The 113,513-nt window shown below is 62.3% G+C and carries 99 protein-coding genes, 1 tRNA gene and 2 pseudogenes (2 of these 102 only partly in view); 58 read left to right on the top strand and 44 right to left on the bottom strand.

Annotated features, from left to right (window positions below; genetic code table 11):
- Positions 1 to 178: the 5' end (the start) of a hypothetical protein gene (locus Thiofri_RS22155; protein WP_009148624.1), read on the bottom strand. 1,757 nt of this gene lie to the left of the window's left edge; only the first 178 of its 1,935 coding nucleotides appear in the window; its start codon is at positions 176 to 178; its stop codon lies beyond the left edge, outside the window.
- A gap of 340 nt (positions 179 to 518) precedes the next feature.
- On the opposite strand from Thiofri_RS22155, the gene Thiofri_RS22150 reads away from it, so the two are divergent.
- The gene (locus Thiofri_RS22150) at positions 519 to 5,594 is read left to right on the top strand and encodes an nSTAND1 domain-containing NTPase (RefSeq protein WP_009148623.1); all 5,076 of its coding nucleotides are present in this window, start codon (positions 519 to 521) and stop codon (positions 5,592 to 5,594) included.
- 212 nt (positions 5,595 to 5,806) lie between these two features.
- Here the strand turns inward: Thiofri_RS22150 and Thiofri_RS22145 are convergent, their stop codons facing one another.
- Both Thiofri_RS22145 and Thiofri_RS22140 read right to left on the bottom strand, forming a co-directional pair.
- Complete coding sequence (locus Thiofri_RS22145) at positions 5,807 to 6,709, bottom strand: EamA family transporter (protein ID WP_009148622.1); 903 nt, start codon at positions 6,707 to 6,709, stop codon at positions 5,807 to 5,809.
- 9 nt (positions 6,710 to 6,718) lie between these two features.
- On the bottom strand, positions 6,719 to 8,023 hold the full coding sequence (locus tag Thiofri_RS22140) for a hypothetical protein (RefSeq protein WP_009148621.1): 1,305 nt from the start codon (positions 8,021 to 8,023) through the stop codon (positions 6,719 to 6,721).
- A 339-nt stretch (positions 8,024 to 8,362) separates the two neighbouring features.
- Here Thiofri_RS22140 and Thiofri_RS22135 point away from each other — a divergent pair, with 339 nt between their 5' ends.
- The 5 genes from Thiofri_RS22135 to Thiofri_RS22115 all read left to right on the top strand — a co-directional run bounded on the left by Thiofri_RS22135 (position 8,363) and on the right by Thiofri_RS22115 (position 13,293).
- The gene (locus tag Thiofri_RS22135; protein WP_083848463.1) at positions 8,363 to 9,895 is read left to right on the top strand and encodes a RyR domain-containing protein; all 1,533 of its coding nucleotides are present in this window, start codon (positions 8,363 to 8,365) and stop codon (positions 9,893 to 9,895) included.
- Entirely contained in the window at positions 9,892 to 10,782 is an 891-nt protein-coding gene (locus tag Thiofri_RS22130) for an ABC transporter permease (RefSeq protein WP_009148619.1), read from the top strand. The genes Thiofri_RS22135 and Thiofri_RS22130 overlap by 4 nt, the downstream gene beginning before the upstream one ends.
- Positions 10,779 to 11,480 (top strand): ATP-binding cassette domain-containing protein, encoded by a 702-nt coding sequence (locus tag Thiofri_RS22125; protein ID WP_009148618.1) that lies wholly within the window; start codon positions 10,779 to 10,781, stop codon positions 11,478 to 11,480. Before Thiofri_RS22130 ends, Thiofri_RS22125 begins: the two co-directional genes overlap by 4 nt.
- A 254-nt stretch (positions 11,481 to 11,734) precedes the next feature.
- Positions 11,735 to 12,670 carry an MlaD family protein gene (locus Thiofri_RS22120; protein ID WP_143741876.1) on the top strand — a complete coding sequence of 312 codons (936 nt, stop codon included), beginning with the start codon at positions 11,735 to 11,737 and terminating at the stop codon, positions 12,668 to 12,670.
- Positions 12,667 to 13,293 carry an ABC-type transport auxiliary lipoprotein family protein gene (locus tag Thiofri_RS22115; protein ID WP_009148616.1) on the top strand — a complete coding sequence of 209 codons (627 nt, stop codon included), beginning with the start codon at positions 12,667 to 12,669 and terminating at the stop codon, positions 13,291 to 13,293. Before Thiofri_RS22120 ends, Thiofri_RS22115 begins: the two co-directional genes overlap by 4 nt.
- Positions 13,294 to 13,342: 49 nt before the next feature.
- Here the strand turns inward: Thiofri_RS22115 and Thiofri_RS22110 are convergent, their stop codons facing one another.
- From Thiofri_RS22110 to Thiofri_RS22095, 4 genes are all read right to left on the bottom strand, one after another.
- Entirely contained in the window at positions 13,343 to 14,098 is a 756-nt protein-coding gene (locus tag Thiofri_RS22110) for a competence/damage-inducible protein A (protein ID WP_009148615.1), read from the bottom strand.
- Positions 14,099 to 14,362: 264 nt separating this feature from the next.
- Positions 14,363 to 14,986, bottom strand: coding sequence for a LysE family translocator (locus tag Thiofri_RS22105; protein WP_009148614.1), 624 nt, complete (start codon positions 14,984 to 14,986; stop codon positions 14,363 to 14,365).
- Between the two features lie 477 nt (positions 14,987 to 15,463).
- Entirely contained in the window at positions 15,464 to 16,741 is a 1,278-nt protein-coding gene (locus tag Thiofri_RS22100; protein ID WP_009148613.1) for a PcfJ domain-containing protein, read from the bottom strand.
- A 65-nt stretch (positions 16,742 to 16,806) separates the two neighbouring features.
- On the bottom strand, positions 16,807 to 17,238 hold the full coding sequence (locus tag Thiofri_RS22095) for an OsmC family protein (RefSeq protein ID WP_009148612.1): 432 nt from the start codon (positions 17,236 to 17,238) through the stop codon (positions 16,807 to 16,809).
- Between the two features lie 33 nt (positions 17,239 to 17,271).
- Between Thiofri_RS22095 and Thiofri_RS22090 the strand changes: the two genes are divergently transcribed.
- Entirely contained in the window at positions 17,272 to 17,709 is a 438-nt protein-coding gene (locus tag Thiofri_RS22090) for a VanZ family protein (RefSeq protein WP_051023850.1), read from the top strand.
- On the opposite strand, the gene Thiofri_RS22085 is transcribed toward Thiofri_RS22090, so the two are convergent.
- Positions 17,694 to 18,422 (bottom strand): MBL fold metallo-hydrolase, encoded by a 729-nt coding sequence (locus Thiofri_RS22085; protein ID WP_009148610.1) that lies wholly within the window; start codon positions 18,420 to 18,422, stop codon positions 17,694 to 17,696. The two genes, Thiofri_RS22090 and Thiofri_RS22085, sit on opposite strands and share 16 nt — an antisense overlap.
- A gap of 123 nt (positions 18,423 to 18,545) precedes the next feature.
- Between Thiofri_RS22085 and Thiofri_RS22080 the strand changes: the two genes are divergently transcribed.
- Entirely contained in the window at positions 18,546 to 19,277 is a 732-nt protein-coding gene (locus Thiofri_RS22080) for an HAD hydrolase-like protein (RefSeq protein WP_009148609.1), read from the top strand.
- Here the strand turns inward: Thiofri_RS22080 and Thiofri_RS22075 are convergent.
- The 7 genes from Thiofri_RS22075 to Thiofri_RS22045 form a co-directional block, all read right to left on the bottom strand.
- Positions 19,250 to 19,831: a hypothetical protein gene (locus tag Thiofri_RS22075; protein WP_009148608.1), complete on the bottom strand. Its 582-nt coding sequence runs from the start codon at positions 19,829 to 19,831 to the stop codon at positions 19,250 to 19,252. The two genes, Thiofri_RS22080 and Thiofri_RS22075, sit on opposite strands and share 28 nt — an antisense overlap.
- A 187-nt stretch (positions 19,832 to 20,018) precedes the next feature.
- A complete protein-coding gene (locus tag Thiofri_RS22070) occupies positions 20,019 to 22,724 on the bottom strand; it encodes a type IA DNA topoisomerase (protein WP_009148607.1) in 2,706 nt (901 codons plus the stop codon).
- Positions 22,721 to 23,140, bottom strand: coding sequence for a putative toxin-antitoxin system toxin component, PIN family (locus Thiofri_RS22065; RefSeq protein ID WP_009148606.1), 420 nt, complete (start codon positions 23,138 to 23,140; stop codon positions 22,721 to 22,723). Before Thiofri_RS22065 ends, Thiofri_RS22070 begins: the two co-directional genes overlap by 4 nt.
- Positions 23,137 to 23,376: a hypothetical protein gene (locus Thiofri_RS22060; RefSeq protein WP_009148605.1), complete on the bottom strand. Its 240-nt coding sequence runs from the start codon at positions 23,374 to 23,376 to the stop codon at positions 23,137 to 23,139. The genes Thiofri_RS22065 and Thiofri_RS22060 overlap by 4 nt, the downstream gene beginning before the upstream one ends.
- Before the next feature lie 328 nt (positions 23,377 to 23,704).
- Positions 23,705 to 24,640: a DNA ligase gene (locus Thiofri_RS22055; protein WP_009148603.1), complete on the bottom strand. Its 936-nt coding sequence runs from the start codon at positions 24,638 to 24,640 to the stop codon at positions 23,705 to 23,707.
- A 98-nt stretch (positions 24,641 to 24,738) separates the two neighbouring features.
- The gene (locus Thiofri_RS22050) at positions 24,739 to 25,116 is read right to left on the bottom strand and encodes a sel1 repeat family protein (RefSeq protein ID WP_009148602.1); all 378 of its coding nucleotides are present in this window, start codon (positions 25,114 to 25,116) and stop codon (positions 24,739 to 24,741) included.
- 59 nt (positions 25,117 to 25,175) lie between these two features.
- On the bottom strand, positions 25,176 to 25,373 hold the full coding sequence (locus tag Thiofri_RS22045) for an Alvin_2107 family globule sulfur oxidation protein (RefSeq protein WP_009148601.1): 198 nt from the start codon (positions 25,371 to 25,373) through the stop codon (positions 25,176 to 25,178).
- 372 nt (positions 25,374 to 25,745) lie between these two features.
- On the opposite strand from Thiofri_RS22045, the gene Thiofri_RS22040 reads away from it, so the two are divergent.
- From Thiofri_RS22040 to Thiofri_RS22025, 4 genes are all read left to right on the top strand, one after another.
- Positions 25,746 to 26,789, top strand: coding sequence for an AAA family ATPase (locus Thiofri_RS22040; protein ID WP_009148600.1), 1,044 nt, complete (start codon positions 25,746 to 25,748; stop codon positions 26,787 to 26,789).
- A gap of 8 nt (positions 26,790 to 26,797) precedes the next feature.
- A complete protein-coding gene (locus Thiofri_RS22035) occupies positions 26,798 to 28,111 on the top strand; it encodes a vWA domain-containing protein (protein WP_009148599.1) in 1,314 nt (437 codons plus the stop codon).
- Positions 28,112 to 28,413: 302 nt separating this feature from the next.
- Positions 28,414 to 29,871, top strand: coding sequence for a M48 family metalloprotease (locus Thiofri_RS22030; RefSeq protein WP_009148598.1), 1,458 nt, complete (start codon positions 28,414 to 28,416; stop codon positions 29,869 to 29,871).
- A 51-nt stretch (positions 29,872 to 29,922) separates the two neighbouring features.
- Positions 29,923 to 33,984 (top strand): EAL domain-containing protein, encoded by a 4,062-nt coding sequence (locus Thiofri_RS22025; RefSeq protein ID WP_009148597.1) that lies wholly within the window; start codon positions 29,923 to 29,925, stop codon positions 33,982 to 33,984.
- Positions 33,985 to 34,082: 98 nt separating this feature from the next.
- Here the strand turns inward: Thiofri_RS22025 and Thiofri_RS22020 are convergent, their stop codons facing one another.
- Positions 34,083 to 34,460 (bottom strand): hypothetical protein, encoded by a 378-nt coding sequence (locus Thiofri_RS22020; protein ID WP_009148596.1) that lies wholly within the window; start codon positions 34,458 to 34,460, stop codon positions 34,083 to 34,085.
- A gap of 201 nt (positions 34,461 to 34,661) precedes the next feature.
- Between Thiofri_RS22020 and Thiofri_RS22015 the strand changes: the two genes are divergently transcribed.
- From Thiofri_RS22015 to lexA, 6 genes are all read left to right on the top strand, one after another.
- Positions 34,662 to 36,362 (top strand): FAD-dependent oxidoreductase, encoded by a 1,701-nt coding sequence (locus tag Thiofri_RS22015; RefSeq protein WP_009148595.1) that lies wholly within the window; start codon positions 34,662 to 34,664, stop codon positions 36,360 to 36,362.
- A gap of 134 nt (positions 36,363 to 36,496) precedes the next feature.
- A complete protein-coding gene (miaB, locus tag Thiofri_RS22010) occupies positions 36,497 to 37,936 on the top strand; it encodes a tRNA (N6-isopentenyl adenosine(37)-C2)-methylthiotransferase MiaB (protein WP_009148594.1) in 1,440 nt (479 codons plus the stop codon).
- Positions 37,933 to 38,943, top strand: coding sequence for a PhoH family protein (locus Thiofri_RS22005; RefSeq protein ID WP_009148593.1), 1,011 nt, complete (start codon positions 37,933 to 37,935; stop codon positions 38,941 to 38,943). The genes miaB and Thiofri_RS22005 overlap by 4 nt, the downstream gene beginning before the upstream one ends.
- 8 nt (positions 38,944 to 38,951) lie before the next feature.
- On the top strand, positions 38,952 to 39,533 hold the full coding sequence (gene ybeY / locus Thiofri_RS22000; protein ID WP_009148592.1) for an rRNA maturation RNase YbeY: 582 nt from the start codon (positions 38,952 to 38,954) through the stop codon (positions 39,531 to 39,533).
- Positions 39,511 to 40,347, top strand: coding sequence for an HlyC/CorC family transporter (locus Thiofri_RS21995; RefSeq protein WP_040855764.1), 837 nt, complete (start codon positions 39,511 to 39,513; stop codon positions 40,345 to 40,347). The genes ybeY and Thiofri_RS21995 overlap by 23 nt, the downstream gene beginning before the upstream one ends.
- A 183-nt stretch (positions 40,348 to 40,530) precedes the next feature.
- Positions 40,531 to 41,022 (top strand): transcriptional repressor LexA, encoded by a 492-nt coding sequence (lexA, locus tag Thiofri_RS21990; protein ID WP_009148590.1) that lies wholly within the window; start codon positions 40,531 to 40,533, stop codon positions 41,020 to 41,022.
- A 47-nt stretch (positions 41,023 to 41,069) separates the two neighbouring features.
- Here lexA and Thiofri_RS21985 read toward each other — a convergent pair whose 3' ends face one another.
- Positions 41,070 to 41,564, bottom strand: coding sequence for a cyclic nucleotide-binding domain-containing protein (locus Thiofri_RS21985; RefSeq protein ID WP_009148589.1), 495 nt, complete (start codon positions 41,562 to 41,564; stop codon positions 41,070 to 41,072).
- A gap of 120 nt (positions 41,565 to 41,684) precedes the next feature.
- On the opposite strand from Thiofri_RS21985, the gene Thiofri_RS21980 reads away from it, so the two are divergent.
- A complete protein-coding gene (locus tag Thiofri_RS21980) occupies positions 41,685 to 42,887 on the top strand; it encodes a YbfB/YjiJ family MFS transporter (protein ID WP_009148588.1) in 1,203 nt (400 codons plus the stop codon).
- A 164-nt stretch (positions 42,888 to 43,051) separates the two neighbouring features.
- The gene (locus tag Thiofri_RS21975; protein WP_009148587.1) at positions 43,052 to 44,188 is read left to right on the top strand and encodes a cytochrome-c peroxidase; all 1,137 of its coding nucleotides are present in this window, start codon (positions 43,052 to 43,054) and stop codon (positions 44,186 to 44,188) included.
- A gap of 63 nt (positions 44,189 to 44,251) precedes the next feature.
- Here Thiofri_RS21975 and Thiofri_RS21970 read toward each other — a convergent pair whose 3' ends face one another.
- Positions 44,252 to 45,364 (bottom strand): alkene reductase, encoded by a 1,113-nt coding sequence (locus Thiofri_RS21970; RefSeq protein WP_009148586.1) that lies wholly within the window; start codon positions 45,362 to 45,364, stop codon positions 44,252 to 44,254.
- 376 nt (positions 45,365 to 45,740) lie between these two features.
- On the opposite strand from Thiofri_RS21970, the gene Thiofri_RS21965 reads away from it, so the two are divergent.
- From Thiofri_RS21965 to Thiofri_RS21945, 5 genes are all read left to right on the top strand, one after another.
- Positions 45,741 to 46,739, top strand: a complete 999-nt coding sequence (locus Thiofri_RS21965) for an ATP-binding cassette domain-containing protein (protein ID WP_009148585.1) — start codon at positions 45,741 to 45,743, stop codon at positions 46,737 to 46,739.
- The gene (locus tag Thiofri_RS21960) at positions 46,732 to 49,764 is read left to right on the top strand and encodes a Gldg family protein (protein WP_009148584.1); all 3,033 of its coding nucleotides are present in this window, start codon (positions 46,732 to 46,734) and stop codon (positions 49,762 to 49,764) included. The genes Thiofri_RS21965 and Thiofri_RS21960 overlap by 8 nt, the downstream gene beginning before the upstream one ends.
- A gap of 3 nt (positions 49,765 to 49,767) precedes the next feature.
- Positions 49,768 to 50,853, top strand: a complete 1,086-nt coding sequence (locus Thiofri_RS21955; RefSeq protein ID WP_009148583.1) for a DUF4340 domain-containing protein — start codon at positions 49,768 to 49,770, stop codon at positions 50,851 to 50,853.
- A gap of 115 nt (positions 50,854 to 50,968) precedes the next feature.
- Positions 50,969 to 52,597, top strand: a complete 1,629-nt coding sequence (locus tag Thiofri_RS21950; RefSeq protein WP_009148582.1) for a TIGR02677 family protein — start codon at positions 50,969 to 50,971, stop codon at positions 52,595 to 52,597.
- Positions 52,594 to 53,844: a TIGR02678 family protein gene (locus Thiofri_RS21945; RefSeq protein ID WP_009148581.1), complete on the top strand. Its 1,251-nt coding sequence runs from the start codon at positions 52,594 to 52,596 to the stop codon at positions 53,842 to 53,844. The genes Thiofri_RS21950 and Thiofri_RS21945 overlap by 4 nt, the downstream gene beginning before the upstream one ends.
- A 126-nt stretch (positions 53,845 to 53,970) precedes the next feature.
- Here the strand turns inward: Thiofri_RS21945 and Thiofri_RS21940 are convergent, their stop codons facing one another.
- Genes Thiofri_RS21940 through Thiofri_RS21930 form a run of 3 tightly spaced genes read right to left on the bottom strand, consistent with a single transcriptional unit; the run spans position 53,971 to position 56,896 of the window.
- On the bottom strand, positions 53,971 to 55,095 hold the full coding sequence (locus tag Thiofri_RS21940) for a DNA cytosine methyltransferase (RefSeq protein ID WP_009148580.1): 1,125 nt from the start codon (positions 55,093 to 55,095) through the stop codon (positions 53,971 to 53,973).
- Positions 55,092 to 55,823, bottom strand: coding sequence for an MAE_28990/MAE_18760 family HEPN-like nuclease (locus Thiofri_RS21935; RefSeq protein ID WP_009148579.1), 732 nt, complete (start codon positions 55,821 to 55,823; stop codon positions 55,092 to 55,094). The genes Thiofri_RS21940 and Thiofri_RS21935 overlap by 4 nt, the downstream gene beginning before the upstream one ends.
- Entirely contained in the window at positions 55,820 to 56,896 is a 1,077-nt protein-coding gene (locus tag Thiofri_RS21930) for a DUF262 domain-containing protein (protein ID WP_009148578.1), read from the bottom strand. Before Thiofri_RS21930 ends, Thiofri_RS21935 begins: the two co-directional genes overlap by 4 nt.
- Positions 56,897 to 57,396: 500 nt before the next feature.
- Here Thiofri_RS21930 and Thiofri_RS21925 point away from each other — a divergent pair, with 500 nt between their 5' ends.
- The 3 genes and pseudogenes from Thiofri_RS21925 (at position 57,397) to Thiofri_RS21915 (ending at position 58,457) form a co-directional block, all read left to right on the top strand.
- Positions 57,397 to 57,705 carry a helix-turn-helix domain-containing protein gene (locus tag Thiofri_RS21925; RefSeq protein ID WP_009148577.1) on the top strand — a complete coding sequence of 103 codons (309 nt, stop codon included), beginning with the start codon at positions 57,397 to 57,399 and terminating at the stop codon, positions 57,703 to 57,705.
- Positions 57,706 to 57,770: 65 nt separating this feature from the next.
- Positions 57,771 to 58,064: pseudogene (locus Thiofri_RS21920) on the top strand (transposase); the annotation flags it as partial.
- A gap of 174 nt (positions 58,065 to 58,238) precedes the next feature.
- Positions 58,239 to 58,457, top strand: a complete 219-nt coding sequence (locus Thiofri_RS21915) for a DUF2398 family protein (protein ID WP_040855756.1) — start codon at positions 58,239 to 58,241, stop codon at positions 58,455 to 58,457.
- Between the two features lie 17 nt (positions 58,458 to 58,474).
- Here Thiofri_RS21915 and Thiofri_RS21910 read toward each other — a convergent pair whose 3' ends face one another.
- Positions 58,475 to 58,753 (bottom strand): type II toxin-antitoxin system RelE/ParE family toxin, encoded by a 279-nt coding sequence (locus Thiofri_RS21910; protein WP_009148576.1) that lies wholly within the window; start codon positions 58,751 to 58,753, stop codon positions 58,475 to 58,477.
- The gene (locus tag Thiofri_RS21905) at positions 58,753 to 58,962 is read right to left on the bottom strand and encodes a TA system antitoxin ParD family protein (protein ID WP_009148575.1); all 210 of its coding nucleotides are present in this window, start codon (positions 58,960 to 58,962) and stop codon (positions 58,753 to 58,755) included. Before Thiofri_RS21905 ends, Thiofri_RS21910 begins: the two co-directional genes overlap by 1 nt.
- Positions 58,963 to 59,369: 407 nt before the next feature.
- Here Thiofri_RS21905 and Thiofri_RS21900 point away from each other — a divergent pair.
- The 8 genes and pseudogenes from Thiofri_RS21900 to ggt form a co-directional block, all read left to right on the top strand.
- A pseudogene (locus Thiofri_RS21900) lies at positions 59,370 to 59,645 on the top strand (transposase); the annotation flags it as partial.
- 165 nt (positions 59,646 to 59,810) lie between these two features.
- Complete coding sequence (locus tag Thiofri_RS21895; protein WP_009148573.1) at positions 59,811 to 60,044, top strand: hypothetical protein; 234 nt, start codon at positions 59,811 to 59,813, stop codon at positions 60,042 to 60,044.
- A complete protein-coding gene (locus Thiofri_RS21890) occupies positions 60,037 to 60,441 on the top strand; it encodes a type II toxin-antitoxin system VapC family toxin (protein WP_009148572.1) in 405 nt (134 codons plus the stop codon). Before Thiofri_RS21895 ends, Thiofri_RS21890 begins: the two co-directional genes overlap by 8 nt.
- A gap of 249 nt (positions 60,442 to 60,690) precedes the next feature.
- The gene (locus Thiofri_RS21885) at positions 60,691 to 64,851 is read left to right on the top strand and encodes a TIGR02680 family protein (RefSeq protein ID WP_009148570.1); all 4,161 of its coding nucleotides are present in this window, start codon (positions 60,691 to 60,693) and stop codon (positions 64,849 to 64,851) included.
- Positions 64,826 to 66,082, top strand: a complete 1,257-nt coding sequence (locus Thiofri_RS21880) for a TIGR02679 family protein (RefSeq protein WP_009148569.1) — start codon at positions 64,826 to 64,828, stop codon at positions 66,080 to 66,082. Before Thiofri_RS21885 ends, Thiofri_RS21880 begins: the two co-directional genes overlap by 26 nt.
- A 99-nt stretch (positions 66,083 to 66,181) precedes the next feature.
- The gene (gene coaD / locus Thiofri_RS21875) at positions 66,182 to 66,658 is read left to right on the top strand and encodes a pantetheine-phosphate adenylyltransferase (RefSeq protein ID WP_009148568.1); all 477 of its coding nucleotides are present in this window, start codon (positions 66,182 to 66,184) and stop codon (positions 66,656 to 66,658) included.
- Positions 66,659 to 66,713: 55 nt separating this feature from the next.
- Positions 66,714 to 66,968, top strand: a complete 255-nt coding sequence (locus Thiofri_RS21870; protein WP_009148567.1) for a YfhL family 4Fe-4S dicluster ferredoxin — start codon at positions 66,714 to 66,716, stop codon at positions 66,966 to 66,968.
- Between the two features lie 91 nt (positions 66,969 to 67,059).
- A complete protein-coding gene (gene ggt / locus Thiofri_RS21865; protein ID WP_009148566.1) occupies positions 67,060 to 68,787 on the top strand; it encodes a gamma-glutamyltransferase in 1,728 nt (575 codons plus the stop codon).
- Positions 68,788 to 68,817: 30 nt separating this feature from the next.
- Here ggt and mutM read toward each other — a convergent pair whose 3' ends face one another.
- From mutM to Thiofri_RS21825, 8 genes are all read right to left on the bottom strand, one after another.
- A complete protein-coding gene (mutM, locus tag Thiofri_RS21860) occupies positions 68,818 to 69,633 on the bottom strand; it encodes a bifunctional DNA-formamidopyrimidine glycosylase/DNA-(apurinic or apyrimidinic site) lyase (protein ID WP_009148565.1) in 816 nt (271 codons plus the stop codon).
- 130 nt (positions 69,634 to 69,763) lie between these two features.
- A complete protein-coding gene (locus tag Thiofri_RS21855) occupies positions 69,764 to 70,345 on the bottom strand; it encodes a hypothetical protein (protein WP_009148564.1) in 582 nt (193 codons plus the stop codon).
- 15 nt (positions 70,346 to 70,360) lie between these two features.
- Entirely contained in the window at positions 70,361 to 71,785 is a 1,425-nt protein-coding gene (locus Thiofri_RS21850; protein WP_009148563.1) for a GldG family protein, read from the bottom strand.
- On the bottom strand, positions 71,782 to 72,531 hold the full coding sequence (locus tag Thiofri_RS21845) for an ABC transporter permease subunit (RefSeq protein ID WP_009148562.1): 750 nt from the start codon (positions 72,529 to 72,531) through the stop codon (positions 71,782 to 71,784). Before Thiofri_RS21845 ends, Thiofri_RS21850 begins: the two co-directional genes overlap by 4 nt.
- A gap of 12 nt (positions 72,532 to 72,543) precedes the next feature.
- Positions 72,544 to 73,494, bottom strand: coding sequence for an ABC transporter ATP-binding protein (locus Thiofri_RS21840; protein ID WP_009148561.1), 951 nt, complete (start codon positions 73,492 to 73,494; stop codon positions 72,544 to 72,546).
- Positions 73,495 to 73,545: 51 nt separating this feature from the next.
- Positions 73,546 to 74,139 (bottom strand): SPOR domain-containing protein, encoded by a 594-nt coding sequence (locus Thiofri_RS21835; protein WP_009148560.1) that lies wholly within the window; start codon positions 74,137 to 74,139, stop codon positions 73,546 to 73,548.
- 36 nt (positions 74,140 to 74,175) lie between these two features.
- Positions 74,176 to 75,984, bottom strand: a complete 1,809-nt coding sequence (gene argS, locus Thiofri_RS21830) for an arginine--tRNA ligase (protein ID WP_009148559.1) — start codon at positions 75,982 to 75,984, stop codon at positions 74,176 to 74,178.
- A gap of 238 nt (positions 75,985 to 76,222) precedes the next feature.
- Positions 76,223 to 78,469, bottom strand: a complete 2,247-nt coding sequence (locus tag Thiofri_RS21825) for a primosomal protein N' (RefSeq protein ID WP_009148558.1) — start codon at positions 78,467 to 78,469, stop codon at positions 76,223 to 76,225.
- 684 nt (positions 78,470 to 79,153) lie between these two features.
- Between Thiofri_RS21825 and Thiofri_RS21820 the strand changes: the two genes are divergently transcribed.
- The 3 genes from Thiofri_RS21820 to recQ all read left to right on the top strand — a co-directional run bounded on the left by Thiofri_RS21820 (position 79,154) and on the right by recQ (position 82,554).
- Positions 79,154 to 79,717: an HNH endonuclease gene (locus Thiofri_RS21820; protein ID WP_051023848.1), complete on the top strand. Its 564-nt coding sequence runs from the start codon at positions 79,154 to 79,156 to the stop codon at positions 79,715 to 79,717.
- A 26-nt stretch (positions 79,718 to 79,743) separates the two neighbouring features.
- Positions 79,744 to 80,625, top strand: a complete 882-nt coding sequence (locus Thiofri_RS21815; protein WP_009148556.1) for a fructosamine kinase family protein — start codon at positions 79,744 to 79,746, stop codon at positions 80,623 to 80,625.
- A gap of 84 nt (positions 80,626 to 80,709) precedes the next feature.
- Positions 80,710 to 82,554, top strand: coding sequence for a DNA helicase RecQ (gene recQ, locus Thiofri_RS21810; protein ID WP_040856592.1), 1,845 nt, complete (start codon positions 80,710 to 80,712; stop codon positions 82,552 to 82,554).
- 69 nt (positions 82,555 to 82,623) lie between these two features.
- Here recQ and yacG read toward each other — a convergent pair whose 3' ends face one another.
- Both yacG and zapD read right to left on the bottom strand, forming a co-directional pair.
- A complete protein-coding gene (gene yacG / locus Thiofri_RS21805; protein ID WP_009148554.1) occupies positions 82,624 to 82,824 on the bottom strand; it encodes a DNA gyrase inhibitor YacG in 201 nt (66 codons plus the stop codon).
- Positions 82,825 to 82,843: 19 nt separating this feature from the next.
- Complete coding sequence (zapD, locus tag Thiofri_RS21800) at positions 82,844 to 83,611, bottom strand: cell division protein ZapD (protein ID WP_009148553.1); 768 nt, start codon at positions 83,609 to 83,611, stop codon at positions 82,844 to 82,846.
- A 396-nt stretch (positions 83,612 to 84,007) separates the two neighbouring features.
- Between zapD and Thiofri_RS21795 the strand changes: the two genes are divergently transcribed.
- The 4 genes from Thiofri_RS21795 to ruvB all read left to right on the top strand — a co-directional run bounded on the left by Thiofri_RS21795 (position 84,008) and on the right by ruvB (position 87,149).
- On the top strand, positions 84,008 to 84,757 hold the full coding sequence (locus Thiofri_RS21795) for a YebC/PmpR family DNA-binding transcriptional regulator (RefSeq protein WP_009148552.1): 750 nt from the start codon (positions 84,008 to 84,010) through the stop codon (positions 84,755 to 84,757).
- A 48-nt stretch (positions 84,758 to 84,805) separates the two neighbouring features.
- A complete protein-coding gene (ruvC, locus tag Thiofri_RS21790) occupies positions 84,806 to 85,342 on the top strand; it encodes a crossover junction endodeoxyribonuclease RuvC (RefSeq protein ID WP_009148551.1) in 537 nt (178 codons plus the stop codon).
- Positions 85,343 to 85,352: 10 nt separating this feature from the next.
- Positions 85,353 to 85,970 (top strand): Holliday junction branch migration protein RuvA, encoded by a 618-nt coding sequence (ruvA, locus tag Thiofri_RS21785; protein WP_009148550.1) that lies wholly within the window; start codon positions 85,353 to 85,355, stop codon positions 85,968 to 85,970.
- A 66-nt stretch (positions 85,971 to 86,036) separates the two neighbouring features.
- Positions 86,037 to 87,149: a Holliday junction branch migration DNA helicase RuvB gene (gene ruvB / locus Thiofri_RS21780; RefSeq protein WP_009148549.1), complete on the top strand. Its 1,113-nt coding sequence runs from the start codon at positions 86,037 to 86,039 to the stop codon at positions 87,147 to 87,149.
- 34 nt (positions 87,150 to 87,183) lie between these two features.
- Here ruvB and Thiofri_RS21775 read toward each other — a convergent pair whose 3' ends face one another.
- Positions 87,184 to 87,510: a late competence development ComFB family protein gene (locus Thiofri_RS21775; RefSeq protein ID WP_009148548.1), complete on the bottom strand. Its 327-nt coding sequence runs from the start codon at positions 87,508 to 87,510 to the stop codon at positions 87,184 to 87,186.
- Positions 87,511 to 87,793: 283 nt separating this feature from the next.
- On the opposite strand from Thiofri_RS21775, the gene Thiofri_RS21770 reads away from it, so the two are divergent.
- The 9 genes from Thiofri_RS21770 to Thiofri_RS21730 all read left to right on the top strand — a co-directional run bounded on the left by Thiofri_RS21770 (position 87,794) and on the right by Thiofri_RS21730 (position 97,754).
- The gene (locus Thiofri_RS21770) at positions 87,794 to 89,203 is read left to right on the top strand and encodes a sigma-54 interaction domain-containing protein (protein WP_009148547.1); all 1,410 of its coding nucleotides are present in this window, start codon (positions 87,794 to 87,796) and stop codon (positions 89,201 to 89,203) included.
- A gap of 77 nt (positions 89,204 to 89,280) precedes the next feature.
- The gene (locus Thiofri_RS21765; protein WP_009148546.1) at positions 89,281 to 90,624 is read left to right on the top strand and encodes a sigma-54 interaction domain-containing protein; all 1,344 of its coding nucleotides are present in this window, start codon (positions 89,281 to 89,283) and stop codon (positions 90,622 to 90,624) included.
- A gap of 126 nt (positions 90,625 to 90,750) precedes the next feature.
- Positions 90,751 to 91,098 (top strand): flagellar hook-basal body complex protein FliE, encoded by a 348-nt coding sequence (gene fliE / locus Thiofri_RS21760; RefSeq protein WP_009148545.1) that lies wholly within the window; start codon positions 90,751 to 90,753, stop codon positions 91,096 to 91,098.
- A gap of 30 nt (positions 91,099 to 91,128) precedes the next feature.
- Entirely contained in the window at positions 91,129 to 92,790 is a 1,662-nt protein-coding gene (fliF, locus tag Thiofri_RS21755; protein WP_009148544.1) for a flagellar basal-body MS-ring/collar protein FliF, read from the top strand.
- Positions 92,780 to 93,787 (top strand): flagellar motor switch protein FliG, encoded by a 1,008-nt coding sequence (gene fliG / locus Thiofri_RS21750; RefSeq protein ID WP_009148543.1) that lies wholly within the window; start codon positions 92,780 to 92,782, stop codon positions 93,785 to 93,787. Before fliF ends, fliG begins: the two co-directional genes overlap by 11 nt.
- Positions 93,784 to 94,719, top strand: coding sequence for a FliH/SctL family protein (locus tag Thiofri_RS21745; RefSeq protein WP_009148542.1), 936 nt, complete (start codon positions 93,784 to 93,786; stop codon positions 94,717 to 94,719). Before fliG ends, Thiofri_RS21745 begins: the two co-directional genes overlap by 4 nt.
- Positions 94,716 to 96,110 (top strand): FliI/YscN family ATPase, encoded by a 1,395-nt coding sequence (locus Thiofri_RS21740; protein ID WP_009148541.1) that lies wholly within the window; start codon positions 94,716 to 94,718, stop codon positions 96,108 to 96,110. The genes Thiofri_RS21745 and Thiofri_RS21740 overlap by 4 nt, the downstream gene beginning before the upstream one ends.
- A 16-nt stretch (positions 96,111 to 96,126) precedes the next feature.
- Positions 96,127 to 96,576 carry a flagellar export protein FliJ gene (gene fliJ / locus Thiofri_RS21735; protein WP_009148540.1) on the top strand — a complete coding sequence of 150 codons (450 nt, stop codon included), beginning with the start codon at positions 96,127 to 96,129 and terminating at the stop codon, positions 96,574 to 96,576.
- Between the two features lie 140 nt (positions 96,577 to 96,716).
- The gene (locus Thiofri_RS21730; RefSeq protein ID WP_009148539.1) at positions 96,717 to 97,754 is read left to right on the top strand and encodes a flagellar hook-length control protein FliK; all 1,038 of its coding nucleotides are present in this window, start codon (positions 96,717 to 96,719) and stop codon (positions 97,752 to 97,754) included.
- Between the two features lie 57 nt (positions 97,755 to 97,811).
- Here the strand turns inward: Thiofri_RS21730 and fusA are convergent, their stop codons facing one another.
- The 3 genes from fusA to argE all read right to left on the bottom strand — a co-directional run bounded on the left by fusA (position 97,812) and on the right by argE (position 103,075).
- Positions 97,812 to 99,857 carry an elongation factor G gene (gene fusA, locus Thiofri_RS21725; protein ID WP_009148538.1) on the bottom strand — a complete coding sequence of 682 codons (2,046 nt, stop codon included), beginning with the start codon at positions 99,855 to 99,857 and terminating at the stop codon, positions 97,812 to 97,814.
- Between the two features lie 104 nt (positions 99,858 to 99,961).
- Positions 99,962 to 101,809: a GGDEF domain-containing protein gene (locus tag Thiofri_RS21720; RefSeq protein ID WP_009148537.1), complete on the bottom strand. Its 1,848-nt coding sequence runs from the start codon at positions 101,807 to 101,809 to the stop codon at positions 99,962 to 99,964.
- 48 nt (positions 101,810 to 101,857) lie between these two features.
- Positions 101,858 to 103,075: an acetylornithine deacetylase gene (gene argE, locus Thiofri_RS21715; protein WP_009148536.1), complete on the bottom strand. Its 1,218-nt coding sequence runs from the start codon at positions 103,073 to 103,075 to the stop codon at positions 101,858 to 101,860.
- Between the two features lie 165 nt (positions 103,076 to 103,240).
- Here argE and Thiofri_RS21710 point away from each other — a divergent pair, with 165 nt between their 5' ends.
- The 6 genes from Thiofri_RS21710 to Thiofri_RS21685 all read left to right on the top strand — a co-directional run bounded on the left by Thiofri_RS21710 (position 103,241) and on the right by Thiofri_RS21685 (position 108,509).
- Positions 103,241 to 104,803: an RsmB/NOP family class I SAM-dependent RNA methyltransferase gene (locus Thiofri_RS21710; RefSeq protein WP_051023846.1), complete on the top strand. Its 1,563-nt coding sequence runs from the start codon at positions 103,241 to 103,243 to the stop codon at positions 104,801 to 104,803.
- 371 nt (positions 104,804 to 105,174) lie between these two features.
- A complete protein-coding gene (locus Thiofri_RS21705) occupies positions 105,175 to 105,504 on the top strand; it encodes a (2Fe-2S) ferredoxin domain-containing protein (RefSeq protein ID WP_040856568.1) in 330 nt (109 codons plus the stop codon).
- 237 nt (positions 105,505 to 105,741) lie between these two features.
- Positions 105,742 to 106,170, top strand: a complete 429-nt coding sequence (rplM, locus tag Thiofri_RS21700; protein ID WP_009148533.1) for a 50S ribosomal protein L13 — start codon at positions 105,742 to 105,744, stop codon at positions 106,168 to 106,170.
- A gap of 18 nt (positions 106,171 to 106,188) precedes the next feature.
- Positions 106,189 to 106,578, top strand: coding sequence for a 30S ribosomal protein S9 (gene rpsI / locus Thiofri_RS21695; RefSeq protein WP_009148532.1), 390 nt, complete (start codon positions 106,189 to 106,191; stop codon positions 106,576 to 106,578).
- Positions 106,579 to 106,609: 31 nt separating this feature from the next.
- A tRNA-Gln gene (locus Thiofri_RS21690) sits at positions 106,610 to 106,683 on the top strand.
- Between the two features lie 392 nt (positions 106,684 to 107,075).
- On the top strand, positions 107,076 to 108,509 hold the full coding sequence (locus Thiofri_RS21685) for a porin (RefSeq protein ID WP_009148531.1): 1,434 nt from the start codon (positions 107,076 to 107,078) through the stop codon (positions 108,507 to 108,509).
- 129 nt (positions 108,510 to 108,638) lie between these two features.
- Here the strand turns inward: Thiofri_RS21685 and fabA are convergent, their stop codons facing one another.
- The 7 genes from fabA to yihA form a co-directional block, all read right to left on the bottom strand.
- The gene (fabA, locus tag Thiofri_RS21680; RefSeq protein ID WP_009148530.1) at positions 108,639 to 109,154 is read right to left on the bottom strand and encodes a 3-hydroxyacyl-[acyl-carrier-protein] dehydratase FabA; all 516 of its coding nucleotides are present in this window, start codon (positions 109,152 to 109,154) and stop codon (positions 108,639 to 108,641) included.
- Between the two features lie 134 nt (positions 109,155 to 109,288).
- Complete coding sequence (locus Thiofri_RS21675; protein ID WP_009148529.1) at positions 109,289 to 111,049, bottom strand: proline--tRNA ligase; 1,761 nt, start codon at positions 111,047 to 111,049, stop codon at positions 109,289 to 109,291.
- A gap of 44 nt (positions 111,050 to 111,093) precedes the next feature.
- Complete coding sequence (locus Thiofri_RS21670) at positions 111,094 to 111,438, bottom strand: phenylpyruvate tautomerase MIF-related protein (RefSeq protein WP_009148528.1); 345 nt, start codon at positions 111,436 to 111,438, stop codon at positions 111,094 to 111,096.
- Between the two features lie 29 nt (positions 111,439 to 111,467).
- The gene (locus Thiofri_RS21665) at positions 111,468 to 111,851 is read right to left on the bottom strand and encodes a type II toxin-antitoxin system VapC family toxin (RefSeq protein WP_009148527.1); all 384 of its coding nucleotides are present in this window, start codon (positions 111,849 to 111,851) and stop codon (positions 111,468 to 111,470) included.
- Between the two features lie 9 nt (positions 111,852 to 111,860).
- Positions 111,861 to 112,103, bottom strand: a complete 243-nt coding sequence (locus Thiofri_RS21660; RefSeq protein WP_009148526.1) for a FitA-like ribbon-helix-helix domain-containing protein — start codon at positions 112,101 to 112,103, stop codon at positions 111,861 to 111,863.
- A 450-nt stretch (positions 112,104 to 112,553) separates the two neighbouring features.
- Complete coding sequence (locus Thiofri_RS21655; RefSeq protein WP_009148524.1) at positions 112,554 to 113,432, bottom strand: FkbM family methyltransferase; 879 nt, start codon at positions 113,430 to 113,432, stop codon at positions 112,554 to 112,556.
- Positions 113,433 to 113,507: 75 nt separating this feature from the next.
- On the bottom strand, positions 113,508 to 113,513 hold the 3' end of the coding sequence (gene yihA, locus Thiofri_RS21650) for a ribosome biogenesis GTP-binding protein YihA/YsxC (protein ID WP_009148523.1). It continues 624 nt past the right edge of the window; only the last 6 of its 630 coding nucleotides appear in the window; the start codon falls outside the window, past its right edge; it ends in the stop codon at positions 113,508 to 113,510.

Here is a 113,513-nt window from a genome sequence, read left to right as displayed (position 1 = left end):
CGAGGCGATTGAGTTCCTCGGCTGTCAACTCGGTCTCGTCGACCTCGAGGAACCTGGGAATGGCATCACGCGCCCAGTTAAGGAAGCGCTGTAGGTCTTGGTCGCGGAAGATTTCGTCGACCGCCGCTAGAATGAGTTCTCCCATGCGCTCGGCGTCCTGACTTTCGCGCTGAATCATGACAACCCCCAGTTTACTCCCCGGTTCACTCCGCTAGGTCGCTGCTGCCATCGCATCGCTGTGGCATTCTAGCGCGAGATGCCGGTTGGGTGTCGACTTTGTCACTGCAATTCGGTGTCATTGAAGATGGGTGTGATACCAATAGCAAACTGATTTTCGGTTTTGGGTCGGGTGACGGCCACGGGGGTCTCGGCGGCCCTTGATCGGATCAGGGATGCCACCGGGAAGCCTACAGGGAGGTATTCACGGCGTCCCCGTGGCCGTCACTCGGCCCAGAACAAGCTGAAATCTCAAAGGGTTTCGCTACATCAATTTTTGACTGGCTTGCAGGCGCAACGCGATGAAAGACGATCAGGTTCGCATTTTCGTATCCTCGCCCACGGATGTTGATCACGAGCGCGCGATTGTCAAGGACGTGGTTGAGCGCCTGGCGCAGGAGTATCTGCCTTATTTTCCGCTGCGCGCGATTCTGTGGGAAGAAGAAGCCCTGACCGCAGATCGCACCTTTCAGGCCGGGCTCACCCAGCCATCGGAATGCGAAATCGTTCTGGTTATCCTGTGGACGCGGCTGGGCTCGCCATTGCCCGATGACCCCTATCACGGCATGACTGGAACCGAGTGGGAATTCATCGATGCGGTCACCAATTCCGACGACGAAGGCCTGCCGGAGGTGCTGGTCTTCAAGAAGGCGACCTCTAAGCTGGTCGATATCACCGACGCCGAGAAGGCGCAGGAGGCGATCACTGATCGGCGTCGGCTCGAGGACTTTTTTCGCTCCCATTTTTTCAACGAAGACAACACCTTCAGGCGCGCTTTCCGTACCTTCGACGGCGATGCTCAGTTTCGCGAGCTGATCGAGGGACAGTTGCGCAAGCTGCTCAATCGGCGGGTGAGCGCGGAGCGGCGCGCGGCCGCTGGCGAGCATCAGTGGCGCGGTAGCCCCTTCCGCGCTTGTCAAGCCTTTGAGCCCGGCGATGAGCGGGTCTTTACCGGTCGCGAGACCGAACTGCGGGAGCTGACCGAGCGTCTCCAGGCCCGCGCTGAAGCCGGCGCCGGGGTGGTGCTGCTGAGCGGGCCTAGCGGTAGCGGCAAGACCTCGCTGTTGCGCGCCGGCATGGTGTCGCGGCTCACGCGCCCCTTCCGCGTGGAGCGCATCGCCGCAGTGCGCTGCTGTCTGGTCAGTCCGCCTAGCTTGCCGCAAGACCCCCTGGTTGCCCTGGCGGAATCCCTGTGCGCCGAGAGCTGCCTGGGCGATGCGCTGGGCGGCTTCGGGCTGGATGCGCCAGCCCTTGCCACCTTGCTGGCGCAAGACCCAGCGGTTGGTGCGCGCCAGCTCAGTGCCGCGTTGCAGCACTCGGCCCGGGTGCAGATACTCGAGGGTCAGGTGCGTCTGGCGATCATTGTCGATCCCCTGGATGTGCTTTTTGATGCACCAGAGGAAGCGGACAGCGAAGATCCCGTCGCGCAAGAGGCGGGCGAACAGAAACTGCGGCTTTTCGCTCAGGCGCTGGCGGAGCTTGCGCGCAGCGGCGAGATTTGGGTGCTGGTCGGAATGCGCAGCGATGCCCTGCGCCATCTGCCGCGGCTACCGGCGCTTGCCGCCATGCTTGATGCGTCGGCCTGGCAGCGCCTGGAGCCATTGCCGGGTGCGCGTATCCGCCAGATCGTCGAAATTCCGGCGCGTATTGCCGGGATTGAGTTCGAGGATCAGGCCAACGGCCCCGGCCGGGGCTTGATTGAGCTGATCGAAGCCGAAGCCGGACGGTTGCGCCAGTGGGCGCCGCCCTTGCAGGCGCTATTGCACGCGGCCTATTTGAACGCCCGTGATGGCGCCCCGGCCGACGATAACGCCCTGCGCCTGAGCCTGGAGCACTGGTGCACACAGGGCGGGCTAGCCGGTCAGGTCCTGAGCCAGGCCGACGCGCTCTGGCGGGACAACCTGGACGAAGCCGCGCGCGCGGCCTTGCCGAGGCTGTGCCGGGCGCTCCTGGTGCTCGACAATAATGGTCAGCCCCAGGCGCGCATGGGCGATTTGACCGTGCTCGAGCAGGACCTTCAAACCCGGCGCCTGCTGACGGCCATGGTCGCCGCGCGCCTGCTTACTAGCGAGGCCGAGTGCGACCCCAGTCTGACGGCGATCTGTGAGCACCCCAATTACTCCTTGCTCAAATCGGTGCACGCGCTCTGGCGCCTGGGGCGCGACGCCAGGGCGCGAGATAAGGGCGCGCGCGTGGCTCCGTCCGCCGATCCTCTGGCAGTCGCTCCAGTGGCTTCCGTGCCTGGCGCTTCCGACCGCTCTGGGTTCGCCACGGATGCGCCTATGCAGCAATCAGCAGGCGACTCAGTGCAGGCCGATGCCGGGGCGGTTGCCGAGACGATCGATTTCAGTCACTACAAAGGCGTGGTCAGTGTCGCTCACCCGGTGCTACTCAGCCGTTGGCAACCCATTCGCGATTGGCTGAGCGACCCGGACAATCGCGCGTTGCTGCGCCTGCGCGAGCAACTGAGCCGGCAGGCACGGCTGTGGAAACGCACTAGTTGTAATCGGGAGTATCTCTTCGGTGAGGCTGGATTTGCCGCTGTGCGGCGGTTTGCCGAGGCTTTTCCCGACGAGCTAGAGCCACTGGAGTGTGAGTTTCTGCAGCAGACTGCGGCCTATTTGGCTTTTGTGCGCCGGCGCAATCGTCTGGTGCGGGCGTTCGGACTGCTGCTGGTGCTGCTGGTGGTCACGGCCAGCACCGCAGCCTGGATTGCCCAGCGCAAATCCGAGGATGCCCGTTTGGCGATGCACGGGGTGCAGCTCAAGGAGGCCGACTTGCAGAGTCGTGGCGGCAATACGCCGCAGGCTGTCAGCAGGGCGTTGGCGGCTGGCGTCGATCTGCCGGCTGCGTCCGTGCGCACCTTGAGCGATGCCTTTAGCCGCAATCGGCTCATCGCCATGACCGCCGCGCCCTCGCCCTCGCTCAGTCAGCCCTCGCAACCCGCAGCCAATGCAGCAGGCGATCTGCTGGCGACCCTGGAACCGGGACAGGGCGCGCGACGCTGGCGCTTGAGTGATGGAAGCTTTGTCCCCGCCGATCCGGCGGTGCTGAGCGACGGCAGCTTAGGTGTTCACTCACTGGTGATGGCCCTTGAGACAGACGAGGTCTTTGGCATTGCCGAGGACGGTGTCTATCGATTGCCAGCTTTTGCCGGCGATGTGCCTGACTATCCTTGCGGCGCCGTCGCTGGCAGCAGCTTGGCGCTGGACTCCGCGCGCCAGCGTCTTGCGCTGGCAGTGCCGGGCGAGGGCGCGCATCAGCGAGTTTGTGTGCTGGATCTGACCGAGTCCGGCAAGGTGCTGCTGAACTACGGCCTGGAAGAACAGGAATTGCGCGGCCTGAGCTTTTCACCCGATGGCTCGGCCTTGCTCACGGCCTCCTCGATTGGGCGTACGCACTTGATCGATCTGGATACGCCCGCTGGCGAGGACCCGGTGCGGCTGTCCTTGCCTCTCGATGGGCCGACCGGGCGGCCCTTCAATCGGGCGATCTTCGATCTGGCGGGCGAGCGCATCGGCATTGCCGCCGCCGATGAGCAAGTCCGATTGTTCGACTTGGAGGGAAACCTGATCGTCGCGCTCAAAAGCGTCGATATTGATGGTCGGCAGGTGCAAATTCACAACAGCGCCGTGCGCGATCTCGCTTTCGCCCCCGACGGGCGCTCACTGGTTGCGGTGGATGACGAGGGACAGGTAGTGCGCTGGTCGCTGAGTGATCCGCCGCAGGCGGTCGTGCTTGGGCATCATGAACTCAGCATTGTGAGCGTGGAGGTGGCCCTGACCCTGCCGCCTAAGGATGCGTCCGACCGCCAGGTCGCCGAGGTGCGGCCCACTCTGGTGTTGACCGCTTCGCTCGACGGCACCGCGCGGCTTTGGAGTCTTGCGACCGGCAAGCCACTGGCGGTTTTTGGACATGACGCGGCATTGAGTTGGGCGCGTTTCGCGGCATCGGCTGGGCGTGTGCTCAGCCATTCAGTGCGCGATGGCTCCCTGCGACTGTGGAATGTCGTGCCTGTGTCACGTCTCGCCTTCGGGCTGCGGCATCCTGATCCAGCCAATCATGTCTGGCACTTGGACATGGCAGCGGTCCCTGCGGAACTCCTGGGGGAGGATGATCCTGCCGACAGCGCCGCTGCTGCTCCGGTGTGGCTCGCGACCGGTGGCTATGACGGGCGGGTGCAAGTCTGGCGCTACGAGCGCGACGCCAAGCCGCCCCAGTTGAGCTACAGTTTCCCGCAGCACGGAACGGCTGCCGGGGCCGTGGCACCAGAGGATATTCGCCCGGTGCGTCGGGTGCGCTTCTCGCCGAGTGGAAAACGCCTGGCAGCAGCCCGTTTCGACGGCAGCGCGAGTCTTTACGATCTTCTCACCGGGCGTTCGTGCCAGCTCGAGGTTGCCGAGCGGAGCAGTACCAGCACCGATGAGCGTGGCGCCGGCAAGGTCTTTCAGGTGCTTTTCGCTCCGGATGAGCGCTGGCTATTGGCAACCTCCGATGACCCCTTGCGACCCCTGCGCCTGTTCGATCCCCGATCCTGCGAGCCCATCGCAGGCATCGCGTTGCTTGAACAGCCGGGCGTGGCGACTGAAGCCGCCGCGGTGCGAGCGCTTGGTACCAACACCCTGGTCGCGGTTGGCGACGACGCCGGTCGGGTGCTGGTGTTACGCGTGGATCAGGCCGGCACCTGGCACCAGGTCTGCGCGCGCGCGGCCGATGTAGGGGCGATCAGCGACCTGGCTATCGCACCCGATGGTGGCGCGCTAGCCATCGCCGGCGAATCCAACGACCTGGCGATACTTGGTTTGGGCGAAGGCGACTGTGGTCAGCTCGAGCACGTCAGCGGACATAGCGCGCGGCTCTATAGTGTTGCCTACTCGCCGGATGGTGAGCGTCTCCTCACCTCTTCGCTGGATAAAACGGCGCGTCTTTGGACGCGCACCGGTCAGCCCCTGGCCGTGCTGAATGGCCATCAGGATCGCGTCTACCATGCCGCCTTTAGCCCGAATGATGGTCGCTGGCTGCTGACCGCCGCGCGCGATGGCTCCCTGCGCGTGTGGCAGGCGCCATCCGCCGACCGGACTCTGGGCGAGGTCCAGCAGTTGAGTGATTTTCTGCCCTTGCAGGCGAATAGCGGCGGAGCGGCCTTTGCCGCTTTCAGCCCCGGTGGCCGTTATGTGGCGGGTGCCTACTGGGATAATGCTGCGATCCTGTGGCGCCTGTGGCGCGAAGATACCCTGGCGGATGCCAAGCTAGTCAGCGATTGGGGACCGGATCGGGCGCGCCTGGCCTTGTTGAAAGAGGCTTACCGCTTTAAGAATGACAACCAGGTGAGCGCTGCGGACGCCAAGGCCGCGACGGCGACTGGCGACGACGATTGAGATGATTCAGCGCTGGTTGGGGCGGTGCGATACCGAAACCCTTTGGCATTTCGGCTCGTTCTGGGCCGGGTGACGGCCACGGGGGATGCCGTGAATACCTTCCTGTAGGCTTCCCGGCGGCGTCCCTGATCGGATCAAGGGCCGCCGAGACCCCCGCGACCGTCACCCGGCCCAAAACCAAAAATCAGTTTGCGATTGGTATCCTCAGCCAATCACAAAAAGGTGAGCAAGAGCAGCCCGACCAACATGATCAGGGTGCCGGTGATTTTCGCCAGCAGACGCTCTTCGCGATAAAGCCAGCGCCCGAGAACCACGGCGAACAGCCCCGCTGAGCGTTTCACGGCCATGGCGTAGGAGGCGAGCGTCAGGCTGAGCGCAATCTGGTCCGCGACCCGCATCAGGGCGAACAGCAGGCCAAGCCCCAAGAGCGGGCGGGCGTGACGCAGCACCTCAGGCGAGAGCACTTCGTTGTAAAAGTCGCGCTTCTGTAGGCTGAAGATGGCAAACAGAATCAACGGATTAATCAGCGCCACCATGACTGCGAAGGAGAGCGGATCAGATAACTGAATGGCCACGCGCCCAAAGGTCGAGGCCGCCGCGAAGCACAGCGCCGCCGCCAGGGTGAACAAGCTGCCGGGGTTGGTCACCAGCGTCACCAATGGTGCCGACCAGCTTTTGACGCCGGGTTCCAAGCTGATCACATAGCTGCCAAACATCAAAAGCGCGAGTCCTAAGGCACCGGGCAGGCTCGGCAACTGGCCAGTGATCAGCCACTCGATCAAGACCACAAAGCCCGGGGTCAGGGTCAGTATCGGGCCAACCAGCGAAATCTCGCCGCGCTGAATGGCGACATTTAGCGCCCAGCCGCCAAAGCCCGATAGCAGGCCGCCAAAAAGCACGGCGCCAACATAGGCTGGTTGCTCAAGCGGAAAGTCGTGATACCAGACAATGAGCGGCACAGTCACGACCAGGCTGGTCAGATTGACGTAGAGCGTGAGTGCCTGCGCCGAGAAGCTGAAGCTTAAATGCTTGGTGACCGCGAGTCGGGATGCGTGAAAAAACGCCGACAGCAGCGAAAACAGAATCCAGAAATGTGCGTAGCCGGCAAGTTCCACGGTAGGACCCTAGCACCATCCAGATGTGAGGTTGCGCAGTCGCTTGGGCGGGTCGATGTGCAGGCCCGGTTGATCTGCAAGTGACTGGCGTAAATGCTCGGCAAAGGCGTGTTGCCAGGCGGCGCGCGCCTGCCAATCCTCTGCGCTGAACGTTCCCGCGCCGCGAATCACACGCACGCTTGGCACCTGGCCAATGGGTAAGAGGCCGGCACAGCCAATACCGGAGAAGAGTTTTGCCGACAGCAGCAGATACACCGGGCTGCCGGCCATCACAGGAGTTTCTGCCGTATTGGCTTGGGGCGCGTAGAGGTTGATGCCATAACAGGGCTGATTCAAGCTCATGCAATGCTTGCGTGTTGCCGGGCTGGCACGTTGAAGCCTTGCTGCTGTGGCAGGCGACAGGTTGCGCAGGTTGCTGGTCAGGGTGTCGAGCGATGCCGCCACTGGCTCCGGTAGCCCCAGTGCTTGCAACGCGGTATGGCGCTGGTGTGCCGGGCGCAGCCGATGGCGGTGCCAGGGAGCCGGCGGCTCGTCTTGGCCGACAACCGCTTGGCAAATTCCTGCGGAGAGCCGCGCGAGGCGCTGATGAATGCTCCGCATCAGGGGCTCGAAGGTCGGCTCGCCCAGCACCTTCCAGTCGGGTAGTTCAATCAGGCAACCTGGCGGGCGTTCGCCGCGCACGACGGCTTGATCGTCCATCCTGAGTAGGCGCCCGCCAATTGCGGCAAAATCTATATCCTCGAGTGCGGAGGCGATTAGTGGCCCAGCGAGAAAGCTCAGTGGATCGACCAGTTGGCGTCGCTTACGCGGATCAGTGGTGGCGCTGAGCGGCAGCGGCGCGGCGATGGCTTCAAGCTCGCGGGCGCTCCAGTAGAGCAGGTGCAGATGGAATTGCTTGGCCGCCTGCACGCTTTCACGATCCGTTGTGTAGGGGTCGCAGTTTAAGGCCAGCATCAGGCGCCCGCCGTCTAGCTGGAACGCCTGTCGCGGGCCGGGCTGCGAGACAAAGCGCACAAACTCAAGCGCGCTGCGCCACAGCAAGCGCCCGGTGACGGGGAGCACCGCCGCCGCAGTGGGTTTGGGGGTTGCCGAGGCTTCGCTCAGCATCAGGTCGAGGTGGGCGTGGGGCAGTGCCTTGTCGATCAGCGCCAGCTGATCCTGGTTCTGCGCTCCGGGTGATGGGGTCGGGCAGTCCCAGGCAAGAATGGTGCGTCGGAGAAAGCGCTGCTTGGGTGGGCCCTGAGTTTCATCGGCGCGCAGTTGGAAGGCTGCTGGTGCGCTAGGCACACGCAGATGATGCCAGGCGGTAGGCATTTGCTCTACCTTGGGAGGAAAGAGCCTGGCGAAAGGGTCGGGGCGGCGGCAAGTCGTCATCTGAGGCGCCAATGCCGGTTGCGCGTGCGATGGTTAGGAACTTGCGCGTGCATTGTCCCGAACATGGTGCGGATTGTTGTGCATTCTAGGAGCTTAGCTCGCTTGGTGTGTTTTATTCAAGAAGTATCTGCGCATTGTGTCGTAAAATGATAGTTGGTATCGGTTTTCAGTTGTCCACTGAGGAAGGCGAGGGGCGGGCATGCTAGACTTAACGCCAAAAGGCCGTTGCGAGGGCGAGGCTTGGGCCCTCTGTCCCAATATGCCTGGGTAAAGACGATCATGCTGGCAGCCTGGACTGGCAACCGATGGCGGCTTGGACGGCGCGGACGGGAATCCCCTACGCTCATTCGTGCCCGCGCGAAGACTTCCGATCATCAATCCAACCAAGACCCCATGCCAGGCGTCACTGCGCGACTGGACGCGCACTTGTGGGCTGGGGCGGCGGTGAATCGGGTGATTCCCAACCTGATTGAGGTGCGCGAGGGGCAACTGGATCTGGCAGTTGTTGGGGCACTCGATGCCTGCGTCGCGCTGCTGCATCGTATCGGGCGAATGGTCGGGCGTCCCTTCGATGCACCCTTGCCATTGGTGCTGTCGGTGTTGGATTCACCTCCGGCGGCCGAGCGCGATGCCAGCCTTGAGGTATTCGGGTCGCTGTTCGCCGAGCGCGATGGCCTTCAGCCTGAGCGGCGCACGCTGTTGTTTCTGGCGTTGCCCCACGAGGAACTGAGCGCAGGGCGTATCGAGCCGCTGTTAGCCGGATTTACGGGCGCCTCTGGGTTGGCCCTGTTACCTGCGCCTGCAACATCCGAGCAGCAAGAGCAGATCGCCGGGCGAATGCTGGCGCTTGGCTGGCTGCCGCTGTTTGTGGCGGTGCCTGGCAAGGTCTCGGGGCGGCCCATGGGCCGAGCGGGCCGAGCAGCTGAGCAGGCGGCGGCCACCGCGCAGCTCGACAGCGAGCGTCTCGGGCGCATCATCCATGAAATGTTCCTTGAGAATGCCTGGACACGCGGCGAGCGGCGCGGCGCGACCCCGGCCTTGCATCCTTGGCGGCGGCTGGATGAGACCTATCGTATCGCCAACCGATCCCAGGCCGAGCACATCGCGGCCAAACTCGCCTGCGGCGGGCTGATCGCCACCTCCGAGCCACTCATGGCCGATGGCAGTCAGGCGCCGCTGTGGTCGCGACCGGACTTCCTCGAACCCTTGTCGCGCATGGAACATGACCGCTGGGCCAGTGATCGGCTGCTCGATGGTTGGGTTTATGGTCCAACGCGCGACAATGCCGCCCGGCTGCATCCGGACCTGATTCCCTACGACGACTTGTCTGAAGACCTGCGCGAGAAAGACCGGGTGGCTGTGGCCACCATCCCCTTTATTCTGCAACTGGGCGGCATCGGCTGGCGCCCGCTCGCCCAGGTGCGGCTGGTGGGAGCCTGGCCTGAGCTTGGTGGCCATGCCGGGCTGAAGCGGCGTTGGCGGCGCGATCTGGCGCGAGCAGCCGAGGAACGCTCACCGGCGGTGCTGGAGTTTCTGCTCGATCCGGCTGAGCCTCGCCAATGCCATGTCGGCATCATGCTGGCCCAATTCGGCTTTCCGGTGTCTTTGTGGTTGTCTGAGCAGCAAGATGTTGCGTCTCTGGCCGCAGATGCTGAGCGACGCGCCGCACTCTTGCAATGTCTGGCGCTGTGCCGTCAAGTGACCTGGGATGAGGACGTCCCGCTCGCGCCCACAGCGCCCTCGGCGCTCGAAGCCATGGTGGCCGAGCGCGGCGGTCTGCGGATCGAACGCCACTTGGCGGGCCACTCATGATCGTGCGCTCCGGCCTGGCTGTCAGAGCTTTGGGGCGCCGCCAGTCACCCGGCTTGCGCGAGCGCCTGTTCGGGCTGATCGACGGGCTCGGTGTTGTAGCACTCTCCCCGGTCGAGATCATCGGCATGGCGGTGATGCTGCTCGCGCGCATGGCCGAGTTCATCGCCCTAGCGTCTTTCGCGCGTCATCGTTTCGCTTTTCATTGGCTAATGCTGGGCCGCGATCTTGCCGATTTGCTTGTTGGTCCTGCCCTGCGGGTGGTGGCGCTCTCCATTGTGCTGGGCGTGACCGTATCCCTGGTACTTGAGAATTTTGCCTCCGGTCTGCTGTCGCAGACGGGCACGGCCAATCTGGTCATTGTCGCCACGGTGCAACAGATTCCTCCCTTCGTTGCAAGTGGCGTGCTGGCTGCGCGTGGAGCGCTGCCTTTGTCGATTCGCCTGGCGGAAATGGTTGATCGCGGCCAGATCGACTCCATGGCCATCATGGGCGTCGATCTGGTCATGCTCCATGCGGTGCCGCGCTGTCTGGCTGTCATTCTGGCCTCGATGGTGCATGCCCTGCTGGCCATGGTTGTCTTTGGTCTGACGACGGGGCTGACGCTGTCATGGATTGGCATCGTGCCGACCGAGACCTTTTTTGGCGCGCTCAGGCTGCTGCCGGTGTTCTGGAAAGTCGGGCTGATCGGGCTGCAACTGCTTACCGCCTCGGTGCTGGTGGTGGCGGTGGCCGTGGTGCAGGGCATTCAGGACAGTGGCGACGAACGTGTCGACCTGGCCCAGGTCAGCATGGTCTGCATTCTCAAGGCGGCCACTGTAGTGCTGGTGGTTAATACGTCCTTCGCCCTCTCGCGTTTGCCCGAACTGCCGGTGCTGGTGTGGCGATGAGCAAGGCGTCAGAATCAGCCGCGCCGGATGCCGCAGCCATTGGTTTGCGCGTGGATGTCAGCGGGCTGGTGGTGCGCCGTGGAGCGCGCCGGGTGCTGGATAATCTGTCTTTTCAACTCGCCGCAGGCGATCTGCTGGTGATTACTGGGCCCGCAGGTTGCGGTAAGAGCACCCTGCTGCAAACCCTGGCCGGGGTGCTGAGTGTCGATGCCGGCGAGATTCAAGTTGGCGGGCGACCCGCTGCCGAGGCGCTGGCGGCGGGGCAGGTTGGCGCGGTCTTTCAGCGCGATTCGCTGCTGCCCGAACTCACGGTGCTTGAGAATCTACTGCTGCCGCTGATGGTTGGGCGGCGGTTGCCGCGGCGTGTGGCCATGATTCGCGCCCAGGTGTTGCTGGCGCAGTTTGGCCTGGTAGACATCATGCATGCTAGACCGGGGCGTTTGTCCGATGCACTGCGCCGGCGCGCGCTGCTCGCGCGGGTCATGGCGGTGCAGCCTGAACTGCTGTTGCTCGACGATATTCTGGCCGGGCTGGATGCCGCCGGTCGGGCGCTGATTGTGCGCATTTTGTCGCCGCCAAGCGGGCGGGTGGCAACCATTATCGCTACCACTAGCCGACCGGAAGATTTTTCTCAGGACGCCGGGGGGATGTTGTTGCTGCCAGAGGGCACAGCAATTCGGTATACCGATACCCTTTGAGATTTCGGCTTGTTATGGGCCGGGTGACGGCCACGGGGGACGCCGTGAATACCTCCCTGTAGGCTTCCCGGCGGCGTCCCTGATCCGATCAAGGGCCGCCGAGACCCCCGTGGCCGTCACCCGACCCAAAACCGAAAACCATTAATTTGCGATTGTTATATGATCAGCCCGGAACCAACAGCGGGGCGCCTTAGAGGAGGCATCGATTGCGGCACAATACGCTGACTTTGCAAAATCGCGTGGTGGGGACAGTCGTGTTGCTGCTCGTAATCTGGGCGGTCGTGTCACTGGTCGGTTACCTGCGCGAGCGCCAGGGCGGTGCGTCTTACTTTACCCTGACTACGGACGTGATGGGCGTGCAGGTTGGCAGCATTGCCACCCTGAATGGCTTCGAGATTGGTCAGGTCACATCGGTGTCGCTCGAGTCTGGCGACGGTCAAGTCCAGACTGCGGCTGAGTTGTTGTTCCGAGTCGACTTTCAAATCGTCGCGCCAGTGGTGTTCCCGGCGAGAGAGACCTTTCTCAACGTCGAGGAGGTCAATCCGGTTGCGCCGGCACGACTGGTGATCAAACAGCTTCCGGGCACAGCGGCGGGCGACACGGCAGAGGCTCCCGATGGCCTGGACTCGACCAGGGTCATCTACCCTTGTCCCGCCCCGCAACCGCCCGTCGGTGAGTTGATTGCCTCTGGGGGCTGTATCCCCACGCTGGCCATCGAAGAGGACATGCGCCCAGGTCTTAGCGGTCTCATTGACGCCGGTACCGACGCCCTGACCACCGCCACAAAGACGCTGGGCACGCTGGATACGACCATCGCGGAATTCGCGATTTTGGCCAAGGAGGTTCGGGGCAACAACGAGCGTCTGGCCGTGATGTTGAGCGACCAGCCGGGGAGTCTGTACCGCTTGCCTGCGGCGCTTGAGGATTCCGCCACCCGCATGGCCGATGTGACCGAACAATTGCGCGGCGATATGGTTGAGCGGGTGGACCGCATGATCACGCCAGAGACCATTGCTTCTCTTGCGCGCTCAATCGCGCAGCTCGAGGAATTGATCGCCACTACCGGGCGAGGCAGCCAGGAGACACTGGAAAATCTCGCTGCTATCACTCGCGGCCTCAATCGTATTACCTGGGAACTGGAGCGGGATCCCGTTGGCTTCCTGCGCGGCTCGGGCGGAGGAACAAGATGACGAAAGTACGACTTCTCGGGCGTGTCGCGCTGGCGCTGATTGTGGTCAGCCTGATCAGCGGCTGCGCCTTTCAGGCGGCAGAGCCTGCATTCATGTATCGGCTGGTGGTTACGCCAGAGGCTGGCATGGATCCGGGTTCCGTTGCGTCCCGTTTTGAGCTGATGCCACTGCGTTCCAATCGCCCCCAGGGTGGCTCTCTGGGCATTATGGTCGCCGAGGTCGGTGAGGTGGTGCGGGTCGATGAATTCAGCGCCGGTCGCTGGGAAGAATCGCCCGAGACGGTGCTTGAACGCGCCCTGGTCGCCGAGCTGAATCCGCGTGTGGATGTCGCCGCACCAAGGCGCGACAGCTCCGAAGGGGCGCTCTCCCATCCACGCCTGCGCGCCTCGCTCGATCAGTTCGAGATGGTCGAGCCGCAAACCGGCGGAACCCCCTATGCCGCCGTGTCGCTGAGCTTTCAGCTCCTCTCACCACGGGACCGCCTGCTCTTGAAGACGGGCGAGATCCAAGAGCGCGAGCCGCTGCCGACTGGCGCCTCGCTCGACACTGTTGTGGCGGGATTCAACCGCGCCAGCTCGCGCGCGGTGTCGCGCTTTGTGGCCGAGGTATCGGGTCTGCGCTAGTTTTTCTGGTTTGGGGAAAGGGCGGGCCTCGACTCGCATCAAGCGGGATTCAGGCTCGCGCGTCGCGGTAGCTCATGTTTGCCGCCGCGAGCCGTGTCTTGAGCGCAGACATGGCACTCTCTAGGTCACCGCGACCGCGAAATCCGAAGCGAATATGCGCATCCTCGCCCATGTGCGGCAGACTAAACAACTTTAGCGCCGGGAATTCCGCGCCGAGAGCCTGCATCATGGGGATCAGGTGACTCTCTGGCACCCCAAGCACCTCGACGGCCTGCTCTGCCAGCGGTGCCGATTGCTCGCCGGGTTTCCCGAACTGAGTGTCGAGCACCCAGTCTGCCATTGGCCAGGCCATGGAGGGGAAGCCGGGGAGGAAACAGTGCCGCTTGATCTGAAACCCCGGCACCCGCGTCACCGGATTGGGGATCAGGCGGCTGCCCTCGGGCAGATCGGCCATCAGAATCCGGTGCGGATAGGCCTCGTCGCCAAAGCGTTCCTCAATAATGGTGCGCGCCTCGGGATGCTGCACCAGGGGTACGCCAGCCGCAGCGGCAGCGCAGGCGCGGGTATGGTCATCCGGGGTCGCGCCGATGCCGCCGCAGCAAAAAACCGGCTCGCCAGCGGCAAAAGACAGCCGCAAGTGGCGCTCAATGGTCGGCGGGTCATCGGGCAACATCCAGTACCAGGCCAGCTGATGCCCGCGCGCCAGCAGCCGCCCGCGCAGCGCCGGAAAATGGCCATCGGTGCGGGTGCCATTTAGCACTTCATCGCCAATCACAATCAGTCCAAAGGCGAGTGGTGTGCTCATCTTGCTGGTCTCCATCATTTTCCGTACTTTCCGTAAGAGACAATCCAGGCGGTTTCGATGGGCGCGATTGTCCTCGGCTTGCCTTCTGCGGTCTATACCAATCGCAAGCTCGTTTTTGGTTTTGGGTCGGGTGACGGCCACGGGGGTCTCGGCGGCCCTTGATCGGATCAGGGATGCCGCCGGGAAGCCTACAGGGTGGTATTCACGGCGTCCCCGTGGCCGTCACCCGGCCCAGAACGAGCCGAACTCTCAAAGGGTTTCGGTCTACCACCACCCGAGCAGTTGCAGACCGTCGCGCGCTAGCCCAAGGGCTAGCGCGCAAAGTGCGAGCCCAAGAACCCCAAGCACTGTGCGATAGGCGCGCTGTCCCAGACGCCCACGCGCGCGACCCATAAGCACCGCGAGCACCACCTTGGTGCCAACCAGAAACCCATAAAAGCTCAGCAGAAAAGCCGCTGGTGCCAGCGCTCCGCTGTCGGCGGCGCGGGTCAAAATCGGGCCGCCAACGCCCAGCCAAAACAAATAGGGGTGAGGACTTAGCACATTGGCCAACAGACCTTTGCGCAGCGAGTGGGTCGTAACCGGCACTGCCTCGGGGTCAGGCAGTCGTGACGGCGCGCGCAAGGTCTGCACGCCAAAGCCAAACACCAGCAGGCTGCCAACCAGCGACAGAGCACCCAGCAGAGTCGCAGAATCCGCCCATTGACGCAGCAGCAGCCAGGTCGCCAACACCAGCGGCAGGTCGGTAATCAGGGGCGCAAGCGCAACCCGCACCCCGGCAGCCGTGCCATGGCGCAGGGCTTGCGCCAGCACCAGCGTCAACAAAGGCCCAGGCGTGACACCAGCGGCGAGCCCTAGGACCAGGCCAAGGATCAAAAACTCAGTCATCCCGTAGGGGCGAATGTATTCGCTCAGTCGGTATAGGCATGGTTGTTCATCACGTCCAGGAAGCCACCTTGAGATGGCACACTCGAATCAACAAGGCGACATGCGCAGATAATTACCTCGGGCCATTTGGATGTAATGGTGATTCGCAGGCGCAGAGGATGCGAACCTGATGGTCGGCCTCGATAGCCGCCAGGCGAGCTGCGATCTCGGTGTCGCGAGTGTCGCCTGACCCCGTTAGCTCAAGTTTGGCGTTTTTTGGTTGTTCCATGGCGCAATAGTCTAATCGAGGCCGAGCCCATGTCGCTCACCAGACTGAATAAATGGGGCCGGGGTTGGGATAAATGGGGCCGGGGCAAAATTCTTTTCGAGCTATACCGGGTAAGGCCAGTCTTAGGCAACTCCCGGGAAATGTGTTAACAGTGCTTGCTGATAACCAGTACCGGTCTGATTAGTCACGCGATGCAACAATGACATGCCTTAGATTGGCGCTTGCGGCGCTGGCCCCGGGTTTGCCTGCATTGGGCGCTCGAGGCAGTCGCGGAACCACTGCTCGACTGCCGCTTGTGCTTGTTGGCTGGGCGGTTTGTTGGCAAGACCACGTAATTGATCGAACGAAACATGTCCTTCACGAATCTTGAGCCCAAGTGTCAGGCGCTCAGGTGCGAGCACCTTGTAGACGGCATAGCGGCCGTTGTAGATGCGCTCGCTATAGGATGAGACGCAGTGCGCCATCTCCTCGGTTTCGCCTTGCAGCGCGTCCGGGGTCTTGATGGCCTGAATGCTCTGCGTGTCGGCGAAGGGCGCTGGTGGGAATGATAGGACCTTGCCGTTTGCGTCGTAACGCCGCAGCCGGCATCTGTCTTGGTGCATCTGGGCGGCGATCAGGCGGTCGTGCAGACGGCGCAGCTGGGAGATTTGATTAAATCGCTGCATTGTCCGCACGGCCTCCTCGCCACCCATGCGGATGTTGTCCTCGACCCATTCGCGCCGTGACGGGTCGGTCGCCTCACAGAGCAGGCGTTGCAGCGGGCGCCCGGCCACCCAGGGGTAGCGCGCAAGGACCAGGAACAGGCGTCGGGTCAGGCGTTGCTCATGGACCAGTGCGTTGCAGACGGCTTCATCACCAAGGACACGAAACAGCCTGCTGAAAGCGAACTTGTCGATCTCCTCCATGGCAATTTTGCGAATCAGCTTGACGACACGCTTGTGCGGCGGTAACCCCATCTCGCGCAGGATGTCGGTTTGCTTGCGAGCCGCGATCTCAGCGAGCGACTGCTCCGGGTAGCCGTGTTCGGTGGCAAACTGATGCAGGAGGTAGCACAGGTTGACATTGGAGATGACGAGGTCCCGCACGGGCTCTGAGCGTTGCGCCAAGCGGGCGAGGGCATACTGAGCGGCTGGCAGATGCGCCAGTGGCTCAGCAATGGCGTTCGGGATGGTGGCGAACCATTGCCGGAAAGCGATGTCGGGGTAAAAGCCAAACGGCAGCCCGAGGTCGGTGACCTTGCCTTCCTCAAACAGGTTGTCGTTGCAGTGCACCGTCAGCAAGCCCGATGCCCAGTCGCTGACCGCATGCAGGCTCTCGCTGCCGAGTAGCCCGGTGCAATCCATCAGCAGGCAAGCCGCGTTCTGATCCCAGGCGTAGATGACCGGGCTGCCGGTGCCGCTCGCGAGCCGGCTGCGAGCGCGGTTCGCCGCAAGCAAGGCGTGAATGCGGCATTTTGATGCACTCTGATCCGGAAATGCGGTGTTCATGATCTTGTGCTCGCGTCAGAAAGCTCGGCAACGAAATCTTTGACCAGCGGTGCACTGCAATCGGACTAATCGGACGCTATCTTGACGGTCGGTTCCATGTCCACCGGACAGTTGAGTGAGCGGGCGATCAGGCAGAGCTTGTGGGCTTTTTCCAAAATCCGCTGGCCCTGTGCCTCGCTGCCGGCCGCCACTGTCAGCTCGGGGCGGATCACAATCCGCTTGAAGCGGTAGCCGATCTTATCTTCTTGCAGCAGTTCGCCCTCGGCGGTCGAGCGGTAGTCCTTGATCTCGAGCTTCGACATCCCGGCAATCACCAGTACATAATTCGCCAGACAAGTTTCTGCCGCCAGCACCAGCAGGTGCTCGGGGCTGTAACGGTCGTTGCTGTGCGGGGAGCCGACCGGCAGAGGGGCGTGGCCGTCGATGGCGATATCGCCGCCTTCGCCTTCTCCGGTCCAGGTGTAAGCGGTGTGATAATGCATTGGAATTTGGCTCATGCGGAAATCTCCTGTGGTCATGGACATGTGGCAATGAATAAACATCCCGACGGCTCGCCATTAGCGGCTGATAGCCTGCGCTGGCGTTGGTTCTGGCGACTCGGTGCTTGGCTGCTGCTGGTCCTGGTGGTGGTGCTCTCGTTGTTGCCGTCCTCAGTGCCGCCGGGCTTTGAGGGTGGCGATAAGCTTCAGCACCTGTTGGCCTACATGGTACTGGGCTTTTGCTTCGCGGCGCTTTATCCGCGCAAGCGACGCCTGATTTTGCTTGGGCTCATCTTCCTTGGTGCCGGACTGGAAGGACTTCAGGGGCTGGTGCCGGCGCGTGACGCCAGCCTGTTCGATCTGCTGGCCGACGCCTTGGGGGTATGGCTCGGCTTGCTGGCAGCGGGGTCTCCAGCAGGCGCTTTGTTTGCCTGGCTCGAGCAACGGCTGTCGCGGCTCGGGTTTGGGTCTGGTCAGAGTCGCCATTGAGCCCCGGCTCCGCCAACGCGCGCCTGCTCACCAAAGGCGCGCGCAAAGGCAGCAATGCCGGCCTCGCCTGTACAATGGGTGGCCAGCACCTCGGTGATGCCAAGCTGGCGCAGGGCCTGAATTTCCTGCTCAATGGCCTCGCCGTCGGAGTACATCAGGTGAAAACCACCGATGGCACGGCGCGCTGGTGCGGGCAGAAAACCATTGGCTTTGGCGACCAGAGCGCTCATGCCCGGATGAGCACAGCCGCTGATCACTGTCGCGCCATCTGGGGTCTCAAGCACGAGCGCTTGTTCGGGTGGCTCGCTTGCCAGCAGGCCGGTTGAATGCAAGCCGGGAGTGAACTCCAGCGGATCATCAGCGACAATCTGATAGGCAATGCCCAGGTCGTCAAGATCGCCCATCAGATGCTTGGAGAAGCCCTGATGCAGCACACACTTGATGCCGGGGTTTAGCTCCAGTACCGAATCCAAACCGCCGATGTGGTCCCAGTGCTGATGAGACAGAAACAGCCAGTCGATGCCGGTCGGTGCCACGCCCAGTGCTGCCATGTTGGCGAGCAGCACCCGCCCGTTGCTGCCGGTGTCAAACAGCAGACGCTGGCGCTTATCGGCCGAGCCGAATGTGATAATGGCGGCAAAGCCCCAGAGCGCCTTGGTGCCAGGCGCGCCGGGTATGTTGTCGTACAGGAGCTGAATCTGAATGGGACTCATGACAGCTGGGGGTTTCGCTGAGGGTTTGATGGGGCAAGAAGCCAACATTCGAGCACTTTTCCCCTTCGATGGCGATGAAATTCATCATGCTGTCGGCGAAGCGATCAGGCGCTGGGGAAGAAGATGAGCGGATCGCGAGATTGTGGACCGGTGTCGTGGCGTTTTGGCCTGGTTGCTTTGGACTTCGACGGCACCCTGGCTGACAGCTACGCTTGGCTGGTCAGCGCGCTGAATCGCCTGGCGCCTCGTTATGGCTTTCGCGCGGTCAGCCCGGCGGAGGAGGCGGAACTGCGGCAACTCGGCGCGGCGGCTATTTTGCGTCGGTTAGACATCGCGTTGTGGAAGCGCCCGCTCCTTGCCCGCGCACTGCGCCGGTTAATGGCGCGGGAGATCCATCAGGTCAGGCTGTTTCCTGGGGTTGCCGACCTGCTGTGCACCCTGGGTAGTTCCGGTCTGCCGCTTGCGATTGTCAGCTCCAATTCGCGCGGGAATATCGCTGCGGTATTGGGTGAGTCGCAACTTGGCCTGTTTGAATGCGTTGAGTCTGGCCTTGGCCTTGGGGGTAAAGCGACGCGTTTGCGCGCCTTGCGCCGGCGGTATCGGCTCGAGCCAGGGCGGCTGCTCTATATTGGCGATGAGATGCGGGATTTGCAGGCTGCGCGGGCGGCCGGCGCCGCCAGTGGCGCGGTGTCATGGGGGTACAACGATCCATCCGCACTGCGCACGTTGGAGCCGGAGTATCTGTTTACTCAGCCAAGAGAGATTGGCCGTTTGGTCAGCGGGCTCAGCGGCGTTTCAGACGCGAGCCTGGATACCTCTGCATTGGATCAGGCGCTAGCGGAGAAGGAGTTGTAAGCCGATACGTCGCCACCGCGTGCCTGACCGCCGGAGAACTCCATCAGCCGGGAGACGTTCTGGCGGACTTGCTCGTTCACATTCATGTCTTGCGAGGATTGCGCCATCGTGCGGGAGGAGGTGCTCGCAGGGGTGCCTGTCGATGGGGCTGATGAATTAGCGCTCTGCGCCAAGGCTTGCAGTGTCGGCGTGAGTCCGTTGGATGGGGTCGTTGTGCCTGTTTGCAGTTGACTGCTTTGCTGCGGATTGGTTTGCTGCGGACTGGACGTGTTAACCCCGGTTTGATTCTGCGCCGGAGTCTGATCTTGCGCGACTGACGGCACCCGCTGCTGCTCCGCCGGGCGCATCCCCTCTTGTACTCGGGTCTGTAGCTGGGTTTGCAGTTGGGACTGCTCGCGCATGCGCGCGCTGGTATTGACCGCCATTGCCGTTGAGCCGCTAGATTCGCTTGAACCGCCAGATTCGCCGCGCACTGCCGGCTGTGGCTGGCTGCCCATGGTTTGTTGCGGACTGTAAAGCGGCTGGTAGCTGGAAACGCTGTTTATTGAGGTCATCGCGGTCTCCGTGCCAATCTCTGGCGGTAGTTCGTCTGGCGAAGGAAGACGCAACTGCTCTTGCGCTGGGCGGCGTTGATAAAATCTTTGCCCGAATCAAACCTTGCCTTGTCTGGCGAGGTGAATGTCGTCCTTCTTATCTATAGTATCGACCATTTTGGCCGATAAGTCATGTTCCCCGCAGGATTTATTGCACGGAACAGGGGGCAAGCTGGATGCTGTCATCGGCGGCCAAGCGCAGTCGGGCGTTTCCGACCTCGCCATCTGGCAGCCTAAAGTCTTTGATGGGGGCTGTCTGTCCAAGTTCAATCAGGCTGACAATCTGGTCTTCAGTCAGCACCAAGCCGAACTGTTCTCGCCAGATGACGAAGTCACAGCCCTCGCGATAGCGATTGCAGCCGTACCCTCGGCGACCTTGGATGATGCGGCCCTGGTGGCATTTTGGACAGGAAGCGATGCCGGGTGGACGAGCCGTTGCAATTTCTGATCTTGCGGTTTGGGGCGCGCTGGGCTGCGCAGGTGGCGGCGACAATGGTGCGGCGCCGGGTTTGATGCCGGGTTTGATAGGGGAGTCGAAATCGAGCGCGACCCGGCCGTCGGCACTGAGCCTTAGTCGGGCGGAAAAGACTTTGCCGGCTTTGGAGCGGAAGTCGCTGATGGGCTCGCTGTGGCCGGTATCGACCAGGGCCTTGAGTTCGGCCTCGGTGACCTTGTGACCAGCGATAGTTTTCCACACGGTGAAGCCGCAGCCGTCTCGGTAGCGGCTACAGCCGAAGGCGCGGGAGTTTTCGCTGATCTGGCCCTCGTTGCAGATGGGGCAGGCGCCGAGATCCCCGGCTGACTGAGTTGCGCGCTTGCCGCGGCCTTTCCCGCGTGCGTTCTTGCCGCCTTTTTTGCTCCCGGTCTTGCCAGGCGCGGCCGCGCGCGCGGCGTCGATCTGCTCAGGCGACATGGTGGCGCCTGCGGCCACCTGGGGGATGAGCGTGCGAATGAAGTCGCAGATGTCCTGATAGAAGGCCCCGGCATCGGCTTCGGCGCGCTCGATGGCTTTCAGGCGCTGCTCCCAGTCGGCGGTCAGCTCGGGGCTGCGCAGCGGCTCGGCAACCAGATCGATCAGCCCCCGGCCTTTTTCGGTGGCGCGCAGGGTCTTGCGCTGGCGCTCGACATAGCCGGTGCGGATCAGCTTCTCGATGATCTCGGCGCGGGTGGCCGGGGTGCCGAGGCCACTGTCTTTCATTGCGGCGGCAAGCGCGTCGTCTTCGATCTCGCGCCCGGCGTTTTTCATCGCATTCAGCAGGCTGGCGTCATCATAGGGACGCGGAGCCTTGGTTTCTTTTTCGACTACCTCCATGCCCGCGACATGGACGCTCTGGCCTTTTTCCAACGCAGCCAGGGCGGCAGTCTGTGGCGATTTGGTCTCGGGCTCGCTGGCGCTGCGCTTGCTTTTGACCTCCGCTGCTTTCCAGCCGGGATCGAGCACCCGCGCGGCCTGGGCGACGAAGCAGGCGTCGCCGATGTCGAGCCTGACATGGATGTCCAACACCCGCTGCTCGGGCAGAAAGACGGCGACGAAGCGGGCACAGACCAGGTCATAGATGCGCTGCAGCGGTTCCGGCAGGCTGGCCGGTGCCCGTGTCTGGGTGGGCAGGATGGCGTGATGGTCGGTCAGCCGGGTCTTGTCGACATAAGCCTTGCTGAGTTTGTGGCCGGTGGCTAGGCGCTCGGCAGCGATGGGGGCGAGCGGGTGGTTCAACGCGCCGAGAATGCCGGGCAGTTGCGGCAGCATGTCCTCGCTGATGTGGCGGCTCTCGGTGCGCGGATAGCTAATCAGCTTGTGTTGCTCATAGAGCTGCTGGGCAAGCTCGAGTGTCTTGGCGGCGGTAAAGCCGAAGTGCCGGTTGGCGTCGCGCTGCAGGTTGGTCAGGTCATAAAGCGGCGGCGGGCGCTGGCGGCGCTCCTTGCGCTGGATGTCCGTGACCTGGCCGCTCTGGTGTGGGGCGAGCTGCTCGCGCAGCTTCTCAGCCTTGGCTTTGTCGTCGATGCGGGTCTCGCCATCGTGCGGCCAGTTCGGACACAGGCGCGCATCAAAGCCCTCGCGCAGGTGCGCGACCAGCTCGTAAAAATAAGCTTTTTCAAAGGCCGCGATGGCCGCATCGCGCGCGACGATCATCGCCAGGGTTGGCGTCTGCACCCGCCCGATGGTGCAGAGCACCCGGTTGCGCACCGTATAGGCGCGGGTCAGATTCATGCCGATCAGCCAGTCCGCCTGGGCGCGGGCGCGCGCGGCGGCGGCCAGCGGATCGAAGGCGCTGCCGGGCTTGAGCGCCTGAAAGCCCGCGCGGATGGCCTCATCGGTCAGGCTCGAGATCCATAGCCGCTCGACCGGTTTGGTGCAACGCGCATGCTGGTAGATGAGCCGAAAGATCGCCTCGCCCTCGCGCCCGGCATCCGTCGCGCAGATCACACGCTTGGTTTCGGGTGCGTTGAGCAGGGCCTTGACGATCTTGAACTGCGCGGCGGTCTTCTTGTCCGTGCGCAGCCGCCAGCGCGCCGGGATCATCGGCAGTTGTGCCAGCGACCAGCGACCGGCCCAGCTGGCCGTTGCGGCTGGTTGACTTTTGGGGTCGCTTTGAGGCTGCCGTTGAGCGCCACTCTGGGCACCGTCTTCAGCGTTCGTCTGCCCGCGCGCTGCTGCCTGCTGCGAGGCTTTCTCTGGTGTCCCCCGGCGCGTCCCATAGTCATCCGGCTCAGCAAAATGCACCAGATGTCCCAGCGCCCAGGTGACGCGGTAGCCGCTGCCCTCCAGATAACCCTCGTGGCGCGAGCGCGCGCCCAGCACCCGCGCGATGTCACGGGCGACACTGGGCTTTTCGGCGAGGACAAGGGTGGTCATGGGATCGGAAACGTGAATATGAGATCAAATGATGCTCTCAAGTCGTGCTCGAACGCGAGAGCAGGCGAGCCAACGCAAATCACCCAAACATCTCGAGCAGCACAGAAATCTGCGGCCGCCGCCATCGCACAGCTTAGAAAACGAGTATCTTTGCGATCCCGAGGAAAGTCGATGGCAATCCGGGGTGTCTCGATTGAGACGGTGGCCTGGGTCAGGATGTCCTGCCAGCGATTCAGTAGATCCTTGGAGAATGCGAACTTCGGTCGGGTGATCACCTCCAGATATTCCTGAAGGATCTCGGGGCATACCACCCATTCGAGGTCCGGCCGACTCACAACGCAGAGGATGGCCGCCTCGGGCGAGCGATCCTTGAGCATCGCGGAGATCAGAATATTGGTGTCGATGACGACCCTCATCGCCCATCCCGCACGGCGTCGACCTCTGTGGCGATCTCGGCGTCCGTGAGCGTCGTGGCTTCCGGCAGCGCCTGGGTTTCCTTGAACAAAGCCAGAACTCGACTGGCGAGTGCGATGCGCTCTCCGTCATCGGAGATCAGAACCACCTCTACCTGCTGAACAGGACGGAACGGCAGGTCTTCCAGAACCACATTCCCGGATGCTGGAATGGTGACATAACGTCTATGCGCGAGCATAGTCGTCTCCCGATTTAATGTAATGTGCGAGGGTGCTCATGCTTGATGATTCCATCTTCCGAATAGACAACTGGCACACGATGCCGCCGCGCCTTCTCGCGGGCGCGCAGAGCGGCGCGCTGAAGGGCAATCTCGGCATTGATTAGATCGGAATCGCGTTCGCGCGGGGGCGTCGAGGTTTTATGCGGTGATGTTGGACGCCAGAGGCACCGATGGCAGGTGGCCGGGAATGAACGGAACGGTATAGTGAAAACCGCGACAGAGCAAGCCGTGCCAAGGTCTGCGTATACCGCTTGGATTGCCTGTGCCAGCCCTGCTATCTGGGGAACTATTCTGCCTCGCGCAGACGCAGGTAGCTTGCGAAGCGGGGGAGGCCGGTCTTGGTCTCGCCTTGGTATTGAAAAGTGATGGTGCTGCCGATGGGTGGCGGGTTGCGGCGTTCGGCGTCGCTGAAGCCGGTGCCGATGCGAAAGCGTCGGCCTTGGTCGTCCTGGACCAGCAGGGCGCCGAGCATGCCTTGGTATTTGCCGCGCCCGGGCAGGTGAGCCAGGACTTTGGCTTCGGCATCCTGCTTGGATTTGACTTTGAGCAGGTCGCTGGAGCGGCCCTCGCGGTAGCGCGCATCTTCATGGTGGAGCATCAGGCCTTCGCCGCCAAGCCTCTCGACGGCGGCGAGATGTGCCAACAGTGCTTTCTCGTCGGCGACGCGAAATTGCTCGATCAGGGCGATGCGCTCGGAGGGTGCGTCGGCAAGCAGGCGTTGCAGCTCGACCAGCCGTTCGCTGAAGGGGGCGTCCAAGGTTGGCAGGTCGAACACCATGAAGCGTACTTCGCGCCAAGCGTCTTCGTCCGGCTCTTGGCGTCGCGCCAGGCCGGACATGAGCGCGAACTGGCCGCGCCCGAGCCAGAGTTCGCCGTCGAGTGGCACGGACGGAAAGCCAGCGACGAACCAATCCGGTGCCTGGATGACATGGCCGCCGCGACTGATCAGGCGGCTGCCGTCCCAGCGGGCGCGCACGCCGTCGAGCTTTTCGCTCACCCAGTAATGTGCGACATCGGTGCCCGCTTGGTGAGTTTTGGCCAGCATCAGTGCCGGCGGTGTGGGTGGATGCGGGTGTGCGGTGGCTGCTGCTTCGCTGATCCCGGTGTCAGGCTGATTGTTGCGCGCGTCACTCCAGAGCGGTGCCGGTGCGACCAGTATTAGCAGAAAGAAAATACTCAGGCGGAGCCGGGTGCGCCCGGGCGCTAATACGACAGATGGCATGGTGTTCCTCGCGGCTAGGCGATTGGGTCAGGCGTGTCGTATGTTACACGAAGACCGCGAGGGGTGTGGGGTGGGCGTAACTGGGGCGATTAATCGCGTCAATCAGCGCTAGTGGGGATGGGGCCTTGGTCACTCCTGTTTGGGGTCTGTGTGGCCGAGGCTCCGCTACCCTCAATGACCGACAGCACGGCGCCAGAGCGCAGTCGGCGCGCGGCTTGGTATTGTTCTTCGGTCATTTGGCTGCCGATGATATTGCGCAGGCTCTCTGCATCGCGGTCGCCCTGATCGACGGCCAGTGACAGCCAGTAGTGAGATTGTGCAAGGTCGATGGGAAGGCCGCGGCCCTCGGCATAGATCAGGCCCATGGCGAATTGGGCGTCGACTTCACCGCGCAGGGCGGCTGCGCGCACCGCCGGCACCTTGGAGGGGTCGTTGCGCAGCAGGATGAGATGTTTGAGGTAGTTGTTATCGGCCATGAGCGCTGCCGGGCCGACGGGGCCCGGGCCTGCCGGTCGCCGATGCTCTGGGCCTCGGCTCAGTTTTTGACCCACTTCTCAAAGTTGTCGGTGGTTTTTTCCTCGCCGTCGCCGTAGCCGGACTCGTAGGCCTCGGTTAGGCGCTGCTCCTCGCGCTTTGGGTTCTGCAGAAAGCCACACTGCCAACCTTGGATGTACTCGTCGTCGACGCCGAGTTGTTCCATTTTGGTGACTGCATCGTAATAGAACTGATTCATTCCGCTCTCCGGACTGCTAGCTGATGGTCTGTGACCTATGGTTATTCCTGTGTCGAATCGACGGGGCATCCTCAAGCCTGCGCCCGCTGGGATTCAGCGCGCGGTGACGGGTTGCGGGAGTTAAATCCGGCCCCAGGCTGTTGCCCCGCTCGCGGGCGGCGCGCAGCCTGAACCCCGTCCGGGGGAGGATAGCTGATTAGAATACTGTATTTTTCCGATGGCTGTCATCCTTGGGATGGCGTGACCGGCATTGATGGATGCGACTCAGGCCGCCCGCCTTGTGAAGCTGCCTTGTCGCTCCAACCTTTTGTCCAAGTCACGCCCCTTGCTTTGACCGGTCCCAAGTCGCCCAAACCCGACCCGAGTTTGCCCATGCGCCCCGCTTATCTGCTGAAAATTCTTGACCGCGAATACCGAAGTACTGCTGCTGGCCATCACACACCGGTGATGCTCTGGGGACCGCCCGGCGTGGGCAAATCGCAGATGGTGGCGCAAATTGCCGAGCGACATAAGGCGCCCATGATTGACATCCGGCTGTCGCAAATGGAGCCGAGCGACCTACGCGGCATTCCCTTTCGCGTCGATGAGCGGGTGGAATGGGCGGTGCCCTCGCTGTTGCCGGATGCTGCGCGTCACGGGCCGTCCGGGATTTTGTTTCTCGATGAGATTACCTCGGCTCCGCCCTCAGTGTCGGCGGCGGCCTATCAGTTGATTCTCGACCGCCGTCTGGGCGACTACCAGGTGCCGGAGCACTGGGCCATTGTTGCCGCCGGCAACCGTCAGGGTGATCGCGGTGTCACCTATGCCATGCCGGCCCCGCTGGCCAATCGCTTCTCGCACTTCGAGGTCGAGACCCATCTGGATGACTGGGTGACCTGGGCCTATTCCGCTGGCATCGACGAGCGTGTTATCGGCTTTTTGCGTTTCCGCCCGGAGCTGCTGTTCGACTTTGACCCGGCGCACAATCCGGTGGCCTTCCCGTCGCCGCGCTCCTGGGAGTTTGCTCATCGTGCGCTGCAGAAGTTTCAGCACGACGAGGATCTGCTGCAAGGCTGCCTGCAAGCCTGCGTGGGGCCGGCGGCGGGTATCGAGCTGACCGCCTTCGTCAATAGTCTGGAGCAGATGCCGGACCTCGACGCCATTGTGCGCGGCGAGTCGGTACCGGTGCCGGAGGAAATCGATTTGCAATACGCGGTGGCTGCCGCCCTGGTCGGGCGCGCCATCCGCGCGCGCGAGGAGGGCGATGGCGCTGCCGCCATTGGCCACATCCTGACCTACGCCGGGCGTTTTCGCCAGCGCGAAATGGGGGTGATGCTGGTGTCCGATCTGCATCGTGCCCTGGGTAACGATCTTTTTTCGGTGCCGGCTTTTGCCGACTGGGCGCAGGCGGTGGCGGACGTGATGCTGTTTGATTGAGCCGCATCATGGCGAGATCCGGAGCAGGAGCAACTGACGCCGATCTGACTGCGCTCGAGACCAAGCTCGCGGCTGCGCGCACCCGACTGATTCTCGACAAGCCCTTTCTTGGTTCTCTGGTGCTGCGCTTGCCATTGCGCGCGGCCGATGCCGGCTGGTGTCCGACCACGGCCACTGATGCTCGGGCCTTCTATTTCAACCCCGAGTACATCGCCGCGCTCAGTTTGGCCGAGACCCAGTTCATGCTCGCGCACGAGGCGCTGCACTGCGCCTTGTCGCATTTCGAGCGTCGCCAGCACCGGGTGCGTCACAAATGGGATGTGGCCTGCGATTATGCGATTAACCCACTTTTGATAGACGAGGGGCTGAAACCGCCACCCAACGCGCTCATTATGCCGGCCTACCTTGGCATGACGGCGGAGGAAATCTATCCGCTGATCGACGACAACGACCAGTCTGAGACGCTCGACACCCATGCCTATGATCAAGACAGCGACAGCCAGCAGGGCAGCCAGGGGCAGGAGCTAAGCGAGCGGGACTTGGCGAACGGCAGCCGCGCGCGGGAGTCGGGCGAGGGTGAGCGCGGTGGCATGGGCCAGGGCGAATCGCAGCAGGCTGAAGCCGACGACAGCAACGGCCAGAGGCCCGCGCCGTCTGATGGCCAGAGCGCGCCGCAATCCCTGACGCCCGATGAGCGCGAGCAACTGCGGGTAAAGTGGCAACAGCGCCTGGCCGGCGCCGCGCAGCAGGCCATGCAAGCCGGTAAGCTCGGCGGCGAGCTGCGCCGCCTGATCGATTATCTGCTGCAACCCCAGTTGCCCTGGCGTAGCTTGCTGGCGCGCTACCTGAGCGCCTTGGCGCGCGATGACTACAGCTACGCACGCCCGTCGCGACGTGAGGGCGACTTTATCCTGCCGCGCCTGCGCAGCGACCAACTCGACCTGGTGATTGGGCTGGATACCTCGGGCTCCATCCGCGACGCGGAGATCGAGGAATTCATCGCCGAGATCGACGCGCTCAAAGGCCAACTTCGTGCCCGCGTGACCCTGCTGCCCTGTGATGCGGCTCTGAGCCCCGGCGCTCCCTTTGAGTTCGAGCCCTGGGAGCGCTTTCACCGCCCGGAGCAGCTGCATGGCCAAGGCGGTACCAGCTTCCTGCCGGTGTTTGACTGGCTGGCCGCGCGCGATCACCAGCCCGATTTGCTGCTGTACTTCACCGATGCGCAAGGGGCTTTTCCGCCGGCCGCGCCGGCCTTTCCAGTGCTGTGGCTGGTCAAGGGGCGTTCTCAAGTGCCTTGGGGAGAGCGCATTCAGCTCAACTGATTGCAAATATGGGTTTCGGTTTTGGGTCGGGTGATGGCCAAGGGGGGCTCGGCGGCCCTTGATCGGATCAGGGATGCCGCCGGGAAGCCTATAAGGAAGTGTTCACAGCGTCCTCCGTGGCCGTCACTAGGCCCAGAACGAGCCGACATTCCAAAGGGGTTCATACCTGGCAGGATGCCGCGCTCGGCTTGCTTTCAGGTCGCCGGCTTGAGAAGCTGTCGCCCCTAGAAAACTGCGGCGGAACCCATGTCGCGCTGCCGCACTCCAAGCCAAGATGCGACATTATCTTTGTGTAATAACCGATGCGCGTTTTCTGGCTGACCCTGACACTGCTGATTATGATTGTGGCCAATCCGCTGGCCGCTGATCCCTACCGCCTGCCGGATTTTGGTAGCTCCGCCGATACCGTCCTGTCGCTGGCCGACCAGCGATCACTCGCGCGCGCCTTTATGAAGAGCGTGCGCAAGGCACTGCCGGTGATCGAAGACCCAGTGCTGGACGACTACATCCAGTCGCTTGGACGCGATTTGGCGCAACAAAGTGGTGCCGTCGCCGGCTATCGGTTTTTCCTGATCAATCAGCCCTCGGTGAACGCCTTTGCCGGCCCTTCGGGACAAATCGGCGTGTTTGCGGGGCTGGTGCTGGCGGCTGAAACCGAGAGCGAACTTGCTGCCGTGGTGGCGCACGAGATTGCCCATGTCAGCCAGAAGCATCTGATGCGTTCGTTCGAGTCGCAGAAGCGCATGGCGGTTCCAGCCACCGCGCTGCTCATTGCCGCAGCACTGCTTGGTGCCCAGGTGGACTCCCAGGCCGGTATGGCGGCCATGGCCGGCGTGCAGGCCATCGCCATCCAGAACCAGATCAACTTCACGCGCGACAACGAGCAGGAAGCCGACCGCATTGGCATTGATATTCTGGCCGAGGCGGGATTTAACCCCTTTGCGATGCCGGGTTTTTTTGAAAGTCTTGGGCGCAGCAGTCGTTATTATGACAACAGCGCGCCGGAGTTTCTGCGCACCCATCCGGTGACCACTAGCCGTATTGCCGATGCGCTTGCCCGTGCTGAGCAATATGGACTGCGCCAGCGCCCGGATAGCCTGGAGTTTCATCTCGCCCGGGCCAACCTGCGCCAACGCAGCTACACCGGCGCGCAGCGGGCGGTGGAGCATTTCGAGTCGACGCTCGCCAGCGGGCGCTATCGCAACGCGCTTGCCGAGCGCTACGGCTATGCGCTGGCGCTGTTGCGCGCCGGTCGTTTCGAGCTCGCGCGGGAGCAGGCCGCTAGCTTGCTGAAGGCGCGTCCGAGTCAGGTGGAGTTTATTGTGCTGGATGCAAGCATCGACATTGAGGGCGGGCAGCCTGGCCGGGCGATTCGCAACTTAAAGAGCGCCTACGGTCTGCGCGGCGACAACTGGCCCATCGCGCAAACCTACGCTGAGGCCCTGCTGAAGACCGGTCAGGTCAAAGCCGCGCTGAGCATGCTCGAGGCATTTCATCGTCGACGCCCATCGGTCACTCAGATTTTCGGCCTGCTGGCCGATGCCGCCGGTCGCTCAGGTGCCAAAGCAAAAACCTATGGCTATCGTGCCGAGGAGTTGTACTATCAGGGCGATCTTGAGCCCGCGATTCGCCAACTCGAGCGCGCTGTGCGAATATCCGGAGTTGACTACCATCTCGCCTCCAAGCTGCAAGCGCGTCTGGATGAGATGCGCGTGGAAGAATCCTCCGAGAACAAGAAATGGTCGCGTGGCGATGATTGAAACCGGCGCAAGAGCAAATTTGAATGCCTCGACTTGGGCTCTAGCAATGTAATGAGCAGCTCGCAAGGACCATCAAGGGACCCGCTCCGGGACGGCCTGCCGCTTTGGGTCAAGCTCTGGCTCCTGCTCTCCATCCTGCTAACGCTTGCCTTCGCGGCCTTGGAGTATCAGGCCTACCGGCGCATGGTCAGTCAGTTACATGCGACCTTGGCGAGCGAGGCGCAGATTCTCAGCGAGCGAATGCAGCGCCTGCATCAGGGATTCCACGCTTTCGACCAGGCGGCAATCCCTGATCGACCGGCTGTCGTCCAACCCCTGGCTGACCCACCAGACTCACTGACCACTGCGGGAGCCGGCTTTCTGTCCGATGCCCTGCTGGCCCGGTTGCATGCCGATACCAGCCTGTCGCTGCCAGCCGAGCTGGCGCTCGATATCAATATCGAAGCGCGATCTGGCCCCGGAGAGTTATCAGCGCATGGAATCGACGCCGGTCGTGAAGGGGCAATCTATCGCGTCGCCATCCCGATTCCGCGTGCCGATGGCTGTGGGCATTGCCATGCCGAGCCGCTGCCAGCGCTGGATTTTGTGTTGAGCGCGCCGGAGAAAGGTCTGCGACAGGCGGGAGCCCGCCAATGGGCAACCACTCTGCCGGGAGATCTGATCGTCTGGCTGCTGTTGCTGGTCGCCATGGCAGTGCTGCTGCGCGCGCTACCGGGTAGGCGCTTGCGTCACCTGCGCACACGACTCCAAGCGGTCGCAGAGGTCACCGCAGAAGAGAGCACGTGCGAACAAGTCATTGCCCCGGCAAGGGCCATTGATGAGCTGGAGGGCTTGGCCAGGGACGTCGACGCGCTGCTCGGTAGTTTTGAGCTGCGCGAAAGCGAATTGCAGGCGGTACGCCGTTTCGCGCGCATCGGTTTCTGGTCATGCGATCTGCGCTCGGGCCGGGTTGATTGGTCGCCGGAGGTCGAATCCCTGATCGGCTGGCGGGCCGATATGCACGAGCGGCCGTTGCGGAGCCTGTTTGAGCAAATGGTGGATCCCGGGGATCGCGATCGGTTCAATCAGGTGCTCGATAAAGCGCTTGCGACTGGCCAGGCATTGGCCTGCGAGTTTCGAGTGCGCTTCCCCGAAGGCAGCATTACCTGGCTCAGCGTCACTGCGGAGGTGGTGCGCGACGCTCACGGCAAGGCGCGCCATATCCGCGGCATGCTGCAGTACATCGGCGAGCGCAAAGAGGCTGAGTCACGGCACCAGGAATATGCCACGCTGTTTGATCGCCTGTTCCGGGCGACCGGCACGCTCATGAGCTTCTCCGACCCAGAGACCGGCAAGCTGATCGAGGTCAATCCGAGTTTCGAGCGTATCACGGGCTATACGCGCGAGCAGGCAGTTGGGCACACTTGGCCAGAGCTTGGGTTGACAACCCCCGATCAGCGCGAGGCCATGCTCGAGCAATTGCGGCGCGATGGCGCGGTGCGCAACAGTCGCGTGAGCGGCCGCAAGAGCGACGGAGACTGCCTGGAGCTACAGTATTCTGGCACCCTGATCGAAATCGACGGGCACGCCCGAGTGCTGTCGATGGCGGAGGATATTTCCGAGCTGGTGCGCAGTGAGGAAGCGCTGCGCCGCAGCGAGGAGCGTCTGGAGCTGGCCATGCGCGGCACCCATGACGGACTCTGGGATCTGAACCTCAAAACGCAGGAGATTTACCTCGCGCCACTGTGGAAGGAAATGCTCGGCTACCGCGACGAAGAATTGCCCAATGACATGTCAACCTGGCAGCGTCTGGTCGAACCCGGGACCGACAAACGCGCCTGGAAGCTGCTGGATGCGGTGATCGCCGGCAAGGAGGCCGATTTCGCGATGGATATTCGGCTCAGGCACAAGGCAGGGCATTGGGTTGATGTACTCACGCGCGCCTACCTAGTGCGCGACGCCGATGGCGAGCCGCTGCGTCTGGTTGGCACTCACACCGATGTCACGCCACTAAAAAGGGCGCTGGCCGATGTTGAACGCGAGCGGCAACGCGCGGCGGATTACCTGAAGGTGGCCGGTGTGGTGATGGTGGCGCTTGACACCCGTGGCCGCGTCACCATGGTCAACGACAAGGGCTGCGCGCTGCTCGGTCGCGCCGAGGCCGACATTGTCGGATGCGATTGGTACGAGCATTTTCTGCCTGCCAAGCAGCGGCCTGCGGCACGGGATGCCTTTGAGCGGATGCTTCAGGGCGAGATTGAGCTGACCGAAGATGTCGATGGACCCATCCTGTCCGCTGATGGGAAGGAATACACTGTTAGCTGGCGCAACAGCCCTCTGCGCGACGCTGATGGCCGCATTATCGGCACCCTGAGTTCCGGGCTCGATGTGACTGAGCGGCGCCAGGTCGGGGCGGAACTGGCGCAGGAGCGCACCTTCCTGCAGCATGTCATCGACGGTATTGATGATCCCATCATGGTGATTGGTGAAGACTATCGCCTGATCCGGGTAAACAGTGCCGCAGCCCGTCGTGCTGAGGCGCGTGGCCTGTCTCTGGCCGATCTTAGCTGTCATACGCTGCTCTACGGCAGCGATGTGCCCTGCGCCAAGCGCGAGCTCGACTGCCCGCTTGCCTCGGTGCTGAAAGACCACAAGCCGGCCAAAGTGGTGCATCTCGATGAATCCGACAGTGAGGAACCGGATCAGCAGAGCTACGAGATTTCAGCCAGTCCACTTCTTGACGAGCATGGTCAGGTTGTTGGCATTATCGAAATCGCCCGGGATATTACCGAGCAACTGGCGGTGGCCGCGGAACTCAGACGCAGTGAACTCAGCGTGCTGCGTCTGTCGCAGTATGATCTACTCACCAGTCTGCCCAATCGCCTGCTGTTTGCCGACCGTCTGAGCGCTGGCATTGCCGAGGCGCGCCGGCGCGGGGCTAGTCTGGCAGTGATGATCGTCGATCTGGACCGCTTCAAGCACATCAACGACAGCTTCGATCATCATGACGGTGACGAGGTGCTCAAGTCTGTCGCCGCGCGCCTTCAGCAATTGGTGGGTGAGCACGAAACTCTGGCGCGCCTCGGCGGTGATGAGTTCGGCATTATTCCTGTGCCCTTCCACCACAAGCGCGAGCCGAGCGGCTTTGCCGAGCGCATCCACGAGGCGCTACAGCCGCCCTTCATGCTGCATGGCCAGCGGGTTCTGGTGGGAGCCAGCATCGGCATCGCCGTCTATCCGGCGCAGGGCAACACGGCCGATGATCTTCTGCGCAAGGCCGATGCCGCGCTCTACTCGGCCAAGGCCGATGGCGGCAAGACTTCGCGCTTTTTCACCGAGGAACTGACCGCCGATGCGCGCGATCGCCTGCTGCTGGAGGCGAACCTGCAGGAGGCTCTGGAGCAAGAGCAATTCGAGTTGCACTACCAGCCGCAGATCGACTTGCGCGCGGGTGGCTTAAGCGGCATTGAGGCGCTGGTGCGCTGGCGCCATCCCGAGCAGGGCCTGATCGCACCGGGGCGCTTTATTCCGCTGGCGGAGGAATCCGGCCTGATCAATCCCCTGGGCGACTGGGTGCTGCGCACTGCCTGCGAGCAGATGCGTGTCTGGCGTGAGGCTGGAGTGGTGGCGCCCGAGGTGATGATGTCGGTGAATCTGTCTGCGCGCCAGTTCGAGCAGGAGGAACTGGCAGAGAAGGTGCTCAGCATCCTGGAGCAGAGCGGTCTGGCACCGGCTGCGTTGGAAATCGAGATTACCGAATCCACCGTGATGCAATCGCCGCGCCGTTCCATCGACTGCCTGCGCCAGTTGCGCCAGGCTGGGGTGAAGATTGCCGTGGATGACTTTGGCACCGGTTACTCATCAATGAGCTATCTGAAACGCCTGCCGCTGACCAAATTAAAGATCGACCGTTCCTTCGTGTCGGACATCCCGGAAGATACCAACGATGTCGCCATTGTGCGCGCCATCATCGCGCTCGGTACCAGCCTGTCGCTTGAATTGCTCGCCGAGGGCATAGAAACCGAACAGCAGCAAAATTTCCTGCTCAAAGAGGGCTGCAAACTTGGCCAGGGCTATCTGTTCGCCAAACCACTACCGGCTGCTGAGTTCGTCCGCTTCGCAAACGAATTGTAAGGGCGAATGTATTTGCCCAAAAAATCCCCCGCAGAGCCGTCTCGGCCCGGCCAAGCACGGCCGGGTCGTTCATCCCCAAATTGCCCGTCATCCAATTGTCATGGTGCGCTGGTTCCGAGTTGCGTGAAAATGCACTCAAGCGCAGCCTGATTGCGTCCGGTCGGATAAAACGCATTGATGTCGCTGGCGAAGGTGGCCTTGTCAACAGTGCCTGCCGAGAGCTTGCTAGCCTCGTCGATGAAATAGGTATCGTTGCTGTCCATGTTCAGCAGATAGTCGATCGGCTGATTGCCAATGTTCAACTTGCCGCAGTTGGCGCTGAGCTGATTAAGAAAGTCGTTGGATTGCGGGGTCTCAGGTGCGATCAAGCCGCCGCCGCTGCAGCCGGTGAGTGCCAGGCCAAGCAGGGCGGCAGTGATGCCGGGTTTGATTTGGGCCGTGCTCGAGCGGGTCGAATTGAACAGTCGATAAAGCATGGGTCGGAACTCCTTGAAGTGTGTTATCAGGGCTTGCAACTATAGCGTGAATGGTTCGCGCGAGTCTCTTTGCTCCAGCGGCTTGGCGCGGACTGGCTGGACTGACTACAACAAGTCCTCAGCCGGGGGCTGCTCAATATCATGGCTTAGCATCTGGCCACCTGGAAATTTTTTAGTCCTTAATTTTAAGCAGGTCGAACCATGTCTTCTGAACCCAAAAAAATCGTGATCATCGGCGGCTCGGCAGCCGGCCCTAAGGCTGCTGCAAAGGCGCGGCGCACGGATGAATTTGCTGAGATCACCCTGATCCAACGCGATCCGGACCTCTCCATGGCCTCCTGTGGCTATCCCTACTACATCGGTGGCACCTTCGATGATCGCAATCTGCTGGTGTGCACCCCGGCGGGCATTCCGCGCGATCCGAAGTTCTTCGACAAGGCCAAGCGCATCAATGCCCTGGTGCGCACCGAGGCGATCAACATCGACCCCGCCAACAAAACCGTCACCTACAAGAATCTGGACACGGAAGAAAATGGCACAGTCTCTTACGACAGCTTAGTGCTGGCCACAGGCGCAGCGCCCGTCTGCCCGGTTGCGCCTGGGTTTGACCTCGAAGGCGTGCTGACACTGCACTCCATGGCGGATGCCGATGCCCTGCGCAGCATTCGCGACGAGGGCAAGGTCACCCGCGCCATTATTGTTGGCGGTGGGCTGATCGGCTTTGAAGTCTGCGAGGCACTGCGCCTGGCCGGCATCGAGACCACCATTATTGAAAAAACCCCGCAGGTTCTGCCTTTCCTCGATTCCGATCTGGCCAAACTGGTTGAGAACCACACCCGTCTTCAGGGCGCGGACATTATCGTCGGTAACGGCGTGGCGGAGTTTCTTGGCGAGGACGGCCAGCTTACTGGCGTGAAGCTCGACAACGGCACCGAGCTACCGGCCCAGCTGGCCGTGATTGCCGTGGGTGTGCGACCCAATATCGCCCTGGCCCAGATGGCCGGGCTTGAGATCGGCGCCAAGGGTGGCATCCGGGTCAATGAGTTCATGCAAACCTCCGACCCGGACATCTATGCCGCTGGCGACTGCGTGGAATGCACCTCGCTGATTACCCAGGAGCAGAATCGCGCGCCCTATGGTGACCTGGCCAATCTCCAGGGGCGCGTGGTCGGGCAGAATGTGATCGAACCCGGCAGCGCACGCTTTCCCGGCAACACCCAGACCGGTATTTGCAAGATCTTCGACTTCACTGTCGGCGTTACCGGCCTGTCAGACGTCGCCGCTCGCGCCGCCGGGCTGGATGTCGAAACCGTGGTCATCTCGGGCCTGGATATCCCGGTGTTCATGGGAGGCAAATTGCTGATCAGCAAGCTGGTGGCCGAGCGCGGCAGCGGCCGCATTCTGGGCTTTCATTGCGTTGGTCCGGGCGATGTCAGCAAGCGGGTCGCCATTATGGCCACCGCGATTATGGGTAAGCTCACTGTGACTGACATGGTGAATGCCGATCTGCCCTACGCGCCACCCTATTCGCTCGCGCTCGACCACGTCATCATCGCGGCCCATGCGCTTGAGAATAAACTGAAAGGTCGCATGCAGGGGATATCGGTCAGCGAGGTCAAGCGCAAGGTCGATGCTGGCGAGGATGTGTTTATTCTCGACACTCGCAACCCGGCGGAATATGAGCAAATGCGGCTAGGTATCGGCGAAACACTCATCCCCCAGGGCGCCATTCGCGACCGTCTTGAGGAGCTGCCACAGGACAAGGACAAAGAGATCATTCTCTACTGCAAAATCTCCCTGCGCGGCTACGAGGTTTCATCCATCCTGAAAGCCCATGGCTGGCGCAATCTGAAGGTGATGGAAGGTGGCATTATGGCCTGGCCTTTCCCACGTGAGAAATAGCCGCTATTGCGTGATCGCTTCCAGGGTCGCATCCAGGGTCGCACCGCTCGGCGCCTGATACTGGACCGCGGGCGGACAATGGTCTAGCCTTGTCCGCCCTGCTTCTACGGCGAACCTGCCGTTGCGCCAACTTGATGACCGCAAAGCTCTACATCCAGACCCAGGGCTGCCAGATGAACGAATACGACTCCGGTCGTATCGCCGATCTTCTGCGCGAGTCCCACGGCATGATCCGGGTTGATCGGCCCGAGGATGCCGATGTCCTGGTGCTGAACACCTGCTCTATCCGCGAGAAGGCACAGGAGAAAGTCTTCTCCCTGCTCGGGCGCTGGCGCCCGCTCAAGGCCCGGCGACCTGACTTGGTCATCGGCGTGGGCGGCTGTGTCGCCAGTCAGGAAGGCGAGGCGCTGCGCGAGCGTGCGCCCTTTGTCGACCTGATTTTCGGTCCCCAGACTCTGCACCGCGTGCCTGCCATGCTCGACGCCCTGCGCGCGGAACGCAGCGGGGCGCCCAGCCAGCGCAGCGGTGCCCAGATTCAGCGCGGCGGGACGCGGATCGATGTCTCCTTCCCTGAGCTTGAAAAATTCGATCATCTGCCAACACCTCGGGCGGACGGGCCAAGCGCCTACGTCTCGGTGATGGAGGGCTGCTCGAAATACTGCACCTACTGCGTGGTGCCCTACACCCGTGGCCCCGAGGTTAGCCGACCTTTCGATGATGTCGTCGCCGAGGTGATGGCCTTAGCCTCGCAGGGCGTGCGTGAGATCAATCTGCTGGGGCAGAATGTCAACGCCTATTGTGGCCTGATGGACGACGGCGAGCCGGGTGATTTGGCGCTGTTGATTCACCAAGTGGCGGCCATCGAGGGCATTGAACGCATTCGCTTTACCACCTCGCATCCGGTGGAGTTTTCTGACGAGTTAATTGATGCCTACGCCGAGGTGCCCGAGCTGGTCGATTTTCTGCATCTGCCGGTGCAAAGCGGCTCGGATCGCATTCTGGCGCTGATGCAGCGCGGCCACACGGCGCTGGAGTATCGGGACAAAATTCGCCGCCTGCGTGCGGTGCGGCCCAATATCAGCATCGCCTCGGACTTTATTGTCGGCTTTCCGGGCGAGACCGAGGCAGATTTTGAGGCTACGCTCCAGCTCATTGAGGACATCGGCTTCGATCAGTCCTTCAGCTTCATCTTCAGCGCGCGCCCCGGTACCCCAGCGGCCAACTATCCGGATGACACCCCAGATGCCGTGAAGCAACAAAGGCTCGAACGCTTGCAGGCGCTGATCAACACCCAGGCCCAGGCCATCAGTCAATCCATGGTTGGTGGCGTCCAGCGCGTGCTGCTTGAGCGTCCGTCCAAACGCGACCCGGCGCAGCTGAGCGGGCGGACTGAAAACAACCGGGTGGTGAATCTCGACGCTCCGGGCGAGCTGCTCGGCTCCTTTGTCGATGTGTGCATCACCGAGGCGTTGCCCAATTCCCTGCGCGGCGAGTGTCTTCGCGAGGCAGGGGTCCCCCAGATTGAGCCCAGCAAGGCTGCCAGCATCGCCACCGGCACTTTCACCCTATCTTGACCAACCCCGCAGACAGTCTCGATCTCGAACTCGTGCCCGAGGACAACATCCGCCTGGCCAATCTGTGCGGGCAGTTCGACCAGCACCTGCGCTTGATCGAACGCCGGCTTGGCATCGAGATCAATAACCGTGGCATGAGTTTTCGTCTCATTGGCCAGGCCGCGACCCTGCCCCATGGCGAACAGTTGCTGCGCGATCTGTATGCCCTGACTGATGAGGAAATTCTCTCGCCCGAGACCGTGCATTTACACTTGCAGCAAACCTGGCAGCAAGCTGGACAGGAGTCAGGCATTGGTGCCGCCCTCAGCGAGGCCGAGCTGCCGGAGATTCTGATTAAAACCAAGCGTGGCCTGATCCGCGCGCGTGGCCCTAGCCAGCAGGCCTATCTGCACGCCATTTTGCGCCACGATATTAACTTTGGCATCGGCCCGGCCGGCACTGGCAAGACCTATCTAGCGGTGGCCAGCGCGGTTGAAGCGCTGGAGACCGAACGCGTGCGACGCCTGCTGTTGGTGCGCCCGGCGGTCGAGGCCGGCGAGCGCCTGGGCTTTCTGCCAGGCGACCTGGCGCAGAAGATCGACCCCTACCTGCGCCCGCTCTACGATGCGCTCTTTGAAATGCTCGGCTTCGAGCGGGTGAACAAACTCATCGAGCGCAATGTGATCGAAGTTGCGCCGCTGGCCTACATGCGTGGGCGCACCCTGAACGACGCCTTTATTATTCTCGACGAAGCCCAGAACACCACGCCTAAGCAGATGAAGATGTTTCTGACCCGCATTGGCTTCGGCTCCAAGGCCGTCGTTACTGGCGATGTCACCCAGGTCGATCTGCCACGCGGTCAGCCTTCGGGGCTGCGCCAGGCAGTCGATGTGCTGCGCGAGATTGAGGGCATCAGCTTCACCTTCTTCACCTCGCGGGATGTGGTGCGCCATTCCTTGGTGCAGCGCATCGTCAATGCCTACGATCATCACGATCAGCACCAACCAGACCTGGCCGCTGCCGGCTGAAACCGCCCATGCTTGCCAATCCCATGCCTAACGATCCCATGCTCACCGATCAGGCCCCAGCCTCCAAGTCCAGGGAGTCCCTTGCCAAAGACGCGGCCCCCTTGGTGCTCGATGTGCAGTGCGCCACTCTGGCAGAAGTACCGACGCAGGAAGATCTCGCGTGCTGGGCCAGTGCGGCTCTCCTCGCCGGACGGCCAACACCAGCGGCGACCGAAATGACCATTCGCCTGGTGGACGAGGCCGAAAGCGCCGCTCTGAACCGCACCTATCGTGGCCGGACGGGGCCGACCAATGTGCTGTCTTTTCCCTTTGAGCACCCGCCCGGCGCGCCCGCCACTGATCTGCTCGGCGATCTGGTCATCTGCGCGCCCGTGGTGATTGCCGAAGCTGCCGACCAGGATAAATCCCCCCGGGCGCATTGGGCGCACATGGTTGTGCATGGCACCCTGCATCTGCTCGGCCAGGATCACCAGAGCGACGAGCAAGCGTCGGCGATGGAAGCCTTGGAGACCCGTATTCTTACAGAAATTGGATTTGATACACCCTATGAATCAGGCAGTGGACCCGATGACCAGCGATCGACCGCGTAGCGGCAAGCCGCTTAGCGACTGGCGCAAACGTCTGTGCCAGTTGCTCGGCGGCGAGCCGCGCGACAAAAACCAACTGCTTGAAATTCTGCGCGATGCCGAGCGCCGCGCGCTGCTCGACCGCGATGGGCTGAGCATGATTGAGGGCGTGCTCCAGGTCGCCGACCTGCGCGCCGAGGACATCATGATCCCGCGCGCTGAAATGGTCACCGTCCGCCGCGACGCCTCGCTTGAGGAGATTCTTGCCATCGCGGTGGAATCTTCGCACTCGCGCTTCCCTGTCACCGGTGAGGACAAGGGCGAGGTGCTCGGTATTCTGCTGGCCAAGGACTTGCTGGCCTACTGCACCAAGTCCAACACCCGCCCGTTTAACATCCGCGACCACCTGCGCAGCGCCATTTTCGTGCCCGAGAGCAAGCGGCTGAACGTGCTGCTAAAGGAGTTTCGCGGCAGCCGCAATCACATGGCCATTGTGGTCGATGAATACGGCGCGGCCGCCGGCCTGGCCACCATTGAGGATGTGCTCGAGCAGATTGTCGGGGAAATCGAAGATGAGCACGACTTTGACGAAGGTGCTTTCATCTTTAAGCGCGGCCAGGGCGACTACACCGTGAAGGCCCGCACCAGCATCGAAGACTTTAACGAGTACTTCGGCAGCACGCTAAGCGGCGATGACGTCGATACCATCGGCGGGCTGGTGGTGCATGCGCTCGGCAAACTTCCGGTGCGCGGCGAGCGGGTCCAAATCGACGGCTTTCGTTTCACCGTGCTGCGCGCCGACAGCCGCCGCGTGCATCTGCTCAGTGTCCGTGCCTAGGTGATTTTGCCTTGAAGCAGCCGTTTTAGTCATTGTGATTCAACGGCGCAGCAAGTTTCGTGCCCGCCCTGAAGTCAGTCTTTGTCGCAATGCTCGGCTAGACTGAAGGTCGAGCCAATTACTGCGCTGTCCGGCTCAAGCCCTTCGCCGGGCTCTCATGCACCGACTCCCCGGAGGTCCGCCGTGTCCCAACCCGCCTTGCTGATTCCTAATCATGCCTCCCAGCGTCTGCCCAAACCCCGGCATATTCCTACCTGGACGTTAAACCTGAGCCCTATCGACCTGGAGCTCGAGCAAGGCCGGGAACTGCCTATCCTCGGCACGGTTGCCGCCGGTCTGCCGATAGAGGCGCTCGAAGACCGCGAGACCATTCGCGTCCCCGCGCACATGACCCGCAAAGCCAGCTATGCGCTGCGGGTGCGTGGTCACTCCATGACCGAAGACCAGATTCAGGACGGCGATATCATTATTGTCGAACAGCGCCAGAGTGTCGAAAACGGCGAGACAGTCGTTGCCCAGATCAACGGCGATCAGGTCACCCTCAAGCGGTTTTTCATCGAGCGCGACGGTATCCGCTTGCAGCCCGCGCACCCTGAGATGGCACCCATCTACCTGCGCCACGAGGATATTGAAATCCTCGGCATTGTCACCGGGGTCATGCGTTTGACGGGCTAGTTTGACGGCCTAGAAGGCCGCAGCCTTTAGAGGGCGAGGTTTTTCGCTCAGTAACGCCCGCCGGTTTTTAGCAGGTAGTTGCGCATTTCAGCGCTTTCCAAGTTCATGCGCATCAGGTTGCGGTGGGTGACGCAGAAGATCGCGCGCATGACCTTGTGTGCCAATCGCGGCGCTGGCTCGATCAGGGTGTCGAAGATCTCGGGTTCAAGTGACAGTACCAGGGTTTGTTCCGACCCCTGGTCCTCCGCGCGCAAGGCCGCGCGGCGCGGTGTTCCGTCAATGAAGGCGCGGGTGCCTGCACACTCGCCCGGGTGCATCAAATAAACGGTCTCCTCGCGCTCCCCGACCAGCTTGCAGACTTGCAGTCGGCCGCGGGCCAGTACAAAAAGGGTTCCGCGCTGCTCGTTTTCGGCGACCAAGGTCTCGCCCGGCTCGAGTGTGATCACTCCCATGAGCGCGGCCAGCTGGCTGGCCTGGTCCTTGTCGAGTTCGCCCCCCAGTACGGATTGGGACAGGGCTTGGATCTTTTCGGCATCTTTCATGGCGATTTTTCTCGATCAGTTCGTTGGTTTTGGGCGATTATTGCAGATCGAGCCGGTAAGTGTCTGCGGATCCGGCTGGCAGGTTTGGGTTCTGTAACACCAGGATTGAAAGCGAATCGGATGGCAAACAACAAGAACAGGCTTGGTTCGCAAGGGTCAGGGTCTCTGCGCGTTCTCGCCTCGGGCATTTTTGCCCTGGTGCTCACCATGGGCGTGGCCCGCTTTGCCTACACCCCAATGCTTGCCTACATGCAGGCACAAACAGGGCTGAGCGATGCGTTGGCCGGATGGCTGGCGGGGTGGAATTATCTCGGCTACCTGTCCGGGTTGCTGCTGATCACCGCGATGAAGGACCTGATGCTCAAGGACCGGCTCTATCGCATCGCCCTGGTGCTGGCGGTGTTGACCACCGCGATGATGGCGCTCGGCGACGCGCCCCTGCTGTGGGGCGTGAGCCGCTATCTGGCCGGACTTAGCACGGCGGGCGGGCTGATGCTGGGTTCCGGACTGATTCTGAATTGGCTCATCCGTCACGGCCACCGCAGCGAACTGGGCCTGCACTTCAGCGGCATTGGTCTTGGTATTTTGTTCGGTGCTTTGGTGGTGGAGCTGGCCGCGCTGGCGACAGACTGGCGCGGCCAATGGTGGCTGCTCACCGCCCTGGGCGCGTTGCTACTGGTGCCCGCTTGGGGCTGGTTGCCGCGACCGAACCAGGGCACTCCACTGGCGCCGCATCATAGCGCCGGCATTCAAGAACCCGGCCCCCTGTGGTTGTGGCTGCTGCAAGCGGCCTACCTGTGCGCGGGCTTTGGATATGTGGTCAATGCCACCTTTACTGTGCTGATTACCGAGCAACAACCGGCCTTGGCTGGACAAGGCGGTTTGATGTGGATGCTGGTCGGCCTGGCTGCCGCGCCCGCCCCGCTGCTCTGGGACCGTCTGGCGCGCCGCCTGGGTTATTTAAGCGCCCTGCAGTGGGGCTACGGACTGCAAATCCTTGGCATTCTGCTACCGGTCTTCAGCACCACCCTGGTCGCGGCCGTGATCAGCGCGATCCTGTTTGGCTTTACCTTTATTGGTATCGTCTCCCTGGTGCTGACCATGGTTGGCGTGCGCTATCCGGCGCACCCTGCCGCCATTATGGCGCGGCTGACGCTGGGCTATGGCGTGGCGCAGATCATCGCTCCGGTGGTGGCGGGGGAGTTGGCCGAGAGGACCGGACGCTTCGATCTGTCGCTGCTGATGGTCGCTGCCATCATGGTGCTGGGAATGGGCTGCCTGGTCGCAATGCGTCTGTTACCGCAGCGGGATGACTCAGACTGATCCTTGATACCAATCGTAAACGGATTTTCGGTTTTGGGTCGTCACCCGGCCCAGAACGAGCCGAAATCTCAGAGGGTTTCGGTATATTCGCGCGGTGATCGCCTCAGCGCTGGTTGTGAGCGACAATGGCGCCTTCTCTCTCACACTTCGGGAGCTTGCCGTCGATGAAACCCTCTTCTATCCTGTCCCTGCTGGTGTTGGCTGCGGTGCTGCTTGTGCTGTTTGACCGCCCGGCAACCAGTCCATCGCCCCAGATCCTTGCAACTGAGCCTGCGGTGGCTACCTCAACGCCACTCGAGCCGGTGCCCGCGCAGCCCAGCCCGGATGCTGCGCTGCGCAATAAGGCCCTGTCCGCCGGGCTCAAGCCACTGCCTGCCGGACCCGGTCCGGTCACCGGCAATGCGCTGACACCCGAGCGCATCGCACTCGGTCGGCAGTTGTTCTTTGAACCGCGCTTGTCCTCCAGCCACCTCATTAGCTGTCACACCTGCCATAACCTGGCGCTCGGTGGTGACGATAATTTGCCCACCTCGGTTGGGCACGGCTGGCAGCGCGGGCCGCGCAATGCGCCGACCGTCTACAACGCGGTTTACAACACAGCGCAGTTCTGGGACGGCCGCGCCGCAGATCTCAAAGCCCAGGCCAAAGGCCCGATTCAAGCGGCTGTCGAAATGGCGAATGCGCCGGAGCAGGCGGTCGCAACCCTGCGCAGCATGCCGGAGTACGTTGAGAATTTCACCAGCGCTTTTCCGGACGATCAAGACCCGCTGAGCTTCGATAATCTTACCAAGGCAATCGAAGCCTACGAGGCCACTTTAGTGACACCAAACGCACCCTTCGACCGTTGGCTGCAAGGCGAAGATGACGCGCTCAACCCACTGGCCAAGCAAGGCGTGGCGCGCTTTGTCGACAAGGGCTGTACCGCCTGCCATAACGGAGTGAATGTGGGCGGACAAGCGTATTTTCCCTTCGGGCTGATCCGCAAGCCCGCCGAGCGCATTCGCCCGCCGGCAGACAAGGGACGTTTTGCAGTGACGCATACGCCAAGCGATGAGTATGTCTTCCGTGCCGCGCCGCTGCGCAACATCGCACTGACCGCGCCCTATTTCCACTCCGGGCAGGTCTGGTCGCTGGAAGAGGCCATTGCCGTCATGGGCTCGGCCCAGCTTGGCGTTGACCTGACCGATGCGGACATTGCGCCCATTGCGGCCTTTCTGCACAGCCTGACCGGCGTGCCGCCGCAGATCGACTATCCCATGCTGCCGGTAGAAGCAGCCACGACACCCAAGCCGAGGCTGTAAAGCTCTTTGTCGTCACTATTGGGCGCTGCCCGCGCGGGCAGCGGCCTCATCCGACCCGGGTGGTCAGCCCGCCAGAGCTGGATAGTCGGTATAGCCTTCCGCCCCGCCGCCATAGAAAGTGGCTTGGTTCGGCTCGTTGTATGGGCCGTCGCGGCCGATCCGCTCGGGTAGATCCGGATTGGCCAGGAACAGCCGCCCGAAGGACACGCAATCCCCATCGCCGGCGGAGATGGTCGCGCGTGCCCGCTCTGGCGTGTAACCGCCATTCAACATCAGAGCACCATCGAAACGCTTTCGGGTGAAATCGCGCATCTGCTCCATGCGTGGCTCGGCGCCGGCCATGACATCGGTATCGGCAATCTCTAGCACGGCAATGCCCAGGCGGTTGAGATGAGCGGCGACGGTGCCGAAGGTGTCGGCGGGGTTGGCATCGGCCATGCCGTTCAGGCCAAACAGCGGGGAGAGACGCACACTGACGCGCCCTGCCGGCACCTCGGCTAGCACCGCGTCCATCACCTCAAACAACAGCCGGCAGCGATTGGTCAAGCTGCCACCATAGCCGTCGGTACGGGTGTTGGTGTTGCTGGCGAGGAACTGATGCAGCAGATAGCCATTGGCGCTGTGCACCTGCACGCCGTCAAAGCCGGCCGCCATGGCGTTGCGCGCCGCGCGGGCGTAGTCGTCGATAGTGGATTTGATCTCAGCCGCGGTCATGGCCTGCGGCGGGGAGACCGGTGTCAGACCGCCACGGCCTTCGGCATCGACAGTGAACACTTGGCAACTATCACAGCGGATGGCCGAGGGCGCACGCGGCGCCTCGCCTGGATGCAGGGACTCATGCGACATGCGCCCGCAATGCCACAGCTGCAGCAACATGCGCCCGCCGGCGGCATGCACGGCATCGGTCACCAGACGCCAGCCGGCGACTTGCTGGTCGGTATAAATCCCGGGCGTCAGTGCATAGCCGGTGGCGATCTGGGAGATATTGGTCGCCTCTGACAGGATCAGTCCCGCACCGGCGCGCTGGGCGTAGTAATCAGCATTCAGCTGTCTGGGCACATTGCCCGGCTGCCCGGCACGCGAGCGCGTCAGGGGCGCGAGAACGATGCGATTGGGCAGCTCGAGCTCTCCGGCTGTCAGCGGGGAAAACAATGGATCATCGGCGCGTTCAGTCATTCTCATCTCTCCTGGAGGTTGCAAGTGTCCATCCAGATTAGAAGCTCAGGCGCCAAGTGTCATCAGGAAAACTACCAATCGCAAACGCGTTTTCGGTTTTGGATCGGGTGATGGACGTGGGGGGCTCGGCCGCGTCAGCTCGCTGCGCCCCTTGAGCTTCTGCAACAGACTGGGCTGACCAAAATTGGAGGATTACCAAATTGTCATGCTCCGGGACTTGCCGAGAGTTGGCTCTCTGCATTAGAACTTGCGCCGCTGGGCGGATGCTGAGGGTCGCTTGAGCGATATCTGATCGATTCATTTCCCAGGTTAGCCGGGACCATGAGCCTTGGTGCGATGCCTGCGATTCGCCGCAAGAATGCTAAGGAGAGACGCGATGATCGAAGTACGGGATCTGAGCCGCCAGTATGGCGTGCTCAAGGCAGTTGACCGGGTGTCCTTTGACATCGGTCGCCGCGAGATTGTTGGCTTGCTGGGCCACAATGGGGCCGGCAAGACGACCATCATGAAAATGCTGACCGGCTTTCTGGAGCCGAGCGGCGGCACCATTCGCATCGCCGGGCTCGACATTGCCGCCCCAGGCCGTCAAGGGCGCCGCGCGGTGCAGCGCCACATCGGCTACCTGCCAGAGAACTGCCCGCTGTATCCGGACATGACAGTGCTTGATCACCTTGACTACCAGGCGGCGTTGCGCGGCATTTCAGGCACAGCGCGCGCGCAAGCCATCCGCCGCGCTATCGCGCGCACCGCGCTTGAGGCAAAGGCGACCGCTCAGGTGGCGACCATGTCGCGCGGCTATCGCCAGCGCCTGGGCGTGGCGCAGGCCATCCTGCACGAGCCGGACATCCTGGTTCTGGACGAACCGACCAATGGGCTCGACCCGTCCCAGATTCAGCACATGCGCGAGCTGATCCGCGAGTTGGCCGAGGCGGCGACGGTGATTGTCTCCACCCACATCCTGCAAGAAGTCGATGCCATCTGCGAGCGAGTGCTGATCATGCGCGCCGGGCACCTGGCGCTGGATTGCAAGCTCGGCGAGCTGGCCGGTGCACCGCGACTGCTGGTGACCCTGGATCAGGCCGAAGACAGCGCCCGCGAAGCCTTGGCTGCGGCCGAAGGCGTGACCGACTTCGAGCGACTGGCCGCCAAGGATGGCCCAACGGAACAACACAGCTATGCGCTCGGCACCACAGATGCCACTGCGCTGGCACCGCGCATTGCCCGGCTGGTCAACGAACGCGGCTGGTCGCTGTATCGCCTGGAGCCGGAACAGCATGATCTGGAAGCCCTGTTCAAGGCGGTGTCGAGTGCCGAGCCGCCCGTCGGGGCGCCGGCCTCGGCCCGGACAACCGCCCCGGAGGTGACCCATGTCTGAGATCACGCGCATCGCCCGCAAGGAGCTGTCGTCCTTTTTTGGCTCCCCGGTGGCCTATCTGTTCATCGGCGCCTTTCTGGCCGCCTGTCTGTTCGTGTTTTTCTGGGCCGAGGGCTTCTTTGCCCGCAATATTGCCGACACCCGGCCCCTGTTCGACTGGATGCCGGTGTTGCTGATTTTCCTTGCCGCCGCGCTGACCATGCGCCTGTGGAGCGAGGAGCGCCGCGCCGGCACCTTCGAGCTGCTCGCCACCTTGCCGGTGGCGACCTGGCGGCTGGTGCTGGGCAAGTTCCTGGCTGCCTGGGCGCTGGTCGCCGTGGCTCTGGCGCTGACCTGGCCGCTGCCCATCACCGTCGCCATCCTCGGGCCGCTCGACTGGGGTCCGGTGTTTGGCGCCTATCTGGCCACCCTGCTGCTGGCGGCGTCCTATCTGGCGATTGGCCTGTTCGTTTCGGCACGCACGGATAATCCCATCGTGGCGCTGATCGGCACGGTGCTGATCTGTGCGGTCTTCTATTTGATCGGCTCCCCGGCCCTGACCGCTCTGGTCGGGCACAGCGGCGGCGAGCTGCTGCGCCTGCTCGGCAGCGGCTCACGCTTCGCGTCCATCAACCGGGGCGTGATCGACCTGCGCGATCTCTACTACTACCTGAGCATTGTTGGCGTCTTCCTGGCCCTGACCATCTACAGCCTGGAGCGCCTGCGCTGGGCGGCGGATTCTGATCGGCCCGCTGCGCATCATCGCTGGAGTCTGATCGTCGGGCTCACCGCCGCCAATCTGCTCGCGGCCAACCTGTGGCTGCAACAGGCCACCGAGCTGCGTGCAGATCTGACCGCCGGCCATCTCTACAGCATCTCGGAGGCGACCGAGAACTATCTCGGCCAGCTTGAGGAGCCGCTGCTGATTCGCGGCTATTTCAGCGCCGACACCCACCCGCTGCTTGCGCCTCTGGTGCCCCGGTTGCGCGATCTGCTGCGCGAGTATCAGGTGGCCGGCAAGGGTAAGGTGCAAGTGGAATTTGTCGATCCGGCCGAGTCGCCGGAGCTGGAGCGCGAGGCCGGCGAGCAGTATGGCATCCAGCCGGTCGCCTTCCAGACGGAGACCAAGTATCAGGCCTCGGTGGTCAATTCCTACTTCGACATTCTGGTCAAGTACGGCGATGAATACACCACACTCAGCTTCCGCGATTTGATCGATGTCAAAGCGCGTGGCGAGACCGATCTGGACGTGCAACTGCGCAATCCGGAGTATGACCTGACCCGCGCGATCAAAAAGGTGCTCTACGGCTATCAGGGCGGCGGCGATCTGTTCGCCGGCGCCTCTGGAAGCCAGGGGGAACCCATCGGCCTGCGCGCCTTCGTCTCCGCCCCCGATGCCCTGCCCGAGCCCTTGCCGGCGTTGCGCGAGGATCTTGAGGCTGTCGCGACCGACTTGTCCGCCCAGGGCGGTGAGCGCTTCAAGTTTGAGATCACCGATCCGGCCACCGATCCGGCGTTGGCCGACGACATCGCCGAACGCTATGGCATTGCGCCGCTGATTCTGGATCTGCTCAATCCCACGCCCTTCTATTTCTCGCTGGTGCTGGAGCAAGGCGGAACCGCCGTGCCCGTGCCTCTGCCCGAAACCCTGGACAAAGCCGGCCTGGAGCGCGTGTTGGAAGCTGGCATCAAGCGTTTTGCGCCCGGCGTACTGCGCACCCTCGCGCTCTACACGCCGGAGCCCAGCGGAGGTGGCTTCATGGGTGCACCGGCGGGGCCGGGCTATCAGCTGTTGCAGGAGAGTCTGAGCGAGAGCTTCAACCTGCGTCCGACCGATCTCGCCGATGGCTTTGTGCCGGGTGATGCTGACCTGCTGCTGGTGGTCGCGCCCAAGGATTTCAACGACAGGCAGCGCTTCGTGATCGATCAGTTCCTGATGCAGGGCGGCACCGTGGTCATGGCCGCCTCGCCCTACGATGTTGATCTGAGCGGCGGGGAGATCAACGCCAGCATCCAGACCACCGGACTTGAGGACTGGCTGGCGCACCTCGGCCTTGAATTTGAGCCTGCGCTGGTGCTCGACCCGCGCAACACGCCTTTTCCGATTCCGGTGCAGCGCGATCTTGGCGGCTTCCTGGTCGAGGAGATACAGACGCTCGACTATCCCTACTTCCCCGACCTGCGCGGCGACAGCCTGTCGGCCGACAGCGGCATCACCGCCAACCTCGGGCAGTTGACCATGAACTGGGCCTCACCGATTCGCATCCATCAAGCCGAAGAAGACAGCGCCGAGCACCCCATGGGAGCGGCTTCAGCCGCGACCGGCGCCGCCAGCAAGACCAAGCCCGCCGACCTGGCCGGCCGCATCCAAACCCTGCTGCAAAGCTCAGCTGCCGCCTGGACCAGCGCCTCGACCGACATGCAGCCGGACTTTGAGGCGCATGGCGCGCTTGGCTTCCCGAAAGGCGACGACATCGGCCGCAAGACGCTCGCCGTCGCCGTTCGCGGACCTTTCCAGTCGGCCTTTGCCGGTCAGCCCTCACCATTGCTCAACGACCAAACGGGCGCCACCGACGACGCATCTGATGCGCTTGATGCGCTCGACGACCCACTTGATGATCCGCTCGACGAGGCCGTTGAGCCAGACGCCGACGGGACAGCCGCGCCCGAGGACAAGAAACCCGTGATTTCGGGCGTGGTCGCCCATTCCCCGGCCGCCTCGCGCCTGATCCTGATCGGCTCGGCCAGCTTCCTGACCGACACCGCCATCAGCCTGGCCTCCGAGGCGACCCAAAGCGGCTATCTGAAACCACTGGAATTCATCCAGAACGCCGTCGAATGGTCGCTCGAAGATCGCGGCCTGCTCGCCCTGCGCGGACGCGGCCAGTTCAGTCGACTGCTGGAGCCGGGCGGGCGCGATAGCCGCATGTTCTGGGAATATCTCAACTACATCCTGGCCTTGGGCGGACTGGTGCTGGTGTATGTCGTGCATCGCATCCTGCGCCGACGCCACGAACAGGCCCAGGCGGCCATGCTGGAGGGCTGAACCATGACCAAGACCATCCTCAACCCATCCAGGAGGCCGGGCGACTCAGGCTGGCCCGCAGTCCTCCGCACCCCGGCGGTCATCGGGCTTGCGGCCCTGCTCGCGGTGCAGCTCTTGCTCGCCGCCGTCAGCGGCGCCGTCAGCGGCGGTAGCAGTCGCCTGGCGCCCGCCGCGACCGACACACCGTTTGCGGCCTTCGACGCCGAACAGATCGAGCGCATCGAGGTCACCACGCCGGACAGCGAAGCACCGCTGCTATTAAGCCGCACGGACACCAGCTGGACCATCCCGGCCCTCGGCGACTTCCCGGCCGAGGCCACGCGCGTCGACCAACTGCTCGACGCCCTGGCCGGCCTGCATCGCCCGCTGCCGATCGCAACCAGCGCGGAGGCGCGGGAACGCTTCAAGGTCGCGGATGACGCCTTCGAGGAGCGCATCGTATTGAGCGACGGCCAAGGGGCCGTCTCCACACTGATCCTCGGCGACTCCCCCGGCTTCCGTCGCCGCTATCTGCGCCCGGCGGGAGACGACAGCATCTATGATGTGCGCTTCGAGGTCTTCAACCTGTCCGATCGGTCCAGCGACTGGATCGCGCACGACCGGCTGCAACTGGAACCTAACCAGATCCAGCGCATCGCCACCAACGACTGGACCCTGACCAAAGACGGCGAGACTTGGCGCCTGACCGGAGCCGACGGAGAGCTTGATCAGGCCAAGGTCGACGAACTGCTCAGCACCCTGGCCAATCTCAGCTACCGCGACGTCCTCGGCACCGAAGCGCCCGAAGATTTCGACCCCGCGGCCCCGCTGCTCGCGCTCGACATCGACCTCGCCGAAGGCGACAGCCGGCGGTATCTGATCGCCGAGCAACCAAGCGAAGCAGAAGACGCCGGCAAAAACTTTGTGCTAAAAGCTGACAACCAGCCGTACTACTTCCTGCTGTCGGAATTCGACCTCCAACCACTGGTCGAAACCAAGGCGACAGACCTGATTCAGCCGCCCGAGTCAGCCGGAGCGCAAGCGGCATCTGACCCTGCCGACACGGAAAACGCGCCGGTGCGGCAAGGTCCCATGCCGCCGAGTCCCTAAGCGCGGGGGACTGAACCAGCGGGAGTTCGTCTGCAGATTCCTATACCCTATCGTTGCTGATCGACAAGCTGGAGGACAAGAGGCAGCACCCGCCACTCAAGAGCCGACGAAACGGATGCCCGATACCAGCTTCAACTACCTGACCGCCGATAAGACGGACCTCTACCGGACCCTGATGCGGGCCTTCTCAGAGGCCAAGGAACATTTCCTGGTCCATCTGCGTCCGGAAGATGTGCTCGATCACGTCAGGCGCGACGGCCGGCAACTCGACATCGATGCCGTCCAGGCCGCGCTCGGCCAGCTGGTCGAATGGGGCAACCTCCAGGCCGAGCCCGACACCAGCCGGGTCACCACGGTCGAGGACTTCTACCGCGCCCGCTATCTCTACCAGATCACCCGCGAGGGCGAGGCCGCCCAGGCTGCCCTGGCCACCTATGAGCGCATGCTTGGACATCATGGCGCCCTCCAGTCTGTGGCCCTGGCCGACATCGCCAGCCAGTTGCGTGCCTTGCGGACCCTGCTCGACACCCAGGACAGCGAGGCCGGGCTCGATAGCGCCAAGGCGCACCTGCTCTTGCGCGACATCACCCGGGTCTTTACCGATCTTGCCGACAATGCCCGCGACTTCATGGCCGGACTGGCACGAGGGCTCGATCTGCGCCGGGCCGAGCGGGCGGCCTTCATCGACTACAAGGATCGTCTGCTGGACTATCTGCGTCGATTCATCGGCGACCTGGTGACGCGATCCGCCGAGATCGCCGGGCTGATCCTCGACATCCAGCAGCATCCGGCCTTCCAGCCCCTGCTGGAGCGGATCGCCGAGCGCGATGCCGCCGACCTGGCCCCGGCGCCCGGTCTGGACGCCGCCGAGCCCACTCAGCTCGACCCGGTCCTGGATCGGGCCAAAATGCTCGACGAATGGCAGGCCCGCTGGTCCGGGCTTGAGGCCTGGTTCATCGGCGCGGCGGACCGACCGTCCCAGGCGGAGCTGCTGCGCTCCCGCGCTCGGCGGGCCATCTCCGATCTGGTCGACGCCGTGGTCCAGCTCAACGAGCGCCGGCTCGGGCGCAGCGACCGCTCCGCCGACTATCGCACTCTGGCCGCCTGGTTCATGGACTGCAAGACTGATGCCGAGGCCCATCGGCTCTGGCGCGCCGCCTTCGGGCTGACCCCGGCGCGCCATCTGGGCATCGACGACGACAGCCTGCAGGCCGGCGCCGAGGAGCCGGTGCCGCCGTCGCGCCCCTGGGCCGAGGCGCCGCCGCTGCGAATCAGCCCGCGTCTGCGCGAAACCGGCAGCCACGCCAAGCGCGGCGTCCCGCCCAAGGTCCGGGACCGCAGCGCGGATAAGCAAAAGCTCCGGGCGCGGCTGGATCGGGAGAGCCTCCAGGCGCGCGACGCCCGCCGCCGTCTGGCGACCGGCGAGGAGACCCGGCTCAGCGCGATCGGACGTCTGGATCCGGCCAGCTTCGACCTCTTCCTGCGTCTGCTCGGCGAGGCCCTGGCGGCCACCCGGGATCCGGAGCAGGCCGTGCAGACGGTCACTGGCGACGGCACCATCGACATCCATCTGGAGCCACTGGGACCCGAGACCCGCGCGGTCATCGAGACCCCGGACGGGGCCTTCGGCGGCCGCGACTATCGGGTGCGCATGACCGATCTGGAGGCCGGGGCCATCCCAAGCCCGCAGACTGAGCGGACGCCAGCGCGGAATCCGGCGCCAGGCGACGAGGCCGCCGTATGAGCCAGACCAGCCTCGAACCCAAGCTCGAACTGGGCGACCGTCTCTCCCAGCTCAGAGAGGACGAGCGGCGCCGGGCCCTGCGCGCCCTGCTGATGCAGCCGCTGCTCTATGCCGATCACCCGGCCTACCGACTGGTCAAACGCCATATCGACTGGCTCAGGGACTGGCTGAACAGCGAGACCCGCTGGGACCTGCGTCTTGAAGCCGACTTCGCACGCCTGGCCAAGACCGCGCCCGAGCACGACGACGGCAGCCGCGCCGCCCGCCCCGGCAAACGCCCGGTGGACCTGGACTTCACGCGCCGCCGCTACGCCCTCCTGTGCCTGGTGTTGGCGGGCCTGGAGCGCGGCGAGATGCAGAGCACCCTGGGGCGTCTGGGCAAGGCCGCTATGGACCAGTCCGCCGAGCCTGCCATCCAGGCCAGCGGGCTGGTGTTCGAGCTGCGCAGCCAAGAAGATCGCCGCGACCTGGTGGCCGTCGTCCGTCTCCTGCTGAATCTCGGCGTGCTGGTCCGAGTGGCCGGCAGCGAAGACGCCTATATCCGGAACGAGACCAAGGACGTCCTCTACGACATCGACCGTCACGTGCTCTCCGCGCTCCTGGTGACCCGGCGCGGCCCCTCCCTGGTCGATACCCTGGAACAGCCAGCGGATTCACTCGACCAGCGCATCGGCGCCATCACCGCCCGCTTCGTCGCCGACACCCCCGAGGCCCGCAACCGCGAGCTGCGCCAGCGCCTCACCGAGCGTCTGCTCGACGACCCGGTGCTCTATTACGACGAACTGGACGAGGACGAACGGGCCTATCTGTTCAACCAGCGTCACGCCATCGTCCAGCGCATCCAGGAGGCCACCGGACTGGTCCCCGAGATGCGCGCCGAGGGCATCGCCATGGTCGACCCGGAGGGCGACCTCGCCGACCAGCGCATGCCCTCCGAGGGCACCGAGGGACACATCACCCTATTGATGGCCGGACATCTCGCGGAGCGCCTGTCCCAAGATCAAGCGCAATCCTGGACCAGCCTCCATGACGCCTATCGGGGCTGGACCGAGCAGTTCGGACGCTACTGGAAGAAGGCCGCCAAGGAGCCCGATGCCGGACAATCCTTCTGCCGGGAGGCCGCCGAGCGATTGGCTGGCCTGGGCTTGGCCAGGCTCGAATCCGACGGCGTTTGCCCCCTCCCGGCCATCGCCCGTTATGCGGTGGAAGCGCCGCGGATTAGCCGAGTTGCAAGACTGGATGACTGATCCGAGGTCCAATCGGGAGTGGTGGGAGAACAAGATCGCCCCGAATCGAGCGCGAGACGCAAGATACGGATGCTCGGCTCCAGATCAGCGGGTGGTGCGTCCTCCACCTCTGGGAGCACCAGTTCCTCAATGAAGCCGGGGAGTCGTTGGTGGTTGATTGGCTTCAGTTCCTGGAGGCTGGGACGAGCAAGCGAAAACATGAGCGATCAGCGACCGGGCGATCACCTCTCCCAGCCGAACGGGCACCGCATTGCCGATCAAACGCCCCATCTTGTTGAACTTGAACCTGGCTCCAGCAGGAGCGAACGAATAATCTGCCGGGAAGGTTTGCAACATGGCTGCCTCGCGCAGAGAGATGGCGCGCGGCTGCTCTGGGTGCCCGAATCGACCATTCCCGTAGCCGAAGCATTGGGTCGTGATCGTCGGAGCCGGCCGATCCCAATCCATTCGTCCGTAGACGCTCGGATATGTGGCGCCACTGGGCTTGCGGTGACACACGGCCTGCAGCTCATCTGGCCAATCGCGCCAAGTTCCCCCGGGGCGCGACGCCTTGATTCGAGCTAGATTCAGCGGGCTCAACGATGATGCCATGTGCAATTCGTCTCCTGGATGAATTTCCCCGGCATCAATGGGAGGAAGCATTCCGATGGTCTGCCGGACTGTTGCTTCCTGGTTGGATTCCTCTATCAGGCCCAAAGAGTCCTTGCCGAGACGAGATGCAAGCAGCACCAAACGTTTCCGGGTCTGGGGAATGCCGAGCGTTGAGCATTCGACGATCTTCCACCAAGTTGCGTAACCCGCAAGGCTCGCGAGCAGTTCTCCGAAAACCGGATGATCCGCCAACTGGGGGACGTTCTCCATGGTGACCAAGTCGGGCTGGATCGCCTCCGCCAATCTGCCGAAGGAGGAGAGGAGCGGCCATTGCGATTCGTACTCCCGATTGCGACCACTGCGGCTATAGGTCGAGAATGGCTGACAAGGTGCACATCCGGCGAGCAAAGTGTAGTCTGCGCTTTCGTAGTAAGGCGTTATCTCATCCGGTTTTAGCCTTGCGACGTCATGCTCGATGAATCGAGCCGAGTTGTTGGCTTCGTAGGGATAACGGCAACTGGCATCAATGTCGATGCCAGCTACGATCCGAATGCCTCCGCGCGACAGGCCGTAAGTCAATCCTCCAACACCGCAGAATAAATCTACCCCTTTAACATTAATTGTATTTTTTTGGTTTTTTTTGGGCTTAATCTTCATCATGGCCGCCGATCCGGCAGGAGATACTCGTGTCCTTCAATATACTTATCGAAACAGCCGACTACAGCCTCTAGATAATTCAGAGTGCTATTCGCCAAGTTCTGAAGACCTAAAAAGGTTTCGTTCTCGGAGCACTCCACGAAGGAGATGGATCCGTGCGCCAGGCGATTGCGGAGATTCTTCACCAAGGCTAAGGGTCCCATGTCATCTCGAATATGTCTCTTGATCGCTTTGTAGATCGGTCGCCCAATCCGCAGCCTAAACCCAAGTCGCTTGGTCATGAGCTCTATCGCAGAATCGTCCCAATTTCCTCCACCTGCCTTGTCCAAATCGAAGCTGTTGATCGGTAGAGCTGAGACCAAGTGATCGCAAAGCAGAAGTGCATGCTTCAATCGATTGTCAGGGGTCAGTGGCTCGTGGGTGCGTGCGATCGCGCGCACCCATTCGCGGCGAAGGTCATCATTCAAGTCGTTCGGTGTACATGCCACATTGTTTTTCGTTGCGTCCGTAACTTCCTGAATGCAGAGGGATATCGTCGCTTCGACGAGATTGTACAATTGCAGGTAAACGGTCGAATAGAGAATTCTTTGCTGTTCGACGGTGATTGGGTGCTCGGCACCTTCGAAGCGCGGAGGACCCTGCTTGGTTTGCTGCTCCATCACGGATAGAAAATCCAAGTATGCCTTCACCTCTGCCTTTCGCTCCAGGAAGCTAACGGCCAAGGTACTCATGCGTCGGCCAAGAGCTTGTCTCTGACGAAACCGATGCGGTCTCTCAAACGAGCGATGGCATTCGCGCCGTCGGAACCCGTGACCGCCTTGAACTCGTCGCCATTCAGCCATGACTCGACGCTTACGAATTCCTGTTCGGCCAAGTCTGGGCGAGTATCCAAGGCCAGCCTGGATCCGACCGCAATGGCCTCGAACCGAGCGCGAGGGCTGGCCGTACCCTTGGGGGTTCGTCTGAATCCGTGAGGAAAGACTCGTTCGACGAAGTCGATCATCTCCAGGAATCGGTTACGGTAGCGTTCGATCTTATCGGGGTCTGAAGCGACCTCGTCGTTCATCTTTTTCACGTATTTGAAGACGAACTCCGAGGGGCGGTCGCGATAACCTTCGAGTCCATCGCTGTAAGCGAAGAAACGGGCAACCAGTTCCTCTCGCTCCCGTTTCTGGACGGATTTCGGCGGCACCGGAGCCAAAGCGACGAACTTCGAGTGTGAGGAAATCTCGATAATGAGGTCCATGAAAGGTCCCCCGAGCGCGCCGCGACGCACCTCAGCTTTGTTCGCGATCTTGCTGCCCGTATTGATGCGCTCGAACATATCGAAACGGGCCTGCTCATCGGCGTGCTCGTTCAGGATGATGCCGCGAATCGAGCGGTTCTTGATCTTCTTCTGCCTTGATTCTGGAAGTTCCGAGAACGTGAATCCGGAGACGGCAGTCAAGCTCTCCAACTCACCGAGACAGAATTCTCCCAAGACGAACTCCTCAATCGTTCGCAGCCGCTGCGAACCATCCACGATCTCCAGATTTCCGTCTGGTCTCTCCCAGAAGAAGAGGAAAGGGATGGGCAAACCGATTAGCAGAGACTCGATGAACTTGGACTTGCGTTCAGGCTCCCAGGTGAACTCGCGTTGGTAGGGCGGCACGAAAAAGTCACCGTTGCGCATCTTGTTGGCGAGCAGTTCTACAGAGTATTCGGTCAGATAGAACTCGATCCGCTTGGACAATTCACGGATCTGCTCTTCGGCCGCATCCTTCTCTGCTGTGAACTTGGGGGCGATCTCTTTCGGCTTCTTCATTGGGCAACCATCGATTCATTCCTTACTGTATTGCGTCCGCGCTGCGGGTGTCGCGGAGCGGATCGACATGCCCAGTTCAACCAAGCGCCTGATCGCTTCGGGGCGAGTCGGAATATCTTCTTGATCCCTCCGCCATGCGTCGAGCGCGTCAAGCATGTCCGATTGGAATCGCGTGCCCACGAGTGTGCCCGTGGCCGGAGCTCGTCGCTTCTGCTTTTGGTTAGTCATGGAGCGATAAGGGCATGTTTTCATGTTAACAGGATAGCATGAGTTCTTCGTTTCCAGAACTGCCTTGGCGGGGTTGTCAAAGATTTGAGCCAATCGTCGGATTCACCCGGCTCGCGATCCAAGTTAGTCGCTGAGTGAATCACGTGGTTGCATTTAGTTCCAAGCGAGAACGGTAGCACTAAGGGCATTCAGAGGCCGAGCAACGGTGACGCCTAGTTCAAGTGACAGTTTACTTAACCATGTGCTCAATGCTGCGCGGGAGATGCTGGATCATGCCGAAGACTGAACAAGAACTCCTCGAAAGGGATGCAGCGCGGGACATCGGCGCCGAGTTGCTCGAATCCATCCGCGAAATGAAGGCCGGAACGACAGGGGGTATTCATAGCCCGGTGGCGCTCGCCCGTTATCGCGTCAAGATGCCGCAGAGCGAATTCGCAAAACTCTTGGGTGTCTCGGTGCGCACCCTCCAGGAATGGGAGCAGGGTCGGCGCGAACCGAGCGATGCGGCGCGATCGCTCATTCGTGTTGCGCAGAAGCGTCCGGAGGTTCTTCGCGAGCTATTTCTTGATCAGGTCGCCTGAGATCAGAAGGCGGGGAATTGGGGTCAGGTCTTGCAATCCGGCATCGTTAACCGATGGTCTTTCACGTGTCCAGAAATCTACGCATTGAGATTGCTGGCGGGCTCTATCATGTGACCGCGCGCGGTGATCGGCGCGAGGCAATCTATCGCGACGATCAGGACCGCCTGGATTGGCCGACTCTGCTTGGCGAGGTCTGCCGTCGGTTCAACTGGCGCTGCCACGCCTACTGCGAGATGACCAATCATTATCACTTCGTCGTCGAGACGCCCGATGCCAACCTCTCCAAGGGAATGCGCCAGCTCAACGGTGTCGATACCCAAACCACGAATCGACGCAATGGGCTGGTGTGTCACCTCTTCTACCCCGTCCGAGCCGAGGCGATAGCACGGGCCTATCAGAGCGGCGTCTACCGCATGCAGGAGATCGCCGATGAATTAGGTGTACACTACTCCACCTTAGGTCGATCCGTGGGCCGGCTTGAAAACGGGATTGAATCGCCAGTGCACCTACCCATCAAGCCGACGAGTGCTTGATTGCAAGACCTGACCCCGACGTCCGCGGAGGCCCGCAACTGCGAGCTGCGCCAGCGCCTCACCGAGCGCCTGCTCGACGACCCCCTGCTCTATTACGACGCGCTGGACGAGGACGAACGGGCCTATCTGTTCAACCAGCGTCACGCCATCGTCCAGCGCATCCAGGAGGCGACCGGCCTAATTCCCGAGCGGATACATGGTTGGGAATCGCGCGCGTAACGACGCTACTCGCTTGGTCAGCTTTCCACGCGCTTAAGGTCTCGATAGAAATTCTCGTGTGGGCCGACCATCAGGAGCTTGACGGTGTCTGCGTCCATGACCCGGTAGGCGACCAGGCACAGTTGGTTGGCCGTACGGAACTTGTAGACCTGGACACCGGCGAGGTCGCCGACCTTGGTCTCTCCGATCCCGGGATCTTGCGCGATGATTCTCACCGCTTCGTCGAGATCGACCTTTTGCCTGCGATGGAGCTTCTTGACTGCGCGAGCGAAAGTCGGCGTAACGAGCAGGCGCATCAGCCGAACTGGTACTCGCCAACCGCCTCTTCCTGATCGGCGATCAGGATCTCGCGAATCACCGAGAATGGCAGGTCCGGGTTCTCTGCGGCGATCTTGCCGATCTGCGACCAATATTCGATCTGCTTGGGCACCGAGCGATGTTCAGCCCGGGCATAGTGCTTCGCCTGGTTGACGAACTCCTCGGGCAGCTTGACGTTGACGGCCATTAGGGATCTCCTTTTTGGCGCATTGTAGCGCTATATGCTACTTAAAGGAACATCTTGGCCTTCCGACGACCGCCGTGGAGTCCTTCGTCCTCGCAGATAACGTCTGGTCTCGCTTCTTCAGCTGCCGCCGGGCGACGTAAGTCCAGTGGCAGCTCTGGGGCGTGAGCAGAGCATCCGGAGATAGAGCGGACTGTCCGGTATCCGCGTATAGCCGTTACTCGCCGAGGGTCCTGAGAGTGTCAGGGCCGGCGCGAACCGAGCGGTGCGGTGCGATCGCTCATTCGTGTTGCGCAGAAGCGTCCGGAGGTTCTTCGCGAGCTATTTCTCGATCAGGTCGCCTGAGATCAGAAGGCGGGGAATTGGGGGCAGGTCTTGCAATCCGGCACCGTTAACCTATGATCTTTCACGTGTCCATACCTCTACGCATTGAGCTTGCTGGCGGGCTCTATCATGTGACCGCGCGCGGTGATCGGCGCGAGGCAATCTATCGCGACGATCAGGACCGCCTGGATTGGCCGACTTTGCTTGGCGAGGTCTGCCGTCGGTTCAACTGGCGCTGCCACGCCTACTGCGAGATGACCAATCATTATCACTTCGTCGTCGAGACGCCCGATGCCAACCTCTCCAAGGGAATGCGCCAGCTCAACGGCGTCTATACCCAAACCACGAATCGACGCCACGGCGCTGGCCGGGCTCGACCCGACAGCGTTCGCCCACTCCCCGCAATCGCTTGCTACGCGCTGGAGACTACGTGCATCGGCCGAGTCGGCAAGGCTCGATGACGCATAATCTTTTGGTGGTAAGCTTGAATCCTACACAGCAGCGCACCTCATCATTGGAGTGAATCCATGAACGCGATCGAATTTCAAACCATTGCCCATGATGGCATGCTCGAGATTCCGATGCAGTATCGCCATGCGCTCGACGGTAAGAGCGTGCGTGTCCTGTTGGTCGACTCGCAGAGCGGGGCGGATGAGGGTTCGGAGTCGTTGTTTGCGCGTTTGCGGCGCGTTCGTGTTCAGGGTCCATCCGATTTGTCGGTCAATCATGAGTCCTACGTGAACGGGGAGCCTGATGCGTAAGGCTGTCTTTGTTGGCACCGGCTACGTGATCGCGTTGGTTAACGAGGACGACCAACATCACGCGGAAGCTCTTTGGTTGTCTGATCGCTATAACGACCACCCTGTCGTCGTCACGGACGCGGTCTTGCTCGAAATCGGCAACGCCCTGTCACGGTTTGCCCGATTGGCAGCGGTCCAAATCATCCAGGACTTCCGAGACTCTGCCGGAGTGACTGTCGTGTCTTTGACTCCGGAACTTTTCGATGCTGGCTTCGCGCTTTATCAGCAGCATGGAGACAAGCAATGGGGGATGGTGGACTGCATCTCTTTCGTCGTGATGCGTCGATTGAACCTGTCTACCGCGTTTGCTTTTGATCAGCACTTCGCTCAGGCAGGGTTCTGCCTTCCACGGCGTTGATCCCGAATCGAATCTGCTCATAACCTGTGACGATGAGGTCATCCTGCTGTAGTCGGATATCGACGGCATCGGTGACGATCTGTCCCAGGTATCGGTAGGCACTGATACTCTGAGTGCCGAATATCGCATCAACAAGCCTGTCCTGCTGCTCCGAGCATGGACCTTTTTTCATGCATCTCTGCGTATCGCGACATTGACCCCCCCCTTCTCGCCCTTCGAGACTTTTCGGTTCAACAGCGCCCCCAATAGATGAACGAAATCCAAGACGCTCCCTTGCCCTTGCGACCCCGCTGGCAACCCCTGCGCCTGGGCTTGGTGGACCTGTTCCACTACGACGACGAGGAGATCTGGCTCAGGGACGGTAACCTGCTGCTGCGTGGCAACAATGGCACCGGCAAGTCCAAGGTGCTGGCCATGACCTTGCCCTTCTTGCTGGACGGGCAACTCATCCCCTCGCGCGTCGAGCCAGACGGCGATCCGGGCAAGCGCATGGAATGGAACCTTCTGCTCGGTGGCCAGTATCAGGAGCGCTTGGGCTACGTCTGGATGGAATTCGGCCGGGACAATGGGGGCACGCTGGAGTTCTGCACTCTGGGTTGCGGCATGCGCGCCGTGGCCGGACGCGGCGCACCGGAGCGCTGGTTTTTTATCACTCCTCAGCGCGTGCGCCGCGACCTGATGTTGGTGGACGGCAACGGCCGCGCCCTGTCCAGGGATCGGCTTCTCGACGCACTGGGCAAACAGGGCGAGCTGTACACCAGTTCCGCCCAGTACCGTGCCCGGGTCGACGCGCTGCTCTTCCGACTCGGCCCGCATCGCTACGAGGCCCTGCTCAATCTGCTGATCCAACTGCGCCAGCCGCAATTGTCCAAACGCCCGGACGAAAAGGCCATGTCCTCGGCCCTCACCGAGGCATTGCCGCCCTTGGACCAGTCCGTGCTCAACGATGTGGCGGACGCCTTCCGCAACCTGGAAGAAGAGCGCAAGACCCTGGACGGTCTCAATGAGGCCCGCGCCTCCGTGGGCGACTTTCTGCAGCATTACCGCGGCTACTGTGCCGTGGCGGCCCGACGCCGAGCGCAAGCCGTGCGCCAGGCCCAAGGCGCCTGGGAAAAGATCGGCACGGAAGTGCGCGAGACCGCCCAGGCCCTGCGCGAGGCCAGGGCGACCAAAGTCCAGGAGGAACGGCGCTACGAAGTCCTCAACACCAAGCTGATGCAGTGTCGCGCCCGCTTGCAGACCCTGCGCGACAGCCCCGAGATGCGCGACGCCAACCGGCTCAAGGAGGCCTCGGCTCGCTTGGTGGAAGGTCGCGAGCGCTGCCAGGCGTTGCTGGACAAGCTCGAGCGCCTGCGCGCCGACAGCCAGCGCCAGGAAACCCGCTTGCGCACGCAACAGCAGGCGTGCGCGAAGCAGAGCGCGGCATGCATGCGAGACCTGAGCACCTGGCTCGAACTGGCGCGCAGCGCGGGCATCGCCAGGGCGCATGAAAGCGCGCTCGCCCCCTTGGTTCTGCCCGATGGCGGTCCGGGTCAGTCATCCGCTTCGGACCCCGCCATCGGCCAGGCCGCCGAGGCCGTCCGCTGCGCGGTGCAGCGTCGCACTGAAGCCATCGCGCAAGTGCGCAGCCTCATCCAGGCACTGGATGCGGCCAGACAAGAGGAACAACGGCACCGGGAGCGCCGCGAGCAAGCCATCGAGACCATGGAGCGCCTGAATCAGGACCGCGTCCAAGCCGCCGAGGTCGTCGACCAGCAAGCTACTGCGCTGGTCTCGGCCCTGCGCCAGGCACTGAAGACTAATCGTGAATTGCGACTGGATGACCCGGAGATCTTGCTCGCCGAGCTTCAGGACTGGTGCCAAACCTTATCTGGCGACAACCCCGCGCGGCCTGCCCTGCTGCAAAGCTACAACAGCGCGCGGGACTGCTTGCGCAGCGCCAAGGAAGCAGCCGCGCGCACTCGCGCGGAGGCCCAAGCGGTCGTCACCGCGCTGGCAGAAGAACAAGACCGCATCGAGCGGGGCGAGCTTGCCCAGCCGCCGATCCCTTACACCCGCGATCCGGAGGCACGCAAGGAGCGCGACGGCGCGCCCTTCTGGCAGCTCCTGGAGTTCGCAGACAGCCTGTCCGCTAACGAACGGGCAGGGCTTGAAGCCGCTCTGGAGTCCAGCGGTTTGTTGGACGCCTGGGTCCTGCCCGATGGGACGCTGCGCGATGCCAAGACCTGGGACCGGATGCTCGGGCCGATCACACCCACCGCCCGCAACCTGCACCAGGCGCTCAAGATTGCCATCGATCCCAACAACACCGCAGCGGCCCGGATCGCGCCGGAGACGCTTGCCGGCATCCTCGCCGGCATCGGCTGGGGCGAGCAGGCGCATGGCGCCTGGGTCGACGGCGACGGACGCTGGTGTCTCGGCCCCGCATCCGGCGCCTGGGCCAAGCCCGAACCGGCCTACATCGGTCATGCGGCACGGGAAGCAGCCCGGCAGCGGCGCTTGCGGGAGATTGCCGAGACACGGGCGCAACTGCAACAGCAGATCCAGACTCTGAGCGAGGACATCGACCAGCTGGCAAACCGGCTGTCATCCCTGGAACTGGAATGGCAGGCCCTCCCGAGCGATCAAGCGGTGCGCGCGGCCCATCAGCGCCATGACGACCTGCGCGAGCGCCTGGCCAAGAGCCGCGCAGCCGTCGAGCACCTGACCGGCATTCTGGAGCAGAGCCGAGCCGCCACCGAGCACTGTCGGGATGCGCGCGACAAAGCTGCCCTCGACCTGGATCTCCCTGCGGAGACGGAAGGTCTTGACGGGGTCGCCGAGACCCTGTCTCAGTATGACAAGCAGGCAGCGGCCTTTTGGCCCGGCCTGCGGCACCATTGGGACCAGCTTCGGCAAACCGGCGAATTGGCCGAGCGGGTCTCCGAATTGGCGGAGCAGCGCGCCGAGCAGGCCGACGAGCTGGAGCGAGCCACGCTCAGACAGCGCGAGGCCGAGGCGATTATGCATACCCTGCGGGAAACCCTTGGCGAAGGCGTCGATCAATTGCAGCGGCGTATCAGCGACACCGAGCAGCAAGAGAAGGACTTTCAGCAACAACAAAAAATTTGCCAGGAAAAGCAGATCGAAATCTCCGCCGACGTCAGTCGCCTGGGCGAGCGCCACACCAGTCTGACCACGAGCCTGGGCGACAGAGACCAACAACGCCAAGACGCCATCGACATCCTGGCCCGCTTCACCCAGGTCGGGCTGCTGGGGATCGCGACTCCAGGGCTCGAAGCCCCGGAGCGTGAACCGCCTTGGCCGGTGGATCCTTCGGTGCGCCTGGCCCGGCAGATGGAGCAGAGCCTGATCGCGGTGGACCACGGCGAGGACGCCTGGCGCCGTCAGCAGCAGGGGCTCTACGATCGCTTCCAGCCCTTGCAGCAGACCCTGTCGCGCTACAACCATTCCGCGCATATCGAGCAGGATGGGGAGCTGTTGCTGATCCGGGTCATCTTCCAATCCCGTCCCTGCGGTCCCGACGAGCTGGCCGACAATCTGGATGCCGAGATCGCCGAGCGCAAGGCGCTGCTCGACGCCAAGGAACGCGAGCTGCTTGAGGCCCACCTGATGAGCGATGTGGCCACCCACCTGCAACAGCTCATCGGCGACGGCGAGCGCATGGTGGAGCGCATCAACAAGGAATTGGAGCACCGACCCACCAGCACCGGCATGAAACTGCGTCTGGCCTGGGTACCACTGGACGAGGAGTCCGGCGCGGCACCGGCCGGTCTCGCCGAGGCCCGCAAGCGGCTGTTGCGCCAGACCGTCGCCGCCTGGTCCAACGAGGATCGCAGCGCGGTGGGCGAGTTCCTGCAACGGCGCATCGACGAGGTCCGCCAGTCCGACGACGGCGGCACCCTGATCCAGCATCTGGCCCATGCCCTGGACTACCGCCGCTGGCACCGATTTACCGTCGAGCGCTGGCAGGGCGGTCGCTGGCGTCCCGCCTACGGACCTGCCTCCGGCGGCGAGCGCGCATTGGTGGTCACCCTGCCGCTGTTCGCCGCCGCCTCCAGCCACTACGGCAGTGCCGCCCCCAAGGCCCCGCGTCTGGTGATGCTCGACGAGGCCTTCGCCGGTATCGACGACGACTCGCGCGCCAAATGCCTGGGGCTCATGGCCCAATTTGACCTGGATTTCATGCTCACCAGCGAGCGGGAATGGGGCTGTTATGCCGAGGTGCCGGGTCTGGCCATCGCCCAGCTGGTGCGCCAGGAGGGCATCGACGCTGTCTATATCTCGCGCTGGACTTGGGACGGTGTCCAGCGCCGTCCCGACGAGACGCCGCCGATGCGCGCACCGGTCGCCGAGGAAGCGGACGTCATGGAACGAGAGGATCATGACCCGCAGCAATCTCTGCTCTGACCATTCCGGGGTCGATTTGCAGCGGCTCAGGTCCTTGCTGGATCGCCCCGAACTTGCACGCATCCTGCAAGCGGTCCGGGTCGGACTGGAGCGCGGCGGCGCGGAGCGGGTCTCCATCGCCGATCCGACCGAGCAGGAGCGCCGGGCGCTGGACGAGCTGCTGGGTCGCCGGCCCAGCAGCGGCAACCGACTCGGCCTGCCTTTACAGTACTTGGAAGACATCCTGCAACGCGCCGATCTGGCCCCGAATCTGCGCACGGCCATCGAAGCTCTTAGTGGACCGCTCCGCGATCTCGGCGCAGAACGTGAAGATCGCCAGCGGGCCTGGCGGCAGGTCTTCGACCGCCATGGCGCGGAGGCAAAACGGCTCAATGCGATCACATGGCTCGCGGCATTGGAGCGCGAGGGCCTCTTGAAGCGGCTCGCCGGCCAGGATCCTGTTCGGGCCGAAACGCTCTTGCGCCAAGCCCTGAGTGTTCTCCAATGTCTCCCGCAACGGGGTAAAACCCTGAGCACAGTGGCGGCCGGTTGTCTCGGCGACGCCCACGGCCTGGACGACGGTCGGCCCGTGGCCACCCTGGTCAAACGCGCCCTGTGCGTCGACGACCAGACGGCTTCCACTGATGAGCTGTGGGCGGCTGCCGGTGTTCTGGTCGGCGGCGGCATCACCAGCACGGTCTTGGTTCTAAACCTGAGCATTGACGGGGGCGGCGCCACCGCGTCCATCATCCATGCCGCCGCCGGCAGTGGCGAGCCGCTCTACCTCACCCTGAGACAGCTCCTGAAAGATCCGCCGGTCTGGACCCCAGGCACGACCCCGATTTCCATCTGCGAGAACCCCGCCGTCGTCGCCGAGGCCGCGAATGCCCTGGGTTCGGATTGCGCCCCATTGATTTGCACCCGAGGCCAACCTAGCGCAGCGGTCACCACCTTGCTGACCCAGCTCGCCGGAGTCGGAGCTCAGCTCAGATACCACGGTGACTTCGACTGGCCCGGCATCTGCATCGCCAACGGCATCATTAATCGCCACGGTGCGCTCCCTTGGCGCATGGGTGCGGCGGACTACCTCGACGCATCGGATTCAGGCAAGCCGTTGACTGACGGCCCGGTCACCGCCGAATGGGACCCGGAGCTCAGCCGGGCCATGCAAGCGCGTGGGCAGGTGATTGAAGAAGAGCGGGTGATCCAAGCCCTCCTGACCGATTTGGAGTCCGGTGTTGACGGCGCCTAACGGCCTTTTCCTGATTCGCGCTTGCGCGGACGCTCATCGCCCTCTGTTATGCTGGCGGCCTTTACTTCCCTTACCCGGCACCCTTGCGACTGACGAACCATGCGTAGCATCGTTTATCCAGGAACTTTCGATCCCGTCACCAATGGCCATAGCGATCTGATCGCGCGCGCGGTGCGGCTGTTTGATCAGGTGGTGGTTGCGGTGGCCGAGGATTCCATCAAGCCACCAACCTTTTCTGTGGCTGAGCGGCTCGAGATGCTGCGCGGAGTTACGGCGGACCATCCCAATGTCGAGATAACGTCGTTCTCTGGCCTGCTGGTGGATTTTGCCCGCGGCATGGGCGTACCTGTCATCATGCGCGGGCTGCGGGCGGTGTCAGATTTTGAATACGAGTTCCAGCTCGCTGGCATGAACCGGCGCATGGCACCGGACATCGAGACCCTGTTCCTTACGCCCGCAGAGCAGTACGCTTATATCTCCTCGTCCCTGGTCAAGGAGATCGCCCGGCTCGGTGGAGATGTGTCGGGTTTCGTGGCGCCGAGCGTCTATGCTGCATTGCGCGAGCGCTTTCGCTAAACTGCGCAGGTACCCTTCCGCCAACCGCCAATTATTTTATTTCAGGAGTTTTCCCATGGCATTAATCATCACCGACGAATGTATCAACTGCGACGTGTGCGAGCCCGAGTGTCCTAACGGCGCCATCTCCCAGGGAGACGAGATCTATGTGATCCAGGCAGATCTCTGCACTGAGTGCGTCGGCCACTATGAAACCTCCCAATGCGTGGAGGTCTGCCCGGTCGACTGCATCATCACCGACCCGGACAATACCGAGAACGAAGAACAGCTGCGCGCCAAGTACGAGCGCATCACGTCTGAAAACGGCTGAGTTGGTCGCCCGACTCAGTCCCGCGCGATCCGCGCCTGCTGCCGGATCGCGCCCTCCTTCTTCCAAGCCCCGCCCGAGCGCTATCCAAACCATGATTCCAACCGCCCGCCCCCTCAGGGTGTTGCCCGGCGTGCGGCTGCTGTGCGCGATCCTGCTGTTCGGCCTGTCCGCCGCCCATGGCGCGCCCGTCACCCCACCAGCTGCGGCTATTGCCAGCGCGCATCCGGCGGCCACGCAAGCCGGGGAGCAAATACTTGCCGCCGGGGGCAATGCCTTCGATGCCGCCATCGCGGTGGCAGCAACGCTGGCCGTGGTAGAGCCTTATAGCTCCGGGCTCGGCGGTGGCGGCTTCTGGCTGCTGCACCTGAGCGGCGAAGACCGCTCAGTCTTTGTCGACGGCCGCGAACGGGCGCCGCTGGCTGCCAGTCCCGATATGTATCTGAACAATTCCGGCGAACTGGTGCCAGAGCTGGCGCTGAACGGCCCGCTAGCGGCCGGAATACCCGGTGTCCCGGCGGCGCTGGATCATCTCGCGGCCCACTATGCGCGTCTGCCTCTAAGTCAAAGTCTGGCCCCCGCCATCCGCCTGGCACGCGATGGTTTCACGATTGATGCGCATTACCGACGACTGGCCGACTGGCGCCTGGAGGTGCTGCGCGCATCACCCGCCGCTGACGAACAATTCCTGCTCGCCGGCGAAGTGCCGCCCGAGGGCCATTTGCTGCGCCAACCCGAGCTGGCCGGCACGCTAGAGCGCATCGCCGCGCGTGGGCGTGACGGCTTCTACACCGGCGAACTGGCCGAACAACTGGTCGCCGGCGTGCGCGAAGCCGGCGGCATCTGGACGATGGAAGACCTGCGCGACTACCGTATCATCGAGCGCGCGCCCATTGTGTTTGACTACGGTGACTGGACGATCACCAGTGCGCCGCCGCCCTCGGCAGGCGGTGTCGGGTTGGCGCAGATGCTTGGCATGCTGGCCGACCTGAACATTAATGCCCAGGACCGCGTCACACGCGTGCATCTGAGCGTCGAGGCCATGCGCCGCGCCTATCGGGACCGCGCGGCCTTTCTTGGCGATCCGGATCAGGTCGAGATGCCGCTCGCGCGCCTGATGCATCCCTTCTATCTTGTCGGGCTGGCACGCGATATCGACCCGAATTGGGCCACCCCCAGCCAGCCGCCGGCCCTGCAAGAGGCTGCGGGTGAGCCGGCCGACGAGGGTCGAGACACCACCCATTTCTCAATTCTGGACAAGGAAGGCAACCGAGTCGCCGCCACGCTCAGCATCAATTACCCCTTTGGTGCCGGCTTTGTGCCGCCGGGAACCGGCGTGCTGCTGAACGACGAGATGGACGATTTCGCCGCCCAGCCTGGGGTTGCTAATGCCTATGGCCTTGTCGGTGGCGAGGCAAACGCCATCGCGCCCGGCAAGCGCATGCTTTCAAGTATGAGCCCGACCTTTGTCGAGTCCGATCAGGGTGTGGCCATTCTCGGCACGCCTGGCGGCAGCCGCATCATCACCATGGTGCTCAATGCCGTGCTGGCGTTGACCGAAGGCGGCACGCCGGCCGACTGGGTGGCCGCGCCGCGCTTTCACCACCAGTATCTGCCCGATGTCATCCAGCACGAGCCGGCCGCCTTCGACGCCGAAGAGGCCGCCGCACTCCAGGCCATGGGCCATCGGCTGGAGCCAGTTGACCCTGGCATGTTCGGTAACATGCAGGTCATTTACTGGGACCGGAGCAAGCAGCGCGTCCAGGCCGCGAGCGATCCGCGCGGCCAAGGCGAGGCGAAGGTGCTGACTGGCGCACCTTAGGCTCATACCATTATGACGCGCTGGTGTTACTTATCGCTGGCAAGTCGCGCAATAGAAGCTGGAACGCTGGCCGATGCGCCCGAGTCGGATGGGCGCGCCGCATTGGCGGCAGGGTTCGCCGGTGCGGCCATAGACGCGCAATTGTTGGGCGAAATAGCCGGGGTTGCCGTCCTCGCGCAGAAAGTCCCGCAGGGTGGTGCCGCCCTGTTCGATGGCGGCGTTGAGCACCTGCTTGATGGCGTCGGCCAGGCGTTGGTAGCGCGCGAGGCCGATGCGCCCGGCGGCGCGGGCGGGATGAATGCCGGACATGAAAAGCGCCTCGTTGGCGTAGATATTGCCAACGCCGACTAGCACCCGGCTGTCCATGATGAGCGACTTGACCGCTGCGCGCCGGTTGCGGGATATCTGGTACAGGTAAGCGCCGTCGCAGTCAGCCGACAGCGGCTCCGGCCCCAGGCTGGCGAGCAGCGAATGGGTCTCGGCCGGCTCGGGAATCCACTGGAAAATGCCGAAGCGGCGCGGGTCGTGCAGGCGCAGCGCAACGCCAGACTCAAGTGTCAGTTCGATGTGATCATGCGGACGATAGGCCGCTGTCTCAGGCACCAGACGCAGACTGCCAGACATGCCCAGATGCACCAGCACCGACCCCTCCTCCAGAGCAATTAGCAAGTATTTGGCGCGCCGGCGCAGGTGCAATATCCGCTGACCTGGCACCTGTGCCTCGGTCTCAAGTGAGACCGGCTGGCGCAGGCGCCGGTCGCGCACCAGCAGTCTGTCGATGCGCTGTCCGGTCAAGGCCGGCGCAATGCCGCGCAATGTGGTTTCGACTTCCGGCAGCTCGGGCATCTCAGAGAGCCGTCGCGGCGGTGATTTGATTCGCTGAGGTGGCCGATTTGGCCGAGCTGGCCGAGCTGGCGGCAATTTGATTTGCAAAACCTAAGCACGCCCAAGGCGTTATGCTGTTAAGGCAAGCCATCTAATCGCTACCCAGAAGATCGGCGGAAGGATCAGTATCGATCAGATAATCCGCAGGTGCCGCTAGCAATGGCAGCAGCCAGCGGTCGTCGATCAGCACTACGGCATCGCCTGCGAGCAGGTAACGGCGGCGGTCAATGGGGTCGGCGGCGCCGGCGCACAGGTGTAGATCATTCAGCTCAAGCTCCAGCCAGGGGGCGGCCAGGCCAAGATCCGCCAGCATTGACGCCCGATCCCCGGTCGTTTCATCGCGCGCGGTTGCATCCTTAGCGGCTGCATCCTCTGCTTCTGGCAGCTTGAACGCCTCAGTGGCGGGTGCTCGCAGCAGGGCATCGAGCCGCTCGCCCATGGTTGCTGTCACCTTGCCCTGCAGCGGTTCGCGCATCATCCAGCCTTCGGGGCTCGATTGGAACATCAGCGGCGGCTCGGCCTGCTGCTGCAGGCGGATACGGGTAATGGCTTCTGGCGCAAGGCCAACCAGCCCGGCCAGACCCGGAGGCGATTCGGGCTGCCCGCGTGCGAGCAGAAACAACAGCGTGCAGACTGCCAGCAGCAGACCATTGATCAGCCAGCGACCGCTCATCGGGCCTGCTCCTTGTCAACCATGACGGCGACGCCAGTAGCTCACGACCGCCAGCAGCAAAAAGCCAAATGGCAATACCACCAGCGCCAAGACACTCAGCACAAAGGCTCGACCTGGCGTGAGCGCGAGCGGCGCATCCTTTTCACCCGCCTCGCTGGCCATCATCTCCACACCGCTTAGCCAGCGCAGCAGACGCAGGCCGAGCGCGCGATTTGCCCCGCGTTCAAGTGCCGCGTTACTGAGAAAATCGCCGTCACCGATCAGCATCACGCGCTGTTGGTCCATCGCGGATGCGGCCATCTCAGCACCACCTGTGCGCAGGGCACTGGGCACTTGGCGCGTCATTGCCAGCGCAAAGGGTAGCGGGCCGGCCAGTTCGCCCAGTTCGGGTTCGCGGGCGATCTTGCCCTGGATGGGACCGGTTTCATTCCAACTCTGGGCGCTGCTCTCAAGCGACGTGATCAGTTGCCAGTCCGGCGCCAAGCTGGAGAGGGTCTCCGGCGCGAAGGCCGAGACGCCCGGAAAGAACGCGGGTGCGCCCAGGCCCTGCCAGAGTGGATGTGCGGGCCAGTCGCTGACCACGGCGACATTGGGCGATGCGACATCGAAAGCGCTGCCGGCGGCATCGACAATTTGCCCCGGCAGGCTGTCGATACCGAGCAAGTTCGCGAGTGGCTGGAAGCCCTGCCAATCGCCCGGGTCGAGTAGCCAGAGCAGATTGCCGCCGGCGGCGACATAGTCGATCAGCGCTTCGACCTCGCCGGGAAAGAGCGCGATGGCCGGGGTGCTCAGAATCAGGACATTGGTATTGGCCGGAATCCGGCTCAGACGGGACAGGTCTACCGGTTGTAGACGAAATCCACGCTGCTCCAGCCATTGAGCAAAACGTCCGATATCCCGACCCGTGCCGCCACCCGGACTGCGCTCACCATGTCCCTCTAGCAGGGCCACCCAGGGTGCTTGGGTCAGGGTCAGGCGCGCGATGGCATTGGTCAGGGTCGCTTCATCGAGCCGGTCGAGATATTCGCGCCGCTCCTGGTACTCGAGGAGAATCTGCCCGAGCAAACGCACATCATGCCGGCGCGCTAGTTCGGGGGCGCGTATCGGGTCGATATACTCGACTTTCACCTGATCGCTGGCGCGCCGATAGCGCATCAGGATCTGCTCAATCTCTCGCACCAGCGGATGATCAGGCGCGATAAACACCCGCACCTTAAGCGGCGCGTCGAGCGCGGACAGTACCTCCAGGCTCTCGTTGCTCAGGCGGTTGCGCCCGGCACTCGACCAGTCCCAGTAAATCTCGTGCCGGGCCAGATGCCAGCCTGCCAACAGCACCAGAGCCCAGAGCAAGAGCACATAGACGGCGTCGGCGAGGCGCCGCGAGACTCTGCTTGGGCGCGCGCCGGGCGGGGAGGAGGGTCGTACTTGGGGTGCCGTCATGGATCAAGCCGATTCACGAGTTGCCGTTCGGCCAGGGCCAGAAAGCAGGCGCTGAGCAGCAGAAAATAGCCAAGATCGCTTAGACGCACGGCACCGATCAGGAACCAAAACAGATGTTGGCCCCAGGACAGCCAGTCGAACAGCCCGAGCGCCTGCAGGCCAGACAGTTCGGCGCGATTGATGACCGACAGCAGAATCAGGATGCCATAAGCGATCACGGCCGCCGCGGCGGGTTGGGCGCTGATGCTGGCGCCAAAGAGCCCTACTGCGGCGAACAGCAGCCCCAGTAGCCAGAGGCCAAGGGTGGCGGACAGGCACAGGCCGAGATCGACAGGCGCGCTCAGTGCTAGCGAGAGACACAAAAACAGCGGCACCAGGGACAAGGCCAGCAGCGCCAGGGCGAGCGCCAGCCATTTGCCGAGCAGAATCTCGACCGGTGCCACAGGTGCGCTGGCGAGCAGCGCATAACGGCCATCGCGCAACTCGCCGCTTAGCAAGCGGCTTGCGAGTAGTGGGGCGATTAATAGCAGCATCACGGCGGCTGCGCCGAAAAGTTCGCGCACCAGGCGCAGATTGAGCGCGCCGATGGTGATTTGTTCAAGCCCCTCGCGCTCGACGCCGACGAAGGGGTCGAGCACGGACAGAAATATCCAGCCGAGAATCAGGGCGCAAGCGGCCAGTAGTAGCCAAATCAGACCGGTCTGAAACAGCGTCAGCATCTCGCGTCGGGCAATGGTCCATAGCATGGCTTCAGCTCCTCAGGCCGCGCGATCAAGGGCGCCGAAGCCGTCCAGGAACAGTCGCTCGAGATCGCTCGGCTCCGGGCTGAGCTCCGCGAGGCCAAAGCCGCGTTCGACCAGCGCGCGGCTGAGTTTTGCAGGGTCGGTGCCCGGTTGCAGACGCAGGCGGATGCGACCATCGTCCATCGCCTCGGCGCTCGCAACTTGCTCCACTTTGGCGAGCGCTTCCGGTGTGCTTGGGGGTACCAAGCGCACGCGGACAATGGCGCCTTCGGCGCTGTCGAGCGCTGCGTTGCACTCAGGCGCGAGATTACCCCGATACAGCTCGCGTCCATCATTCAGCATGAGCACTGAGGTACAAAGATTGCGCACTTCATCAAGCCGGTGGCTTGAGAAGACCACCGCGCAGCCGCGCTCGGCGCGGCGACGGATCAGCGCGCGTAGCTCATGGCTTTGCAGCGGGTCGAGTCCGTCCCCAGGTTCATCGAGCAGCAAGAGCGCGGGATCATGCAGCAGCGCCTGTGCCAGACCGACGCGCTGGCGGTAACCTTTCGACAGCCGCCCGAGCAGACGATCACGGACGGCCTCCAGAGCACACTCGCCAATCACGCCGGCCACAGCAGAATGCAGACTGGCGCCGCGCAGGCCGCGCAGCCGCCCGCAATAGTGTAAATACTCGCCAAGGCGCAGATCGGGGTAGATGGGCGGGCGTTCGGGCAGATAACCGAGCTGGCGCTTCGCCGGGCGTGGCGAGCGGTAGAGATCAATTCCGAGGATGCGAACCTGGCCACGACTGGGCGCCAACTGACCAGCCAGCATTTGCAGACAGGTCGTCTTGCCGGCACCATTGGGGCCGAGTAGGCCGAGGATATCGCCAGATTTCAGGCGCAGATCAAGCCCACGCACCGCTTGCCGGCTACCAAACTGGCGACCAAGCGCCTGAACGTCCAGAACCGCTTCTTCGGGCATTGTTGATCCTCAGAGCATTGGTCACTTGATAGGAGCAACTACCCTCAGGACTCAGTTGTCTCTGACTGCCATGCTGCTTACACCCTGAGCCTGGAGTTTCTTGCCGAGCGCATCGGCGCCGGCCTTGTCATATTGCCCGGATCTGAGCCGATAGGTCTTGGCGCCGCCAACCTCGGCCTCGACTATATTCACACTAAACCCCATGAGTGCCAGCTCGGCCTTGCGCCGCTCGGCATCCGCGAGGTCGCGGAAGGAGCCCACCTGAAGGCGATACTTGGCGGTCGACGCCGGGCTTGCAGTGGGGGCGTTTTGTGCGGCGGGCTTGGTTTGTGTTGTTGCCGCTTCGCTAGCGGGCTTGGGTGTGGGGGGCGGCAGCGGCGAGTTCTGGGTCACAGGCGTTTCTACTGGAACCAGGACTTCTTCCTGCCGCAGTCTCTCGTAGAAGTCGAAGGTGGGCTTGGGCGTTGGTGCCTGGGCGGTCGACGGCCGGGCGGGCTGCGTTGGAAGCCTGTCGTGCCTCATCCAGGCGAGTCCCATCCCGAAGGCCCCGACCAGGGAGCCAAGCAGAAACCAGAACGCGCCAGTGCTCTGTGGACGGTCGCGCTTGCGTGATGATGGACTGCTGCGTGTCGCGGTTTTTGCCATGATCAGAAGATTGTCCGCTGGTTGGTGGTGATCAGGCTACATTGCCTCGGGCGCCGAGACGCCGATGAGTCCAAGCCCGTTGCGCAGGACCTGACGTACCGCCAGAATCAGCGCGCCGCGCGCCTCGCGCAGGGGCTGATCCTCGACGATGAACTGATGCGCGTTGTAATAGGCATGAAAGTCCGTCGCCAGCTCGCGCAGATAGGCGGTGAGCTGGTGCGGCTCGGCCTCGAGCGCGGCGGCCAGTATCACCTCAGGGTAGCGCGACAGGGTGCGCACCAGGGTCTGTTCGTGCGGCTCGCGCAGGCGGGCGAGTTGGTCCATGCCGGCTGTGCCCTCAATGGGCAGGTTTTTCTCAGCCGCCTGGCGCAGCACGCTCTCGATACGTGCATGGGCGTACTGGACATAGTAGACCGGATTGTCGTTGCTTTGGCTTTTGGCTAGATCTAGGTCGAAGTCCAGATGTTGCTCGCAGCGGCGCATGATGTAAAAGAAGCGCGCGGCGTCTTTTCCCACTTCTTTGCGCAGTTCCCGAAGAGTGACAAAATCACCTGAGCGGGTTGACATCTGCACCTTCTGCCCGTTGCGGTAGAGGATGGCAAATTGCACCAGGAGCACCTCGAGTCGCGCTGGATCATCGCCGAGTGCCTGCAACGCGGCCTTAACTCTTGGCACATAGCCGTGGTGGTCCGCGCCCCAGATATCAAATACCCGGCTGAAGCCGCGTTCGAGCTTGTCGGCATGGTAGGCGATGTCGGAGGCAAAATAGGTGCCTTGGCCGTTCTCGCGCACCAGCACGCGGTCTTTTTCATCGCCGAAGTCGCTAGAGCGAAACCAGAGCGCGCCCTCGTGCTCGTAAACATGACCGGCGGCGCGCAGGCGCTCGACGGCTTTGGTGACGGCGCCGCTCGCGGCCAGGCTGCGTTCGGAATACCACTCCTGATACTCCACACCAAAGCCGGCCAGATCATCACGAATATCATCAAGGATGGTATTTAGCCCCAGCTCAAACACCAGCCGGTAGCGGTTGTCGCCAAGCAACTGCTGGGCGTGGGCGATGAGTGCATCGATATGTGCCTCTTTGTCGCCAGTGGGCGCGCCTGGCAGTGGCTCGCCGGTCTCGCTGAGTTCATCCGCGCTCGGAGCATCCTTGGGCACGCCCTCAAAGACCGTGCTCGCCTCGGCCCGGTAGGCATCGCCGTGCTCGCGATGCAGCGCGGCGGCGATGTCCCAGACATAATCCCCGCGATAGCCATTGGCCGGAAAGCGCAGTTCCTCGCCGCAGAGTTCGAGATAGCGCAACCACACCGAGGTGGCGAGAATGTCCATTTGCCGCCCGGCATCGTTGACATAGTATTCCCGATGCACCTGATAGCCGACCGCCTCGAGCAGGTTGGCCACCACGGCGCCATAGGCCGCGCCGCGCCCGTGCCCGACATGCAGTGGCCCGGTTGGATTGGCTGAGACAAACTCCACCTGCACCCGCGCCCCCGCACCCTGATCACAGCGGCCGTAGGCCGGGCCGGCGGCCAGAATCTCCGGGATCAGGCGCAGGTAGGCCTCCTCGGCCAGAAAGAAATTGATGAAGCCAGGCCCGGCAATCTCCACCCGCGCCACCAAGGGTGAGCCAGGCAGATGCGCGAGCAGACGCGCGGCAAGATCGCGCGGCTTGCTGCGGGCGGTCTTGGCCAGCACCAAGGCGGCATTGGTGGCGAAGTCGCCATGGGCCGGATCGCGCGCGCGATCAATTTGCGCGCGGCCTTGGGCGGCGCTCGGGTCGAATCCATCCTGGCTCGCCAGGGCAGCCCAGGCTTGTTCAACCAGGGAGAGGAGTGCTTGCTTCATGCGTGTTTCGGACAAAGGCGGTAGAGATGGGGCATCTGAATGGCCCCAAGCTTTAAAGAGCGACTGCGGCTAGGATAACGGAAAGCATGAAAGCATCGCTACATTACCGTGAAAGTACAGCTGAAATTCTTCGGGGTGTTTGGGGCTATGGATCTTCGGAAACCTGCCGATCAGTGCCGTAGAGGCGAATTGATTCGCCCACAGGCAAACTGCCGGGATACTTGTTCGCGGACACCACCTACAGCGTCTCCTGCGGGTCCACATCCAGGCTGAAGCGCAGTTCGCGGGGGCGGGGCAGGGCGCGCAGGCGCGGCAGCAGGCGCTCGAGCAGTCGGTGCAGCGGGGCGCGCTCGGGTGCTTGCAGGAGCAATTGGGCGCGGTGTCTGCCCGCGCGTTGCTCCATGGCTGCCGGCGCTGGCCCCCAGAGTTCGATGTCTGGAGTCTGTAGCTCGCGTGCCTGGGTCGCGGCTTGCTGCAAAAAGGCCATTGCCGCTTCCTCGCGCGGGCTGTCGGCGCGGATCAGTACCTGGTAAGAAAAAGGCGGCATGCCGGCGGCGCGGCGCTCCGCGAGCGCGGCGCGGGCGAAGGCGCCATAGCCACGTTCGAGCAGGGCGCGCAGCATGGGATGATGCGGGTGGCGGGTTTGCAGTATGACAGTGCCGGGTTTCTCAGCCCGTCCGGCGCGCCCGGCAACCTGCACCAGCAGCTGCGCCATGCGCTCGGTGGCGCGAAAGTCGGCGCCATAAAGGCCGTGGTCCAGATCAAGAATGCCAACCAGCGTGATGCCTGGAAGGTGGTGGCCCTTGGCCAGCATCTGGGTGCCGAGCAGGATGCGAAACTCCCCATTGAGTGCCCCGGCGAGCAGGCGCTCGAGCTCGCCCTTGCGACTGGTGCTGTCGCGGTCGATGCGCGCGAGCGGAATGCCGGGAAAGCGCTGGCGCAGGCTGTCCTCGACGCGTTCGGTGCCCTGGCCGAGCGGGCGCAGATCCGGTCCTTCGCAATAGGGGCAACGCGCCGGCAGCGGGCGAATCAGGCCGCAATGATGGCAGCGCAGCTCGCTGCGGTTGCGATGAATGGTCAGGCGCGCGTCGCAGCGGATGCATTCGCTGATCCAGCCGCAATCATGGCAGGTGAGCACCGGCGAGAAGCCGCGCCGGTTGAGAAACAACAAGACCTGTTCGCCCTGGTTGATGCGCTCTTCGATGCGTTGGAGCAACAGCGGACCCATGCCGGTATCCAGATACTGGCCGCGAATATCGGCGACCTGAACGCGCGGGGCCTGGGCCTGCCCGGCGCGGTGCGACAGTACCAGGCGTTGGTAGCGCCCGCGTTCGCAATTGTGCAGGCTCTCAAGCGAGGGCGTGGCGGAGCCCAGGATCACCGGGCAGTCGCATAGTTGCGCGCGGCGCACGGCGAGATCGCGCGCCGAATAGCGAAAGCCGTCCTGCTGCTTGAGTGACAAGTCATGTTCCTCGTCGACAATGATCAGGGCAAGCTCTGGCAGCGGTGCGAAAATGGCCGAGCGGGTGCCGAGCAGCACCCGCGCCCGGCCGCGCGCGCCCTGGAACCAGCGCTCTTCGCGCTCGCGCTCGCTCAGACCTGAATGCAGCACCACCATGGGTGCCGGGATGCGCGCGCGTAAACGCTGCTCGAGCTGCGGGGTCAGACCGATCTCGGGCACCAGGATCAAAATTTGGCAGCCGAGGTCGAGCGCGTCGCCGATCAGGCGCAGATAGACCTCCGTTTTGCCGCTGCCTGTGATGCCATCGAGCAGAAAGCCCGCAAAGCCCTGGCTGGCGCGCACGGCAGCGACCGCCTCGGCTTGTTGCGGGTTAAGTTCCGGAGTGGGTGCCATCTCGGCGGGCGCTGGTGGCTCGTCAGCCTCCTGAGGCACCAGCGCGGGAGGTGCCACCTGACAAGGCTCGATCAGCCCTCTCTCGGCCAAGGCGCGCAGACTGGGGCCGCAGGCGCCAAGCGCGTCATTGAGCTGACGCTGGCTGACCCCGGCTGGACACTCGTGCAAGTAGTCAATGGTTGCCCTTTGGCGTGGCGCGCGGTTAAGGGTGGCAGACGCGGTAGTTTGCCCGGCCGCAGTCAGCCGCCACCCAGGCAGGTTGCGGGTTTGCGCAGGCTCTGGCCGCCGCAGTCGCGTTGGCAGGGCGGTGAACAGGGCTTCTCCAGGGGCTGCGCGGTAATAGCGCGCGCTCCAGAGAATGAATTCCAGATCTGCCGGTTGTAACAGGGGCTCCTGATCGAGAATCGCCAGCATGCCCTTGAGCCGTTCCGGTGGCAGATCGCTGTCGGCGGCGATTCCCACGATCATACCGACCCGCCGGCCGCGACCGAAGGGCACCAGCACCCGCATGCCGGGCTGGGGTTTCGGGCTGGTGTCACCATTGGTCAGCGGGAGGTAGTCGAACAGCTCGGGCAGGGGTGCGGCGACGGCGACTTGCAGAATCGCGGGGCCATCTCTCGCTGGTTTCATCGCGGCAAGTCTGGGTGAATGATGTGGCCGACCGACGCCTGGTAATCGGCACCAAGCAAGGCGCGCGGCTTTCGTCGGTGAATGGGGTCCGGCTCAGCAGAAGACGGGTAGCAGCCCGATTTAGAATAAGCGGCGATGTGGCCGGCGACTACCGCTGCGCGCAGCGGCGGCTGGTTCCGAAAAATGTTCACAAAGGCTGTGGATAAGTATGGGGATAAGGCTGTCACATTGGTTCCAAGTCGGTAGAAATATTACAACTTCTTGATGTTGCTTACTTCTTGGCCAGATGTTCAGAAATATCAATAAAAACAATGGATAAGTCGCGTTGTGCGGACAATCTATGACAGCTTGTGCTAGCCGTCTCGGACTCTTTGGTTGCTTACCGGGTGCCACCTCGGAAGCTGTTGAAAGTCCGAGCTCAATGTCAAGCCCCGATGCTCGGACCCGGCTGGAATAGCCGCGATTAGCAACGCTGGTCGATTTTGCAGATTTCCGCGCATTGTTGAAAACACAGTTGCAAAGTTGGCATCATCGGCGGGCAGGCGCGAGCGGTAGCCCGGCGTCAGCCAAACTTCCAGCAGTTGCGTTGCCGGGCGGAGGCGGTATCATGCACCAGTATTGTCGATCCAGGCTTGTATCACCGTGTTACTCAATCAGCAGATTCTTCGAACTGATTTGGGCGGGATGCCTTTAGAGTGGGTCGATTATCGCGTGGCGGCGCGGCTCTATTTTCTCGGGCAGGTGGCCTATTCCTGCGGGGATGCCATTTTTTTGCTACGCGGTGGCATTAACGCCATCACGCGCGAGCGCAGCCAGCTCAGCGTGCATTCTATTATCGCCACCCATGGTACCCAGCACGCGCCAAGCAAGCTGCGCGATGATTACACGCCGCCGCTGAGCAATCGCACCCTGTTTCAGCGCGACGGTCATCTCTGCCTTTACTGTGGTGGGCGTTTCTCAGACCGCCAGTTGTCGCGCGATCATGTGCGCCCAATCAGCCAGGGCGGGCGCAACCACTGGAACAATGTGGTCACTGCCTGCGTGCGCTGCAACAATTATAAGGCCGGGCGCACGCCCGAGGCTGCGCGCATGGAGCTGCTTGCTGTGCCCTTTACGCCCACCCATGCCGAATACATCTATCTGATGGGCCGGCATGTGTTGGTCGACCAAATGGAGTTTCTGCGCGCGCATTTTCCGCGCACCAGCCCGCTGTTGAAGCGTTTGGTAAGCATGCCGGGCGTGGCCTGAACCGCGACACTAGACTCATAGTACTTATGCACTGGCCGCTTATCTCCGAACAGATCGCCGCTGCGAGCGGCAAGCATTTCTCTCCGTCGGCGCCGCGCTCCGTCGGCGGTGGCTGCATCAACTCGGCTTATCAGCTTGCCGATGGTGAACGGGCTTTTTTCGTCAAACTCAACCAGGGCGAGACGCTTGCTATGTTCGAGGCCGAGGCGGCTGGTCTGGCCGAGCTTGCAGCCGCCGATGGTCCGCGCGTGCCTCAGCCGCTATGCACCGGAATTGCGGGCGGTCAGGCATTCATTGCTATGGAGTGGATCGATCTTGGCCGCCAGCGCGGCGACAGCGCCGCCGAGGCCGGACGGCAACTCGCGCAAATGCATCGGCGCACGCGTGAGCACTTTGGCTGGGAGCAGGACAACACCATTGGCTCTACCGCGCAGCCCAATACACTCAATGCTGACTGGGTGGCTTTTTGGCGCGAGCAGCGCCTGGGTTTTCAGCTCAAGCTGGCTGCACGCCATGGCCATGGTGGACGCTTGCAGGAGCGTGGCGCGCGTTTGCTGGAAGTTCTGCCGGTGCTGCTCAATCATGCCCCCGAGCCCTCGCTGCTGCATGGCGATCTCTGGGGCGGCAATATTGGCTATGACAGCCAGGGGGCGCCGGTGATTTTCGACCCGGCGGTCTATTTTGGTGATCGCGAGGCCGACCTGGCCATGACCGAACTCTTCGGTGGCTTTGGTGCCGATTTTTACGCCGCTTACCGTGAAGCCTGGCCGCTGTCGTCTGGTTACAGCACGCGCAAGTCTCTGTATAACCTCTACCATATCCTCAATCACCTGAACCTGTTCGGGCGCGGTTATCTCAGTCAGGCCGAGGGACTGATTGAGCGTCTGCTGGCCGAGGCGCGCGGCTGAGCAGGGAGCTACCCTGGCGGTGACCCTAAACCCACGAATTTTTCTTCAGGGGGCGGGATCATGCGCGTTGGTCAGGCTGGAGCCATGGCGGAAACTCCGTTACAAATCCTGAATCGGGTATTTGGCTTCCCGGCTTTTCGTGGCCGGCAGCAGGCGGTCATCGAGCGGCTTATGGTCGGCGGCGATGCTCTGGTGCTGATGCCCACCGGCGGTGGCAAGTCGCTCTGTTATCAGATTCCGGCCCTGCTGCGCCCGGGCACGGGCATCGTGGTGTCGCCCCTGATCGCTCTGATGCAGGATCAAGTCGACGCACTGCGCCAACTCGGGGTGCGCGCGGCCTTTCTGAACTCCTCGCTCGCGCGTGACCAGGTTGAGCGCACAGAGCATGCGCTGCTCGCCGGTCAGCTCGACTTGCTTTATGTCGCGCCCGAACGTCTACTGAGCGGACGCTTTCTGGCGCTGCTTGAGCGCACCCCCATCGCGCTCTTTGCCATTGACGAGGCGCACTGTGTGTCCCAGTGGGGGCATGATTTCCGTCCGGAGTATGTCCAGCTCGATCTGCTGCACAGACGCTGGCCGCAGGTGCCGCGCGTCGCTCTGACCGCCACTGCCGATGCCCCGACCCGCAGTGAAATTCTAACCCGGCTGCAACTGCCGTTGGATGCCCAATTCGTCTCCAGCTTCGACCGGCCGAACATCCGCTACCGCATCGTCGAGAAGCGCAGCCCGCGCCAGCAGTTGCTGCAATTTCTCAAGCGCGAGCATCCCGGTGATGCTGGCATTGTCTACTGCCGCTCGCGCCGCAGCGTCGATGAAACGGCGGAGTTTCTGCGCGAACAGGGCTTTCAATCCGTGCCTTATCACGCCGGCATGACCGCCGAGCAGCGGCGGGCGAATCAGGCCCGCTTTCTGCGCGAGGACGGACTGATTACAGTCGCCACCATTGCTTTCGGTATGGGTATCGATAAGCCGGATGTGCGCTTCGTCGCCCATCTCGACCTGCCTAAAAGCCTGGAGGCTTATTATCAGGAAACCGGTCGTGCCGGGCGCGATGGGCTGCCAGCCGATGCCTGGATGACCTATGGCCTGGGCGATCTGGTCATGTTGCGGCGTTTCATCGACGAATCCGGCGCCGAGGAGCAATTCAAGCGCCTGGAGCACCAGAAGCTCGACAACATGCTTGGCCTGTGCGAGACCACCGAGTGTCGCCGTCAGGTGCTGCTCAATTATTTCGGCGAGCCGCTACCCGAGCCCTGCGGCAATTGCGACACCTGCCTGGAGCCGGTGCCGACCTGGGATGGCACTGTGGCGGCGCAGAAGGCGTTGTCTTGTATCTTCCGCACCGGCGAGCGCTTTGGGGCGAGCTACCTGACCGATGTGCTGCTCGGTAAGACCAATGAGCGCATGCGCCGTTTTGGTCACGACAAGGTCAGCACTCACGGCATCGGCCTTGAGCTGAATGCTGATCAATGGCGCTCGGTCTACCGCCAGTTGGTCGCGGCCGGACTGGTGGCGGTCGATGTTGAGGGGCATGGTGGCCTGCGTTTGACGGAGAACAGTCGTCCGTTGTTGCGCGGCGAGCGCAGCATCCGCCTGCGACAGGACCCGGACAACAAAGCCCAGAAACGCGCGGCGCGCGCGCCGGTGTCTGTCGCGCCAAGCGATCCCGAGGCTGGTGCGCTGTGGGATGCGTTGCGCGCGCACCGCCGCCAGGTCGCCAGGGAACTCGATGTGCCGGCTTTTGTGGTCTTTAGCGACGCGACCTTGCGCGAGATGCTGGCCCATCGCCCGCGCGACCGCGAGGAGTTTGGACGCATCAGCGGGGTGGGGCAGGTCAAGCTCGAGCGTTTTGCTGAGGGCTTTCTTGAGGTGTTGCGCGCGCATCGGGCGCAACAGGACTGTTCGTTGTCGCCCAGCGCAGATGCCTAGTGCTGGTTTCTATGGAGCCTTTTTGGAAATAGCCGATTAATCCGCCGGGGTAGCATCGCGCTATGCGCGTTAGTGGCAAAGGCGCGACTCGTCCTCGCCTGCGGCGGCACTGTCGTCGAAGTTTGGATCACCCGGGATGCGGTGGGCTTCATCGAGCCAGTCGCCGAGATCGATTAGCCGGCAACGCTCGCTGCAGAAAGGGCGCCAGCGCGATTCCGGCACCCAGGGGACGGCTCGGTCGCAAGTGGGGCAGGGGACGGATGTTGGCATGGGGGCAGTTCTTGGAACTTCAGAACACGCAGCAGGTTAGCTTAAAAGCAATATCCGCCGCCGTCTGTGTCGGGCGCGAGGTATCTTTGGCGGTCAGGAAGCGGATGCTGAATCTGTTTCTGTGACCGCTGATTTCTGGGAAGCAGTCAAGCTCTGGATTGAGTGCCACCCGGATCAACTGGGTGGGAGCACCCGTTTCGAGTGTCTCCTGAAAAAAGCCTTGATGGGCCGTGACCGAACGGGCATTGCTGCTTGAGCGCGCCAACGACAGGATGAGGTCGATGGCGTGCTTGACCGGATCGAGGTCGGTGCTCCAGCGCGCTAGCAATTGCGCGCGCGCCTCGGACGACTTGGTCAGCAGATGATGATAGTGCGGTAGGTCGAAGCTGCATGCCCCGCCTGGAATGCTGTTGCGTTGGGCGATGGCCTTCATGAAGTCATCTTCGCGCGCGCCCGCGCCAATCTGCCCGTGGAGTTCGATCATGCTGCGCTGCGCCTTACCCAGCTTGGCCAGGACATCATCGAGCATGGTCGGGTCGACGCCCGGCTGATCGCGCACTCGCCCCAGTGCGTTGGCGTTGCGGTCGAGTTCTTTGGCCAGTTCGCTTTTGATGTCGGATCTTGAAGTGATCGCGAGGATATCGAGCAGGCCCTCGAGTGCGGCGCGCGTGCCCCATGTCGTCTCATCAATGCGGAAATGGTCGTATTTCTCGAACAGATGCTCAAGTCGCAGAAAAGTGCGAATGCGCTCGTTCAGCGGATGCTCGAAAACCGTTATGTCCGACACTGGGACGTCCCCCGACTAACTGTCATGGCCCCGGCCACCCCGGAGAATGAATCTGCTGTTTCACTGTGACGCTCATGGCCCCGGCCATCCCGGAGAATGAATCTGCAGTTTCGGTAAAATTACGAAGCTTTAGGTTTGACGGTGATTGTTCCGCCGCCTGCAAGCGCGAGCTGTCCTTGCGCGCTGTCCTGGTTCGCGCTGTTACCCCCTGATTCTCCGGCATTGGAGGCTTTGGGTCAAAGCCTTCGCTGCGTTGGTTTGGGTCTGGCACCCCGGATTGGCCCGCGCGATGCTAAACTGCCGTCCCAACAGGGTGCCCGACCCGCGCCTGCAACTCGCTTGAGGTTGCCGCAGGTCGGGTGCTGGGGCGAGCAGTTTGATGATTGAGGATAGCGCATGGCAGGCCATAGTAAATGGGCGAACATTAAGCATCGCAAGGCCGCGCAGGACAAAAAGCGCGGCAAAATCTGGACCAAACTGATCCGCGAAGTCACGGTCTCGGCCCGCGAGGGCGGCGCTGATCCGGGCTCTAATCCGCGTCTGCGTCTGGCCATGGACAAGGCCCTGGGTGCGAACATGCCCAAGGATACCGTTGATCGCGCTATCAAACGCGGCGCGGGCGCCGATGACGGCGACAATTATGAAGAAATTCGCTACGAGGGCTATGGCCCCGGCGGCGTTGCGGTGATGGTTGACTGCATGACGGATAATCGTAACCGCACTGCCTCGGAGGTGCGTCATGCCTTCAGTAAGCACGGCGGCAATCTGGGTACCGATGGCTCGGTGGCTTATCTGTTCACCAAGCAGGGGGTGATCAGCTTTCAGCCCGGCACCGATGAAGATGCAGTGATTGAGGCCGGGATAGAGGCCGGGGCCGAGGATGTCGTGGTCAACGAGGACGGCTCGCTTGATGTGATCACCCTGCCGGAGACTTATGTCAGCGTCTGCGAGGCACTGGCCGGGGCGGGTTTGGATACCAGCGTGTCTGAGGTTGGCTTCAACGCATCGACCAATGTCGAGCTCGACCGTGACACGGCCGAGAAACTGCTGAAGCTGATCGATACGCTCGATGATCTCGACGATGTGCAGGATGTTTACCACAATGCCGATATCAGCGATGACATTATGGCCGAGCTGGAAGGCTGAAGCCGGGGCGGAAGTGCGCCACGGCGCTGACTGCTTTCTCGGTCGGCCATGACAGCCCCGCCCGCGCTGCGCCACCGGATTCTGGGTATCGATCCTGGCTCGCGCAATACCGGCTTTGGCGTGATCGACAGCGACGGACGCCACAGTCGCTGCGTCGCCAGCGGTTGTATCCGGGTCGGCCAGTTCGGTTGGCCCCAGCGCCTGGAGCTGATTTTCGACCGGGTCGCAGCCTTGGTGGCTGAGCATCAGCCGCACGAACTGGCCGTGGAGCAACTTATTTTTGCCCGCGACCCCACCGCCGCGCTCAAGCTCGGACAGGCGCGGGGCGCCATTCTCTGTGCCGGGCTCAAGGGTGGGCTGAATGTGCATGAATACAGCGCCAAATCCGTCAAGCTCGCGGTGGTCGGCACAGGTGGCGCAGACAAAGTGCAGGTGCAGCACATGGTGAAGATCCTGCTGTCGCTGTCCGCCCTGCCTGGAGAGGACGAGGCCGACGCTCTGGCCATCGCACTCTGTCATGCGCATTCGATGGGTATTCCGGCACGCAAGCGCGCGGCCGCCTCTTGGCGGGACTTTAGACCATGATTGGCAGACCATGATCGGACGCATACAGGGTCGCTTGATTGCCAAGCAGCCTCCCCAGCTCATGGTGGATGTGCAGGGTATCGGCTACGAGCTTGAGGCGCCCATGTCGGTGTTTTACGACCTGCCCGAACTGGGCTCGATCGTCACTCTGCTGACCCATCTAATCGTGCGTGAGGATGCCCATGTGCTCTACGCCTTCGGCAACGAGGGTGAACGCGCGCTCTTTCGCCATCTGCTGAAAATTTCCGGCGTGGGCGCGAAAATGGCGCTGGCGATTTTGTCTTCGATGGATGCCGCGCGCTTTGCCGAATGCGTGCAGTACGAGGACATCACCGCCCTGTGCCGAGTGCCGGGTGTGGGCAAGAAAACCGCCCAGCGCCTGGTGATCGAGATGAAAGACCGGCTCGCCGCCGGCTTGCCAGCAACCGGTACCAGCGGTGCGGCCACGACCGGTCAGACGCGCCCGCTCGCAGCTGCGGCCAGTCCGCTGACCGAGGCTGTCCATGCGCTCGAAGCCCTCGGGTATCGTCCGGCCGATGCCGCGCGCATGGCGCGTGCCGCGAGCGAGCAGGCGGAGACGACCGAAGAGATTATTCGCATCGCGCTCAAGTCCTTAAACCGGGGCTGAGACTTGCGGATTGCATAACAAACCCCAACCCGCCGGCCTGATTCTTAAACTCCCGTCCTACCCACCATGCCCGACACCGACCGCCTGATCGCTCCCGCTGCCAGTTCAGATGATCAGGCGCTTGATCGCGCCATGCGCCCGCGCAGTCTGGCTGACTACATCGGCCAGCCTATCGTGCGCGAGCAAATGGAGATTTTCATCGGCGCCGCCCGGGCGCGCGACGAGGCGCTCGACCATACCCTCATTTTCGGTCCGCCCGGGCTTGGCAAGACAACGCTCGCGCACATTCTGGCCCATGAGATGGGCGTGAATCTGCGCCAGACATCAGGCCCGGTGCTGGAAAAGCCCGGCGATCTTGCTGCGCTTCTGACCAACCTCGACGCCGGCGATTTGTTATTCGTCGATGAAATCCATCGTCTCAGCCCGGTGGTTGAGGAGGTGCTCTACCCAGCGATGGAAGATTTTCAGCTCGACATCATGATCGGCGATGGCCCGGCGGCGCGCTCCATCAAGCTCGATCTGCCGGCCTTTACTCTGGTCGGCGCCACCACCCGCGCTGGCCTGCTGACCTCGCCGCTGCGTGATCGTTTCGGCATTGTGCAGCGGCTCGAATACTACTCGGCTGCCGATTTGGCCCTGATTCTGCGTCGTTCAGCCGGGATTCTGGCCGTCGACAGCGACGCCGAGGGCCTGCGCGAAATTGCCCGCCGTTCGCGCGGTACGCCGCGCATCGCCAATCGGCTGTTACGGCGGGTCCGAGACTACACCCAGATGAAAGCAGACGGGCGAATCAATCGCGTCGTGGCCGACCAGGCACTCGGCATGCTCCAGGTTGATCAGCAAGGCTTCGATCACATGGATCGGCGCCTGCTTTCTGCGGTGATCGAAAAATTTGCCGGTGGTCCGGTGGGGGTCGAGAGCCTGGCCGCCGCCATTGGCGAGGAGCGTGGCACCATTGAGGACGTGCTTGAGCCTTTTCTGATCCAGCAGGGCTATCTGATGCGCACGCCCAAGGGCCGGGTGGCGACCCTGGCGGCATATCGGCATTTTGGGTTGCCGGAGTCTGTTTCAACTGGAGTATCAGCCGGTGCATCAGCCGCTCGCGCGCATGGCGATCTGTTCACGGGGCAAACCACAGACCCTGGGGAAACAGATGCCAAAGGCGATTACGGCAACTGAGCGCGCCGGTGTTGGCATCCTAGCTGCGCGCGTTTTAGCGCTCGCCGACCTCGCGGCGCGTGGCCGTCGCAACGGCCGTGGCGACGGCCTCGGCCACCTGCTGGCGCATTTCGCGGCCGGCGCTGCTGCTCGTGTGAGCCGAGAAATCGATGCTGTGGCGAACATAGCGGGCCGGCAGCTGATTGAGCGCCAAGCACATGATGTCGGCGAACAGGTCCTGATCGGGCGGCTGTGTGAAAGCCTCACCGGAAATGCGGAAAAGCTCATCAAGCACCAGTTGCTCGTAATAGTTGGTGATACTCGACAGCATGGGGGGGGCGTAATTTTGCTGCTGGGAATCGTTTTGTTCTTCTAGTGGCATGATATTACTCCAGATTAAGTGGTTTTGTGCGCCTGGCCCCGCGCCAGTGAAAGGGCTTGGCCGCAACCGCTTTGTAGCACGCTGACAACCCGAAGTTGCGCGGAATCTTCTCTCAAAGGCATATTAGTCGAAAATTCATCCGCTTTCGGTCTATAGTTGTGAACAAGTATCGCATGTTATCGAGTGTCCTCCATGGGCTTTTCCAAGAGTGTCCAGGGCGCTTGCCATGCCTGGCTACCAATTTTTTGCCATTGACTTTCTTTAAGGAGGCGCTGTCCGCCGCATGCCTGATGCCATGACGACGACTGGCCCCAAACTGCGCATCGCCCTCTGTGGCGACGGGGAACAAGTGCGCGCGACTGCCAATGTGCTCGCTTTTCTCGGCATCGAGCCGGTGGTGCTGTCCCAATGTCCGCAGGCGCTAGGCGAGCTTGCCGACAACAATGCCGCAGCGCTATGGATTTGCGATGCCGATGAGCCACTGCGTGCAGCAGTGGATATGCTGGCCGGCAGCAAAAAGCCCGCCAATGGCGATGCGCTGCCAATTATCTGTCAGCCGCTGGTCGATTCGTCCTTCGCCGACCGGCGCGTTGCCTTGGTGGCGAGTCCGTTGGTGCCTGGGCAGGTCATCAGCCTGTTGCAATGGGTCCAGAGTCAGCAGGGTCAAGCCAGCGATGACGACCAGGATCTGCGCGGTCAGCATCCATCCATGCAGCAGGTGCGACGGCTGATCAATCAGGTGGCGCGCACCGATGCGACGGTGCTGATTCTTGGCGAGACCGGCTCTGGCAAGGAGGTGGTTGCCCGCGCGGTGCATCGTGCATCAGCACGGTCTGGCAAGCCCTTTGTGGCGGTCAACTGCGGCGCCATTCCGCCTGATCTGCTCGAAAGTGAGCTGTTCGGGCATGAAAAGGGCGCCTTTACCGCGCGCACCGGGCGCTTCGAACTGGCCGAAGACGGGGTGATTTTTCTCGACGAGATCGGCGACATGCCGCTGCCGATGCAAGTCAAGCTGTTGCGGGTGCTGCAAGAGCGCACCTTCGAGCGGGTCGGCTCGAACAAATCCCTGCAAACCAACGCGCGGGTGATTTCCGCGACCCACCGCAATCTCGATCAGGCGGTGGCTGATGGACATTTTCGCGAAGATCTATTCTTTCGGCTCAATGTGTTTCCCATCGACCTGCCGCCGCTGCGTGAGCGGCGCAGCGACATTCCGCTGCTAATCGATGCCCTGAGCGAACGCTTAAAGGAGCAGGGCGCTGAACCCGCGCTGCTCACGCCTGCCGTGCTTGCGCATTTGAGCACCCTGGAATGGCCGGGTAACATTCGCGAGCTGGGCAATCTGCTTGAGCAGCTGTCCATTATGTATCCGGCGGAGCTGGTCGACCTGCCGCAACTTCCGCCACGGGTAAGGCCCGAGGATGCCACGGCCCCGGTCCTGCCGGCAGCCGAGCCAAATACCGCGCCGGCCACTGTGTCCACCGAGGTGCCAACATCCCTGCCCGAAGGCGTGGAGTTGCGCGAATTTTTCAACGATCTTGAACGCGGCATGATCCAGTCCGCGCTTGAAGAACATGGCTATGTCGTGGCGCGCGCGGCGCGGCGCCTAGGCATGCGACGAACCACCCTGGTGGAGCGCATGCGCAAGTTCGGCTTGGAGCGCGAGGACGGCGCCGAGGCGGCAGAAGACTGAGCGTTTCACAGTGGCTTGAAAGGGCTGGCCCTGAATTTGCTTGGCTCCTTTGCGAACTTGTTAGCAAAAGGACTCCAATGAGCAGAGCCACGCTTCTTTTGGTTGATCCGTCGCCGGCGGTAAGACATCAACTGGTGTCGGTGCTGGCTGCGGTCCCCAAGACTCATCTCGAAACCTGCACGCGCGAGCGCATTGCCGCTGAAAGCGAGCGGTTGCGCCCACGCATCTGGCTGCTGGCCGATCCGGTGCGCGCTCTGGCTGCCGACGGCGCCGCCGCCATGGTGCCCGAGCGCACCGCGAGCCTGTCGCTGGATGCCAGTCAGGATGCGCTGCTGGCAGCGCTCAGGGCCGGTGCTGCCCAGCATTTTGCACTGCCCGCGCAGGCACAGGCCCTGGCGCAATGGCTGCGCGCGTTGGTCAAATCCGTACCCGCGCCCGAGGGTCAGGCAAACCCGCCGCTTATTGCCGAGAGCCCGGCCATGCAGCGGCTGCTTCAGCTGATTGAGCGCATCGCTGGCTCCACCGCAACGGTCTTTCTGACTGGCGAGTCCGGGGTGGGCAAAGAGGTGCTGGCGCGCGAGATTCATCGCCGTTCGCCGCGTCGCGCAAGACCCTTTGAAGCCATCAACTGCGCCGCCGTGCCCGAGAACATGCTAGAGGCAGTCTTGTTTGGCCATGAGCGTGGCGCCTTCACCGGTGCCAGCGAGGCGCGTCCGGGCAAATTCCGCGCAGCCGATGGCGGCACCCTGCTGCTGGATGAAATTACCGAAATGCCGCTGCCTCTTCAGGCCAAGCTGCTGCGGGTGCTGCAAGAGCGCGAGGTGGAGCCCTTGGGCGCGCGCCGACCCAAGTCGGTGGATGTGCGGGTGCTGGCCACCTCTAATCGTTGCCCGCAAAGCGCGCTGGCCGAGGGTCTGCTGCGCGAGGATCTTTTCTACCGACTCAATGTTTTTCCGCTGCATCTGCCACCGTTGCGCGAGCGCGCCGAGGATCTGTTACCCCTGGCTCAGTCCTTCGCACAGGAGCTTTCCTGCGGACGCATCACCGGCCTGACAGCCGACGCAGTGGAGCGCTTGCAGGCTCATGACTGGCCGGGCAATGTGCGCGAGTTGCGCAACCTGATGGAGCGCAGCTGCGTGCTGGCCCAGGGCGGCGAGCTGGACGCGGCGGATGTAATGTTTGATGCTGACTGGCTTTTTGCCGATGGCGATCAGGCGCAAAGACCGACAGTCGTCGAAAATCCGTCACTTCATTTGGGCTCCCAGCTCCAGCAACAAGAAATTCGCGTGATTCTTGACACTCTTGCCGCCGCAGGTGGTGATCGCAAGCAGACTGCGACTCGGCTCGGGATCAGCCCGCGGACGCTCAGATACAAGCTGGCGCGTCTGCGCGATGAGGGCGTTGCGATTCCAGCACCTTGAGACCTGCCTGTCAGGAAGATGGCATTGTCTTTGCATATCTCCGGTTATTCAGATAGGGTGCCGCCCGCTGCGCGGGGGAGTCCAAAGCCAGGCTAGGGCCGGTACCCATCACGCCGGAGATGTGCCATGAGCGACATGCAAATTCAAAGTGTTCTGCAGCAGATGCGCGCGCTGGCGCAGACGAGCAAACTCGAGGGAATTGAGTCCACTGGTCCCATTCAGTCGCCAGAAGGCCAGCAGCGCCCCGGTGAGCTGAACTTTGCCGAAACCCTGACCGACTCCCTGCGCGCGGTTAATGGGCTACAGCAGGAGTCGAAAGACCTCCAGACCCGCTTCGAGCTGGGTGACGCCAATGTCAGCCTGCCGCAGGTGATGGTGGCCATGAGCAAGTCCAGCCTGGCGTTCGAGGCGACCAATCAGGTCCGCAATCGGCTGCTAACGGCCTATCAGGAAGTGATGCGCATGTCGGTCTGATGGCTGACGGACGCAACGGAGAAATAACCCATGGCCGCGGCACTGACGGAACGCCTTTCGACCGGCTTAAGAAACTTTACCGCCTTGTCCGCAGGGCGCCAACTGGCGCTGCTGGGGGTGGTGGCTGGCGGCATGGTGGTTGTCGCTGGCGTGCTGTTCTGGGCCCTGCGCCCTACCTATGTGCCCCTGTTCGACGGGCGCATGGACAATGCCGAGGCTGCCCAAGTGATGGAGGCACTCGGCCAGATGGGCGTGCCCTACAAAGTCAGCAACCGCATGGGCCAGAGCGGGCAGATTGAAATACCCGAAAAGCGCATCGCCGAGACCCGGCTGCTGCTGGCTGGCCAGGGACTGCCGAAATCCGCCGATATCGGCTTCGAGCTTCTACAAGAAGATTCTGGCTTCGGTGCCAGCCGTCTGATGGAATCAGCCCGTCACCAGCGCGCGCTCGAAGGCGAGCTGGGACGCTCCATTGCAGCGCTCGACCCGGTCGAGCTCGCGCGCGTGCATCTTGCGCAACCAGAGCGCTCTGTCTTCATTCGCGAGCGCAAGCCGCCGACTGCATCGGTTGTGGTGCATCTGCGCAGCGGTCGCGGGCTCAGCGACGCCCAGGTGGCAGCCATTGTGCATCTGGTCTCTTCCAGCGTGCCGGCCCTAGAGCCTGATGCTGTCACTGTGGTCGACCAGACTGGTCGTCTGCTGACTAACAATGATGACGAGATGGGGCTCTATGCCAACGCCGATCAGCTAGACTATACCCGCAAGCTCGAAGATACCTACGCCCAACGCGTGCGCTCCCTGCTGCTGCCCATTCTTGGACCTGAGGGCATGCGCGTGCAGGTGGCCGCAGATCTCGATTTCTCGCGCGTCGAGCGTACCGAAGAGTTGTTCGACCCCGACCGCACCGCGTTGCGCTCCGAGCAGGTCAGCGAACAAGAGCGTGTCGGCAGTGACCTGGGCCCCATGGGCGTGCCCGGTGCCCTGACCAACCAGCCGCCCGCAGGCGGCCAGCTTGGCGCGGATGCGGCCGCCGCCGGTGCCGAGACGGAAGCGCCGAAGAGCCGCAGTCTTGATAGCATTCGCAACTACGAGGTTGATCGCACCATCGCGCATGTGCGTGAGATGCCAGGGGCGATCAAGCGCATGTCCACCGCCGTGGTGGTGGACTATATTGAGCAGACCAGCGAGGAAGGCGAGGTCACGCGCATTCCGCGGCCCGCCGAAGAACTCGAGAGCATTCGCGCCCTGGTGCGCGAGGCGGTGGGTTTCAACGAGGCGCGTGGCGACAGCATTAATGTCATCTCGGCGGCCTTCACCACCGAGCAGGAGATGGAGCCGGCGCAAGTCTGGACCCAACCCTGGTTCGCCGATCTGGCCAAGCTCGGTGCTGGTGTCTTGCTGGCGATCCTGGTGTTGCTCACTGTTGTGCGCCCAGGTGTCAAGCAGTTGCTTGGCGGACCCGGCAAGGATATGGTCGCGGACGGCGATGACGAAGACGAAGACGAGGACGGCGAGGGCGAGGATCATGTGTCCCTGAGCCAGCAGAGTTCGGCCGTCGCCGCGCTCACCGGCCCCAAGGGTCCCGATCAGCAGCAGCTTGATCTTGATGCGGTGCGGGAAATGGTCGAAGAAGATCCCAAACGGGTTGCGCAAGTGATGAAAGCTTGGTTAGGTGTTAACGATGGCGGCTGATCCTTCCAAAATGACAGGGCCCGAGCAGGCGGCCGTGTTTCTGATGAGTCTTGGCGAGCGCGCTGCCTCCTCGGTGATGAAGCACATGGGCCCGAAGGAGGTGCAGAAGGTTGGCACCGCCATGGCCTCGCTCGAGCGGGTGTCGCGCGGTCAGGTTGACTATGTGATTCAGCAATTCTCTGATGCCGTGCAGGACCAGACATCGCTGGGCATCGGCTCGGATGAATATGTGCGCTCGGTGCTCACCAATGCACTCGGGGATAAGGCCGGTGGCATCATCGACCGCATTTTGCTGGGGCGTAACTCCAAGGGCATCGAGGCGCTCAAGTGGCTGGACGCGCGCTCCATTGCCGATATGATCCGCAATGAGCACCCGCAGATCGTGGCCATTGTCATGTCCCATCTCGATCCCGACCAGGCTGCCGAGACGCTGCTGTTCCTGCCTGATCGCATGCAGTCGGACATCATCCTGCGCATCGCCACCCTTGATGGCGTGCAGCCCCAGGCGCTGCAGGAATTGGACGAAATTCTCGAAACTCAGCTCGCCGGCAAGAGCAGTGCGCAGTCGTCGCTGATCGGTGGCGAGCAGGCGGCCGCCAACATTCTCAACTTTATGGACGGCTCCAAAGAAGCTGTGGTCATGGAGGGCGTGTCCCAGGTCGACGAGGATCTGGCCGAGCGCATCCAGGAGCTGATGTTCGTCTTCGCCAACCTGATTGATGTCGACGACCGAGGTATTCAGACGCTGCTGCGCGAGGTGTCCACTGATAATCTGGTGATCGCGCTCAAGGGCGCGGACGAGGAACTCAGGGACAAGATTTTCAAGAACATGTCCAAGCGTGCCGGCGAGATGCTGCGCGAAGACCTCGAGGCCAAGGGACCGGTGCGTTTGAGCGATGTCGAGTCGGCGCAGAAAGAAATCCTCGCCACCGCGCGGCGCTTGTCCGAGTCTGGCGAGATCGCGCTTGGTGGTAAAGGCGGGGAGGCCATGGTGTGACAGCCCAAGCCGCCTTTGTCGATGAGGTCATGTGGGCTGAACAGGCGGAAGGCTTTGAGGTCGAAACCTGGGAGCCGCCTTACTTTGGTGAGTTGCCGCAGCGAGAACCGGAGGTCGAGCATCATCTGCCGACGGCAGCCGAGGTGGCCGCCATCGAGGAGGCCGCGCGCGAGGCGGGCCATGCCGCCGGATTCGACCAGGGCTACCGGGAAGGCAGCGAGCGCGGCCAACGCGAAGCCGAGCAGGAAACGCAGGCGCGCGCGGACCGCGAACTCAAGGCGTCGGTAGCAGCGCTCGAGAGCATCGCGCGCGAGCTGGCTGACCCGCTGGAATCCGCAGCCGATGACCTTGAGCCCGAACTCCTGACCCTGGTCACCACGCTGGCCGAGCGCGTGATCATGGCTGAGCTAGATAGTCGTGCTGAATTGGTTCGTGGCGTGTTGCATCAGGCATTGGGGAAATTGCCCGCGCGGCACGTTCAGGTGCGGGTACGTGTGAACCCCGAAGACCTTGCGGTGGTGGAAGCCTATGCTGAAGATCAGGGCGAGAACATTCGCTGGTTGGCCGATGCCGAGGTAACGCGCGGCGGTTGTTTGGTTGAAAGCGGCCCGAGTCGCATCGACGCCAGCGTCGAGACGCGCATCGCGCAAGCGGTCGATGCCATCTGGGGCGAGCTGAGTCGCCCGCCAGCGCAGCCGATCGAGCAGGCTGAGGAAATCCAGCAAGCCGAGGAGATCGACGAGATCGACCAGGCCCCGCAGACGTCTGCATCCCTGCCTTCAGCAGCTCAGAGTGGGGGCGCACAGGGCGGCGACACAGAAGAGGCAGCTGAGCAGCAGGCTGGCCACACAGGCGCGCACACGACTGGCCAGGTAACTGGCGAGCCGGCAGCCGCAGATGCCAACCCCTTGAACGAAGGAGTCTCGTCATGACGGAAAGCATCCAGCAGTTGCGCCAGCAGCACAGCGGCGATCTGGTCAAGGGCCTGCGCGAGCGCTTGCGCGAGTCCCAACAACGGGTCGCGCGGGTGCCAGACCCGCTGCCCGAGGGGCGCCTGTCGCGCATGGTCGGCATGACACTCGAGGCCGAGGGCGTGCGCCTGCCGGTTGGCGGGCGCGCAGCCATTCACACCGCTAGCGGCGAGCGACTGCTGGCTGAGGTGGTCGGCTTTCATGGCGAAAAGACCTTTTTGATGCCCGAGGGCAAGCTTGAGGGCGTCGCGCCCGGCGCGCGCATCGAGCCATTGGAGCAGGCGCGGCTGATCGGCGTCGGCCCCGAGTTGCTTGGGCGCGTCATCGACGCCAACGGCAAGCCGCTCGATGACCTGGGACGTATCCGCGCCTCCGACCACATTTCCATTGAGGGCCGGCCAATCAACCCGCTCAAACGCGACCCGGTGCGCACGCCGCTCGATGTCGGTATCCGCTCGCTCAACGGCCTGCTGTCAGTCGGCCGTGGTCAGCGCCTGGGCCTGTTTGCCGGCAGTGGCGTGGGCAAGAGCGTGCTGCTCGGCATGATGACCCGCCACACCGAGGCCGATGTGATCGTGGTCGGGCTGATCGGCGAACGCGGCCGCGAGGTGAACGAATTCATTCACGACATCCTTGATGTCGAATCGCGCAAGCGCACCGTGGTAGTGGCGGTGCCAGCCGACCAGCCGCCACTGCTGCGCCAGCACGGCGCCTGGGTGGCCACCGCCATTGCCGAGTATTTTCGCGACCGAGGGCTCAATGTGCTGCTGCTGGTCGATTCCTTAACCCGCTTTGCCCAGGGCGCGCGCGAGATCGCCATGGCCATCGGCGAGCCGCCGGCCACCAAGGGCTATTCCGCATCCGTCTTTGCTCGCTTGCCGCAGCTGGTGGAGCGCGCCGGCAATGGCGACAAGGGCGGCGGTTCCATTACAGCGTTCTACACCGTGCTTGCCGAGGGTGATGACCAGAACGATCCCATCGTCGATGCCGCGCGCGCCATCCTCGATGGCCATGTGGTGCTCTCGCGCGCCATCGCCGAGCGTGGGCGCTACCCGGCCATTGATGTTGGCGCCTCAGTTTCGCGCGTCATGGACTCCCTGATCGACGACCAGCATCGCCAAGCTGCGCATCACTACCGCAATCTCACTTCAACCTATGAGATGAACCGCGACCTGATCGCCGTCGGCGCCTACCGTCAGGGCGCTGATCCAGTGCTCGACGAGGCGGTGGCCATGCGCAACAAGCTTGAGGACTATGTGCGCCAGAATCGCACTGAGCGGGTGACCTTCACCGAGGCGCGCGCGCAGTTGTTCGGACTCTTTGGCCTGACCGAGGCCAAGGCCGCCGCATGATGCCGGGCCAGCTTCCATGAGTGTCAAACGCTTTCAGCGCCTGCTTAAGGTGCGCGAGATGATCGAAAACCAGGCCGCCGTTGGCCTCGCCGGGCGGCTCGAGGAACTGCGCCGGGCGGATGGGCAGCGCGGTCAACTTGAGGAATTGCTGGCGTCCTATCTGAACACCGGCGTGCCCGATAGCGTCATTGGCATGAAACAAGTCGCGGAGATGCGCGGGCAGCTGCGCACGGCAATCGAACAGCAAGAATTGCGCGTCGCCGCCGCCGAAGCTCGGGCCGAACAAGCCCGAGAGGTTTGGATGGACAAGCGCCGCGACAGCATGTCGCTTGAAAAGCTGATTGAGCGTCGTCGCCAGGTCGAGCAGGTGACGGAAAATCGACGCCTGCAAGGGGAGCAGGACGCCTGGGCCACGCGCAAAGCCTTCGAGCAGGTGCAGACGGGGGACAATGATGAGAGGCGCTGACGTCTGGCACAAAGGATTATTTTCCGGCATAAAAATTGCTCTTATTCCGGTGCGCCGGTTGCAATCAAGCCGGTATTGACCAAGGGATGGGGCAATGAGATCAACCGGGGACATCGGTTCGAGCAAAGAGGCATGACATCATGATGGGAACCCAGAACGCGGCGGTCGAAGGCCGCTCGGGCGCATCCGCCCTAGTCGGGGCAAAGGGCGCGCCGGCATCCGGCGAGCTTGGCGAAGACGGCGAATTTACCGGGGCGCTTGAAGAACAACTCGGCGGGCTCCTAGTCGAACTTGGCGTCGATCCCAAAACGCTTGAGGGCATGGACATCGAAGCCATGCTCGCTCAGCTCCAGGCGCTGCTGAAGGGGCAAGTGGATGCCGCCGGTGGCGATACTTTGCCGCTGTTGGACGCCGAGGCGTCGGGGGCGGACATTTCCCTGGATGCGGAGATGCCCCTGGATGCGGAGATGTCCCTGGGTGCTTTGCTGAAGGGCGATGCAGAATCAGGCCCAAGCCCCGAAGTGCAGGCAGCCCTGGCGGCGCTGCTACAGCAATGGTCCGGGCAATCCGGCGCGGAGCTTGGGGATATCGAGGCGCTTTCCAGTCGCATTGGCCAGGCCGGCGGTGATGTCTCGGCAACCGATCTGCTGGCCTTTCTTAAAGCCTCGCTTGCCACCAGCAATCGCAGTGGTGCCGAGCAGGGAAATGCCGCAGCGGAAGGGGCCAAAACCCTGGATCTCACCCGCTTGCTCACACCCGACGGCGCTCGGCAGTTGGCGGATCGTCTGTCGCTCATCGCCCGAGCACGCGATGGCATGGCCGAGATCAAGCTCAGTCCGCCAAGCCTGGGCGCGATGGAAGTGCGGGTGACCATGGAAGCCGATAAAGCCCATGTGCATTTCGTCTCCGCCAATCCCGCCGTGCGCGAGGTTCTAGAGGCCGCGCTGCCAAAATTGCGCGAGGCATTGGCCCAGGATGGCCTGTCGCTGGGAGATGCGTCCGTTTCTGATCAGCCGCCACAAAGCCGCGACGAGGCGGCCGGGGAGGGTGTCGCTGCGGGCGACGGCGAAGGAGGCGGCGATGCCGACAGCGAGCAGGAGGCGCTGCTGGCAGCCGAAGGCGCAGTTGCCAGCAGTACCCTGTCTCGGTTAGCGCGCAAGCTCGATTTGTTTGCCTGATCTCGCCAACCCGCTTGGCCGCAACCAAGCGGGCCTGTTTCTCCCTTCTTCCGGATATCAGTCCTCGGCGCGTTGGAAGGCGTCGCTCAGTTGCTTCTGCACATTGCCCGGTACGGGCGCATAGTGGCTCAGCTCAATGCCATAGGTTCCCTCGCCGCCGGTCAGGGACTTCAGCCGCGATTCATAGCTATCCAGCTCTGCCAGCGGCACCTCGCCATCAATGGCCACCCGGCCCAGAGTCTTGGTTTCGCTGCCATTGATGCGCCCGCGCCTTGAGGACAGATCCCCGGCGAGATCGCCCATGGCGCTGTCCTGGGCGACAATGCGAATTTTCACCACCGGTTCCATGACCACCGGCTTGGCCTTTTCCACTGCCTCGATGAATGCCTTGCGCCCGGCGGTGGCGAAAGCAATGTCTTTCGAATCCACCGGATGGAACTTGCCGTCATACACTGTCACCCGAACATCCTGCATCGGGTAACCGGCCACGGCGCCTTCTTCGAGCACCTGGCGCACGCCTTTTTCAATCGAGGGGATGAACTGCCCCGGGATGCTGCCACCGACAGTGGCATCGACAAAGTCAAAGCCACCGCCCTGTTCCAAGGGTTCGACGCGCAGAAAAACCTCACCAAACTGCCCGGCACCGCCAGTTTGTTTTTTGTGGCGATGATGCCCCTCGGCCTTGCCGGTGATGGTTTCCCGGTAAGGGATCTTCGGCGGCCGGGTTTCCACCTCAACGTGAAATTGCTCCGACAGGCGGCGCATCAGCACCTTTAAGTGCAACTCGCCTAAACCCCGCATGACGGTCTCGTTTGCGGCTGCGTTGTGCTCGACGTGGAAGCAGGGGTCTTCATCTTCGAGCTTGTGCAGGGCATCGGTCAGCTTTTGCTCATCGCCGCGCTTGGTTGGCGAAATGGCCAGGCCGAACAGGGGCACCGGGCACTCGATGCTGTCGAGATGAAAATGGTCTTCATCATGGGAGTCGTGCAACACGGCATCAAAGTGAATGTCGTCGACCCGAGCCACCGCCAGGATGTCACCCGGCACGCCCTCGTCGACCTCAACCAACTCATTGCCATGCAGCCGGAAGAGATGATTCACCTTAAAGGGTTTGCGCGCATCGCCAATCAATAACTGGCTGTTCGGCACAATGCGCCCCTGGTGAATACGAAAAATGCCAAGCTTGCCACGGAAGGGGTCATTCACCACCTTAAATACATGGGCAATGGCATGTTGGCTTAGGTCAGGGCTGACCTGCACCGGCTTGCGTTCAGCGCCCTCGCCCTTTATGAAGGGCGGCGGATTGCCCTCGGCCGGGTTCGGCATCAGGCGTTCAAGGATGGTGATCAGCTCGGGGATGCCCGCGCCAGTCTCGGCCGAGCAGTAGCAGATGGGGATTAGGTGCGCCTCGCGCAGAGCCTCCTCAAAGGGATCATGGAGCTGCTCGGGCTTCAGTTCCTGGCCCTGCTCCAGATAGACCTCCATCAATTTCTCATCGACCTCAACCACCTGATCGACGATGGTGCTGTGCGCTTCCTCGACCGAGGAAAAGTCTGTCTCTCCGCCCGCAGGCTGAAAGAAACAATCTACCACCCGCTTGCCCCCCTCGGCTGGCAGGTTGATGGGCAGACACTCGGCGCCGAAGGTCTCGCGCACTTGCGCGGTGACAGCGGCAAGGTCCACTCCGGGTGCGTCGATTTTGTTAATCACAATCATGCGGCACAGGTTGCGCCGGTCGGCGCCCTTCCACATGCGCTGGGTCACCGGCTCGATGCCGCTGTCAGCATTGATCACTATGGCGGCGGTCTCCACGGCGGATAGCACCGACAGGCTGCGGCCGAGAAAATCCGGAAAGCCGGGGGTGTCAATCAGGTTGACGTGCTTGCCATGGGCGTTGAACGCGGTGATGGCGACATCAAGCGAATGTTGAAGCTCGCGCTCCATGGGGTCGTGGTCGCAGACGGTGTTGCCACGGGCGATGCTGCCGGCTTCCGGGATGCTCTTGGTGGCAACCAGCAACGCCTCGACCAGGCTGGTCTTGCCGCTGCCGGCGTGACCGACCAAGGCGATGTTGCGGACATCCTCCGCGTTGTAGTCAGACATGGGCGAACCTTAATCGTTGGGGGTGAGTTAATTGGATGAAAAACGATGGATAGCGATGGATCGCGAGAGTATATCGCACCGAAGGGTGAGGACTGCTCGCAGGATTACTCGGTTTCCATCATGCTGGGGTCAAACACGACGCAGCGGTTGCGGCCGGCAGATTTTGCGCGATAAAGTGCAATGTCCGCGCGGCGATAGACGTCTTCTTGTGTGTCGCTCAGGATAAAGGTCGCCAAGCCGCAGGAAATACTCAGGGGCACTGGCTGGCCGCGGAACAAAAAGCGCTTGGCGGCCACCCGTTCGCGCAGGCGGTTGGCGAGTTCCAGGGCGGTGTCTATATCTGTTTCCGGCAGCAGCAGCATGAATTCCTCACCGCCAAAGCGGGCAAGAAAATCACTCTTGCGGGTGAACTCTTGCAACAGCTTGGCGATGGCCTTGAGTGCGTTGTCGCCTGCGGTATGGCCAAAGGTGTCGTTGATGCGCTTGAAGTGATCGATATCCCAGATGCTCAGAACAGCCGGGTGGGCGTAGCGGCTCCAGCGTTCCAGTTCTTGTTCGATCCGTTCGTCGTACGCGAGGCGATTGTGCAGGCCGGTCAGGGCATCATGGAGCGCGCGCTTGCGGGCGTCTTGCAGGTGTTGGCGCAGCTCCTGGCTTTCGCTTTGCACCTTGCCAAGGGATTCGCGCAGTTGCGCCGCTTCGGCCTGAGCCAGTTCGAGCTGGCTTTGATCAAGCTCCTTGCGGGCTTCCATCTGTGCCTGAATGTTCTCAAGGTGGGTTCTGATGGAGGATTTTAGTCCCGAAAAGTCGTTCGCTTCAGCCACTGAGCGTTGGATTTGTTCAACCTCGGCTGACATGTTGGCATCGATGGCGCTGCCCTCGGCATTGGCCGCCTGACGTTTGCCGAGCGATTCGCCAAAGTGCTGCTCGATCTCCTTTAGTCGCCCGGTGAGTTGGGAGAGGAATTGCTCGATGTCCTGCTTTTCCTGCTCGACCCGCCGCTTTGCTTTTGCCACCAGTTCGGCAATGTCGCTCACCGCCGTGCCGGCGAGTTCCGCCGAGGGCGGCTCATTGAGCTGCTTGCTAATCAGCTGAGCCTGAGGGCTGAGTTCCACTGGCAGGTCAAGGCGGTTGATCAGGTCGAACAGGACCTGGTTGAAGGGCGGCAGGGCGGAAGCGGCTTCATCCTGGCTCTTTGGCTGGCTAGCCGGCTGGTTGGCTGGTTGGTCCGATGCTGCCTGATTCTGCTCGGGTTGGCTGGAATCCTCGGCCTCGGTGCTGGTGCCATCCGTCTGGTCGGTGGTGCCGGCCTCATTATTTGCGTCGCTGGCTGCGGCGGAGGTCGCGCCATCTGTTGTGCTATCCGGGTTGGTGTCCGGGGCAGCTTCGGGAGCGGCGGTTGCATCGGCTGAGTCCGCGTCCGACGTCTCTCCCCGGCGCCCCAGCAGGCGCCCAAACAGGCTGGATTTTTCCTCGGTGGGCTGGGTGTTAAGCCATTCGATGATGCCTGCGGTGTAGCTTTGATAGGCGGCCAGTGCCTCGCGAAGGTCGCCACTTTTGCCTGCGGCCTGTAGGCGTTTTTTCAGCTCCTTGGTGCTCTTGTGCAGTCCGCTTGGTACGCGAATCTGCTCAAGTGCCTGCTCGAATCCCTCTAAGGCGTTCTCAATACTGCTAACGCTGTTCTGGCGCTGGTCAAGGCGCAGGATAGAGGCCGAAATTTCCTCCATGAGTTGTTTGATTTGCTTCAGGCTGCCAGCCCCGCGCACGACTTTGCGCAGGCTTTCAAGCTCGGCATTGAGCTGCGTGTCTTTGGTGTCGACCGCCAGGCTCAGTCGCGACAGGGCCTGACGGAGGGTCTGCTCGCTTTGCTCGCGGGTTTTCTGCTCATGCTCGAGGCTGTCGAGGCTTTGCAGATACTTGTCTTTCCAGGAAAGGTCGTCTGGGTTTGCCATGTTTCTCTGACGCGTGTCGCTCTGTTAAAGAAAGATTTGCGTTTCGTCTCAGGCGGTGTCGGACAGGCAGAATCGCCTGATCAGCGCCCGCAGCAAAGATTGGGTTGGCTCGATGCGTTCAATGGCGAGAAACTCGTTGGGCTGATGCGCTTGTGCGATGTCGCCGGGGCCGAGCACGACTGTGTCCATGCCGAGTTGGTTGAAGAAGGGCAGCTCGGTGCCGAAGTTGACAGCCTCTGCGCTGAGGCCGGTCAGTTCTTCGGTAGCGCGCACAATAGGCGCGCTGGCGGGGGTGGCGCCGGGCGGAATGCTCATAAAGAGCGAGTCCAGCTCCCAGGCCAATCCTCGGGCTGCGGCGATGGGCGCAATCAGGGCTTGGAGTTCGGCGCGCAGGCTTGCAGGGTTAAGGCCGGGCAGGGGACGCAGGTCGAGCAATAGCTCGCAGTCACCGCAGATGCGGTTGGGGTTGTCGCCACCGCAAATTCGGCCCAAATTGACCGTTGGGTAGGGGATGGAGAATAACGCGTCCTGATAGCGCGTTTTCAGCTGCTCGCGCCAGGGCAAAATGGCGCTGATCACCTCGTGCATGCCGTCGATTGCGTTGCGCCCCAGCGCCGGGTCGCTGGCATGACCGCTTAGGCCGCGCAGCCGGACGGCCTCGCCCATCACGCCTTTGTGCGCGCGCACCGGTCGCAGATTGGTCGGTTCGCCAATGATGGCGTGCCGGCCGATGGAGCGCTCGGCGCTCAGCAGTGCGCGCGCGCCGTGCATGGCGGATTCTTCATCGGCGGTGGCGAGCAGCCTCAGCGGTGCCTTGAGCTCTCCCGCGCGCAGGCCCCGAGCGGCCTCAATGGCGAGGGCGAAAAAGGCTTTCATGTCGCAGATGCCGAGGCCGTAAAGTCGCCCATCGGCCTCGGTCAGGGTGAAGGGGTCGTGGTGCCACAGGTGTTCGTCGTAGGGGACTGTGTCACTATGACCGGCGAGCACCAGTGCGTCGCTGCTTCCGTCGCCGCTGTCGTTGCCGCCGCTGTCGTTGCCCAGGGTCGCGATCAGGTTGGCCTTGCCGGGGTGGCCGGGTAGAGTCAAAATCTCGACGTCGAAGTCGCTATCCTCAAGCCAGGTGGCGAGCAGTTCAAGCAACGGCCGATTGGACTGACTGAGCGCCGGATCGACGCTGCTGACCGACGCGGTCGCGATCAATTCGCTTAGCATTTGTCGCAGCGGTGGCGCGCCTGGCATCGCAATCTGGGGGGAGGCAGCTGTCATTGGCGGTTTTTGGCCTGAGTGATTGTGCTGGGTATTCTATACCGTCGCGATCAAAATTCGGCGCTCAGATTGAGTCAGGCTGCTAGCCCTGACAACGGCTATCACGTCAGCCGCCGCACTAGCCATTGCGCCGGACATCACACCAGCTATTACGCCCCTATCCTGATGCCATCACGTCACAACTCAACCGATCCTGATCAAGCCGCCCTGCTGCGCCGGTGCATGGCGCGCTATCAGCCGCTGCTGGCCGATGAGCCGGGCGAGTGGGAGGATTTTATCGCCGCGCTTTGCCGTCCGCTGCCGGCCTGCGTTTGGGCGCATCCGGAGCGCTTGAGTGTGTCGGAGTTGGCGGATTTGATTCAGGCTGAAGAGAACGCCGATCCGCCCGTGCTTGCCCCGGTGGCATGGAGTCCAGATGCGCTGTGTTTGCCCGCCGGGTTTAAGGCCGGGCAGCGTTGGTGGTATTGCGCCGGACTTGCGCATGCCCAGGAGGAGGCATCGCAGTTGCCGGCGAGGCTGATGGATTTGCGCCCGGGGCTGCGGGTGCTAGATCTCTGCGCCGCGCCGGGTGGCAAGACGGCGCAGATGGCGTTGGCCTTGGGTAATCGCGGGACTGTTTTGGCGAATGATTTCGCGCGCGAGCGCATCGCGGCCTTGCAGGGCAATCTGGATCGTCTGGGTGTTGTGAATGTCAGCACCACTTGGGGCGATGGCGGGAATTTTCCGGCCGCTGCCGGTCGTTTTGACCGGGTGCTGGTGGATGCGCCCTGTTCAAGCGAGGGGACGCTCAGGCGCAACCGCAGCCTGGCTGGCCGGCTGGATCCTGACTTGATCGCGAACAATCGCCGCTTGCAGGGGCGCCAGTTGGCGCTGCTGCGCAAGGCCGTGCAGCTCTGCCGTCCCGGGGGGCGGATTGTTTATTCCACCTGTACCTTTGCGCCGGAGGAGAATGAATCCATTGTCTCGCGGGTGTTGGAGGAGCAGGCGGGGCGACTGGCGTTGCGGCCAGTGGCTGTGGAGGGTCTGACCACAAGTCCGGGGCTGACAGCCTGGGGCGGGCAGCAGTTTGATGCGTCTCTGGTGCATTGTTTGCGGTTATGGCCGCAGCGCACCGATACGGGTGGCTTTTTCGTCGCGGTGCTGGAGAAGGAGGGGGATGCGCCTCAATCCGAGCAGGCATCCGAGCCAGTATCAGAGCCAGTATCCGGGCAGGAATCCGAGTCTTGGGCCTTTGCGAAGCTGCTGACTCCGGCGGAGGATGATCACTGGTTGCCGGCCTTGGCTGAGCATTACGGCTGGCCTGTGGATATCTGGCGCGGTCTGATGGCGCACCGTCAGACGCGGCGCGGGTTGCATCTGCTGGCGGCGGATCATGCAGCGCCTTTGCTGCCGACGGCTGAGGGGCGGGGGCTGTTTTTTCTCCGTACCAACATCCGCCCGCCCAAGTTGACCACAGCCGGGGCTTTGTTGTTCGGGCGCATGGCAAGCCGGCAGGTCATGGAGCTTGATCGCGAGCAGCGCAATGCCTACCTGGTTCGTCAGACTTTGACGCCCCGGCCAGCGCAATGCGCAGACTCTCGTCCCGGACAGGTCATTGTCCGCTATTGCGGGCATCCCTTGGGGGTTGGGCTGTTTACCCGCTCCGGGACCTTGGAGAGTCTGTTTCCCAGTCGCTGGAGCGGATGTGTTGGGGTGGCTGGAGCGGGGCCTTCCCGGTCTGGTGAGTGAGGCGGCATTGGTGGACGCACTTACCTCTCCTGGTAGCCCGTTTTTTCGGCGAATTTGTTCGTCTTGAGTTGGCACTTGGTTGGCGGGTTCCGGACTCCGGGCCGGGTGAGGGTCGCGGGGGACGCCGTGAATACATCCCTGTAGGCTTCCCGGCGGCGTCCTGCCGCCGAGACCCCCGCGACCCTCACCCGGCCCGGAGCCTCGAGTTCGGTTAGTGCGGCAGATTGACGCCATGGCGCCGGCTGCACTGGAGGATGAATCTATTTGATTTTGGTACGGTCCGGGTAGTCAGGGTCTGGGGCTCATCGGAAATTGGCAAACTGCCCAAATATTTGCAGGTTGTTTGCCTGGCATCATGCGAGATCATCATCATGTCTTACTATCGTCATCATCTGTTCTTCTGCACTAACCAGCGTGAGGGAGGTTGTCGCTGTTGCAATGCGCGCGGGGCTACCGAGGCGCGTACTTTCGCGAAAAAGCGCAGCAAGGAGCTTGGGCTTGCTGGGCCTGGCGGGGTGCGGGTGAATGCTGCCGGTTGCCTCAACCGTTGCGCCGAGGGGCCTGTTGCTGTGGTCTATCCTCAGGGCGTCTGGTACAGCTATAGCGGTCAGGAAGATATCGAAGAGATTTTGCAGGCACACATCATTGGCGGCGAGCCGGTTGCGCGCCTGCGCCTGCCGGATGCGCCTACTGCTGGCTGATTTTTGTGCCCCCGGCACTTGCGTGCAGGCCAGGGCTAGGCTATAGTTCGCGGTCTTTCGCTGATTGAGGCTCGATTCGCCTCCCAATCGGCTACCGAATTCGCGCCTGATGGCCGACTGCCAGCCGGACTGCTCGCCAATCTGTCTGTCAGTCCGTCAAAGGGCGCTAGCATTCTCAAAATCTTTCAAAATGTCGATTTCTTCGCCCCGATTGTGAGGGCTCGGAGCCAATAAACGATGAGAACTGAAAGCGCAAAGCCGGCCGAAGTGCGCCGTGTCTGGCATCTGGTGGATGCCGAGGGCAAGACACTCGGCCGTCTGGCCACGGAGCTGGCGCGGCGCCTGCGCGGCAAGCACAAGCCCAGCTACACCCCGCATGTCGACACGGGCGATTACATCGTGGTGGTGAATGCGGAGAAAATCCGCGTCACCGGCACCAAGCTCGACAATAAAATGTACCATCGCCACACCGGTTATATCGGCAACCTGCGCTCCATGAACTTGGCCGAGATGCTGGCACGCCATCCAGAGCGCGTGATCGAGGCAGCCGTCAAGGGCATGATGCCGCATAACCCGCTCGGACGGGCGATGCTAAAAAAGCTCAAGGTCTACGCGGGCACTCAGCATCGCCACGCGGCGCAGCAGCCTCAACCGCTTGAAATCTAGCCCAGGGATAACTGACCAATGACGCAAATGCACTACGCCACCGGTCGCCGCAAAAGCGCGGCCGCTCGGGTGTTTCTTACAACAGGTTCGGGCAAGATCGAGGTCAACGGCAAGCCGCTCGACGAATTCTTTGGTCGGGAAACTGCGCGCATGGTCGTGCGTCAACCGCTCGAGACCCTCTCGATGCTCGATCGCCTCGACATGCGCATCACCGTCACCGGCGGTGGCACCACCGGGCAGGCCGGCGCCATTCGTCACGGCATCGCTCGAGCCTTGGTCGACTACAACGAGGCCAACCGCCCTCCACTGCGTCAGGCCGGCTTCCTCACCCGCGATGCGCGCGAGGTCGAGCGCAAGAAGGTTGGTCTGCACAAGGCCAGAAAGCGCCCGCAGTTCTCCAAGCGCTAGGCAAGCTGTTCAAGCCTTGCTGTTCTAAAGATGGGGGATCGTCTAGCGGCAGGACCACGGACTCTGACTCCGTTAACCTAGGTTCGAATCCTAGTCCCCCAGCCAACATCGGCTCCCAACGCATCTCCCTGCCAAAAAAAGCCCGCCACGCGCGGGTTTTTTTGTGGGCCATACTTTGTCCTGCCGACTGCCAAGAAAAAGCCCGCAGTGTCGCGATTTTGCCCATTGATTGCGGGAACATTGCCCGCGCAGGCGTTGCGTGCGCCATGCTTAGGTTTCGAGCTGTGCGACCCGTTGTCTTGTAAGTAACTGAAAATAAGTTGATCAACTGCCATTTTCTCGGAAGCTGTAGCAAGTATGAGACACCTAGAAAAAATTGTCTCTTTTTTCAAAAAAAAGTTGCACACTGTTGCATCATGGTCTAATATTCAACTTGCAGCACATCACTGCAACAGTTTTCCCATAACCTTTCATCACCCACAACAGCGGAGAACAAGATGAAAAAGAAACTCATTAGCCTGGCAGTCGCAGCCGCTATGGTTGCTCCTGCAGCCGCGATGGCCGAGGCAATCATTTACGGCAAGTTGCATGTCTCCATCGACTATGCAGATGTTAAAAACGCTGCTGGTGTTCCAACCTTTAATCCAGTTACAGGTCGCCAAACCGCGGCCGGTACTGACTTTGAAGGCTGGGGCGTTAACCGAAACGGTAACGGCGGCTCCGGTTGGGGTCTTGTGGGACCAGTGGCTAATCCGAATGTGCCATTTGCCGGTAGCGGTGCTAGCGGCGGTTACATGCCTGGCGCAGGCCCCTCCAACCGAATTGGCATTAAAGGTTCCGAGGACATCGGCAACGGGCTGAAAGCCATTTACCAGGTTGAGCTGGGTATCGCTTTTGGTGCATCCGATGCCAACATCCCTAGCGGTAACAACAATAGCTTCAGCGTCCGCAACAGCTTTGTTGGCCTGGCTGGCAGCTTTGGTACCGTTCTGGTCGGTCGTCATGACACCCCGCTGAAGATCTCAACCGGCAAGCTGGATATGTTTGCCGACACCATGGCGGACTACAACGGCACCGTGGGCTTTAACGATCTCCGCGTCGACAACGCCATCGCCTATATCTCGCCTAGCTTCTCCGGCTTCCAGTTCATGGGTGCTTTGGTTGCTCCTGGTGGCGCAACCGCCGGTGAAGGTCTAAACGCCAACTCAGATCAGTTGAATGGCGCTTGGTCACTGGCTGGTATCTACAACAACGGTCCCTACTACGCCTCTATCGCCTATGAATCCTTGAACAGCGAAATGTTCATGGACACCGGTGCTAGTAACGCAGTGACCGCAGGAATTAATGAACCCGCCGTACCTGCAACTGCAAATCTAGCCACGGGGGTTGTGACCAACCCGGTTGCGGCCAAAAGTTTTTGCACCAATCCAGCCGGAAACCTAGTAGCGGGCAATAGCTGTAGTAGCGTAAGTAGTGACTACAATAAATGGCGGTTTGGTTTGGGAATTCTCGATTGGAACGGCTTTTCTCTGAGCGCAATCTATGAGAATCAGGACAATATTCCTGGCGGACAGACCTACTCTCAGGTAGTAGGAGGAGTAGCAGTCCCCAACAACATCGAAAGCCAGGAGCTGTGGCAGATACAGGCTGGCTACGCATTTGGCAACAATCAGATCAAAGCGATGTATGGTGAAGCTGATCGTGACTACGGCTTCAATTCAAATCTTCTCCCTGCTGCGGCTGTGGGTACCATCAATCAAGTCAAAGCATGGGACGGCGACCGTAGCACTTGGGCTATCGCTTTCGATCACAACTTCAGCAAGCGTACAAAGGCTTACGTCATGTACACAGATGTCGAAGACGATCTCGAGAACTACGTTGCTGGTTCTGAGTGGAGTGGCTTCTCCATGGGCATGATCCACAGCTTCTAAGAGTCTGGATCTGAAGCAACAAGAGGATCCCTCGGGATCCTCTAAAACATAAAAAAAAGCGGCCTTCGGGCCGCTTTTTTTATGCTTTGTTGGAATTGTAAGTCGCAACTGGGATCCATGCCCTCTGTCCTAAAATCCCTCCGTTGACATAAACAGTCCAACCCGCAGATCTTTGGCGGTGTAAATCTCGCGACCATCGACGTCCATGATGCCATCGGCGATGCCGAGCACCAGTTTGCGGGTGATGACGCGTTTCATGCTGACTCTGTAGGTGACCTTTTTGGCACTCGGCAGCACCTGTCCGCTAAATTTCACCTCCCCCACTCCTAGTGCGCGACCATGACCGGGGTTGCCGATCCAGGCCAGGTAAAAGCCGACGATCTGCCAGAAGGCGTCTAGCCCCAGGCAGCCGGGCATGACCGGGTCGCCCGGAAAATGGCAGCCGAAAAACCACAGGTCCGGGTTGATATCCAGCTCGGCGATGATCTCGCCCTTGCCGTTGGGGCCGCCACCGTCGCTGATGTGGGTGATGCGGTCCATCATCAGCATGTTAGGGATGGGCAATTGCGCATTGCCTGGCCCAAACATTTCGCCATGGCCGCAGGCGAGCAGTTGCTCGCGGTTGAGGGATTCGATTCTGCTCATTAGGTTAGGGTGTCCACTGCTTTAAGCCCGTGTGATAAAACGGGCGATGAAAGGCTCCCGCGCGTGCGCGGATACCAGGTCAGGTCAAATCAGGCCAAATCAGCTTATAGCTGAACTGATGTGATTAGGTCAGGTCAGCTCAGGTCTGACAGGCCGGTGTGGGCGTTAAGCTGTTTCAGAATAAAGGGCACGGCCTGATGCAGCTCGATGAGCTGCATGTCTCGATCCTGCCGGCCTTTGTATTCCAGCTTGCCGTCATCCAGGTGCTTGTCGCCAATGACTAGCCGATGGGGAATGCCGATCAGTTCCATGTCGGCAAACATCACTCCGGGGCGGGCATCGCGATCATCAAAGAGCACCTCGATGCCAGCGTCTTGCAGGTCTTGGTAGAGTGCTTCCGTCGCCTCCCGCACGCGGTAGGACTTTCCGAGCTTCATCGGCAGCAGGGCGAGGGTAAAGGGCGCGATGGGCGCGGGCCAGCAGATGCCACGTTCGTCGTGGTGTTGTTCGATGGCGGCGGCCACCACACGTGACACGCCAATGCCATAGCAACCCATGGTGGGGGTGATGGCCTTGCCGGCGTCATCGAGCACCACGGCGTTCATCGCCTGGCTGTATTTGGTGCCAAGCTGAAAAATATGCCCGACCTCAATACCGCGTGCGATGGTGATCTGGCCCTGGCCGTCGGGGCTTAAGTCGCCCTCCTGGACATTGCGCAGGTCAGCCACTGGCGGCAGCGGCAGGTCGCGGTCCCAGTTGAGCCCAAACCAGTGCTTGCCGTCCTGGTTGGCACCGGCGCTAAAGTCTGCCGCCACGGCCGCCGCGCGATCAACCACGCAGGGAATGGGCAGGTCTCTTGGGCCCAGGGAGCCTAAGCCGGCGCCGATGGTCGCGCGGATTTCCTCTTCGGTGGCCATGCGCAGCGGGCTGGCAACTTGTGGGAGCTTCTCGGCCTTGACGCTGTTTAACTCATGGTCGCCGCGCACCAGTAGTGCGATGAGGCCGGGCCTGGCCGTTTGGGCGTCTTGCTCATCCTTGGCGGCGGCAACAATCAGGGTTTTGACTGTGCGCTCAATTGGCTGACCGAACTGCTCGACCAGATCGGCGATGGTTTTGGCCTTGGGCGTGTCGACCAGGCGGGCGTTTTCGCTCGGAGCAGGCGCGGCTTGCGCAGGAGCAATGGCCTCGGCCAGCTCGACATTCGCGGCATAGTCGCTGCCAGTGGAGAAGGCGATGGCGTCCTCACCGCTGCTGGCGAGTACATGGAACTCATGCGAGGCATTTCCGCCGATGCTGCCGGTGTCGGCTTGTACGGCGCGAAAATCCAGCCCGCAGCGGCTGAAAATGCGGCTGTAGGTCTGGTACATCCGCTCATAGGTCTCGGTGAGCGATGCGCTGTCGAGATGAAAGGAATAGGCGTCTTTCATCAGGAATTCGCGCGCGCGCATGACGCCGAAACGCGGGCGAATCTCGTCGCGGAATTTGGTTTGAATTTGGTAGTAGTTGACCGGCAGCTGCTTGTAGCTGCGCAACTCGTTGCGCGCGAGTTCGGTGATGATCTCCTCGTGGGTGGGGCCAAAGCAAAAGTCCCGCCCATGGCGGTCGCGCAGGCGAAGCAGTTCGGGGCCGTATTTGTCCCAGCGTTCGGATTCTTGCCAAAGTTCCGCCGGCTGGACCGCCGGCATGGAGACCTCGAGCGCACCGGCGCGGTTCATTTCCTCGCGCACAATGGCCTCAACCTTGCGCAACACGCGCAGGCCGAGCGGCAGCCAGGTATAGAGGCCGGCGGCCAGCTTGCGGATCATGCCGGCGCGCAGCATTAGCTGGTGGCTGGGAATCTCGGCATCAGCCGGCGTTTCTTTCAGGGTGTTGAGGGGGAACTGAGACAGGCGCATTTCGTGAACCGATCAAGTAAAACCCTGAAGTTTAACGAGGCCGGTCAGAAGGTGCCACCATTGAAGCCAAACAGATGCCGCGGCGGGGCGCTGAACGCGATATAAACCCGCCCCGCCGGCACCCCGAGATGCTCGCCAACCAGTGCTGTGAGGGCTGCGGACAACTCCGGCGTGCGCGCTTCCGGCAGGCCGAGGCTTTTCAGTTCCAGATAGGCGAGCGGCTCCTGAGAGCCGCCAAAGCACATCTTCGCCGTCGGCTCAGCAATGACCATCACATAGCTTTCTGGCTTGCTGAGCAGTTCGGCGAGCTGCTTGGAGGCGGCGCTCAGCAGGGCATCCCAGGCGCTGTCTTCAAGTTTGGCGTTGGTCTGAATCTTGAGCGTGGGCATGAGGAATTCTCCCGGTTGCAAACATATTTTTAAATCAGCTCAATGCGCTCCGGCGCGGAGGCGGCAAAGTGTTTGTCGCGAGTGATGACCCGGCAGTCGAGCGCGTCGGCCAGCGCCAGGTAGGCTGCATCGTAGGCGGTTAGGCGGCGATAGGCCCAGATGCGCGGCAGCAGGAGTTGATGGGGATAGCGTTCGAGCGGTAGTTGCTCGAAGTCAGCAAGTGCCGCGCTCGCCCTTGCCTCCGGAATCTCGCGCCTGTGGACCAGACGGCGCATGACACTCACAATTTCAATGTCAATCAACTGCGGCGCACAGTTGAGGGCGCCAGCGTCGAGCAGCCGATTAGTCAGTGCGAGGCTATCTGGAGTTTGCAACAGGACATCAATGACGGCCGAGGCATCGACGACGATCACGGTTGTTGCTTATCTCGGTTTTTCATCACGGTCGCGGTCGCGGCGAATAATTTCCGCCGACGGCTCGCTGATCCGGCAAGGTTCGCGCTGGCTGAGCCGGGCGCGCATTTCCTCGGCTGTGGGCCGTGCAGCCAGTGCGCGTGCGTGGCCCAGCAAATAATCCGATAGGGACAGGCCCGCTAGTGCGGCGCGCGCCTTGAGCTGGCGATGAAGGTCTTCTGGCACATTGCGAAGCTGAATAGTCGTTGCCATGATTCGGACTCCTTTGCATGGGCTCTGCATGGAACCATGGCTTTCAGGCGGCTCTTTGTCAAGTGGTCGTGGACGCCGGAATCGATTCCGACTGGGAGTCGGCGGAAGATGTTTCGGCAGCGCTAGCCGCTGCGACCTGCTTGGAGGCAGCACTTAGCAGGGCATTCCAGGCGCTATCACCAATTTTGGCGTAGGTTTGGATTTTTTGAGCGTGGGCATGCGGAATTCTCCGGGTTGCAAACATTTCTTAAATCAGCTCGATGCGCTCGGGTGCGGCAGCGGCAAAACGTTGGTCGCGAGAGATGACTTGGCAGTCGCGTGCGTCAGCCACCAGCAGCGCAAGGTAGGCGGTCAGGTTGTGGCGATAGACCCAGATGCGCCTAAGCGCAGAGGGATGTAGTACTCAACGGTACGCCAAAAAGTGGGCGCGCTTTGCCTGAAGGACCAGTCTTAGGGTGGTGGCCACTGTGCGGGGAAGGGTATCGCTTTGAAATCTATGTGTTGGGTTTTGAGTTCGTTTGGATTGGTGCCAAGCAGGATGTTGCGTTTCGCATCGAGGGCGCTGGTGCAAAACCCCAACTCTTGCAAGAGTTGTTCGCAGGTGTCAAAGGTTTTTGCACCTTGGCGTTCGGGACCGCAGTCGATGCTGACGAAGCAGGTGCGCGTGAGCACATTTTTTGCGCCGCGTAGCATTTCTGGCTCAGCTCCTTCGGTATCCGCCTTGAGTAAAAAAACGCGTTCAAGCCCTCGGGACAAGGCAAACTGATCGAGTGTGACAGCTTTGATTTCGAATGCATCGCTGTATTGATCTGGGGGGATCAAAGAGCTGTCGGCGCGCAGGACCGAGGAGTAAAAGGTCAGGATTTCATTTTGATGCCAGAGCGCTGTCTGGAAAGATTGAATCCCGGTCCCGTCGATATTCTCGCAAAGTGCGCTGTGATTGATGGGGTCGGGCTCTATGGCTATGACCTTGGCACCCAGCTGTCGACAGTAAAGGCTGAGTTCGCCGATGTTAGCGCCGACATCGATCACCACACGGTCACGCAGAAGCGAAGCTAACGAATCGATGCCATAGCGTTTCGCAAGTTCGTACATCTCTGCTGCGATCCCAATGCGATACTTTGACCAGCGGTTAATGGATGCTATGGTGATGCTCTCATCCGCAATCTGTAAGCGAAACCCAAGCCCTGAAGGATGGACCCAAATTTGCTCAGAGCGGCGATGACGCAGGTTATAAAGGGCGATCTTGAGCTTGCGGCGCCAGTAAAGAGGTATTAGGTTTTTGGGGTAAATCTGGGGCTTTTGATTTTGTGTGTGTTCTTGTTTCATGATTCTTTTGCCGGATCATGGGCAATCAGGTCGGGCGACGCTAGGTGGGAACCTTCAAGTTGATGCCGGTGTGTATCAGGG

Source organism: Thiorhodovibrio frisius, from assembly GCF_033954835.1.
In the GTDB taxonomy this organism is placed as follows: domain Bacteria; phylum Pseudomonadota; class Gammaproteobacteria; order Chromatiales; family Chromatiaceae; genus Thiorhodovibrio; species Thiorhodovibrio frisius.
This window is presented reverse-complemented; position numbering and strand designations above follow the sequence as displayed.

Coding starts and splice junctions, on each gene's coding strand:
- Thiofri_RS22150 (WP_009148623.1), top strand. CDS start 519: ATGAAAGACGATCAGGTTCGCATTTTCGTATCCTCGCCCACGGATGTT.
- Thiofri_RS22140 (WP_009148621.1), bottom strand. CDS start 8,023: ATGCCTACCGCCTGGCATCATCTGCGTGTGCCTAGCGCACCAGCAGCC.
- Thiofri_RS22135 (WP_083848463.1), top strand. CDS start 8,363: ATGCTGGCAGCCTGGACTGGCAACCGATGGCGGCTTGGACGGCGCGGA.
- Thiofri_RS22130 (WP_009148619.1), top strand. CDS start 9,892: ATGATCGTGCGCTCCGGCCTGGCTGTCAGAGCTTTGGGGCGCCGCCAG.
- Thiofri_RS22125 (WP_009148618.1), top strand. CDS start 10,779: ATGAGCAAGGCGTCAGAATCAGCCGCGCCGGATGCCGCAGCCATTGGT.
- Thiofri_RS22115 (WP_009148616.1), top strand. CDS start 12,667: ATGACGAAAGTACGACTTCTCGGGCGTGTCGCGCTGGCGCTGATTGTG.
- Thiofri_RS22110 (WP_009148615.1), bottom strand. CDS start 14,098: ATGAGCACACCACTCGCCTTTGGACTGATTGTGATTGGCGATGAAGTG.
- Thiofri_RS22105 (WP_009148614.1), bottom strand. CDS start 14,986: ATGACTGAGTTTTTGATCCTTGGCCTGGTCCTAGGGCTCGCCGCTGGT.
- Thiofri_RS22100 (WP_009148613.1), bottom strand. CDS start 16,741: ATGAACACCGCATTTCCGGATCAGAGTGCATCAAAATGCCGCATTCAC.
- Thiofri_RS22095 (WP_009148612.1), bottom strand. CDS start 17,238: ATGAGCCAAATTCCAATGCATTATCACACCGCTTACACCTGGACCGGA.
- Thiofri_RS22090 (WP_051023850.1), top strand. CDS start 17,272: ATGAATAAACATCCCGACGGCTCGCCATTAGCGGCTGATAGCCTGCGC.
- Thiofri_RS22085 (WP_009148610.1), bottom strand. CDS start 18,422: ATGAGTCCCATTCAGATTCAGCTCCTGTACGACAACATACCCGGCGCG.
- Thiofri_RS22080 (WP_009148609.1), top strand. CDS start 18,546: ATGAGCGGATCGCGAGATTGTGGACCGGTGTCGTGGCGTTTTGGCCTG.
- Thiofri_RS22075 (WP_009148608.1), bottom strand. CDS start 19,831: ATGACCTCAATAAACAGCGTTTCCAGCTACCAGCCGCTTTACAGTCCG.
- Thiofri_RS22070 (WP_009148607.1), bottom strand. CDS start 22,724: ATGACCACCCTTGTCCTCGCCGAAAAGCCCAGTGTCGCCCGTGACATC.
- Thiofri_RS22065 (WP_009148606.1), bottom strand. CDS start 23,140: ATGAGGGTCGTCATCGACACCAATATTCTGATCTCCGCGATGCTCAAG.
- Thiofri_RS22060 (WP_009148605.1), bottom strand. CDS start 23,376: ATGCTCGCGCATAGACGTTATGTCACCATTCCAGCATCCGGGAATGTG.
- Thiofri_RS22055 (WP_009148603.1), bottom strand. CDS start 24,640: ATGCCATCTGTCGTATTAGCGCCCGGGCGCACCCGGCTCCGCCTGAGT.
- Thiofri_RS22050 (WP_009148602.1), bottom strand. CDS start 25,116: ATGGCCGATAACAACTACCTCAAACATCTCATCCTGCTGCGCAACGAC.
- Thiofri_RS22045 (WP_009148601.1), bottom strand. CDS start 25,373: ATGAATCAGTTCTATTACGATGCAGTCACCAAAATGGAACAACTCGGC.
- Thiofri_RS22040 (WP_009148600.1), top strand. CDS start 25,746: ATGCGCCCCGCTTATCTGCTGAAAATTCTTGACCGCGAATACCGAAGT.
- Thiofri_RS22035 (WP_009148599.1), top strand. CDS start 26,798: ATGGCGAGATCCGGAGCAGGAGCAACTGACGCCGATCTGACTGCGCTC.
- Thiofri_RS22030 (WP_009148598.1), top strand. CDS start 28,414: ATGCGCGTTTTCTGGCTGACCCTGACACTGCTGATTATGATTGTGGCC.
- Thiofri_RS22025 (WP_009148597.1), top strand. CDS start 29,923: ATGAGCAGCTCGCAAGGACCATCAAGGGACCCGCTCCGGGACGGCCTG.
- Thiofri_RS22020 (WP_009148596.1), bottom strand. CDS start 34,460: ATGCTTTATCGACTGTTCAATTCGACCCGCTCGAGCACGGCCCAAATC.
- Thiofri_RS22015 (WP_009148595.1), top strand. CDS start 34,662: ATGTCTTCTGAACCCAAAAAAATCGTGATCATCGGCGGCTCGGCAGCC.
- miaB (WP_009148594.1), top strand. CDS start 36,497: ATGACCGCAAAGCTCTACATCCAGACCCAGGGCTGCCAGATGAACGAA.
- ybeY (WP_009148592.1), top strand. CDS start 38,952: ATGCTTGCCAATCCCATGCCTAACGATCCCATGCTCACCGATCAGGCC.
- Thiofri_RS21995 (WP_040855764.1), top strand. CDS start 39,511: ATGACCAGCGATCGACCGCGTAGCGGCAAGCCGCTTAGCGACTGGCGC.
- Thiofri_RS21985 (WP_009148589.1), bottom strand. CDS start 41,564: ATGAAAGATGCCGAAAAGATCCAAGCCCTGTCCCAATCCGTACTGGGG.
- Thiofri_RS21980 (WP_009148588.1), top strand. CDS start 41,685: ATGGCAAACAACAAGAACAGGCTTGGTTCGCAAGGGTCAGGGTCTCTG.
- Thiofri_RS21975 (WP_009148587.1), top strand. CDS start 43,052: ATGAAACCCTCTTCTATCCTGTCCCTGCTGGTGTTGGCTGCGGTGCTG.
- Thiofri_RS21970 (WP_009148586.1), bottom strand. CDS start 45,364: ATGACTGAACGCGCCGATGATCCATTGTTTTCCCCGCTGACAGCCGGA.
- Thiofri_RS21965 (WP_009148585.1), top strand. CDS start 45,741: ATGATCGAAGTACGGGATCTGAGCCGCCAGTATGGCGTGCTCAAGGCA.
- Thiofri_RS21960 (WP_009148584.1), top strand. CDS start 46,732: ATGTCTGAGATCACGCGCATCGCCCGCAAGGAGCTGTCGTCCTTTTTT.
- Thiofri_RS21955 (WP_009148583.1), top strand. CDS start 49,768: ATGACCAAGACCATCCTCAACCCATCCAGGAGGCCGGGCGACTCAGGC.
- Thiofri_RS21950 (WP_009148582.1), top strand. CDS start 50,969: ATGCCCGATACCAGCTTCAACTACCTGACCGCCGATAAGACGGACCTC.
- Thiofri_RS21945 (WP_009148581.1), top strand. CDS start 52,594: ATGAGCCAGACCAGCCTCGAACCCAAGCTCGAACTGGGCGACCGTCTC.
- Thiofri_RS21940 (WP_009148580.1), bottom strand. CDS start 55,095: ATGATGAAGATTAAGCCCAAAAAAAACCAAAAAAATACAATTAATGTT.
- Thiofri_RS21935 (WP_009148579.1), bottom strand. CDS start 55,823: ATGAGTACCTTGGCCGTTAGCTTCCTGGAGCGAAAGGCAGAGGTGAAG.
- Thiofri_RS21930 (WP_009148578.1), bottom strand. CDS start 56,896: ATGAAGAAGCCGAAAGAGATCGCCCCCAAGTTCACAGCAGAGAAGGAT.
- Thiofri_RS21925 (WP_009148577.1), top strand. CDS start 57,397: ATGCCGAAGACTGAACAAGAACTCCTCGAAAGGGATGCAGCGCGGGAC.
- Thiofri_RS21910 (WP_009148576.1), bottom strand. CDS start 58,753: ATGCGCCTGCTCGTTACGCCGACTTTCGCTCGCGCAGTCAAGAAGCTC.
- Thiofri_RS21905 (WP_009148575.1), bottom strand. CDS start 58,962: ATGGCCGTCAACGTCAAGCTGCCCGAGGAGTTCGTCAACCAGGCGAAG.
- Thiofri_RS21895 (WP_009148573.1), top strand. CDS start 59,811: ATGAACGCGATCGAATTTCAAACCATTGCCCATGATGGCATGCTCGAG.
- Thiofri_RS21890 (WP_009148572.1), top strand. CDS start 60,037: ATGCGTAAGGCTGTCTTTGTTGGCACCGGCTACGTGATCGCGTTGGTT.
- Thiofri_RS21885 (WP_009148570.1), top strand. CDS start 60,691: ATGAACGAAATCCAAGACGCTCCCTTGCCCTTGCGACCCCGCTGGCAA.
- Thiofri_RS21880 (WP_009148569.1), top strand. CDS start 64,826: ATGACCCGCAGCAATCTCTGCTCTGACCATTCCGGGGTCGATTTGCAG.
- coaD (WP_009148568.1), top strand. CDS start 66,182: ATGCGTAGCATCGTTTATCCAGGAACTTTCGATCCCGTCACCAATGGC.
- Thiofri_RS21870 (WP_009148567.1), top strand. CDS start 66,714: ATGGCATTAATCATCACCGACGAATGTATCAACTGCGACGTGTGCGAG.
- ggt (WP_009148566.1), top strand. CDS start 67,060: ATGATTCCAACCGCCCGCCCCCTCAGGGTGTTGCCCGGCGTGCGGCTG.
- mutM (WP_009148565.1), bottom strand. CDS start 69,633: ATGCCCGAGCTGCCGGAAGTCGAAACCACATTGCGCGGCATTGCGCCG.
- Thiofri_RS21855 (WP_009148564.1), bottom strand. CDS start 70,345: ATGAGCGGTCGCTGGCTGATCAATGGTCTGCTGCTGGCAGTCTGCACG.
- Thiofri_RS21850 (WP_009148563.1), bottom strand. CDS start 71,785: ATGACGGCACCCCAAGTACGACCCTCCTCCCCGCCCGGCGCGCGCCCA.
- Thiofri_RS21845 (WP_009148562.1), bottom strand. CDS start 72,531: ATGCTATGGACCATTGCCCGACGCGAGATGCTGACGCTGTTTCAGACC.
- Thiofri_RS21840 (WP_009148561.1), bottom strand. CDS start 73,494: ATGCCCGAAGAAGCGGTTCTGGACGTTCAGGCGCTTGGTCGCCAGTTT.
- Thiofri_RS21835 (WP_009148560.1), bottom strand. CDS start 74,139: ATGGCAAAAACCGCGACACGCAGCAGTCCATCATCACGCAAGCGCGAC.
- argS (WP_009148559.1), bottom strand. CDS start 75,984: ATGAAGCAAGCACTCCTCTCCCTGGTTGAACAAGCCTGGGCTGCCCTG.
- Thiofri_RS21825 (WP_009148558.1), bottom strand. CDS start 78,469: ATGAAACCAGCGAGAGATGGCCCCGCGATTCTGCAAGTCGCCGTCGCC.
- Thiofri_RS21820 (WP_051023848.1), top strand. CDS start 79,154: ATGCCTTTAGAGTGGGTCGATTATCGCGTGGCGGCGCGGCTCTATTTT.
- Thiofri_RS21815 (WP_009148556.1), top strand. CDS start 79,744: ATGCACTGGCCGCTTATCTCCGAACAGATCGCCGCTGCGAGCGGCAAG.
- recQ (WP_040856592.1), top strand. CDS start 80,710: ATGGCGGAAACTCCGTTACAAATCCTGAATCGGGTATTTGGCTTCCCG.
- yacG (WP_009148554.1), bottom strand. CDS start 82,824: ATGCCAACATCCGTCCCCTGCCCCACTTGCGACCGAGCCGTCCCCTGG.
- Thiofri_RS21795 (WP_009148552.1), top strand. CDS start 84,008: ATGGCAGGCCATAGTAAATGGGCGAACATTAAGCATCGCAAGGCCGCG.
- ruvC (WP_009148551.1), top strand. CDS start 84,806: ATGACAGCCCCGCCCGCGCTGCGCCACCGGATTCTGGGTATCGATCCT.
- ruvA (WP_009148550.1), top strand. CDS start 85,353: ATGATCGGACGCATACAGGGTCGCTTGATTGCCAAGCAGCCTCCCCAG.
- ruvB (WP_009148549.1), top strand. CDS start 86,037: ATGCCCGACACCGACCGCCTGATCGCTCCCGCTGCCAGTTCAGATGAT.
- Thiofri_RS21775 (WP_009148548.1), bottom strand. CDS start 87,510: ATGCCACTAGAAGAACAAAACGATTCCCAGCAGCAAAATTACGCCCCC.
- Thiofri_RS21770 (WP_009148547.1), top strand. CDS start 87,794: ATGCCTGATGCCATGACGACGACTGGCCCCAAACTGCGCATCGCCCTC.
- Thiofri_RS21765 (WP_009148546.1), top strand. CDS start 89,281: ATGAGCAGAGCCACGCTTCTTTTGGTTGATCCGTCGCCGGCGGTAAGA.
- fliE (WP_009148545.1), top strand. CDS start 90,751: ATGAGCGACATGCAAATTCAAAGTGTTCTGCAGCAGATGCGCGCGCTG.
- fliF (WP_009148544.1), top strand. CDS start 91,129: ATGGCCGCGGCACTGACGGAACGCCTTTCGACCGGCTTAAGAAACTTT.
- fliG (WP_009148543.1), top strand. CDS start 92,780: ATGGCGGCTGATCCTTCCAAAATGACAGGGCCCGAGCAGGCGGCCGTG.
- Thiofri_RS21740 (WP_009148541.1), top strand. CDS start 94,716: ATGACGGAAAGCATCCAGCAGTTGCGCCAGCAGCACAGCGGCGATCTG.
- fliJ (WP_009148540.1), top strand. CDS start 96,127: ATGAGTGTCAAACGCTTTCAGCGCCTGCTTAAGGTGCGCGAGATGATC.
- Thiofri_RS21730 (WP_009148539.1), top strand. CDS start 96,717: ATGATGGGAACCCAGAACGCGGCGGTCGAAGGCCGCTCGGGCGCATCC.
- fusA (WP_009148538.1), bottom strand. CDS start 99,857: ATGTCTGACTACAACGCGGAGGATGTCCGCAACATCGCCTTGGTCGGT.
- Thiofri_RS21720 (WP_009148537.1), bottom strand. CDS start 101,809: ATGGCAAACCCAGACGACCTTTCCTGGAAAGACAAGTATCTGCAAAGC.
- argE (WP_009148536.1), bottom strand. CDS start 103,075: ATGACAGCTGCCTCCCCCCAGATTGCGATGCCAGGCGCGCCACCGCTG.
- Thiofri_RS21710 (WP_051023846.1), top strand. CDS start 103,241: ATGCCATCACGTCACAACTCAACCGATCCTGATCAAGCCGCCCTGCTG.
- Thiofri_RS21705 (WP_040856568.1), top strand. CDS start 105,175: ATGTCTTACTATCGTCATCATCTGTTCTTCTGCACTAACCAGCGTGAG.
- rplM (WP_009148533.1), top strand. CDS start 105,742: ATGAGAACTGAAAGCGCAAAGCCGGCCGAAGTGCGCCGTGTCTGGCAT.
- rpsI (WP_009148532.1), top strand. CDS start 106,189: ATGACGCAAATGCACTACGCCACCGGTCGCCGCAAAAGCGCGGCCGCT.
- Thiofri_RS21685 (WP_009148531.1), top strand. CDS start 107,076: ATGAAAAAGAAACTCATTAGCCTGGCAGTCGCAGCCGCTATGGTTGCT.
- fabA (WP_009148530.1), bottom strand. CDS start 109,154: ATGAGCAGAATCGAATCCCTCAACCGCGAGCAACTGCTCGCCTGCGGC.
- Thiofri_RS21675 (WP_009148529.1), bottom strand. CDS start 111,049: ATGCGCCTGTCTCAGTTCCCCCTCAACACCCTGAAAGAAACGCCGGCT.
- Thiofri_RS21670 (WP_009148528.1), bottom strand. CDS start 111,438: ATGCCCACGCTCAAGATTCAGACCAACGCCAAACTTGAAGACAGCGCC.
- Thiofri_RS21660 (WP_009148526.1), bottom strand. CDS start 112,103: ATGGCAACGACTATTCAGCTTCGCAATGTGCCAGAAGACCTTCATCGC.
- Thiofri_RS21655 (WP_009148524.1), bottom strand. CDS start 113,432: ATGAAACAAGAACACACACAAAATCAAAAGCCCCAGATTTACCCCAAA.